The organism is Acidisoma sp. C75, from assembly GCF_054665095.1.
Genome location: NZ_BAAFHD010000001.1, coordinates 1 through 114492, shown reverse-complemented (window position 1 = coordinate 114492; position 114492 = coordinate 1). Strand labels below are relative to the sequence as shown.

The following is a 114492-nucleotide window of genomic DNA, read 5'->3' as shown; positions in this document are numbered from 1 at the left end:
GCGGCGGAGGCCGCCATCCTGGCCTATGCGCGCGGGATCGTGCATTGGCAGAGCCGCACCCGCTTCTGCAGCGTCTGCGGCAGCGCCTGCGAGCCGCGGAGCGCGGGGCATGTCATGCATTGCACCGGCTGCGGCACGGACCATTTCCCTCGGTCCGACCCGGCGGTGATCATGCTGGTGCTGCGCGAAGGGCGCGCCCTCCTCGGCCATGCGCCGCGCTTTCCGGAGGGGATGTATTCGACGCTCGCGGGCTTCGTCGAGCCGGGCGAGAGCCTTGAGGAAGCGGTGCGCCGCGAGGTCGCCGAGGAGACCGGGGTGCGCGTCGGCGCCGTCTCCTATCATTCGAGCCAGCCCTGGCCCTTCCCGCAATCCCTCATGCTCGGTTTTCATGCCGAGGGGCTTTCGGAGGAGATCCGCTTCCTCGATGACGAACTCGCCGATGCCCGCTGGTTCACCCGCGCCGAATGCCGCGCGGCCGAGGCGCACGGCTTTCGCCTGCCGGGGCCGGACAGCATCGCCCGCCGGCTGATCGAGGATTGGCTGGCCGAGGAAGGCTGAGACCGCCGCCGCTCAACGGCCCATCCCTAAGCGCAGGCGCAGCCAGAGGCGGATGGCGGCGAAGCGCCGCCCGCTATGCGCCGCCCCCGGCGGCCGAGGCCCGGCACCCAGTACCGAGCGCAGCGCCGCCCGCATCTCGGCGACCAGCGCGCGGGCGCGGGCGAGCTTGGGGCCGATGCGGAGCATCGCCCAGGCCCGGGCTGCCTCAACCTTGCCATGGACCCATGCGAACCAGCGGATCGTCATGAGGGCGGGGCGGCAGGCTTGATAGATCCAGAGCGCGATGACGAGGCCGACGCCCTTGATCAGCACCGCCACCAGCGTCGCCGCGACATATTGCCGCTGCGCCAGCAGATAGGCGGCGTAGAAGCCGCCGACATGGCTCATCGCCTCGGGGATGAGGAAGAGCGGCAGAATGGCCCAGGGCGGCAGCCGCGCGAGGATCGCCTCCAGCCGGCGGAGCGGGCCGAAATGCCGCACGAGCCGCGCGAGCCCCTGCAGGAAGCTCTCGAAGAGCACGAGCAGGAGGGCGAAGGGCAGCAGAATCGCATCCCGCAGCCGGTGCGCCGGCGCGCGGCCCCGGCGGGTTTGACGATCAGGGGCATTTTTCATCCCCGCTCTATAGCCCGCGCCGGTGGGAAATGGCAGGGATCTGGAGGCCTCGCCGCCGCCGGCATGGCTGGCGCTTTGTCATTCGGCGCGGGCTCCGGTACAAGCGCGCGCCTCACCCTTCCCAGAGGGCTGAGCCCTTGGAGAATTGAACACCGCTAATGGCATCCGCCTCGCTCCGCTTCCGCCTCCCGCTCTCGCGGCTCGACCGGTATATCTTCCGGCAGGTGCTGCTTGCCCTCGTCGCGGTGACGGCGGCCCTCGTCGCCCTCATCTGGCTCACCCAATCGCTCCGCTTCATCGATCTCATCGTCAACCGCGGCCTCTCGCCCTTCGTCTTCCTGCGGCTGACGGTGCTGCTGGTGCCGAGCTTCGTCGCCGTCATCCTGCCGATCACGATGTTCGTCGTCGTGCAGTTCGTCTATCAGCGCCTCGCGGGGGACCGGGAACTCACCGTCATGCGGGCGGCCGGCCAATCTCCCCTCGCCCTCGCCAAACCCTCCCTCATGCTCGCGACCTTCGTCGCCATCTTCTGCTTCTGGCTCAATATCTGGGTGGTGCCGGGAAGCTTCGCGGCTTTCCGCGAATATCAGTTCGAGATCCGCAACCGCATCGCCGCCTTCCTCATCCAGGAAGGCGTCTTCACGACGATTTCGCACAACCTCACCGTCTATGTCCGCAAACGCGACCCGGATGGGCTGCTGCACGGCATCCTCGTCGATGACGAGCGCGACCCCGCCAATGCGGCGACGATCATCGCCCAGAGCGGGCGCATCGTGGTCGGTGCGCAGGGGCCGCGCGTCGTGCTCTTCAACGGCGAGCGGCAGGAGGTGGACAAGAAGACCGGCCGCCTCAACCTGCTGACCTTCAGCGAGAACGTGATCAACCTCACCGAAACCGCGAATGACGACGGCACGCGGTTTCGCGATGATTCCGAGGTCTCGCTGCACGACCTGCTGCATCCGGGCCCGAACGAGGTGATGCCGCGCGACCGGCCGGCCTGGCGGGCGGAGGCGCATCGCCGCCTCTCGGAACCTTTCACCGTGCTCTCCTATACCCTCATCGCCCTCGCCTCGGTGCTGACCGGCGCCTTCCGCCGCCATGGCGGCTTCGCCCGGCCGCTGATCGGCGTCGGCATCACCGTGGGGCTCGTGGCGCTCGGCCTCGGTATCGCCAATCTGGCAGCGCGCAACAGCGCCTTCCTGCCGCTCGTCTGGCTGCATGCGATCCTGCCGGGCGTCATCGCCGCCTGGATCCTCTTCGTGCCGCGCCGCCTGCGGGTGCCGCCGCCGGCCCTGCCCGCCGATGCAGGCCGCGCCGATACCGGCCGCATGGGAGCCTGAGCCGCGTGTTCCTCTCCCGCATCTTTTCCTTCTACATCAGCCGGGTCTTCGTGGTTTCGATCCTCGCCATGCTCGCCTCGCTGACCGGGCTCGTCTCGCTCTTCGACTTCATCGAGCTGCTGCGCCGGGCGGCGAGCCACCCGGAGGTGACCTTCTCCATGGTGATGAAGATGGCGCTGCTGCGGCTGCCCTGGGCGATGCTGGAGGTGCTGCCCTTCGCCGTGCTGCTCGGCGGCATCTGGGCTTTCTGGCGGCTCGCGCGCTCCTCCGAACTCGTGGTGGCGCGCGCCGCCGGGCTCTCCGCCTGGCAATTTCTCCTCGGCCCCATCCTCTGCGCCTTCGGGCTTGGCGTTTTCGGCATCGTCGCGGTAAGCCCGGTCTCGGCCATGCTCTTCGCCCGCGCCAATACGCTGGAACAGACCTATCTCGACGCGGGCGGCGGGCCGATGGCGCTCAATGGCGGGCAGCTATGGCTGCGGCAGGGTGACGAGAGCAAGGAGAAGGGAGGCGTGGCGATCCTCCATGCGACCGGGGTGATGATGCGCGGCAAGGTATTGACGACCGGGCCGCTCACCGTTTTCCGGATTGGCCCCAACGACCAGATGATCGACCGGATCGAGGCGGCGAATGCGCGCCTCTATCCCGGCCAATGGCTGCTGGCGGATGCGCGGGTGCTGCGGCCGGGGCAGATGCCCTCGCCCCCCACGGCCATAACGCTGCCGACCGACCTCACCGTCGGGCGCATCCAGCAAAGCTTCGCCGCGCCCGATGCCCTCTCCTTCTGGCAATTGCCGGGCTTCATCCGCATCCTGGAGAAATCCGGCTTCTCCGCCGTTGCCCATCGCCTGCGCTTCCAGGCGCTGCTGGCGCTGCCGCTGCTCTGCGCGACGATGGCGCTCGTCGCCGCCGGCTTCTCGATGCAGACCAGCCGGCGCGGGGGCATCGCGCGGATGATCGGCGGCGGCGTGATCTCGGGCTTCGCGCTCTTCATGCTCTCGCAGGTGGCGCAGCAGTTTGGCCAATCCGGTGCGCTACCGGTGGCGCTCGCTGCCTGGGCCCCGGCGGCGGCAGGGCTGCTGCTCGCGCTCTCGCTGCTCCTGCATCTCGAAGACGGTTGAGGCCGCCGATGTCGCACCCCCGACCCCGCTTCCCCCGCGGCCCGCGGCGGCGCCCGCGCCGCCGGCAGGAGCAGCCTGCCCGCCTGCGCTCCGCCCTTCTGGCCGCCGCCTCGCTCGGCCTCGTCTGCGGCACGCCGCGCCTGCTGCGCGAAGCCCATGCCCAGGCACCGGGCATGACGCCGGGCATGACGATCGACCGCCACAAGCCGGTCGCCTTCAAGGCGGACCGCATCGATTACGACCAGCAGAGCAATATCGTCACCCTCACCGGCCATGTCGAAGCCTGGCAGGCGGGGCATGTGCTCTTCGCCGATCGCGTGCTCTTCGACCGCAACACCAATATTGCGGATGCGGTGGGGCATGTCGTGCTGGTCTCGCCCGATGGCAGCGTGGTCTATGCCGCCTATGCCGAGCTGAGCCAGAACATGACGAACGGCATCATGAGCGCGATCAACGTGCGGCTGCCGAAGAACGCCAAGCTTGCCGCCAATGGCGCGCGGCGGACGGATGCCAAGCTCAACGAGATGAGCCGCGCGGTCTATACCGCCTGCGATGTCTGCGCCAAGCACCCCGACCGGCCGCCGCTCTGGGAGATCACCGCCAATACCGCGACCCAGGATCTCCAGCACCACATCATCGAATACCACGACGCGACGATGAAGATCGCCGGCGTGCCGGTGCTCTGGGTGCCCTATTTCGCGCATCCCGACCCGACGGCCAAGCGCATGAGCGGCCTCCTGATCCCGAATGCCGGCATCAACAGCCATATCGGCGCCTTCACCGCAATCCCCTACTACTGGGTGATCGACCCGTCGTCGGACGCCATCCTCACGCCGACCTTCTCCTCCAAGGAGGGCATCCAGGGCGACGCGAAATACCGCAAGAGCTTCAATTTCGGGGAACTCAACATCGACGCCTCGGCCGGTTTCGACCATGGCCAGCCGGCCGGCGCGATCTTCGGCAAGGGCAGTTTCGACCTGACGCCCGCCTGGCGCGCCGGCTTCAACCTGCAGCGCGCCTCCTCGGTCAATTACCTCAACGACTACTCGATCCTGCCGAACGCCAACGAGTTGCAAAGCAATCTCTACCTCGAAGGCTTCGGCGCCGGCTCCTATGCGCGGATCGAGTCGAGCTTCTACCAGGGGCTCGTCGGCAGCGTCACGAACAGCGAACTGCCGCTCGTGCTGCCCTACGCGCTCTATTCCTATCAGGGGCTGCCAGATGCCCTCGGCGGCACAGCCTCCTTCGGCGCCAATGTCTTCAACATCATGCGCACCACCGGCACCGATACCCAGCGCGCCGCGCTGACGACGGATTACAAGCTGCCGTACCAGGATCCGCTCGGCGAGCAATGGAGCGTCGATTTCCATCTCGACACCGCGGCCTACAATGCCTCCAACCTCAACGAATTCCCCAATTACGACACGACCGACAGCAGTGCCTCGGAGGTCCGCGCGCTGCCGCAGGTGGCGCTCAACTACGCCTGGCCGATCATCAACGATTCGGGCTCGCTCGGCTCGGAACTCTTCAAGCCGATCGTGCAGCTCATCGCGGCGCCGATCATCAGCAACGACGTCAACGTCACCAATATCCCGAACGAGGACAGCTTCGACTTCCAGTTCACCGACGCCAACCTCTTCGGCTTCAACAAATATCCGGGCATCGACCGGCTCGAAAACGGCATGCGCGCCAATGTCGGCTTCGAGACGACCTGGTTCCTCAACAATGGCCAGACGATCGACGGGCTGATCGGCCAGTCCTACCGCACGCATGCGGATAATACTTTCGCGCCCGAATCGGGGCTGACCGGCACGGTCTCCGATATCGTCGCGCGGCTGACCTACACCCCGGCCGACTGGCTGAGCTTCACCTACCGCACCCGCCTCGACCACACGAGCCTGCAGGATAAATACACGGACGCCTTCGTGACAGCGGGCGTGCCGGCGCTGCGGATGACCGCGGGCTACCTCTATTCCTCGACCGATCCGTACTACTATTACGACGGCAGCCCGCCGCCGGCCGAATACTACGTGCCGCGCAACGAAGTGACCTTCGGGCTCAACGCCAATTACCAGAATTGGAGCTTCAACGGCGGGGTGCAGGAGAATGTGCAGACCGGCCAGCTGGACAGCACCAATCTCGGCTTCGGCTGGCAGAACGACTGCCTTGGCCTCGCGCTCTCCTATTCTCACAGCAACACGCAAATCGGCAGCGAAAACGGCTCGACCACCGTGCTCTTCACCGTCACCTTCAAAACCATCGGGGCGATCGGCTTCAATGCGCTCTGATCCGCCCCGCAATCCGGCCCCCAGCCGCCAGGAGCTCCGAGAAACGCCATGCCTTTCCGCCTGAACCTTCTTGCCCTGGCGGTCCTGCCGGTCTGGCTCGCGCTGGCTGGCCTCGGCATGCCCGCCGCCCGCGCCCAGACGGCGACGATCGCCGCCGTCGTCAACGGCGATGTCATCACCAACCAGGATGTGGACAACCGCGCCCGCTTCTTCGCGCTCGCCACCGGCCAGCCGCCGACCCCCGATGTCGTGGACCGGTTGAAACCGCAGATCCTGGAACAGCTCATCAACGAGAAGCTGGAGCTTCAGGAGGCGGAGAAGCGCGGCATCGTGGTGACGGACACCCAGGTTGCCGCCGCCATCGCCTCGATCGAGGCGAAGAACAACATGGCGCCCGGCATGCTGCGGGAGAAGCTCAAATCCCTCGGCGTCAATGTCGATACGCTGATCACCCAGGTGCGCACCCAGCTCGCCTGGGACGATGTGCTGCGCCAGGTGGTGACGACGATGGGCCGGCCGACGAGCGCTGATGTGAACCGCCAGCTCGCCCTCCTCAAGCAGGAGCGCGGCCAGCCGCAATATAATGTGGGCGAAATCTTCATCCCCGTGAGTTCGCCCTCGGCCGAGGCGGGGGCGGAGAAATTCGCCGAAACCGTCATCACCCAGCTGCGCCAGGGTGCGCCCTTCCCGATCATCGCCGCCCAGTTCAGCCAGGGCGAAAGCGCGCTGCAAGGCGGCGCGCTCGGCTGGGTGAGCCCCGATCAGCTCGACCCGGCGGTGGCGAGCCTGGTGCAGCAGATGCCGGTGGGCGCCATCAGCAACCCGGTCTCGGTTGCGGGGGGGATCGTCATCGTGCAGCTGCGCGGCAAGCAGATCGCCGGCCAGGCCGGCGGAGCGGGCGATGCCGTGCTCGACGTGCGACAGGTCTTCCTGCCCTTCACGACGCCGCTCAATTCGCAGAACCCGACGGCCGAGCAGCGCGCGACGATGGAGAAGATCCACGCGATCGCGGTGAGCGCCCGGAGCTGCGCCGATATCGAGGCGGCGAACAAGGCGGCGGGCAGCATCCAGCCCTCCAACCCCGGGCCGGTGACGCTCTCGCAAGTGACGCCGCCCGCCTTCCAGAAGCTGCTGGCGAGCCTGCCGGTGGGCCGGGCGAGCCCGCCGCTGGTAGCCGATAAGGGGGTTTCCGTCGTCATGATCTGCGGCCGGCAGACCGAGGCGGCGGGCCTGCCGTCCCGCGCGCAGATCGCGGAAAGCCTGTTCCGCACCCGCGTCGGGCTCGCCGCGCAGCAGACGCTGGACGACCTGCACCGCAAGGCCACGATCCAGATTATGCAAAAGCAGTGAGCGGCACGGGCCCCGCGGGGCCGAACCTGCCGCCGCTGCGCGAGGTGATCGCCCGGCACGCTTTCCGGGCGAAGCATTCCCTCGGCCAGCATTTCCTGCTGGATGCGAACCTCACCGCGCGGATCGCGGCGGCAGGCGGCGATCTCGCCGGGCGGCAGGTGGTGGAGGTGGGCCCCGGCCCGGGCGGGCTTACCCGCGCGCTGCTGGCGAGCGAGGCGGCGCATGTCACCGCGATCGAGATCGACCCGCGCGGCGTGGCGGTCGCCGAGGAACTGGCCCTGGCCTATCCTGGCCGGCTGAGCGTGGTGGCGGCGGATGCGACGCGGGTGGATATCCCCGCCCTCGTGCCGGCGCCGCGGCAGATCATCGCCAACCTGCCCTATAACGTCGGCACGCCGCTCCTCATCGGCTGGCTGCGCCAGGCTGCGGCCTATGAGCGGCTGGTGCTGATGTTCCAGGAAGAGGTGGCGCAACGCATCATCGCCGCCCCCGATACCGAGGCCTACGGGCGGCTCGCCGTGCTCGCGCAATGGACGACGCAGACCGCGCTCTGCTTCCGCCTGCCGCCCGAGGCCTTCACGCCGCCGCCCAAGGTGCATTCGGCCGTGGTGCGGCTCATCCCCCGCGCCGAGCAGCCGGCGCCCGCGCTTTTCGCGGCGATGGAGCGGGTGACGCAGCATGCTTTCGGCCAGCGGCGGAAGATGCTGCGCGCCGCACTCAAGCCGCTCGGCGGCGCGGAACTGCTGGCCCGCGCCGGGATCGAGCCGACGCGCCGGGCGGAGACGCTGACGGTGAGCGAGTTCGAGCGGCTGGCCCGGCTGGTGCTGAGCGACGCCGGCTGAGCAAGGCGCCCGAAGCCGCGCCTGCGGGGCATGACGCGCCCGCAAGCACCCGGGCCCCGAGCGATCAGGATTGCTGACCGGTCACGCTCAGCACGCGGGCATTGAGCTGATCGGCCGAATTGTCCGGATTGCCGCTGATCGGCGCGCCCATGGCCGCCTGGGCCTGGGCCCGCGCGCCCTGCACGCCCGCTACCGGCATCCTGCCCATCGCCTGCCCCGTGCCGGGCTGGCTCATATTCGGCTGGCTCATGCCGCCCTGGCCCATGGCGCCCGTCATGCCGGCCTGGGCCGTGCTGCCCGCCGGCATCATGCTCTCAGCCGTTTGCAGATGGGCTTGCAGCACCGGCAGGGATTTCATCGCGAACTGACGGAGCGCCGGGTTCTGGCCGGAATGCGCCTCCATGCGATAGAGGTGGATCGCCTCCTGATGGCCGCGCACCGCGATCCGGTTGAACATGGCATCGAAGGAGCCCGCCGGTGCGCTCGCCAACTCCTTGTAGACGCTGCGCATCATCGGGCCCGGCTGCTTGGCGAGCGGCAGCATGCTCGCATCGGCGATGCCCTTCAGCGCCATCTCGGACTGCGTATGGTCCTGCACCAGCATTTGGCCATAGCTCTGCTCCTGCGCCGTCTGGCCGCGGCGCTCGGCGAGCTTGCCGAGCATGATCTCGGCCTGGTTGATGGCCGAGGCATGGGTGACGAAGCGCGAATCCCGCACCGATGCCGCCGGGTTGGGGCCGGTATCGGCCGGCAGCACGCTCGCCGTGCCTGCCTCCTGGCCGGGCTTCATCTGGATGACCTGGGTGGCGGCGCCATTGGCCGGGCCGGCGGGCGCGGTCGGGTTTTCCCCAGGCACCGCCTGGGCGAGGGCAGCAGCCCCAGAGCTGAGCAGAAGGCCGGCACCGATCATGCTCGACAGCAGCCAGCGGGTACGGAAGGGCGCGGCGTTTCGCATGAGGTTACTCCTTTTTAATCAGTTTTCTGCGCTTTGTTCAGCGCGGTGACGCCCTTCGAGATTGGCGCCGCGGCGCCGGTTCAAAGGCGGAATCGCTAGAACGTGACGCGACGGCGCGGAAGGCGCGGCTGCCGCGCGGGGCTTGCCGGCGCCTGCCATGGGGTTCAAAAGCAGCACTTGGAGACGAGCCCGCACAACATGCCGGAGGATGGGTGACCCGCTTCGCGGAGATCTTTTCGCGCAAGGGCGCCGAAGCCACGCCTCTCGCCCAGGCGCGCCAGCCGGAGCGGCTGCACCGGATGGCGGATGCGCTCCGCGCCCTGCTGCATGCGCGCGCGGCTGCCACGCCGAGCGGCGGCAATGGCCATGCTTTCGCCCTCGCCCTCGCCGCCCCCTTGGCCGAGCCCGGCCTTTCGCCCGAAACGCCGCTGAGCCCGATGGTGGAGGTTGCCGCCACGCTCTGGACCCGCGCGCTCCGCTTCGATTCCGCCGCCCCCAACTGGGCGGACCGTGACCGGTTGATCGTCTCCTGCCGCCAGCAGGCGCAGATCCTGCGGGCGGTGCTGGAGCTTTCCGGCATCGAGGCGGCCGATCTCACCTTCGGCCTGCCCGGGCTCGATACCGTCTTCGCGCCGCCCGGCCAGGCGCTGGCCTGCGCGGTGGGCGCGGCACTCGCCGAGCGCATGCAGGCGGCACGCTTTGGCAAAAGCCTGTGCGACCATCGCACCTGGCTCTTCACGACGCCGGCGGACCTCATCGGCGGACAGAGCTACGAGGCGGCGAAGCTCGCCGGGGATCTCAAGCTCGGCAAGCTCGCGCTTTTCGTGGAGGAACCGCCGGCGGAAGATGCGGCGGCGCGGCTCGTCCATCCGCTGCTCGAGCATTTCGCCGCCTGGGGCTGGGCGACCAAGCGCATCGCCGGCCAGGATACCGCCGCCATCTCCTCGGCCCTCTCGATCGCGCTGCGGGCCAGGAAGCCGCTGCTGATCGCCTGCCGCAGGCCTGCCCATCCGCCCCGGCTGCAGGAGCGGGCGCTCTCCGAGGATGTGCGCGAGGCCTGGCGCGCCGCCGGGGCGCGCAACACGACGACGCGGCGCGGCTGGCTCAAGCGGCTCGCCCGCCATGCCCAGGCGGCGGAGTTCGAGCGCGCGCAGAGCGGCCGGCTGCCCGATGGCTGGCGTGATTCCGCGCGGGCCGAGCGCGCCAGGCTTGCCGCCATCGAAACGCCGCTCTCGCCGCTGGAGGCGAGCCGCCGCTTCCTCGCCGGCATGGCGGCGATCATCCCGGACCTCACGGCCGCGAGCCCGACGCTCGCCGAAAAGACCGCCGAAAGCCCGCTCGCCGGCGCGGCCGTCGTCGATGCCGGGGATTTCGCTGGCCGCCACATCGCCTTCGCCGGCGCCGAGACGGCGCTGCCGGGCACGCTGGCCGGCCTCGCGAGCCATGGCGGCTTCACCCTCGTTGCCGAAAGCCCCGCCTCGGGCGCCGATTCCCTGCCGCTTACCCTCCGCCCGCTGGCGCGCGAAGGGCGGCGGATGATCCATAGCCTGGCCGAGGAGCATGGCGACCCGGCGGCCGCCGCCGCGCTCCCCCTCGCCTCGCTCCGCGCCATCCCGAATCTCTTCGTCTTCCGCCCGGCCTGCGCGATCGAGACCGCCGAATGCTGGGAGCTTGCCTTGCAACGGGATGACGGGCCGAGCGTGCTCATCCATTCCACCCAGGCAATGATGCGCTGGCGGCAGGATACCTCGGAGAATGCCTGCGCCCGCGGCGGCTATGTCGCGGCCGGGCTCTTCGATCCGCGCGCCGCGACGCTGATCGCGAGCGGGGCGGAGCTGGCCCTCGCCCTCGAAGCACGCCGGCTGCTGGGCGAAGCCGGTATTCCGGTGGCGGTCGTCTCCCTCCCCTGTTGGACGCTGTTCGTCAGCCAGACGGAGGCTTATCGTGCCGATGTGCTCGGCGATGCGCCGCGCCTTGCGGTCGAGGCCGGGTCAGATTTCGGCTGGGGGCGCTGGCTTGGCGAGCGCGGACAGTTTATCGGAGCAGCAAGCCTCGGGCTCACGGCCGCCCGCCCCGGCGAGTATTTCGGGGTGACGGCGGAGGCGCTGGTGATCGCGGTTAAGAAGAAGCTTTGAGGGTGCCCGAGATCGGGGAAGCCCATTCGACAGGAGAGAGTGATTATGGCTGTGACGGTAGCGATCAACGGCTTCGGCCGTATCGGGCGGCTCGTGCTGCGCGCGCTGATCGAAAGCGGACGCACGGACGTGACGCCGGTGCTGATCAATGACCTCGGCTCGGTCGAGGCCAATGCCCACCTCTTCCGCTACGACAGCGTGCATGGCCGCTTCCCCGGCACCGTCGCGGTCGAGGGCGACAGCCTCGTCATCACCTATAACGGCCGCACCTACGCCCCGATCAAGGTGACGGCGCATCGCAACCCGGCCGAGATCCCGCTCAAGGGCGTCGATGTCGCCATGGAATGCACCGGCATCTTCACGAGCAAGGAGAAGGCGCAGCCGCTGCTCGAGGCCGGCGCCCGCAAGGTGCTGATCTCGGCCCCGGCCGACGGGGTGGACGCGACGATCGTCTATGGCGTCAACCACCAGACGCTGACGAAGGAGATGACCGTCATCTCCAACGCCTCCTGCACCACGAACTGCCTCGCTCCGGTCGCCAAGGTGCTGCAAGACAATTTCGGCATCCTGCGCGGCTATATGGTGACGATCCATAGCTATACCGGCGACCAGAAGACGGTCGATACCCTGCATAAGGATCTGCACCGCGCGCGTGCCGCGGCCCTTTCGCTGATCCCGACCTCGACGGGGGCGGCGCGCGCCGTCGGCCTCGTGCTGCCGGAGCTGAAGGGCAAGCTCGACGGCACCGCCATCCGCGTGCCGACGCCCAATGTCTCGCTCGTCTCGCTGGACGTGAACCTCGCCAAGAAGGCGACCAAGGAGGAGGTGAACGCGGTGATGAAGGCGGCAGCCGAAGGCCCGCTGAAGGGCATCCTCGGCTACAATACCGAGCCGCTGGTCAGCTCCGACTTCAACCATAACGATGCCTCCTCCACCTTCGACGCGACGCAGACGACGGTGGTGGATGGCGAGATGCTCCGCGTGCTCTCCTGGTACGACAATGAATGGGGCTTCTCCAACCGCATGAGCGACACGGCCGCCGTCTTCGGCGCGCTGTAAAAGGCCGGCGCCGGCCCATGCCGGGCGGCGGCCACGGCGACTTCCGCCGCCGCCGCCGCCGCCCGCGCGATCGACAGAATGCCGGCCGGGCGGGCGCGCGGCTGGCTGGTATAAGCAAGACCAACCGAGGTTCAGGGGACGCGTGATGACGTTCAAGACGCTCGACGAGGCGGAGGTGAAGGGCCGGCGCGTGCTGCTGCGCGCAGACCTTAACGTGCCGATGCGGGATGGCCATATCAGCGACATGACGCGCGTGGAGCGCGTGGGCCCGACCATCCGGGAAATCGCCGACAAGGGTGGCCGCGTCGTCGTGCTCTCGCATTTCGAGCGTCCGAAGGGCAAGCGCGTGCCCGAGATGTCGCTCCGGCCGCTGGCCGAGGCGCTCGCCGAGGCGCTGCGCCGGCCCGTCGCCTTCGCGGATGACTGCATCGGCCCGGCGGCGGAAGAGGCGGTCGCCAAGCTTCAGGATGGGGACGTGCTTCTGCTGGAAAACACCCGCTTCCATCCGGGCGAAGAAAAGAACGATCCGGATTTCGTCGCGAGCCTCGCCAAGCTCGGCGATCTCTATGTCAACGATGCCTTCTCCGCCGCCCATCGCGCGCATGCGAGCACCGAGGGCCTCGCCCATCACATGCCGAGCTATGCCGGGCGGCTGATGCAGGCGGAGCTGGAGGCGCTGGAAGCCGCGCTCTCCCACCCCGAGCGGCCGGTGATGGCGATCGTCGGCGGTTCGAAGGTTTCGACCAAGCTCGACCTGCTCGGCAATCTGCTCGCCCGCGTCGATGTGCTCGTCATCGTCGGCGCCATGGCCAATACCTTCCTCGCCGCGAAAGGCCTGCCGGTCGGCCGCTCCTTGCAGGAGGCCGATCTGCACGAGACCGCGCGCCAGATCATGGCCCAGGCCGAGGGCAGCCGCTGCGAGATCCTGCTGCCGGTGGACGCGACGGTCGCCGCCGAGTTCAAGCCGCATGCCGAGACCCGCGCGCTCCCCGTCGATACCGCGCATGACGGCATGGCCCTCGACGTCGGCCCGAGGACGGCGCAGCTCATCATCGACCGGCTGGCCGGGATGAAGACCCTGGTCTGGAACGGACCGCTCGGCGCTTTCGAGATCCCGCCTTTCGACGCGGCAACCGTGCAGGTCGCCCGCGCGGTCGCCGATCTCACCCAGGAAGGTAAGCTGCGGAGCGTCGCCGGTGGCGGCGATACCGTCTCGGCGCTGCGCCAGGCCGGCGTCATCGACGAGTTGAGCTATGTCTCCTCGGCCGGCGGCGCCTTCCTCGAATGGCTGGAAGGCAAGACTCTGCCGGGCGTCGCGGCGCTCGGGGCATGAGCGCCTTCGTCTTCACGCCGCCGCCGCAGGCCTCGGTGCCGGTGGCGGGCGGCGGCCTCTTCCCGGTGCGGCGGATCTTCTGCGTCGGCCGCAACTATGCCGAGCATAGCCGGGAGATGGGTGGAGACCCGACGCGCGAGGCGCCTTTCTTCTTCGCCAAACCCGCCGATGCGGTGCTGACCGGCGGGGCGACGATGCCCTGGCCGGGAGAAACCCAGGATCTGCATCACGAGATCGAACTCGTCGCCGCGATCGGCCGCGGCGGGGCGGAGATCGCCGCGACCGAAGCCGAAGCCCATCTCTGGGGCTATGCGGTGGGGATCGACATGACGCGGCGGGATCTCCAGGCGCTCGCCAAGAAGGCGGGCCGGCCCTGGGATATGGCCAAGGGGTTCGACCATTCGGCGCCGATCGGCGAGATCGTGCCGCTGGCCGCCCTGCCCGCCGGTTTCGGGCGCGCGGGCGCGATCGATCTCAAGGTCAACGGCACGCTCCGCCAGAGCGGGGACATCGGCGAGATGATCTGGAGCGTGCCGGAGATCATCGCCGCGCTCTCCCGCCTCGTCCGCCTCGCGCCGGGGGATCTCATCTTCACCGGAACTCCGGCAGGGGTCGCCGCCGTGCAGCCGGGGGATGTGCTGGAAGGCTCCGTCTCCGGCCTGCCGCCGGTGCGGGTGACGATCGCGGCCTGACCGAGCCTCGTCTGGCCTCGCTTCGCGGCCGACCGAAGCCTTGGCGCGATTCCCCCCCGCGCCTCGGGGCTTAAGACCGTCTCCGCCGGAGCCTCAGCCCGCGCGCCGCGGCGGCGGCCAGGTTTGGCCGGGTTTGCCCGGTGGACCCAGGGATGACCTGGAGCGGTGAGATTGGAAGAAAGGGCTCGCCTGTGACGTCAGCCTCTCCCCGCTCCGGCGATGACGACGCCGCGGCACCGCTCATCTATATCCTGGCCGGTGAAGCGAGCGGCGATGTGCTCGGCGCCCGGCTGATCGCGGCCATCCGCAGCCGCCGGCCCGGCGCGCGCTTCGCCGGCATCGGCGGCCCGCGCATGCAGGAGCAGGGCATGCCGAGCCTCTTTCCCATGCAGGAACTGGCGCTGATGGGGCTGGCCGAGGTGCTGCCCAAGCTCCTCCGCCTCTCCCGCCGCCTGAGCGAGACGGTGGCGGATATCGCCGCCCGTCGCCCCGATGTGGTGGTGACGATCGACAGCCCCGGCTTCACCCTCCGCCTGCTCCGCCGCATCGCGGATTTCGGCATTCCGCGCGCGCATTACGTCGCCCCCCAGGTCTGGGCCTGGCGGGAGCATCGGGTGCGCAAATACCCCGGGCTGTGGGAGAAGCTGCTCTGCCTGCTGCCGTTCGAGCCGGCCTTCTTCGCCCGCCACGGCTTGGCCGCCGAATTCGTCGGCCACCCGGTGCTGGAATCGGGCGCCGATACCGGGGATGCCGCCCGCTTCCGCGCGGCGCATGGGCTTGCGGAGACGACGCCGCTGATCCTTCTGCTCCCCGGCAGCCGGATGACCGAGATCACCCGGCTGCTGCCGGTGTTCGAGCGGACGCTCGCTTTGCTCGCCGCGCGCTTCCCCGGTCTCGTGCCGGTGATGCCGGTGGCAGCCCCGGTCGCGGCCGCCGTGCTGGCGGCGGCGGGCGGCTGGGCCCTGAAGCCGATTCTGGTGACAGAGATCGCCGCCAAGCACGATGCTTTTGCCGCCGCCACTCTTGCCCTGACCAAATCCGGCACCTCGACCCTGGAACTCGCGCTGGCCGGCGTGCCGATGGTCGTCACCTACAAGGTGAACCCGATCACGGCGGCGATCGTGCGGCGGGTGGTGCGGGTGGGGCATGCGGCGATGGTCAATCTCCTCGCCGGCCGCGCGGTGGTGCCGGAACTGTTGCAGGAGCGCTGCCGGCCGGAACTGCTGGCGGCCGAGGTCGCCCGCCTGCTCGACGAGCCGCAGGCGGCAGCGGCGCAGAAGGCGGCCTTCGCTGAAGTGATGGCGGCACTCCGCCCAGCGGCGGGCCTCCCGTCGGACGCGGCGGCGGAGGCGGTGCTGGCGCTGCTCCCGCGGGCCTGAGGCGCGGGCCGAGCTAAGGCTGCGGCTCGCCCGCGCGCGCGCCGAGTGCCGCGACGATCGCCGCGAGCGGGGACCGCCAATCGAACGGACGGATCTGGCGGAACAGCCGGAGCGCGGGATACCAGGGGCTATCCTCCCGCGCCATCAGCCAGCGCCAATCCGGCACATAGGGCAGCAGCACCCAGGTGGGCGCCGCCATCGCCCCACCGAGATGCGCGACCGAGGTATCGACCGTGATGACGAGATCGAGCGCCGCGATGGCGGCGGCGGTCTCCTCATAATCGCTGAGGAAGGGCGCGGCGTCGAAGAAGGGTGCCGCACCGGCATAGCCCTTGGCATCGGCCTCCCGCTCGCCCTTCTGCAGGCTGACGAGCGCGATCCCCGGCAGATCGGCGAGCGCGCCGGCGAGGACGGCGAAGGCGATGGAGCGGTTACGGTCGTTCTTATGCGTCGGCCGCCCGGCCCAGACGATGCCGATGCGCCGCAGCCCGGGCGGCAGGCTCGCCGCCAGCCGCGCCTGCCAGGCCGCCAGCCGCGCCGGATCGACCGTGACCGGCACCGCCGGCGGAATGGTATCGAGCCGCGTGCCATGCAGCCGCGGCAGGCTGGAGAGCGCGGAAAAGGCCGCGAAATCCCGGCAATCCGCCCAGCGCTGGCGGATGTCGATCCTGGGGAACATGCGGCTGATCAGCGGCGCCATCTCGCGGCTGAGGGCGAGGAAGATCTCCTCCGTCTGCGCCATCGCCCAAGGGATATAGCGGCTGAACTGAATGACATCGCCGAAGCCTTGATCCCCCACCAGCATCAGCTTCCGCCCTGCCGGCAGGCGTGCCCCGCCCCACTGCACCGCGCCCTCCTGCAAGGCCGGCGGCATCAGCGGCGGCACGCCGGGGATGCGGAAGCGCCATTCGTAGCGTTCCCAGCCCTCCGCCATCTCGCCGCGCAGCAATTGCGCCTCGGCCAGCGCGAAATGCGAGCCGGCCTGATCGTGCTTGAGGAGCAGCGCGCGGCGCGAGGCGGCGATCGCCTGCTCGATCTCGCCGCGCTGATGCTGGATGACGGCGAGGTTGTGCAGCGCGATCGGGTCGCCCGGCATGAGGGTGACGGCCTGGGTGGCGGCGGCCAGCGCCTCCTCCAGCCGCCCGGCCTGGCGATACATCTCGCTGATATTGCGCCGGAAGAAGGCGTTCTGCGGGGCAAGCGCGATCGCGCGTTCGAGGAACTGGATGCCGAGCGCCTCGCGCCCGGTGCGGAAGGCGATGATGGCGGAGAGTTGCAGCACCCGCGCATCCCCCGGCACGGCGCGCAGGAGGTTGGAGGCGATCGCCTCCGCCTCCTGCAAGCGGCCGGCATCATGCGCTTCGGTGCCAAGACGGAGCATGAGGCCGAGGGGCATCGGCACCATGGGCTCGGCCGGGGGCGCCACAGCCGGGGGCGGCTCTGTCGGAGGCGCCACAGCGGGCGGCGCCTCGGCGGTCGCGCTAGCAGGTTCTGGCGGCATCGTCCCTCGTCCTCGATCGTCCGTCATCGGCGCGGCCGGCCAGAGCCTTCGCCACCCCGCGCGCCGGGCGCGGGCAGACTAGCGGCTTCTCCGCCCGCCTGTCTCCTGGCTTGCGCGCCCCGGTTTGCGTGCCCTGGCTTGCGCGCCCTGGCTTGCCCGCGGGCAACCGGCCGGCGCCGCGCGCTTAGCGGCGGGACTGGACCGCCTTGGCGCTTTCGGGCTTCGCGGGGCGGGTATCCCGCCGCAGCCGATGCTCGCCCAGGAAGAGCAGGATGGGGGCGGCGATGAAGATCGAGGAAGAGGTGCCGACGACGATGCCGAAAAGCATGGCGATCGCGAAATCCTGGATCGAGGAGCCGCCGAAGAGCGCGAGCGGCAGGGCCGCGAGAAAGACCGTGCTGGAGGTGCCGAGGGTTCGGTTCAGCGTTTCGTTGATCGAAAGGTCGATCAGCTCCCGCAGCGGCATGGTCTTGTACTTGCGCAAATTCTCGCGCATCCGGTCATAGACCACCACCTTGTCGTTGGTGGAATAGCCGAGGATGGTGAGGATCGCGGCGACCATCACGAGATCGAATTGCAGCCGGGTGATGACGAGAAAGCCGATCGTCTTGGTGATGTCGAGAATGAGGGTGACGACGGCACCGACCGCGAACTGCCACTCGAAGCGGAACCAGATATAGACGAGGATCATCAGCAAGCTGAGGCCGAGCGCGAGCAGCCCCTGGCGGAAAAGCTGGGCCGAGACGGAGGCGCCGACCGCGCTCGTGCTCAGCACCTGGGCGCCGGGGGCGACGGCGGCCAGCGTTGCATGCACGCGGGCAACCGCGGCATCCGTCGCTTGCGCATTGGCGCGGCTTTCGAGCCGGATCATGACCTCGTTCTTGCCGCCGAGGCGCTGCAAGCCGGCATCGGGAAGCTGGTGCTCCGCAAGCGCCGCGCGGAGCTTGGGGAAGCTGACCTCGGTGGGTGTCCGCGCCTCCATCACCACGCCGCCCTTGAAATCGATCCCGAGCCGCAGCCCCGGATAGAAGAAAAGCCCGATCGAGGCGAGGGAGAGCACCGCCGAGACGATGAGCCCGGCATAGCGCCCGCGCATGAACTGGATGCGCGAATCGTCGCGCACCAGGCGGAACAGCGGCTTGTAGAAGAAGCGCATGATGGTGCGTCCTTAAACCGGCAGCGCCGCCGGGCGGCGGGCGATATACCAGCGCGCGGTGAGCAGACGGGCGAAAACGGTCGCGGTGAAGAGCGTGGTGAGAATGCCGACGGTGATGGTGACGGCGAAGCCCCGCACCGGCCCCGCGCCGAAGATGAAGAGCATGATATGGGCGAGCAGCGTCGTCATATTGCTATCGACGATGGTGCCATAGGCGCGGCGGAAGCCCGCTTCCAGCGCCTGCAAGGGCGTGCGGCCGTTGCGCACCTCTTCCCGCACCCGCTCGTTGATGAGGATATTGGCATCCACCGCCATGCCGAGGGTGAGCAGGATGCCGGCCATGCCGGGCAGTGTCAGCGTGGCGCCCAAGAGCGAGAGGATGCCCATCATCATCACGAGGTTGGCGATCAGCGCGACATTCGCGAACCAGCCGAAGAGGCCGTAGAAGGCCCCCATGAAGAAGATGACGAGGACGAAGCCGACGGCGAGCGAGATGGCGCCGGCGCGGATCGCATCCGCCCCGAGCTCGGGCCCGACGCTCTGCTCCTCGACCACGGTGAGCGGCGCCGGCAGCGCGCCCGCACGCAGGAGGAGCGCGAGGTCGGTCGCTTCCTGGGCATTGGCGCTGCCGCTGATCTGCGCCCGGCCGCCGGTGATTGCCTCGCGGATGACGGGCGCGCTGATCACCTGATTGTCGAGCACGATCGCGAAGGGGCGGCCGACATTGGCGCTCGTCACATCCGCGAACTGCCGGGCGCCGACGCTGTCGAAGGTGATGTTGACGACCCAGCCGCCGGTCTGCGGATCGCGCCCGGCCTGGGCGTTGGTCAGATCCGCGCCATCGACCATGACCGCCTGCTGCACCGCGATCTTCTGCCCCGGATGGCCCTGCAGCGGCAGGAAGGCATCGCCCGGCGGCGGCGGCTCGCCCGAATTCGGATCGACGTTCTGATCGACGAGATGGAAGGTCATATGCGCCGTCTCGCCCAGCAACTTCTTGATGTGCTGCGGATCGCTGATGCCGGGCAGCTGGACCATGATGCGGTCCGCCCCCTGCTGGGCGATCTGCGGATCGACGATGCCGGTGCTGTCGATGCGGCGGCGGACGATCTCGATCGATTGGGTGAGCGCTGCCTCCGCCCGCGCCTGCATGGCGGGTTTGGAGAGGGTGAGGACGAGGTTGGTGCCCTCGCCGCCGGCGACGAAATCGGCGAGGCTGCCGGGCCCGTTCTGCGGCCGCAAGAGATCGCCGAGCGCGGCGAGCGCGGCCTCGCGCTGGTTCGGATCGAGCAGGTCGATCAGCACCTGGTTGGCGCCCGGGTTATCGGCGAGCCGGGTGTAGCCGATATCGGTGCGGCGGAAATCCTGCCGCACCTGATCGACCGTGCCGGCGAGCTTCTCGCGGGCGATCGCGCCCATATCGACCTGCATGAGGAGATAGCTGCCGCCGCGCAGATCGAGGCCGAGATGGATCTGCTGCCAGGGCAGCCAGCCGACGGGGGCGCGGAAGAAATTGGGCAGGCAGAGCAGGAGGCCGATCAGGCAGGCGCCGATCACGCTGGCGGCCTTGAGCCGGCTGAAATAAAGCATAGGGACGCCGCGCCCTCCGATGGGTCTGATCTTGAGCTTGTCTTGTGCAAGGCTGGCCGAGGCCAGCGGCGAGGTATGGCCGCCTCCTCGCGGCATGGCAAGAGCCGCCGCCCCGCCTGCCGGCAAGGGCCGCCCCCCGCACGGCTTCGGTTGACGGAACGGCGCGAGGTGCTAACCCTGCCCGGTCCGCGCATCACGCGCGGCACTGAGGCCTGAACTGAAAGCGGCACCGATGGACATCGTGAAGCTGGGTGTGGCCGGGGTCGGCCATTTCGGGCGGTTCCACGCCTTGAAGGCGGCGGCGTCGCCGCGCGCCACCCTCGCCGGCGTCTATGACCGGGACGGCGAGCGGGCGAAGAGCGTGGGCTGGGAGACGGGCGCCCCGGCGCTCTCCTTCCCCGAACTGCTGGCGGCCTCGGATGCGATCGTCGTCGCCGCCCCCGCGGATGCGCATTTCGCGATCGCGGCCGAGGCGATCCGCGCCGGGCGGCATGTGCTGATCGAAAAGCCGATCGCCTCGACGCTCGAAGAGGCCGATGCGCTGGCGGCGATGGCGGCCGAACGGGGCGTTGTCCTGCAAGTCGGCCATCTCGAACGCTTCTCGGCCGCGCACGGCGCGGTTTCCGCCCGCATGGGCCAGCCGCTCTATATCGAGGCGGTGCGCGTCGCCCCCTTCAAGCCGCGCGGCACGGATGTCTCCGTCATCCTTGATCTCATGATCCACGATCTCGATCTCATCCTCGCCCTCGTCGATGCGCCGATCGAGAGCGTGGATGCGGTGGGAGCGGCGGTCGCCAGCGCCCATGAGGATATCGCCAATGCCCGGGTGCGCTTCACCAATGGCTGCGTGGCGACGATCACCGCGAGCCGCATTTCGCTGAAAACCGAGCGGCGCATGCGCATCTTCTCCCAAAGCGGCTATCTCGCGGTCGATTTCGCGGGCCGCAAGATGACCGCGATCGGCCGCGGCTTGAGCGGCCTGCCGGTGCCGGGCATGCCGGACTTCGCGCTCACCGAACTCTCCTGGGAGGATCATGACAGCCTGTCGGCCGAGCACGCGGCCTTCTATGCCGCGATCCTCGATGGCGCGCCGATCGCCGTCGATGCCGCCGCCGGCCGCCGCGCCCTCGCCGCCGCCATCGCGGTGAAGGAGGCGATGGACCGCTCGAACGCGCTCGCGGTCGCCGGCGGGCTGCTGACGCTGCCGGACTAGCGGGCGGGCTGCCGGCGGGCGGGATGCCCCGCCCGGCGCCCTCAGCCGCGCCCGATGAAGGGCATGTTGGTCGCCATCACCGTCATGAACTGAACATTGGCATCCGCCGGCATGCCGGCCATGAAGAGCACGCTGCGGCCGACATCCTCCACATCCATGCGCGGCTCCACCGCCATGCGGCCATCGGCCTGCGGCACGCCCGCGGTCATCGCCTTGGTCATGCTCGTCGCGGCATTGCCGATGTCGATCTGGCCGCAGGCGATACCGAAGGCGCGGCCATCGAGCGAGATGGATTTGGTGAGCCCCGTCACCGCATGCTTGCTCGCCGTATAATGCGCCGAGCCCGGCCGCGGCGCATGGGCCGAGATCGAGCCGTTGTTGATGATGCGGCCGCCCTGCGGGCTTTGCTCCCGCATCAGGCGGAAGGCGCCGCGCGCGACGAGGAACATCCCGTCGAGATTGACGCTGAGCATGCCGCGCCACTGTTCCCAGGTGAGATCGCCGAAATTCGTCGCCGGGGCGGCTGCGCCGGCATTGTTGAAGAGCACATCGAGCCGGCCATGCTCGGCGCGGATGCGGGCGAAGAGCGCCTCGACACTCTCGGGATCGGTGACATCGACGGAGACCGCGAGCCCCTGCGCCCCGGCGCCGGCCAATTCGGCGGTTTCCTGCAAAGGCTCGATCCGGCGGCCGGCGAGATAGACCGTATCGCCGTTCTTGAGCAAAGCGAGCGCCGCGGCGCGGCCCACGCCGCTACCCGCGCCGGTGACGAGAGAAATACGAGTCATAGGACGAACTCCACCAGAACGGGCACGTGATCGGAGGCCTGAGCCCAGCCGCGCGCCTCTTTGAAAATCTCATGCCGCCTGAGCGCACCCACGAGATCATGCGTGACCCAGACGTGATCGAGCCTACGGCCACGATCGGCCGCAAGCCAATCCCGCGCGCGGTAGGACCACCATGTGTAGAGCTTCTGCTCGGCCGGCACGAAATGCCGCAGCGCATCGGCAAAGCAGGTCTCCAGCCACTCGGTCAGCAGCGCGGTCTCGACCGGGGTATGCGAGACGATCTTGAGCAGTTGCTTATGGCTCCAGACATCATGCTCCAGCGGCGCGATATTGAGATCGCCCACCAGCACGGTGCGGCGGAGATCGGGCGTGCGGGCGAAATGATCCCGCGCGGCGGCGACGAAATCGAGCTTATGGGCGAATTTCGGATTCTCGGCCGGATCGGGGATATCGCCGCCGGCCGGCACGTAGAAATCATGCAGCACGAGCGGGCCGCCCGGCAGATCGAGTTCCACCGCGAGGTGCCGGCAATCCTGCCGCCCGACCCAATCCTGCGTATCCTCATGCTGGCGCATCGGGATGCGCGAGAAGATGGCGACGCCGTTATAGCCCTTCATCCCCCGGTAGAGGACATGGCCGAAGCCGAGCGCGGCCGCGAGATCGGGCGGAAACAGCTCATCCGGGCACTTGGTCTCCTGCAGGCAGATCACATCCGGCGCGAGACGCGCGACGACATCGCCGAGCAGCCCCTGGCGGAGGCGGATCGAGTTGATGTTCCAGGTCGCGATTCGTAGCGGTGTCGGCATGGCGAAAGGCATAGCCGGACACGGGCTTCCGGCAAAGGCCGGGCGCTACAGAGCCTTCTCCATGAAGATGCTCAAAGGATCATCCCGATAGGCGCCGAAGGGCGGAATGCGGCGGAAGCCTGAGGATTCGTAAAGCGCGATGGCGGCGGGCTGGCGAATCCCGGTCTCCAGCCGCAGCAGGGAAAGGTGCTGGGCACAGCCTTCCGCCGCGATGGCCGCGATCAGCCTGCGGGCAAGGCCACGACCACGGGCGGCGGGATCGACGAACAGGCTTTTGATCTCGCCATAGGTCGCGTCCTTGGTGGCCAAGGCGCCGCAGCCCAAGGCGAGGTCGTGTTCGCGGGCGACGAAAAAGGCGATGTCGGGCCGATCGAGGCCATCTTCATCGAGATGATGGTTGCTCTCGGCGGGATAGAGGCTGTCCGACAAGGCCCAGGCCTGTTCCAGCAGCGCACGCACGCCAGGCGCACGCGGCGATGAGCGGAGGATGACGACCTCCGTCACAGCACCGCCACCGCGCAGCCGGCGGGCGTGGGCGGCCAATCCCGATGGTTGCGCACGCCGCCATCCTGCCGCACGGCTGCGATCCGCGCCGGGTCGAGATCGGCAATAACGAGCTGCGCCGCGTCCAACTCGCCCTGCGCGATCACCCCATCCTCCGGGAAGCCGCGATCGCAGGGGCCGAACACCCCGGCATAGCCGCGGTTGAGGTCGAGCGTCGCGGACCATGGGGCTTCCCCCACCGTCGGGCAGATGGCGACGAAGCACTGGTTCTCGATCGCCCGCGCCCGCGCCGAGAGGTGCACGCGATTGAAGCCCCAGAGCGTATCGGTGCAGGAGGGCGCGAGGACGAGCCAGGCGCCCGCCTCCACCTGCGCGCGGACCAGCATGGGGAATTCGACATCGTAGCAGATGGCGATGCCGATGAGCCCCCAGGGCGTTGCAAAGACCTGCGGCTCCCTGCCTGCCGAGACCTGCCATTCCTCGGTCTCGAAGCGCGTCATCACCCGCTTTTCCTGGAAGCGCACCAGGCCTTCGGCCGAGATGAAGGGCGCGCGGTTATGCACCATGCCCGTCCCGGCATCGCGCATCGGCAAGGAGCCGCCGAGCAGCCAGAGGCCATGGCGCATCGCGGCCTGCCGCATGATCTCGAGGATCGCCTCGGCGCGCTGCACGATCGCCTCGCGCTCGGCCACCGGCTCGGCCGCCTCGGTGAAGATCGCGGCGAGTTCCATGGCGGCATATTCGGGCAGCACCAGCATCTCGGCGCCCTGGCTCGCGGCCTCGGAGAGCAGCCGGTCGAGCTTCGCCGTGAAATCATCGAGGGTCCGGTGGCGCTCCACGGCATATTGCGCGAGCGCGAGGCGCAGGGGCTTCACGGCAAAGCTGCTCCCGTCAGGCTTTTCATCCAGAAGGTGAGGCGATGCGGCGTCTCCTCGGCCGCCCCCACTTCGCGCCAAGGCATCTCGCAAGCGAGACGCGGATAGGGCGTGAAGCCGCGCTTCCGCCAGAAGGCATCGAGCGGCGCGGCTCCGGCCGGGCGGCGCGGATCATCGGCCGCGCGCTGCACGGCGCAGAAGGCGGCGTAATCGCAGGCCGAAACCACGCGGGCATGGGCTTCGCGCTCGGCGAAGAAGCGCAGGCCGGCGCCCGTGCCGCGATAGCGGGCGAGCAGGATCGATTCGCCGAAGTAAAAGACCCGCCCGACCGCGATGCCGGCCGCGATGAAGGGTGCCTGGACATTGGCGGTTTCATCCGCGAGCGGCAGGCAGGTGGAGGCGCCGACGACATCCCCGCCATCGAAGGCCAGCACCACGGCCGCGCGCGGACTTTCGGCATAGATGCGGAGATAGCTCCGCTCATAGGCTTCGTCGCCATCATAGAGATAGGGCCAGTCCCGAAAGACGGCGATGCGCAGCCGGGCGAGATCGGGGATATGCGGCAGGACGGCCGGGCCGGAGACGCTCTCGAAGCGCAGCGTCATCCGCAATCATTCCCGCGCAGCACGACGGCGACCGCGACATCCCCCGGCCCCATCTGGAAGGTCGCCTCGCAGCCGGTCACGATCACGGTCGGCGGTGGGGCATAGAAGCCATTGGCCCAGCCGTCATAGCCGCCCCAGCCGAAGCCGAAGCCGCCGCTCGGGATCACCTGCGTATTCTGGAACTGATAGGCGAGATAGGTGATGCCGCCGGCGGTGATGCTGCGGTTGGGCACGCCGAGCTGCTGGACGATGACCTGCTCCGGCTGGCCGACGAGCGCATGCATCTGCTGCGCAAGGCTTGGGCCGGTGGCGCAGCCGGCAAGGCCGAGGGGCGCGAGCAGGGCGAAGGCGGAGAGGCGAGAAAGACGTGGCATGCGTTTGCTCCTACCGGCAGGCGCCTGCCGGGTGCTAGCATGGCCGCCATGAACATCGCCATGCGCAAAGCCGGGAGCCTGACGGCCTTCTTGGAGTGGGAGGCGCGGCAGGCCGATCGGTATGAGTTCGACGGTATCGAGCCTGTCGGCATGACCGGCAGCACCGTGACGCACGCGGCCGTCCAGCGAAACCGCATCTTCTATCTGGCCGGCGGCCTGCGCGGAAAGCCCTGACAGCCCTTCGGCTCGGATCTCAAGATCCAGACCGCCTATACCTTCCGCTATCCGGACGCCCTCGTAGTCTGCACGCCGCTCGCGCCTGATGCACGCGTCGTCACCAATCCCGTCATCATGTTCGAGATTCTCAGCCCGGGCACCGCCGCGACCGACCTTATCGATAAGAACGCCGAATACCGCACCATCCCGAGCCTGCAGCGCTACGTCATCCTCGGACAGTACAAGGCCACGCCAATGAGCTTCATCCGACGCGGGGGGGGGGAGATTTGTTCCTCCGAGATCGCAAGCGGCGCAGAGGCGGTGCTTGCGCTTCCCGATATCCACCTCAGCATCCCGCTCGCCGAGCTGTATCTCGGTGTGGCGAGTAGCGACGAGCCGAAGCGCGGAGAGGGCTAACCACTAAACATAGTAGAAGTCTGATGGCTAGCGAAACCCTGCATGGCGGCTTGCCTCCAAGAGCGAGGTTCTGTCACCAAGCATAGTATCGAACCCCCGTTAAGCCGTATTCAGGTCTCCATCGCGTTTCGGCATCGGCTGACGGAGCGCTTCTCGCGCTGCTTCTTTAGCCGCGACAACCTCTACCCAAAATTCCTTCTCAACTCCACGAAGAATGCGGCTTTCGTTAACAAAACCCAGTAGTGACTTTATTAGCGGCAGGTACAAAACAGCACAACATGACAGCGTAACCTGCCTGATTGCGTGGTCAAGGCGCATCAATGAAGCTAGATGGTTCAGAGACACATCCAACTCTTGACTGGGCTCCGTTGCGAGAAAGAGAAGAGCGATCGCAACAAGGCCCATGAACACTGCCATGCCAAAATTTACTGAGTCTGACCGTTTCCACTTTTCCGCGGCTTTTTCGATATCTGAACGGCCGCGCCGGATGGTCTCCTCAGCCACTTCAACAACGCTAACGGCCTCTCTCAGCTTCCGTTCATCTATCGGCGACTGGCGAGGGCTGACGAGAAGATCGTTGTGCCACTCAAGACTATCGAGTGCCCGCTCACATGCATCTTTGAACGCAGCCACGCGAGGCGCCCGGAGGGCTGCGCCAACCGTAAGGGCGAGATTGATGCCTGCAGCGAGTTGGATAATCGACTGACAGTTATAAAACCCAAACAGGGTGACATAAGGCAACCAAGATACTCCTGACAGAAAACGCTGTATGACAAGCAAGTCCATAGCAGCGAGCGGTCAAACTTTCTGATCTGGAAGGAAGCTCGCGATGATTCCCCAAAATTGTTACACAATCTAAACGACGATTTTAGTCTGCGTTTCGTTAAGATGACGTTGATGCCGCATTTCGGGCGACGCGTGCCTATTCAGCCTCCGGCAGCCATTGCACCTGATCGATCCGGTCGGCGCCGGAGGCGATCATCGCCAGCCGATCGAAGCCGAGCGCGATGCCAGCCGCAGGCGGCATGCCATGGGCGAGAGCTGCGAGGAAATCCTCGTCCAGCGGCCAGCCTTCATCACCATACAAGGCCAGCCGCCGTGCCCGGTCCTCCTCGAAGCGCGCCCGCTGCTCGGCCGCGTCCGTCAGTTCGACGAAGGCATTCGCCAACTCCATGCCGCAGAGGAAAAGCTCGAAGCGTTCGGCGACCCGCGGATCCGCCGGATCGCGCCGGGCGAGTGCGGCCTGCGCCGCCGGCCAATGCGTCAGGAAGGTCGGGTGGGCTTGGCCGAGATGCGGCTCGATCCCGCCCAGGATGAGGCGGAAGAAGAGATCCTCCCAATCCTCGCCTTCCCGCAGCCGCACCCCGGCGGAGGCCGCCAAAGCGGCCGCATCCCCCGCCGTGCCGAGCAGATCGGCGCCGAGGTGCCGGCGGAAGGCCTCCGCGAGCGTCAGGCATTCGATCTCCCCGAGATCGGTCGTGACACCCTGACTTGTCACGACCGGCGGCAGCACGGCGCGCAGAAGCTCCGTCGTTTCCGCAATCAGATCCGCCATGGTGGCACCCGGCCGATACCATTCGAGCATGGTGAACTCGGCCGCGTGGCGGTGGCTGCCCTCCCCGTTCCGCCAGACGCGGGCAAGCTGGAAGATCGGCCCTGCGCCGGCCACCAGCAGGCGCTTCATCGCGAATTCCGGGCTGGTGTGGAGGAAGAGCGGATGGCGCGCGCCATCCGGCGTGATCCGCTCGGTGCGGAAGGCGGAGAGATGCACCTCCTCCCCCGGCGCCGGCACGGCATAGGGCGTCTCGACCTCGGTATAGCCGCGAGCGGTGAAGAAGGCGCGTACGGCCGCCATCAGCCGCGCGCGGCGCTTCAGAAACGGCAGACGGGCGGCGAGGCTTTCGGGGTGCCAAGGCGGGGTGCGGGCCATGGCTCAGCCCGTTAGCATGCTCCGCCAGCGATCACGATAGGCGCGCAGTGCTTCGCTCTGCGCCAGCGGCGCGGCCCCCCCGGCGGGAGGTGGCGCGGGCGGCACGGCGAGACCCGCGAGCCACAAGACAGCCGCGGCGATGCCGCCGCGCTGGTCGCTCCCCCGCACCGGGGCCGCCGGCCGCAAGGCTTGCAACGCGCGGGCGAAGAGCGGGTTGGCGGCGAAGGGCCCGTCGATCAGGATGGCGCCACGCGCGCCGAGACGATCGAGGATGAGATCGGCCATCAGCACGCAATAGAGGGTGGCGAGCGCCGCGCGGCCCGGGGGCGCGAGCGCCTCGGAGTCGATCAGCCGGCCGGCCCGCCCCTGGAAGGGCCCGGCGAGCGCGAAGCTCGGCAAGGCGAGCGCGCCTGCGGCCAGAACCTCGGCGAGGGCTGCCTCGTCCGGCGCGATGCCGCGCGCCGCTTCCCCGGCGATCGCGGCATATTCCCGCCCGCCCATGAAGCGCGCGGTCGGCGTGGGCTCCCCCAGCGCATCGACATTGGCGAGCATGTCCGCCTCCTCGCTAAGGGCGGCGAGCGCCGCCCCCTTGGCGAGGATGATGCACCAGGTGCCGCTGGAGATGACGGCGAAATCCTCACCCTCCGCCCGCGCCACCCGGTGCGCGAGATAGGAGGCGTTGGAATCGTGAATGCCGCAGAGGATAGCGCAATCCGCCGGCAGCCCGGTCGCTTGCGCGAGGCTCGGCAGCAGCGGGCCGAGGGCCGCGCGCGCCGGGCGCAGCGGCGGGAAGAGCGCGCCCCAGCCTTGCCCGGCAACCAGGGATGAGAAGCCGGCCGCGGCCGGGTTCCAGAGGTCCGTATGGCAGCCGAGCGATGTCACCTCGCTCGCCGCCACGCCCGAAAGCCGCCAGGACCAGTATTGCGGATAGAGCAGGATGTGCCGGGTGCGCAGAAAGATCTCCGGCCGCAGCCGCTGCACGGCATGGATCTGCGCGCCGAGGTTGAGGCCCTTGGGCAAGGCGGGCGAGAGGGTTTCGGCAAAGCCCGGCCGCAAGGCGCGATAGGCGGGAAGCGCCGCATCGAAGGCAGGGTCTTCGTAATCGGGTGCCAGCAGCACCTCGCCCTCATGCCCGACCAGAACCATGGCGGCGCCATGCGCCACCGGCAGGATGGCGCGGATGCGGTGCTTCTCGGGCGCCGCGCGCAATTGCCCGATCATCCAGCCGCCGATGCCCTCCACATCCAGCATGCTGGTGAACGGCGCGTGATCAGCAGCGGCGATGGCGGGCGACGGCCGCTCGGCGGACCAGACGCACTGCCCGCCTTCCTCCATCAGCATCAGCTTGGCATTGGTCTTGCCGATATCGAGCACGGCGACGAGTGCGGCCATCATCGCTCAATCCATATGGAACATGGGTTGCAGCGGGATGACGACCGGTGCGCCATCCGCCTCGGTCTGCATGATATCGCCCATGAAGGCCCACCAGCGGCGCATGATCGCCTCCTCCGGCAATCGCGCCATCCCATGATCGGCCACGCGGCGGAGCACGGCGAAGAGCACATGCCTCTCCGCGTCCAGGAAGATCGAATAGTCGCGGACCCCCGCTTCACGCAGCACCACCACCAGCTCGGGCCAGATCGCATCGTGCCGGCGCCGGTATTCCGCCGCCTGGCCGGGGTTGAGCTGCATCCGAAAGGCGATCTGCTCCATCGGCGCTGCCCCGCTCAATGCCGCCGCCCGCGGCCGGAGTAGCCGGCGAGGCTGGAGAGCGCGACGACGACGATGAGCAGCCCGCCGGTGACGATGGCGAGCACGATGCCCGGCACGTTGAGCAGCGAAAGCCCGAAGGTGACGCAGCCGATCAGCAGCGCCGCGAGCACAACGCCGAGGATGGAGCCCTGCCCGCCATCGATCGAAATACCGCCGAGGATGACCATGGTAATAACCTCGAGTTCCCAGCCCTGCGCGATGGACGGCCGGGTGGAGCCGAGGCGCGAGGTGAGCAGCACCGAGGCGAGCCCCGCGAAGGTGCCGAGCAGCACGAAGATCCAGAACTTGTAACTCTCGACGCGAATGCCCGAAAGCCGCGCGGCGATGGGATTGGCACCGATGGCGAAGATGCGGCGGCCGATCACCGTCTTGTGCAGGAGCACCGCGAAGAGCACGGCGAGCACGGCGAACAGCACCAGTTCGAAAGAGACCGGACCCCAGACATAGCCTTGCCCGAAATAGGCGAAATCAGGCTTGTAGGATTTCAGAACGCTTTCGCCCATGATGGCATAGGCGATGCCGCGGAAGAGGCTCAGCGTGCCGATGGTGGCGACGATCGAGGGCACCCGGAAGCGCGTGACGAGCGTGCCGTTGAAAGCACCCGCGATGCAGCCCACCACGAGCCCGGTGAGGCAGACGAGCGGCGTGCCGAAACCGGCCTTCGCCACCAGCCCCATGAAGACGGAGGCAAGCGCCATGATCGAGCCGACAGAGATGTCGATCTCGCCGGCGATGATGAGCAGCGCCATCGGCAGCGCCATGATCGCGCGTTCGGTGAAGTTAAAGCTCGCATCCGAGAGCGTCCAGGGGCTGAGGAAATACCGCGAAAGCTCGGCGTTGAGCACGAAATCCGCGATCACCACGAGGCCGAGCAGCGTCTCCCATCGCAGCAGCCGTCGCCAATTGGCCGCCGCCCGCGGCATCGCTTCCGGGCGGAGCGGCGGAGAGGACGAGACGGTGCTCACGATGCTGCCTCCACACGCTCGAGAATGCGGCGGCCGTGGCTCTTGCGGTAGCTGCCGGCATTGAGGATGACGGCGACGGTGATGACGAGCCCGCTCACCGCCATCTGGAAGAAGGGCGAGATGCCGACGACGGGCAGCGCATTCTTGATGATGCCGAGGAAGAGCGCTCCGAGCACGACGCCGAGCACACCGCCGACGCCGCCGGTGATGGAGACGCCGCCGATGACGCAGGCGGCGATGACCTGCAGTTCGAAGCCCGACGCGATATCGGTGTAGGCCACCGCGAACCGCGCGACCCAGAGATAGCCGGAAAGCCCGGCAATCGCGCCCGAGAGCACGAAGGCGAGGCATTGCATGCGCCCGACATCGATGCCGGCATAGGCGGCCGCATTCGGGTTATTGCCCGCGGCATAGAGATTGCGGCCCGAGACGGCGTATTTCAGGTAGAGCCACCCGGCAACCGCGACGATGAGGCCGATCCAGCTCAAGACGCTGATGCCGAGGATGGGTGCGCGCACGAAGCCCAGGAATTGCGGAGACATCTGCCCGCTATTCACCCAGGCCCCGCCGGAGACGAGATAGACCGAGCCGCGATAGACCGAGAGCGTGCCGAGCGTCACCACGATCGAGGGGATGCGCAAGCGCCAGACGAGGAGGCCGTTGAAAAGGCCAAGAGCCGCCCCCATGGCGAGCGCGATGAGCAAGACCGGCAGGATGCCGGCCCCTGGGTGATGGGCGTTGAAGAGAGCGACCACCATGCCGGTGAGCGCTGCATTGGCGGCGACCGAGAGATCGACGCTCCGCGTCAGCAGCACGAACATCTCGCCGACCGCCAGCATGATCAGCAATGCCGTGTCATCGAACAGCGACTTGACGTTATCCGGCACCAGGAAGCGCGGAAAGGCGATGGTGACGAGCGCCAGTAGCAGGATGATGAGCAGCCCAAGCCCCGCCTCATGCGGAAGCGTCTTGACGGAGAATCTACGCATCGGTCGCGGCCTTTACGATGCCCTCGGGCGTTGCCTCCGCCCGGGAGAAGATGGCGCCGAGCCGCCCGCGCCGCATCACGAGAATGCGGTCTGCCATGCCGAGCACTTCCGGCAGTTCGGAAGAGACCATGATGATGCCGAGCCCCTGCGCCACCATCTCGCCCATCAGCCGATAGACGGCGGTCTTGGCGCCGACATCGATGCCCTTGGTCGGCTCGTCGAGGATCAGCACGCGCGGGCGCGTGGCCAGCCACTTGCCGATGACGACCTTCTGCTGATTGCCGCCCGAAAGCTCCTCAAGCCGCTGGCCGACGCCGGATGTCTTGATCTGCAACTGCTGGACATAGCTTTCCGCGAGAGACCGCTCATCCGCGCGGCGCATGAAGCCCTTGTGGGAGAGCCGCGCGAGCGAGGGAAGCGCCATATTGCTCATGATCGGAAAGCGCAGGATACCGCCCTGCACCTGGCGATCCTCCGGCACATAGGCAATGCCGGCCGCGATCGCATCTTCGGGCGTGGTGATCGCGAGGCGCTGGCCGCCAAGCGTGATGCTGCCGCGATCGGCCTGGGTGAGGCCGAAGATCGCCTGGCAGACCTCGCTCCGCCCGGCGCCGACGAGCCCATAGACGCCGAGGATCTCCCCCTTGCGCAAGCTGAAACTGATATCGGCGAACTCCTCGCCGCGGGCGAGCCCGCTCACCTCGAACAAAGTCTCCCCGATGGGCACGGCGGCTTTGGGAAAGACCTGCGAGACGGAGCGCCCGACCATCATCGCGATGAGATCATCGCGCGAGACATCGCGGATGAGACCCTGTCCGACGGCCGCGCCATCACGAAACACCGCGTAGCGATCCGCCAGATCGAAGATCTCATCGAATTTATGGCTGATGAAGAGGATGGCGCGGCCCTCCGCCTTCAGCCGGCGGACGATCGCGAACAGCTCCTCGACCTCGCGATGCGAGAGCGCGGCCGTCGGCTCATCCATGATGACGATGCGGGCTTCGTTGGAAAGCGCCCGGGCGATCTGCACCAGATGTTTCTGCGCCACCGAAAGCTGGCGCATCGGCATGCGCGGATCGATCCGCGGATCGAGTTCGGCGAGGATGGCGCGTGCCCGCTCGCGCATCTTGGCCCAATCCACCATGCCATGCTTGCGCGGCCGATCCGTGATGAAAATATTCTCGGCGACGGAAAGATCGTCGAACACCACAGCCTCCTGATGGATGGCGCTGATGCCGAGCCGCCCGGCCTGATCGGCCGAGCCGATCCGCACCGGCGTGGCGCCGAGGCGGATCTCGCCACTATCGGCGTGATGCACGCCGGTCAGGATCTTCACGAGGGTGGATTTGCCCGCGCCGTTTTCGCCGATCAGCGCCGTCACCTCGCCCGGATAAAGCGCGATCTCGCCGCGGGTCAAGGCATGCACGCCGGCAAAGGATTTGGTGATGCCGGAAAGGCTCAGTATCGGTTCGCTCATGAGAGCATGCTCAATCCGAAAGGGAGGCGCGCCGCGGCGCGCCTCCTGCGTGGCTTCGCCGCTCAGAAGATCTTGGCGAACTGTTCGACATTGGACTTGTCATAGGTGAAGGGCACCGCCATCGCACCCACACCGTCGGAGGCGAAGGCGATCTTGCCCATGCGGCCGATCGGCAGCGTGTTGCCCGGTCCCTTCATGCCGCGCACGAGATCGACCGCGACATAGAGCGTGGTATAGCCGAGGTCGATCGGGTTCCAGATCGCGAAGCTCTTCATCGAGCCCGCCATCACATGGCCCGCGCATTCGGACGGCAGGCCGAGGCCGGTGACATAGACCTGCCCGACCTTCTTCGCATCTTCGACCGCCTTGGCGGCCGCGACGATGCCGACCGAGGTGGGTGCGACGATCGCCTTGAGGTTCGGATATTTTTGCAGAAGCGCCGTCGCCTGGCGGTAGCTGTCATCCGCGAGATCGTTGCCATAGACGGTGGCGACGAGATCGAGCCCCGGATACTGCGCGAGATGCTGCTTCATCACCGCAATCCAGGCATTCTGGTTGGTGGAAGTGGGGGTTGCCGAGAGGATCGCGATCTGCCCCTTGCCGCCCGGCACTGCAGCCGCGGCGAGCTTGTCCAGCGCCTCGCCGATCAGCGCATCGGAGGATGGCGCCACATGCACGATGCGCCCGGCCGGGCTCACCGCGGAATCGTAGGAGATCACCTTGATGCCGCGCTGCATCGCGCGCTTGCAGATCGGCACCAGCGCATCCGGGTCATTGGCGGAAATCGCGATGGCATCGACATGCTGATCGATCAAGGATTGGATGACCTCGATCTGGCCATCGGCGGTCGTCGTCGTCGGGCCGGTGAAGATCACCTTCACGCCACCGATCTGCTTGGCGGCCTCTTCGGCGCCCTTATCGACCGCGACAAAAAAGCCGTTGCCGAGGGACTTGGCGACGAGCCCGACGCGGATTTCCGCCGCGGCGCGCGCTGGCAGCGCGAGGCCCGCAGGCACTGCGGCGGCACCGAGGGCGGCTGCCTTGATGAAACTTCTACGATCCATTTTTTCCTCCAGTTTTTTTGATGTGCCTGTTTTAAGATCGCCGCCCGCGGCGCAGCCCTTACGCCACCTGCAACGCCCCGCGCCCAGCCTGATCCGTGGATGAATCCGGCTCCACCACCACCGTCTCGATGCCAGCGGCCCGCAACACCTCGAGTTCCTCAGGAGACGCGCCGCTATCGGTGATCACGCAAGAAATCCGGGCGAGCGGCGCGACCACCATGGATGAGCGCTGCCGCAGCTTGCGGCTGTCGGCGAGGATGACGAGCTTCTCGGCCGATTCAAGCAGCATCATCTGCGCTTGCACGATGAGCGGATCGGTCTCCATCATGCCGAAACTATTGAGCCCATAGCAGCCGGAGAAGAGAATCCGCCCGCAGAAATGGCGCGTCGCATCCTGGCCGAAGGGGCTCAGCACGATGTTCTGCTGCGGATAGATGGTGCCGCCCGGAATGGTGATGCGGTGGCGGTTGCCGGGGCTGAGTTCGGCGGCGAGCGGAAAGGAGTTGGTGAGGATATCGAGCCGCCGATCGCCCAGGAACTCCACCATGCGATAGGTGGTGGTGCCGCCATTGACGACGATGCTATCGCCATCTTCGAGCATGCCGACTGCGGCGCGCGCGATCGCCCGTTTTTCGGCAAAGGCGACACGCTCTTCCGCCGCGAAATGCGCGGCACCGAGATGCGCCTGATGGCGGGGGCGCAGCGCCTCCGCCCCGCCGCGCACACGCCGCACCTCGCCCCGATCGGCCATGGCCGCGATATCCCGCCGGATCGTCGCCTCCGAAGCCGAGAGAAGCTCGACCAGATCGGAGACGGAGACGACCGAACGATCTTCCACCAGCTTGCGGATGAGGCGATGACGCTCGCGTTCGAGCACGGAAGTTTCCCCTGCGTTTGATCCGAAGAAAGCGTCAGAACCACTCAGCCGTCAAGCAAATTCTCGCATGATTTGCGCGAAGTTTGTCGGAAATGGTTGCTTCTGCGCGGAAGCCGGACTAGAAGCAGGGCGAGCCTCGGCCATATCGACCGCCAAGACCGGGGAACGAACGGCGCTTGCGGGAGGATTTAGGATGGACGCGCTCGACCCCATGACATTGCTCGAAAACCGCTGGGATGATGCGGCCGCAGCATCGCTCAGCCCCGAGGATCTGCTCGTCTATCGCTCGAACCTGCTCGGCTCGGACAAGCGGATTACCAATTACGGCGGCGGCAACACCTCCTCCAAGCTCGACGCCCGCGATCCACTCACCGGCGAGACGGTGAAGGTGCTCTGGGTCAAGGGATCGGGCGGGGATATCGGCAGCATCAAGCGCGATGGCTTCGCGACGCTCTATATGGAGAAGCTGCACGCGCTGCGCGGCATCTACAAAAGTCCCGCGCAGGAAGACGAGATGGTTGCGCTCTACAACCATTGCACCTTCAACCTCAACCCGCGCGCGACCTCGATCGACACCGCGCTGCACGGCTTCATCGATCATCCGCATGTCGATCATGTGCACCCCGATGCGATCATCGCCATCGCTGCTTCTACGGACAGCCGGGCGCTGACACGCAAGATCTTCGGCGACGAGATCGGCTGGGTGCCCTGGCGCCGTCCCGGCTTCGAACTCGGTCTCTGGCTCAAGAAGTTCGCCGATGAGAACCCCAAGGCCAAGGGCCTGGTGCTGGAAGCGCATGGGCTCTTCACCTGGGGCGAGACCCAGAAGGAGTGCTATGAGACGACGATCGGCGTCATCAACAAGGCGATCAGCTTTCTTGCCGAGCAGAGCCGCGGCCGGGTGATCTTCGGCGGCGAGCGGATCGCCCCCGCCGCACCGGAGCAGCGGCGTGCCGCCGCCGCCGCGCTGATGCCGGTGATCCGCGGCCTCATCAGCAAGGATGGACCGCTCAAGCTCGGCCATTTCGACGACAGCGCCGAGATTCTGGAATTCGTCGGCAGCCACGCGCTTGGCGAATTGGCGCCGCTCGGCACCTCCTGCCCTGACCATTTCCTCCGCACCAAGATCGCGCCGCTGGTGCTCGATTTCGATCCCGCGCGGCAGACGGTGGCCGATCTGCTGCCTACCCTGCCGGCAGCTTTGGCCGATTACCGCGCGCGCTATACCGCCTATTACGAGCGCTGCCGCCGGCCGGACAGCCCGAAGATGCGCGACCCCAATGCCGTCGTCTATCTCATCCCCGGCATCGGCATGCTGACCTTCGCGCTCGACAAGGCAACCGCGCGCATCGCCGCGGAGTTCTACCGCAACGCCATCAACGTCATGCGTGGCGCCACGACCATCTCGACCTATCGCGGCCTGCCGGAACAAGAGGCGTTCGATATCGAATACTGGCTGCTGGAAGAGGCGAAGCTGCAGCGGATGCCCAAACCCCGCCAGCTTGCCGGCAAGATCGCCTTCATCACCGGTGGCGCCGGCGGCATCGGCATGGCAACCGCGCGGCGGCTGATGCAGGATGGCGCCTGCGTCATGCTCTGCGATATCGACGAGGCGGCGCTGGAAGCCTCGCGCGCCGCACTCGCCGCCCTCCATGGCGCCGACACTGTCGGCACGATCTGGGCCGATGTGACGAAGGAAGAGGCGATTGCGGCCGCCTATGCGGAGACGGCGGCGCGCTTCGGCGGTCTCGATATTTGCGTCTGCAATGCCGGCATCGCCTCGGCCGCGCCGATCGAGGAGACGACGCTCGCGCTCTGGCAGAAGAATATCGATATTCTCGCCACCGGCTATTTCCTCACCGCACGCGGCGCCTTCCGGCTGATGAAGGATCAGGGCATCGGCGGCTCCATCGTCATGGTCGCCAGCAAGAATGCGCTCGTCGCCTCGCCCGGCGCCGCCGCCTATTGCACCGCCAAGGCATCGGAGCTGCATCTCTCCCGCTGCATCGCACTCGAAGGCGCGCCGCTCGGCATCCGCTCGAACGTCGTCAACCCCGATGCCGTCCTGCGCGGCAGCCGCATCTGGCAGGGCGAGTGGGGCGAGCAGCGTGCCGCCTCCTACCAGAAATCCTCGCTCGAAGAACTCGATGAAGTCTATCGTCAGCGCTCGCTCCTCAAGCGCAGCGTCTATCCCGAAGATATCGCCGAGGGCATTGCCTTCTTTGCCTCCGACATTTCCGCCAAATCCACCGGCAACATCATCAATGTCGATGCCGGCAACGCCAACGCCTTCACGCGGTGAGCAGCATGGATCAGATCAGCACCCCGGCGATGGACCAAAATTTCATCGCCGAGCAGAATGCGGCCGGTGAAGCAGCGCTTCGGGATGAGTATGACGCGCTGGGCGCGAGCCTCGCGCGGCGCGGGATCGATATCGCGCAGATCACGCAGGCGGTAGCCGGCTTCGCTGTCGCCGCGCCGTCCTGGGCCGTCGGCTCCGGCGGCACGCGCTTCGCGCGCTTTCCGATGCCGGGCGAACCGCGCCATATCTTCGACAAGCTTGAGGATTGCGCGGTCATCAACCGCCTCGCCGGTGCCACGCCGACTGTCTCGCTTCACTTTCCGTGGGATGAGGTGGAGGACATGACCGCTCTGAAAGAGGCCGGCGAAAGTCTGGGCCTCGGCTTCGATGCCGTCAATTCCAACACCTTTCAGGACCACCCGGGGAATGCGCGGCATCCCCTCTCCTACAAATTCGGCAGCCTCTCGCATACCGATGCGGCGGTGCGGGCCCAGGCGGTTGCGCACAATATCCGCTGCGCCGAACTCGGCGCCCGGCTCGGCGCGCCGGCACTGACGATCTGGATCGGTGATGGCTCGAACTTCCCCGGCCAGCAGCATTTCGTGCGCTCGTTCGAGCGGTATATCGCCGCGGTGCAGGAGATTTATGCGGCCACGCCTGCCGGGTTCCGCCTCTTCCTCGAACACAAGATCCATGAGCCGGCCTTCTACTCGACCGTGATCCAGGACTGGGGATCCTCCCTGCTCGCGGCGCAGGCGGTGGGGGAGCGCTGCCTTTGCCTCGTCGATCTCGGCCATCACGCGCCTAACGTAAATATTGAGATGATCGTGGCGCGCCTCATCCATGCGCGAAAGCTCGCAGGCTTTCACTTCAACGATTCGAAATATGGCGATGACGATCTCGACGCCGGCGCGATCGAGCCCTATCGCCTGTTCCTCGTCTTCAACGAGCTTGTCGATGCCGCCCATCGCGGCGCGCCGGGTTTCGCGCCCTCCTATATGCTCGATCAATCCCACAACGTGACGGACCCGATCGAGAGCCTCATGACGAGCGCGATCGAGGTGCAGCGGGCCTATGCTCAGGCGCTGCTGGTGGATCGCGCGGCGCTGGAGGGCTTCCAGGAGACGAATGATCCGCTGATGGCGAGCCAGACGCTGAAACGCGCCTTCACGACCGATGTGGCGCCCATTCTCGCCATGGCGCGGCTGGGCAAGGGTGCCGCGATCGATCCGCTGGCTGCCTATCGCGCCAGCGGCTATCGCGCCGCCGTCGCGCGCATCCGCCCGGCCAAGAGCGGCGGCTCGGGCGGCATCGTCTAATTCGTCACCGCAGGCAGGCGGGGCAGCGGCCGCCTTTTGCCGCGAGGCCCGCTTGCCGGCGGGCCGTTCCCGGGCTCATACTGGCCATTATCCGGGGCCGCGCGCCTCGCCAAAGGGAGACGGAACCCCATGAAACTGTTGCGTTTTGGCCCGCCGGGCGCGGAAAAGCCCGGCCTTCTCGATGCCGCCGGCGCGATCCGCGACCTCTCAGGCCATATCGCCGATCTCACCCCCGAGCAGCTTTCGCCCGCGAACCTCGCCAAGCTCGCGGCGATCGAGCCGGCAAGCCTGCCGCTCGTGCAGGGCTCCCCCCGCTATGGCGTGCCGGTGGCGGGTGTGGGGAAATTCATCGCGATCGGCCTCAATTACGCCGACCATGCGGCGGAATCGAACATGCCGATCCCGAAGGAGCCGATCGTCTTCACCAAGGCCATCACCTCCCTCTGCGGCCCGAACGATACCGTCGTCATCCCCAAGGGCTCGAAGAAGAGCGATTGGGAGGTAGAACTCGGCATCGTCATCGGCAGCAAGACTCAGTATGTCAACGAGACCCAGGCGATCGAGAATGTCGCTGGCTATTGCGTCATCAATGATGTCTCCGAGCGCGAATGGCAGATCGAGCGCGGCGGCTCCTGGGACAAGGGCAAGGGCTGCGACACTTTCGGCCCCACCGGCCCCTGGCTCGTCACCAAGGATGAGGTGGGAGACGTGCAGGCACTCGGCATGTGGCTCGACGTCAACGGAAAGCGCATGCAGACGGGCAATACCCGCACCATGATCTTCGGCGTCGCCAAGCTCGTGAGCTATGTGAGCCATTTCATGACGTTGATGCCGGGCGATATCATCACCACCGGCACGCCGCCCGGCGTCGGCATGGGGATGAAGCCCGAGCCCGTCTTCCTCAAGCCCGGTGATGTCATGACGCTCGGCATCGAGAAGCTTGGCGAGCAGCGGCAGGATGTCGTTGCCTGGTCCTGAAGGCGGGGTGATCGGATGACCGTGGCACTCGCCATTCCCTGCTTCATCGATGCCTTCTTCCCCGAAGTCGGCATTGCGACGCTGGAACTTCTGGAGCGGCTGGGTGAGACGGTCATCTATCCCGAGGGGCAGACCTGCTGCGGCCAGCCGATGGCGAATAACGGCTGCCAGGCCGCGGCACGCGGGGCGGAGGCGCATTTCGTGAACCTCTTCGCGGGCTTTGATCGCGTCGTCATGCCCTCCGGCAGTTGCGTCCACCACATTCGCCAGCATCTCGATGCGGTGGAGCAGACGCCCAAGGTTCGGCACGTGCGTCAGAATACCTTCGAACTTGTCGAATACCTGCACGACGTGCTGAAGGTGGAGGCTTTCCCCTGGGCCGAGTTTCCCCACAAGGTGGGCTTGCACAATAGCTGCGGCACGCTCCGCGCTCTGCGAAGCGCCAGCATGAGCGAACTCGGCGAGCCCTTTTTCTCCAAGCCGCGCCATCTGCTCTCGAAAGTCCGCGGCATCTCATTCGTCGAGCCGGCGCGGCCGGACGAATGCTGCGGCTTCGGCGGCACCTATTCGGTGGCGGAAGATGCGGTCTCCGCCCGCATGGGGCTCGATAAAGTGCGCGATCATCAGCAGGCGGGGGCGGAGTATATCGTCTCGGCCGATACCTCCTGCCTCATGCATCAGCAGGGGGCTGCCCGCCGCGCCGGCATCGGGCTGCGCTTCATCCATATCGCGCAGATCCTCAACGGAGCGGCGGCATGAGTGCCGCCCCCAAGACGCCGGTTGACCACGCAGGCGCGGGCGCCGCTTTCGTCGCCGATGCCGCGCATCTCGCCTTTCATGACCGCAGGCTCTGGGAACTCCGCCAGAAGCGCGACGGGCAGGTGCAGATCATCCCCGAATGGCAGGAGCTGCGCGCCCTCGCCTCCGCCATCAAGGAGCATACGCTCAGCCGCCTGGCCGATTACCTCGAGCAGTTCGAAGCGCAGGCGGTCTCACGGGGCGTGCATGTGCATTGGGCGCGGGATGCGGCGGAGCATAATGCCATCGTGCTTCGCATCATGCGGGCGCATCAGGCAAAGACGCTCGCCAAGTCTAAATCCATGCTCACCGAAGAATGCGAGATGGTGCCCTTCCTCGAAAAGCACGGCATGCGGATCACCGAGACCGACCTTGGCGAGCGTATCCAGCAGCTCGATGAGGAGCCGCCGAGCCATATCGTCGTCCCCTCCGTGCACAAGCTGCGGGAAGATGTCGCGCGCGTCTTCGCCCGCACCATCGGCGGCGATCCGGACAATGTCGATCCGCATGCGCTGGCCGAACGCGCGCGGGTGACGACCCGCCCGCTGATGCTGGATGCCGATATCGGCATGACGGGCGCGAATTTCCTGGTGGCTGAAACCGGCGCCGTCGTTGTCTGCACCAATGAGGGCAATGCCGATCTCTCGGCCAATCTGCCGAAGGTGCATATCGTCTCGGCGGGTATCGAAAAGCTCATCCCGCGCCAGGCCGATCTCGGCATTTTCATCCGGCTGCTGTCGCGCAGCGCGCTCGGCTCACCCATCACGCAATATACCTCGCATTTCCGCGGGCCGCGCCAGGGTGGGGAGATGCACATCATCCTCGTCGATAACGGCCGCGGCCAACGCTTAGGCGAAGAGGATTTCTGGCCAAGCCTCAAATGCATTCGCTGCGGGGCCTGCATGAATACTTGCCCGGTCTATCGCCGCTCCGGTGGCTTGAGCTACGGCGCCGTCTATTCCGGGCCGATCGGCGCCATCATCAACCCGTCCTACGATCCGGTGCGCTATTCCACCCTGCCCTTCGCCTCGACGCTCAATGGCAGTTGCACCAATGTTTGCCCGGTCAAGATTAACATCCACGACCAGCTCTATAAGTGGCGCCGGCTGATCGCCGAGCGTGGGCTGATCCCACGCAAGAAGGCGCTCTCGCTCAGCATCGCAGGCGTTGTTCTGGCATCGCCGAGGCTCTACCGGCTGGCGACCGCCTCGGCCCGGCTCGCTATCCGTATCCTGCCACGCCCGCTGCTCTACAGCCGCTTCAACGCCTGGGGGCGGGATCGCGAGGTGCCGGCGCTGCCGCGGGAAAGCTTCGCCGCCTGGGCCAAGCGCCATGGCAAGACGACCCGATGAGCGCGCGAGACGACATCCTCGCCGATCTGCGGGCAAGGGCTCCGGCGGGCGACTATCCCTTGCCGGAACTGCCGCACTTCCCCGGCATCGGCGGCGATCTTCTCGACGCCTTCAAGCTGAGCCTCGCCGCCATGGGCGGGCAATGGCTGGAGCCGGCCGCGGGCGATGACTTGGCAAGTCTTATCCGCAGCCGCGCCAGCGCGGGCGCGCTTATCCGATCCTCGACCGACGAACTGCCCGGCTTCGAGCGCACGGATGCGGTCTCAAACCCGGGGGCCTTGGAAGACGTCGATACCGCCGTCGTCCGCGCCCGCTTCGGGGTCGCGGAAACCGGCTCCGTCTTCCTGAGCGACCGCGAACTCGGGATCAACACCATCGCCTATCTGGCGCAGCATCTCATCGTGCTGCTCGACCCGGCAGCGATCCTGCCGGGTATCGCGGAGGCTTATCTCCGGGATGATTTCGCCTCCGCCAATTACGTCTCGCTGATGACGGGCCCCTCGGCCACCGCCGATATCGAGGGCGTGCTCATCCGCGGCGCGCAGGGCGTGCGCAGCCTCACCGTCATCTTCGTGAAGCCGCCGCCTGCTTTCGGCTGAGGAAGCGGCAGCAGCGTCGATGTTCAGACGAGCACGCCGCCGCCGTCCACAACGAAGCTCTGCCCTGTCGCGAAGCCCTGCTTCATGAGGAAGAGGTATGTTTCGGCGACTTCGTCTGTTTCGCCGACGCGCCCGACCGGCAGCCGCCCGCCCGCCGCAGCATACATCGCAGCGCGATCCGCTTCCGGCAGGTTTCGCCACAGCGGCGAGCGCACGAAGCCGGGGGTTACGAGATTGACCCGGATCGGCGCCAGTTCCACCGCGAGCGCCCTGGTCAGACCCTCCATCGCCGTGCAGATGCTCGCGCCTAAGGCCCAACCCGGCTGCGGCCGCGCGCCGGCCGTCCCCGATGAGAAGACGATCGAGCCACCGGCGCGGATCAGCGGCGCGGCGTATTTCGCGGCCGTCAGCGCGCCCCAAAAGCGCGTTTCGAAAAACTGCCGGGCTTCGACGAGGGATAACTCCGCAAGCTTGCCGAGTTGCAGGCTCTCGCCCGCCGTATAGGCCAGATGATCGAAAGGCCCGATGCGCTCGAACAGGTGCTGCACCGTCGCCTCATCCCGCAGATCGGCGGCATGGCCTTCTGCGCCGGCGGGAAGACCGGCCACTGCGGTCGCGACGCGCCCCTCATCACGGGAGACGACCACCGCTGTCGCACCCTCACGCATCGCGCCTTCCGCCACCGAATATCCGATCCCCGAGGCGCCCCCCAGGACCACCACGCGTTTTCCGTTCAATGTCATTGTCTTGCTCCTTCAGCGAAAGCCGCCGCTATCGGGATGATGCCGCTGGACAGCGCATGACACTAGCGCATCATTGTCAGCCATAAGATGACGGATGGTCACGCATGGCGTTTGACGCACGGCTCCTGAGCGGTATCGGAATCCTGGTCGCGGTCGTCGAGACCGGCAGCTTCGCCCGCGCCGCCGAGACGCTCGGCTTGACGGCCTCGGGCGTCAGCCGGGCCGTCGCCCGGCTCGAAGCACGGCTCGGCGTCCGGCTCTTCGACCGCAATGCGCGGGCGACGAGCCTGACTGAGGCTGGTGAGCGACTTTTCGCCGAGGTCTCACCACTGCTGGCCGCCATGGCAGAGGCGGCGGAGGCGGCGCGGGGCGCGGCCGGCAAGGTCGAGGGCCGGCTCCGCCTGAATTGTGACCCGTGGTTCGCCTCCATCATCCTGGTGCCGCGCCTGCAGGCCTTCCTGGATGCCCATCCCCTGCTGACGCTCGACCTCGTGGTGCGGGAGCGTTTGGGCGATCTCGTCTCGGAGGGCTTTGACGCGGCCGTGCGTTTTGGCGAGCCGGAGCCGTCCGGCCTCGTCACCCGCAAGCTGTTGGAGACGCGCATCATCACCTGCGCCTCACCGGCCTATATCGCCCGCCACGGCCGGCCCGCGCACCCGCACGAACTCAGCGGGAACCACCACGAGTGCCTGCTCTTTCGCGATCCCGTAACCGGTCGCCCCTTCGATTGGGAGTTCCATCGCGGCGGCGAAGTCATAGCGGTGAAGGTGCAGGGCCGTATGGTGACCAATGAAGCCGCGACAGCGGTTGCGGCTTGTGTCGCCGGTCTCGGCATCGCGCAGCCGATGGCCCTCGGCATGGACGCATTGCTGCGGGACGGCCGCCTGATCGAGCTGTTTCCCGAATGGAACGGCGAGGTCTTTCCGCTCCAGGTCTATCATCCATCGCGGCATCTGCCGCCGGCGAAAGTGCGCGCCTTCCTGCGTTTCGTGAACGAGATTACGCGCTAAGCATAAAAAACCGGCTGGGAGTTGCCCCCCGCCGGTCTTTCACGCAGCCAGGCCAAAGAAGGCTTACGCGCTCTTCGCCATGATCTCGTCGGCGACGTTACGCGGCACCGGATCGTAGTGGTGGAACTGCATGGTGAAGGAAGCGCGCCCCTTCGTCATGCTGCGCAGATGCGAGATATAGCCGAACATCTCCTTCAGCGGCACATGCGCGCGGACGATGACGGTGGAGCCCGAGCTTTCCTGGTTCTGGATCATGCCGCGGCGGCGGTTGAGATCGCCCACCACATCGCCCACGTGATCGTTCGGCGTGGTGACTTCGACATCCATGATCGGCTCGAGGATGATCGGGCCGGCCTTCTTCATGCCTTCGCGGAAGCAGGCCTTGGCGGCGATTTCGAAGGCGAGCGCCGAGGAGTCGACATCATGGTACTTGCCGTCCACCAGCGTGTATTTGAAATCGACCGTCGGGAAGCCGGCGAGCACGCCGGTTTCGGCCTGCACCTTGATGCCCTTTTCGACCGCCGGGATATATTCCTTCGGCACGGTGCCGCCGACGACCTTGTTCTCGAATTCGATGCCCTCGTTCCGCTCCTGCGGGGTGAAGATGATCTTCACTTCCGCGAACTGGCCGGAGCCGCCCGACTGCTTCTTATGCGTATAGGTCTCGGTATGCTCACGCGAGATCGTCTCGCGATAGGCCACCTGCGGCGCGCCGATATTGGCGTCCACCCCATATTCGCGGCGGAGACGGTCGATGATGATCTCGAGGTGCAGCTCGCCCATGCCGGAGAGGATGGTCTGGCCGGTCTCCTGATCGGTCTTGAGGCGGAGCGACGGATCTTCCGAGGCCAGCTTCTGGAGGCCGATCGTCATCTTCTCGATGCCCTCCTTGGTCTTGGGCTCGACCGAGATGTCGATCACCGGGATCGGGAAGGCCATACGCTCCAGCACCACCTGGTCTTCCTGCGCGGCCAGCGTATCGCCGGTGCCGGTGTCCTTGAGGCCAACGAAGGCCGCGATATCACCCGCCTGCACTTCCTTGATCTCGACGCGCTTATCGGCGTGCATCTGGAACATGCGGCCGATGCGCTCCTTATGGCCCTTCGTCGTGTTCATCACCGTGTCGCCCGATTTCAGGGTGCCGGAATAGACGCGCACAAAGGTCAGCGTGCCGTATTTGTCGTTGATGATCTTGAAGGCGAGGCCGGCGAAGGGCGCCGCCGGGTCGATCTTGATCACGCGGCGGGCGGCGACGTTCTCAGGCGTGTCTTCCTCGCCCTCTTCACCGGCGACGCGGATGCCTTCGACGTCATCAGGCGCCGGCAGATAGTCGAGCACGGCATCGAGCAGCGGCTGCACGCCCTTGTTCTTGAAGGCAGTGCCGCAGAGGACGGGGCGGAAAGCACCCGAGATCGCGCCCTGCTTGATGCAGCGCTTCAGCGTCTCGACCGAGACCTCGCCCTTCTCGAAATATTCTTCCATCGCGGTGGTATCGACGGAGAGCGCGGTATCGAGCAGCAGTTCGCGGTATTCGGCGGCCTTGTCGGCCAGATCGTCCGGGATCGGAGCGTCATGGAACTTCGCGCCCAGCTCGCCACCTTCCCAGATGATCGCCTTCATCTCGACGAGATCGACGACGCCGATGAAGTTTTCCTCGATGCCGATCGGCAGCTGCAGCGGCAGCGCCACGATGTCGAGCTTTTCCTTCAGCGTGTCGAAGGCGCGATAGAAATCGGCGCCGGTGCGGTCGAGCTTATTGATGAAGATGATGCGCGGCACGTTGTAGCGATCGGCCAGGCGCCAGTTGGTCTCGGACTGGGGCTGCACGCCCGCCACGCCCTCGATGATGAAGACCGCGCCATCGAGCACGCGCAAGGAGCGGTTCACCTCGATGTTGAAATCGATATGGCCCGGCGTGTCGATGATATTGATGCGGTGGCCCTTCCACTCGCAGGTGACGGCGGCCGAGGTGATGGTGATGCCGCGCTCGCGTTCCTGCTCCATATAGTCGGTCGTGGTGTTGCCGTCATGCACCTCGCCGATCTTATGGGAGACGCCGGTGTAGTAGAGGATACGCTCGGTGGTCGTGGTCTTGCCGGCATCAATATGGGCCGTGATGCCGATATTACGGATCAGGCCAAGCGGCGAGGTGCTGGTCACGAATTGCCTCCATGCAGAAAAAGCGCGGCAGGGATGGCCCCGCGCGCTCGGTCACGTCCCAGCCCATTGCCGGTGATTTCGTGCGCGTCTTTTGCTCCAAGGCCGGCCGAAGTGCAAGCCAAACCGCGTTGCGGCTGGCGAAAGGCAGCTTGGCCGTTAAGATGCGGGCTGGTCATAGCGAAGGGTGCGGCATGGAACAAGGCTTGAGCGTGGCGGCCGCGGTGAGCGAGGCGCGGCAGTGGGACAGGCTGATGCAGCTCGCGAAGATTGGGGCGATTCCGGGCGAGGGCGTCAATCGCCAGGCGCTGACGGCGCTGGACCGTGAGGCCCGGCGCCTGGTCATCGGCTGGGCCGAGGAGGCGGGTGCCGCGGTCTCGGTCGATCCAGCGGCCAATCTCTGGTTCCGCCTGCCCGGGCAGGCGCCGGAGGCCGCGCCCGTGATCACCGGCAGTCACATGGATAGCCAGCCGGCCGGTGGGCGTTTCGACGGCGCCTATGGCGTTCTCGCCGGGATCGAAGTGCTCGCGGCACTGAAGGCGAGCGGGCAGGCGCTGCGCCGGCCGCTTGAGGTCGTTGCCTGGACGAATGAGGAAGGCAGCCGCTTCGCGCCCGGCTGCACCGGCAGCATGGCCTGGGCGGGGGCCGCCACGCTCGCAGATTTCGCCGCCATCACCGATGCCGAGGGGATCACCTATGGCGCGGCGCTGGCCGAGCATCTCGCGGCCGAGGCCGATCTGCCGCGCCGGCCGCTTGGCGGGCCAGCGCATGCCTATATAGAGGCGCATATCGAACAAGGGCCGCGGCTGGAAGCGGAAGGGCGGGAGATCGGCATCGTCACCGGCATCCAGGGTAGCCGCTGGTTCACGGTCACGATCACCGGCGCCTCCGCCCATGCCGGCACCACGCCGCTTTCGCTGCGGCGCGACGCCTTGCAGGCAGCGCTCCGTGCCATCCAGGCGCTGAACGCGCTGATGGCCGATCCCGCCGATGTGCTGCGCTTCACCGTCGGCCGCTTCGATGTGGCGCCCGGCTCCTCCAACAGCGTCGCCGGCGAGGTGCGCTTCACGATCGATCTGCGGCACCCGGACGGTGCCTTCCTGGCCGCCAAGGCCTCCGCCATCGCCGAAACGGTGCAGCGGGCGGCGCTGCCCTGCGCCGCCACGCTCTCGCAGAGCTTCGCGGCCGAGCCGCTGCGCTTCGATGCGGAGATCACGCAGAGGATCGAGGAGGCCGCCGCCGCCCTCGGCCACAGCGCGCTGCACCTCGCCTCCGGCGCCTTTCACGATGCCCAGCTGGTGGCCCGGCGGGTGCCGAGTGGCATGATCTTCGTGCCCAGCCGGAACGGTGTCAGTCATCACCCGTCCGAGTTCACATCCGCGTCACAACTCGCAACCGGAACGCGAGTGTTGGCCGCGGCGCTGGTCGCCTGCGCAAAATAACCACAATGTAAGTTTTGCACAGTATTGTCGTTAAGGTTGCTTCTGGTTCCAGCTTTCGCCGGGAAAGCACGCTTTTTCGCGGCAGTGCCCTATTTGATCCTACCCCCCTGCCGCAGAAATCGGTATAGGGGGCCGGATCACGGGCCTTTGTAAGCGAAGTCGCGTGAGATTGGGCCATCATGCGGTGGCATATGCTCATCCGCGCGTAGCTTCGGGCAGCAGCCAGCCTTATGCTTCGATTGGCTTGGCCGGACCTGGGAAGGTGTGAAAGACATGGACTCGACGGACCCGAACGCCTCCGAGGGCACCGGCCGGATCGACGAAGCCTCCCTGAGCCAGGAGCAAGGCCTGCATTCCTGGCTCGTGGGCGCCCTGGCGATCGCGCGCTACCATGGTGTCGATCTCGATCCCTCCACCTTCCGGCTGGACCCTTCCACGCCCGTTCCCTCCCCGGCCGTGCTTGTCGAGTGGCTGCGCGAGCAGGGCATGTGGGCGAAAGCGGTGCGCATCCGCTGGCAGCAGCTCATGCGCATGGATTCGACCGGCCCGGTACTGCTGCTGATGAATGACGGCGGCGCCGTGCTGATGGTGGATAACGACCCGGTCCATAACCTCATCCACGTCAAGGAGCCGACCATTTCCGGCGGCGGCATGACGGTGCAGGTGGACGAATTGCGGCTGTCCCAGGTCTGGGGCGGCGAGGTGGTGCTGATCCGCCCGCAGCGTGGCGAGGAGGAGGAGGAGACGCAGCTTTCCTTCGGCTTCCTGGCGCGGCTGGTGCTGAAGGAGCGCAGCCTGCTCCGCTCCGTCGCCTTCGCCTCCCTCATCATCACCGTGCTCAGCATCGTGCCGATCCTCGTCGTCTTCTCGGCCGTCCAGAGGGTGGTGGAATACGGCAGCGTCAGCACCCTCATTCTCATCAGCATCATCCTGGCAATCGCGATCATTCTCGAGGCGATTCTCGAGCATGCCCGCGGCAACCTGCTGCAGGTGGTCTCCACCCGGGTCGATGCGAAGCTCCAGCTCTTCGTCTTCCGCCGGCTGCTCTCCCTGCCGCTCGACTATTTCGAGCGGACGCAGATGGGCATCGTCGGCCAGGCGATCGGCAAGACCTACCAGCTGCGCGAATTCCTCACCGGGCGCATGCTCAGCACCTTCATCGACGCGACGATGCTGCTGATCATGCTGCCGATCATGTTCTATATGTCGGCCATCCTCTCCTGGACCGTCCTCGGGGCGGCGGCGCTGATGGTGCTCATCATCGCCTGCTTCCTGCCCGCGATGCGGGTGCTGCAAAGCAAGGTGGTCGGCGCCGAATCCCGCAAATTCTCGGTCCTCATCGAGAGCCTGCACGGCATCAAGACGGTGAAGGCGCTGACGCTGGAGCCCGAGCGCTACCGGCAATGGGATGAATACGTCGCCCAGGCCGGCGATCTTCGCCTGCAGGCCGGGCGCCTCGCGCTCTGGCCGCAGACGCTGACCCTGCCGCTGCAGCGCTATTGCCAATACGGCGTCATGATCCTCGGCGCGGCGCTTGCTCTGATGAGCCGGAACCAGGCCGAAATCGGCTCGCTGATGGCCTTCTCGCTCATTTCCATGCGCGTCGCCTCGCCGCTCATCGGCTTCGCCAAGCTCATCCAGGATTTCGAGGAAGTACGCGCGACGCTCGGCGAGGCGCAGGCGGTGCTGAACAACCCGCCGGAAATCCGCGGCGTCGATCGCGGGCTGCGGCCGGCCTTCGCCGGGGCGCTCGAATTCGACGGCGTTTCCTTCACCTATCAGGGTTCGCAGCGGCCAGCGCTGAACGACATTTCCTTCGCCGTGCCGCCCGGCACCATGCTCGGCCTCGTCGGGCGCAGCGGCTCGGGGAAATCGACCGTGACCCGCCTGCTGCAGGGCATCAGCCGCGATTATTCCGGCTTCCTCAAGATCGACGGGGTGGAACTGCGCTCCATCAACCTGCGCCATCTGCGCCGCAACTTCGGCGTGGTGCTGCAGGAGAACTTCCTCTTCCGCGGCTCCATCCGCGACAATATCATCGCTGGCCGCGCCGGGCTCACGATGGAGGATGTGGTGCGGGCCGCGCGGCTCGCCGGCGCCGAGGAATTCATCGAGCGCATGCCGCAGGGCTACGACACCTTCATCGAGGAAGGTTCGCCCAACCTTTCGGGCGGCCAGCGCCAGCGCATCGCCATCGCCCGCGCCCTCATCGTCGATCCGCGCCTGATGATCCTGGACGAGGCGACCTCTGCCCTCGATCCCGAGAGCGAGGCGCTGGTCAATGCCAATCTCCGCCGCATCGGCGCCGGGCGCACGATGGTGATCGTCTCGCACCGTCTCGCCTCCCTGGTCGATTGCGATGCGATTCTCGTGCTCGATCGCGGCAAGGTTCTCGATCTCGGAACCCATGCCGAACTCGTCGAACGCTGCTCGGTCTACCGTCTGCTGTGGCTCCAGCAGAACCGCCACATGACGGACAATCAAGGAAATACGCGCCATGGCTCGCCAGCTCCTGCCCTCGCCCAAGGCGATTGATTCCAAGGGAGACGCGCTGGCGGTTCTGGAGTTCCAGTCCCCCACTGGCGCGCTCATCGCGACCCCCGTGCCGCGTTCGGCACGGAGCGTCAGCTTCTGGATCGGGGTGAGCGTTCTCGCCTGCGTCGTCGCCGCCTCGGTCATCAAGACCGACAAGGTGGTGTCGAGCGGCGGCAAGCTGATCTCGACCCAGCCGACGACGCTCATCCAGCCGATCGACACTTCGATCGTGCGGAGCATCTTCGTCCATGCCGGCCAGATCGTGCACAAGGGCGATCTGCTGGCCGAGCTTGACCCGACCTTCGCCGCCGCCAACCTCAAGGCGGATCAGGAGCAGGTGGATAGCTACAGCGCCCAGATCGACCGGCTTCAGGCGCAGCTCGCCAAGCAGCCTTACGTGCCGAAAGAGGACAACCCCTTCACCGCCCTGCAACTCGAGACCTACAATCAGCTGCAGGCGCAATATGCCTCCGGCGTCGCCAATTACGATCAGCAGATCACCAGCCTCAAGGCGCAGCTGGCCCAGGCGGAATCGAATATCGCGCAATATACCCAGCGGCTCGAACTGGCCGACCGGGTGGAGGCGATGCGGAACCAGCTGCTCAAGATGCAGGTGGGCAGCCGGCTCGAATCCCTCGCCGCGGCCGATAACCGCCTGAGCATGGCGGGCAATCTCGCCGATGCCGAATCCGCCGCCAAGAAGGCGGCGGGCGATATCGCGTCGATCAAGGCGCAGCGCGATACCTATATGCGGCAGTGGTTCGCCAATCTCTCGCAGCAACTGCAACAGGCGCAGAACGCCCTGGCGCCGGTGCAGCAGGCCTATACCAAGGATCAGCGCCTGCATCAGCTCGTCATGCTGCGGGCGCCGACTGATGGGATCGTGCTGACGGTCGGGCGTGTCTCCGTCGGGTCCGTGCTCGCAGCCGGGCAGCAATTCATCAGCCTCACGCCGCTCAACACGCCGCTGCAGGCCGAGGTCGATCTCTCGGGCACCGATTCCGGCTATGTCAATGTCGGCGACCGGGTCGATATCAAGCTCGATACCCTGCCCTACTTCCAATACGGCTTCCTCAAGGGCGAGGTGGAATCGGTCAGCTCGGACAGCTTCGATCCGCTCGAACTGCAGAAGGGCACGGTGAGCGACGTCAGCGGGGCCGCCCCGGCGGGCCTCTTCTACCGCGCGCGCATCAAGATCGTGGATAACCAGCTGCACAATACCCCGGCCGACTTCACCCTCACCCCCGGCATGCCGGTGCAGGCGGATATCAAGGTCGGCAAGCGCACGATCATCGGCTACATGCTCCAGCGGATCATTCCGACGCTGACGACGGGCATGCGCGAACCGAACTGACGCCGGGCACGCGCCCGGTCTGGCGTGGGGCCAGGCGGTTCCACTTGCGCCGCGGCCTTGGCCGGCCCGGGGAGGCCGCCGAGGTCTGACAGAAGGACGACGGCTTTGGTTCTAGGCTGGCTGAATTTGCGGGGCGCCTCCGGGCTCTTGAAGAAGGGCGAGGCCGCGCTCGAAGCCGGGGATGCGGCGGCCGGTTTCAAGCTCGTCGCCCGCGCCGCGCAAGCCAAGCTGCCGGCTGCCGAATATCGCGTCGGCCTCTGCTACTTCCAGGGGCGCGGCGTGCCGCCGAGTTGGAGCGAGGGCCGGCGCTGGCTGGAACTCGCCGCCACCCAGGGCTATGCTCCGGCGCAGACCGCGCTCGCGACCCTTCTCATCTCCGGCCATGGCGAAGATGCGCCGCAAATGCGCAAGATGGGGATTCTGAGCGATCAGATCCCATCGCAGCCCGATTTCATCGCCGCCGAAGGCTGGGCGCGGCGTGCGGCGGAGCAGGGTTCCGTCGAAGGCCAGGCGCTGCTTGGCTATATCCTCACCGCCGGGCCCGAGGCGATCCGCAACCTCGAACAGGCGGAACTCTGGTACCGCCGCGCCGCTGAAGGCGGCAGCCCGCAGGGCAAGCTCGGCCTCGGCCTCTCCATTCTCCGCAAGGCCGGCACGGATACCACGCAGCAGCCAGAGGGCGTGCGCCATATCGTCGCCGCCTCCGATCTCGATCTGCCGATGGCCCAGTATCTCCACGGCGTCATGCTGGAGCATGGGGTGGCACTGCCGGGAGATATCGGCCGCGCGATCGCGCTCTATCAGAAGGCCGCCGCCGCCCAGGTGCGCCCGGCGATGGCCCGCCTCGGCCTCGCCCTGTTGCAGGGGCGCGGCGGCAAGGCCGATCCGCAGACCGGCGAATCCTGGCTGCGGCGCGCGGCCCTCGCCGGGGATATCGAGGCCGCCGCCATGATCGGCGATCTCTATGCCAAGGGTGGCGACCTGCCGCCGAATTTCGCCGAAGCCGCGACCTGGTTCCAGCGTGCCGCCGAAGGCGGGCATACCATGGCAGCCCGCGCGCTCGGCATGCTCTACCTCACCGGCGCCGGGGTCGCGCGGAGCGCCGAGGAAGCGGCGGTCTGGTTCGAACGCGCGGCCTCCGCCGGCAATGCCGAATCCCAGGTGGATCTCGCCAATCTCGTGCTGCAAGGCCAGGTCAGGGACAATGATCCGGACCGCATGCGCTCTTGGTTCGAGCGGGCGGCCGAAACCGGCGATCTCATCGCCGCCTTCAATTTCAGCATCTGCCTCGCCCGCGGCTTCGGGGTGGAGCGCGATCCCGAGCGCGCCGCCTTCTGGATGCACCGCGCGGCGGAAGGCATCGTCAGTGCGCAATACCATTATGGCCGCATGCTCCTCGAAGGGGCGGGCGTCGCGGCCGATCCCGCGGCCGCGCGCGGCTGGTTCGCCCGCGCCGGCGAGGCCGGGATGGGCGACGCGCTGGTGGCGCTCGCCGAGATGATGGTCAACGGCCGCGGCGGCAAGCAGGACCATCAGGAAGCGCTGCGCCTGTTTCAGCAGGCGGCCGATCTCGGCCATGGCGGTGCGATGTTCGGCCTCGGCGCCCTCTATGGCGGCGGCCATGATGTGCCGGTGGATCGCCAGAAGGCGCTGCAGTGGTTCCGCCAGGCGGCGGAACGCGGCCACCCGCAGGCGCAGCTCATGCTCGGCCGCTATCTCCGCCTCGGCCTCGCGAGCCCGCCGGATGCCGAACAGGCGCGCCTCTGGCTGCAGCGCGCGGTGGATCAGGGCATCGGCGATGCGGCGCGCGATCTCGCCGCACTTGAGGCCGAGCTTACGGCGAAGGCGGCTGGCCGCGCGCCTGCCGGCGGCACCGATGGCGGCCCCGCGGCCCCCGGGCCCGGCACGGGCTCCGGCATCGCCGCGGCCAGCCCGGTGCTGGCCCAGGCCAAGCCGCGTGACATGGGCCCGCAGCTTCTCCGCAATTGACCGATGCCGCCCCCGGCGCGGCACGCGCCCAACACTTCAACCGCGCGGCACGCGCCCGACACTTCAACCGCGCGGCTCGCGCCCGACACCGTGATCGCGCGGCACGCGCCTGACACGCCGGTAACACCGCAGGCGCCCGATGCGCCGTCCGACTGGCTGCTCGGCCGGCGCCGGCTGCCCGACCGGCCGGAGCCGCTCAGCCTCGCGATCGACGCCTGGCAGCGTGCCGAGGCCGCCTTCCAGGCGAGCGATTTCGCGGCGGCCGAATTCTGGGCCGAGCGCGCGCTGCGCCTCGGGCCGAACGACACGCAGGTGCGCTTTCTGCTCGGCATGGCGCTGCTGCGCCAGGGCAAACCGCGCTGCTTCGCGATCTTCGAGGCGCTCGCCGCGCGCTCGGACAGCCTGCCGGCGCATCGCGGCCTCATCGCCGCGGCCACCTTCTCGCAGACGGCAGAGACGATCGGCCGCCTGATCGGCAGCCTGCTCTCCCGCTTCGCCGCCCCCGAGGATGCCGATTTCGCCCCGCTCGCCAGCGCAGTCGCCGCCCGGCTCGGCATTCCCGGCTGGTGCGCGGCGGATGATCGCGGCGTGGTCACGGTCATGGCCGAAGGCAAGCCGGACTTCCTGCTCGACGGCCGCCCCGTCAGCCCCCGCGCGCTTGGCGGCGGCCGCTTCCGCCTGCCCCCCGCCTGGGCCACCGCCCGTAGCCTCACCCTGCAGCAGGGTGGCCGCGCGCTGCTCGGCAGCCCGATCGACCTCACCCGGCACCGGCTGGTGGAAGGCTTCGTCGAAGCGGCGGCCGGCGGCAGCCTCAGCGGCTGGGCCTGGAAGCCCGCCAATCCGCAAAGCCCGGTCGCCCTCACGATCGAGAGCGCGGGCGCGGCGCCGCCGCTCCGCCTGCAGGCGCGGGAGCCGACGAGCTTTCCCGATCGTGACGGGCTGACCGTGCCGCGTGGCTTTGCCGTGCCGGCCGAGGCGCTGCGCGGCCATGCCGGCCGCCTCCTGCATGTGCGGGATGCGAGCGGCATGGCGCTGACCGGCAGCCCCCTCTTCGCAGACCCATGGCGCATGGCGGCGGCCAGCCTGCTGCGCGGCGCGGCACCGGCCCAGCCTTCCGGCGCCGGCCCGCGCGGGCGCCGCCGCGCCGCGGCCGTGACCGCCCAGCCTGCGGACATGCCCCTCCCCTCGCCGCCGCCGCTCATCCCGCTCTGGGTGGATGAGACGCGGCCCGAACGCGCTCCCCCGGGCGCTGGCGAACAGAGGGGCGCACAGCCGGCCCGGCCCCGGCCAGGGCGGGCAAGGCCGCGGGTGGCCGTCATCATCCCGGTCTATCGCGGCCTCGCCGTCACCCTTCGCTGTATCGAGCGTGTGCTGGCCGCAGCGCCGCGCGGCATGCGCCTCATCCTGGTGGACGATGCCTCGCCCGAGCCGGAGCTGAGCGCCGCCCTCGCCCGCCTCGCCGCCGCGCAGCGCAGCCGCGTCACCCTCTTGCGCAACCCGCGGAACCTCGGCTTTCCCGGCAGCGTCAACCGCGGCCTCCTGGAAGCGGCAGGGCAGGACGTCGTGCTCCTCAACAGCGATGCGCTCGTCCCCCCCGGCTGGATCGAGCGGCTAGCCGCCGCCGCCTGGAGTGCCGCCGATATCGGCACCGTCGCCCCGCTCTCGAACGAGGCGACGATCCTGAGCTATCCGCATGTGGATGCGGTGCAGCCGCCGCCGGCCGAACCGGTGCTCGACGCGGTGGACCGCATGGCCGCGCGCGCCAATGGCACGGCGCTGGTGGAGATCCCCACCAGCGTCGGCTTCTGCATGTATATCCGCGCCGACTGCCTGGCGGAGACCGGCCTCTTCCGCGAGGATCTCTTCGCCCAAGGCTATGGCGAGGAGAATGATTTCTGCATGCGCGCCCGCCATCTCGGCTGGCGGCACATGGGCATGCCTGGCCTCTTCGTCTCCCATATCGGCGGCCAATCCTTCCGCGCCGCGCGCCAGCACCTGCTGCGGCGCAACCAGGCGCTGCTGGAGCGGCTGCATCCTGGCTACGGCGCCCTCGTCGCCCGCCATATCGCGGCGGACCCGCTGGCCGAGGCGCGGCGGCGGATCGATCTGCTGCGCTGGCGCGCCCGCCCGCGCCCGCCCGGCCCGCGGGCGAGCGTGATCCTCATCACGCATGACGAGGGCGGCGGGGTGGAGCGGCAGGTGCGGGCCCGCGCCGCCGCCCTCGCGCGCCAGGGCATCACCCCGATCCTGCTCAAGCCCGCCGGCGCGGCCGGCTGCCGGGTGGAGCTGGGGCTCAGCCCGGCAGCCGAACGCGGGCGGCCGGGCGGGGAGCAGGCGGCGGGTGAGGCGGTGTGGCGCGCCGATTTCCCCAACCTCGTCTTTCGCCTGCCGGCCGAGATGCCGGCGCTGCTCCGCCTGCTGCGCGCCGAAAAGCCCGGCCATGTCGAACTCCACCACCGGCTTGGCCATGCGCCGAGCGTCCTCGGCATCGCGCCCGCGCTTGGCCTGCCGATGGATATCGTGGTGCATGATTACGCCGCCATCTGCCCCCGCGTGACGCTGGTTTCCACCACCTCCCGCTATTGCGGGGAGCCTGACCTTCCCACCTGCACCGCCTGCATCGCCGATCTCGGCAGCCGGCTGCGGGAGGAGATCGGCGTCGGTCCGCTGCGCGAGCGGAGCCGCGCGGAATTCGCTGCTGCCCGCACGGTGATCTTGCCCTCGGCCGAGGTCGAGGCGCGCTTCCGCCGCTATATCCCGGGCCTCGTCGGGCGGGTCGAGCCGTGGGAGGCGGAGAAACGCCTGGCGCCGCGCCGCCAGCCGCTGGCGCCCCCGGCGCCGGGGCGGCCACGCCGCATCGCCGTGATCGGGGCGATCGGCACCGAGAAGGGCTATGACGTGCTGCTCGATGCCGCGCGCGATGCCGCCCGCCGGGCGCTGCCGCTCGAATTCGTGATCGTCGGCTACACGCATGACGATGTGCGGCTGATCGAGACCGGCAAGGCGCGCGTCACCTATCGTTTCGCCCAGGCCGAGGCGGCAGCCGAGATCGCCGCCCAGCAGGCGGATATCGCCTTCATCCCCTCGATATGGCCGGAAACCTGGTGCTTCGCGCTGAGCGACGCCTGGGCTGCCGGCCTGGCGGCCGCGGTTTTCGATATCGGAACGCCGGCGGAACGGGTGCGCCGCGCCGGCCAGGGCTGGGTCTTGCCGCTCGCCCTCTCGGCCTCCGCGCTCAACGAGGCGCTGCTCTCTTTGGCGTAAAGCGCTGATTCACAGCTGGCGGGATATTGCGGCGCGGCCGGGGCCAGGGCAGAAAAGGCGCCAATCCGCGCCCGCCCCGACAGACGGGATCGCTATTCGTTGCAAGCCCGCGACACGAAGGAAGAGGATGCATGTCTCAGTCCGACCGGCCAGTTCCCGCCCCCAGCTCCGAAAGCCGGGTGCAGGAAATGCGCGCCTCCGCCCATCTGATGAGCCTCGATACGGGCGTCTTCTGCATCGTGAACGCCTCCCCCAAGCCGGCTGACGGCGCGCTCTCCGGCGTGCGGATCTCGACCATCGATCCGGCGGACCGCAACGTCTCCGTCGCCACCTTCCGCCCGGATGGCTGGGTGCCGGGCGGCGGCGATGCCGCCCTCGTGCGCGTGCTGCGCGGCCCAGCGCCGATCCTCATCACCATCTACCAGGTGCCCGGCAGCCCGGAAGGGGCGCCGCAGATCCGCGTGATGCGGCTGACGGAGGCAGGCCCCGGTGGTGAGGAAGCCGCTCCATCGGCGGCCGCCACGCCGGCCGAGGCGCTGGCGCGCATGGCCCTCCTCACCGAAGGGCATGACGTGATCGCCCATGTCGAACGCAAGGGCGATCTCGGCCGCAGCTTCGGCGAATGGATGGGCGAGCCCGGCAGCCAGCGTTCCATCGAAGGCTTCAGCCTCACCGCGCCGGCCGATCTCAAGCCCGCCGATCTCACCTACCAGGCGGTGCTCGGCCGCGGCTGGCTCTCCCCTTGGGTGGAAGCCGGCCAGTTCTGCGGCAGCCGCGGCATGGCGCTGCCCATCCTCGGCCTCCGCGTGAAGCTCAGCGAGGCCGCCGCCCGCCGCTACGATCTCAGCATCGACGCGACCTTCCTCGACGGCACGCGCATCGAAGGCCGGGGGAGTGACGAGGCCTGCGAGGCGCCCTCGCTCGCGCCGCTCGAAGCGATGCAGATCAGCCTGCTGCCGAAAGCCCAAGCCGGCGCCAAGCCGCGGGCCAAGCAGGAAGCGGCCGAGGCCAAGCCCGGCAAGAAGCCGGCCGCCGCCGCCAAGCCGAAAGGCCGCTGAGGCCGCCGAGGCCCAGGCCGGCGCCGCCGCACGGGAGACGGGGCCGGCCGAGCCCCGCCTCCCGCCTTTCCCGATCAGGATCAGCCTCGGTGCGCTTTCTCTTCGTCCACCAGAATTTTCCGGGCCAATACGTCCACATCATCCGCTATCTGACGGAGCGCCAGCACGAGGTCGTCTTCCTCAGCGAGCCGAACGGCAATGCGATGAGCGGCGTGCGGACCATCTCCTACGTCTCGCCCCGCACCTCGCATGATGTGATCCACGAACATGCGCGGGAATTCGAGGTTGCCATCCGCCGCGCCGAATCCGCCGCCCGCGCCGGGCGCCAGCTCAAGGCGCTGGGCTTCGTGCCGGATATGATCATCGGCCATCACGGCTGGGGCGAACTGCTCAACCTGCAGGACGTTTTCCCCGGCGTGCCGACGCTCGGCTATTTCGAGTTCTTCTACCGCATCCACGGCCAGGACGTGTATTTCGACCCCGAGTTTCCGATGCCGGAGGAGCGGCTGCCGATGGTGCGCGCCAAGAACGGCGTCAACCTCCTCGCATTGACGATGACCGACAGTTTCGGCCAGACGCCCACCGCCTGGCAGCTCAGCACCTACCCGGCCTGGGCGCATGAGCGCATCGCGCTGCTGCGCGAGGGGGTGGATCTCACCCTCTGCGCCCCGCCGCCGCCGCGGGCGAGCCGGCGCCTCGCTTTGCCGAACGGCACGGTGATCGGCCCACAGAACAAGCTGCTCACCTTCATCTCGCGCAATCTCGAACCCTATCGCGGCTTTCATATCCTCATGCGCGCCCTGCCCGCCCTGCTCGCCGCCCGGCCGGACCTGCATGTCAGCATCGTGGGGGATAGCAACCCCGGCTACGGCGCGCTGCCCGACGACGGATCGACCTGGAAGGAGACCTTCATGCGCGAGGTGGGAGACCGGATCGACCAAGCGCGGGTGCATTTCCTCGGCCAGGTGCCGTACGAGCTGCATATCGCCCTGCTCCGCCGGTCGGACGCGCATGTCTATCTCACCTACCCCTTCGTCGCCTCCTGGTCCCTGCGGGAGGCGATGGCTACCGGCTGCGCCATCATCGGCAGCGCGACCCCGCCGGTGGAGGAATTCATCACCCATGGCGAGACCGGGCTGCTCACCCCCTTCCTCGATCCCGCCCGCCTGACCGAGAACGTGCTGCGGGTGCTGGAGGAGCCGGATCTCGCCGCGACGATCCGCGCCGGGGCGCGCGCCTATGCCGAGGTGCATCTCGATCGGGAGACCTACCTCGCCGATTATGCGGCGCTGATCGAGCGGCTGAGCGGCCTGCCGGTTACTGCGGCCGCGCCGCCGCCGGCCCCGCCGGTGCAAGCGAAGCCAGCCCCCCGCGCCCGGCGCGCCACAGGCAAAGCATGAGGCGGCTGACCAGCAGCAGCGCCGCCAGGATCAGCCCGCCCATCAGGCCGAACCACACCCCCCGCACGCCGAGATGGCCGGCAAAGGCCAGCAGCCCGCCGAGCGGGATGCCGAGACACCAATAGGCAAGCATGGCGAGCAGCATCGGCGTCTTGGTATCCTCAAGCCCGCGCAGCGCCGCCATCGCCACCACCTGGGTGCCGTCTGCGAACTGAAACAGGCCGGCAAGGCCGAGCAGGCTTGCCCCGAGCTGCACCACCGCCGGATCATGGGTGAAGATGCGCGCGATCGGCTCGGCGAAGCCGAGCATGCAGCCGCCGCTGACGAGCTGCGTGCAGAGCATGACGGCGAGGCCCGCGAAGCTCGCGCGGCGCAGCCCCGGCACATCCCGCGCCCCGCGCGCCCGCCCCACCCGCACGGTGACGGCAAGCGAAAGGCCAAGCGGCACCATGAAGAAGATCGCCGAGGTCATCAGCGCCACCTGGTGGCCGGCAACCGCGACCGGGCCGAAGCGCCCGACCATGAGGGTCGCGACCGAGAACATGCAGACTTCCATGATGAGCGCGCCGGCGATCGGCGCGCCGACGCGAAACAGCCGTCCGAGCACGCGCGGATCGAGCCGAAAGGCGGCGCGGCTCCATCGCACCATGGGGTAGCGGCCGGACAGGCTGATCCAGAGGATATAGCAGAGCGCCTCGGTGCAGAGCACGAAGGAGATGGCGAGGCCGCCGCCGAGCGGCCCGTAGCCGCCGATGCCGCCGAGCCCGCGCATGAGGATGAAGGCGACGGGGATGAGGCAGAGGAGGCCGAAACCGCCGACCAGCATGGTCGGCCGCGTCATCGAAAGCCCTTCCGAGAGGCCGCGGCAGGCAGCGAAGAGGCCGAGCGCCGGAATGGAGAAGGCGGCGCCATGCAGGAAGGCGCGCACCCCCGGCACCACGGCCGGCGGCAGGCCGAGGGCGCCCGCGAAGAGCGGCGCGACGAGGCCGAGGATCGCGCCGATGAGGCTGCCCCAGGCCAGGCCGAGCAGCAGCGCCTGGGCATAGACATGCCCGGCGCCATCTTCCTCCCGCGCGCCGTGCAGCGCGGCGATGGCCGGCTGCACGGACATCATCACCCCGAGCACGGTCATGAAGGCGACGATCCAAAGGCTGGCGCCGAGCGAGACCGCGGCCATCACCCTCGGCCCCATATGGCCGCCGAGCACGGTCAGCACGAAATCCGTGCCGATGCCGAAAAGCTGGCCGAGGATGAGCGGCAAAGCGAGGCGCAGCAGCCTGCCGACCTCGCGGGCGAAAAGCCGGGCACCCGCGGCGCGCATGGAAAGGCGAGACATGGAGCAACCTTGCATCGATCGGCCCGGCGCCGCGCGAGGGATCGCGGCTGGCGGGCGGCGGGCGGCCCGCCGAGGGGAAGCCGTGCAGGACGGGCGAGGAACCGCCCTGCCCGCGCCCCTCGCGCCACCGGCCTGCTTCTAGAGCAGATCCGCGGCGGAGGAAAACCACCAGCCCGATCAAGTTGCGCGTGAAAACAAAAAGCTAGAGAGGACCCTGAGCGGTCAGGCTTCATCTCGGCAGGTGAGGATGCTCGCCCACCGTCAGAGCGAGAGCGGAGCGAGGGGCGCCACAGCGCGCCTGGGCGGGAGAATCGCCCGCGCTGCCGCCACGGCCCCGCGGCGCAGGAGCGGGCCGGAATTTGAAGCCGGCAGCGGAGAGGCGTAAGCCTCCCCCGGCGCCCGCCGCCGCTTTCGTCTCACCGCCCCGAGGTTGCCCGATGCCGAAGCGCCTATCCGCCCTCCTGCCGGCCGCGGCCCTGCTGCTCGTCGCCGCCGCCATGCTGCGCCCAGCCGCCGCCCAAGCGGCCGATCCATCGAGCGCGCCGCAGGCGGCCACCACGCCAGCCGCCCCGCCGGCAGCCGCCGTGCCGCCCGGCCTGCTCGGCGCCTGGGGGGATGACAGCAGCTGCACCGCTGATGTCGCGATCTTCCGCGCCGATGGCACCGTCTCGCTCCCCGGCGCGCCGCCGGATGCGCCGGTGACGCGCTTTACCGTCGATGGCCCGAGCATCACCTTCACCCAAGGCTCCCGCCGCGGCACCTTCGCCTTCGGGCTGACAGACTCGGCGGTCGCCTGGTCGAACGGCGCGAGCCTGGTGCTGAAGAGCCGCTGCGCCAACCAGGCCGCCTTCCTGGGCGGCAGCGCACCGGCACCCTCACCGAGCACCGCTGCCGCGGGCGCCGCCGCCGCGGCCGAGAGCCAGGGCTCGCTCTTCGATCGGGTGCGGGCACTCGCCGCGGCGCCCCTCGTCTTCGGCGGGCTGCCCATCAAGGTGCTGAGGGTGACGGCCACACGCGCCGCCGCCCACCCGGCCACCGGCCCGATCTATGACGCAATCACCGCCGAGCCCGACCCGGCGGCGACCGGCCCGGGCGCCACACTCCTCTACCGCATCTTCCCGACCGTGGCGGCAGCGGCGGCCTATGCGACGCCCGCGCCCGAACGCGCCACCAGCTTCCTGCGGGATGAGCGCGCGCCCGGCGCGCATTTCGGCCTCGCAAGCGCGACCGATAACGGCCCACCCGGCCATCCCGCACCACCGGTAGCCATCGCCTGCATCCGCCTGCATCTTCTGGCGACGGAGAAGCTGCGCATCGCCTGTTTCGCGCATATGCCGGGCAGCCGCCTCGTCGCCGGCGGGGCGCAGAGCTTCCCCCTGCCCCCGGGCACCGCGGCGACTGACCTCGGCGCCAAGGCCGATCTCGCCGAAGTGCTCGACCTCACGAGCCTCGCGATCGACCAGCTTCGCACGCTCACAGCCCAGAATTGAGGGCACCGAAGGCGCCCGCAACCGGCGCCTATCGCCCCCGATGGCCGGACATCTCGGCCCCCGCCTCGGCCGGGAGGCGGAGCGCCAGCCAGGTCGCCGGCAGCATGGCGAGCGCGATGGTGATAAAGGCGAAGGAGAAGGCCGGCAGGGTCGGCCGCTCAGGCCCCGCCACCAGCCCGGCGAGGGCGAGCGCCGCAGCGCCGACCGTTACGCCCAAGGTCAGCGAAAGCTGCTGCAAGGTGCTGTAGAAGCTCGTCGCGGCGCTCATCCGCTCGTCCGGGATATCGGCATAGGCGATGCTGTTGTAGGCGGTGAACTGGACCGAGCGGAAGACGCCGCCCACCAGCAGCACGGCATAGATCGGCAGCAGCGGCCAGGCGGGCCGGAAGGCCGCGATCAGCGCCACGAACACCGTCGCGATCAGCCCGTTGAAGGCGAGGACGGAGCGGAAGCCGAAACGCTGCAACAGGGGCTGGGCGATCGGCTTGGTGAGCAGCGCGCCCGCCGCACTCACGAAGGTCACGAGGCCGCTATGCAGCGGGCTGAGGCCGAAGCCGAGTTGCAGCATCAGCGGCAGCAGGAAGGGCAAGGCGCCGATGCCGATGCGAAAGCAAGAGCCGGCATAGACCGAGATCGCGAAGGTCGGGATGCGGAGCAGCGAGACATCGAGGAGCGGATGGCGACTGCGCCGGGCATGGCGGAGATAGAGCAGCGCCGCGATGAGGCCGATGGCGGTCAACCCGCCGGCAATCGGCAGCGGCAGCGCGCCGCGGCCGAAGGAGGAGAGGCCCATGATCAGCCCGGCCATGCCGATGCCGGCGAGAACCTGGCCGATGAGATCGAAGCGCCCCGGCACCACCCCCTCATCCTCGCCGATGAAGCGGGTGACGAGCACGACGCCGAGGATGCCGATCGGGATATTGATGTCGAAGATCCAGTGCCAGGAGAGCGCGGTGACAAGAAACCCGCCGACCGGCGGGCCGATCACCGGGCCGAACAGCGCCGGCATGGTGAGCCAGGACATGGCCGCCAGCAGATCCGCCTTGCCGACCCGGCGCAGCAGCAGCAGGCGGCCGACGGGGATCATCATCGCGCCCCCTATCCCTTGCAGGACGCGGGCGAGCACCAGCATCCCGAGATTGGGCGCCAGCGAGCAGGCGAGCGAGGCGAGGGTGAAGACGGTGATCGCGGCGCGAAAGACGGTGCGGGCGCCGAAGCGGTCCGCCACCCAGCCGCTGGCCGGGATGAAGGCGGCGAGGCTCACCAGATAGGAGGTGATGACGATATTCATCGTCACCGGGGCGACGTCGAAGGCCTGCGCCATGCGCGGCAGCGCGGTCGCCACCACCGTCGAATCGAGGTTCTGCATGAAGAGCGCGGAGGCGATGATGAGCGCCGTCGTCCGCATCTCGCGGGGCAATGCGCCCCGCTTCGGCCGCGCCGCGGCGGCGGCGGCCGAAGGGTTGGTCTCTAGCTTGTCGCGAGGCGCCCCGTCGCCGCCAGGGCGGCGGAGCCGGGGCAAGGCCTCAGGCCTCCACCTCGCTGCCATCCTGGCTCCAGCGGGTATGGAAGGAGCCTTCGCGATCCAGCCGGCGGTAGGTATGGGCGCCGAAATAATCCCGCAGGCCCTGGAGCAGATTGGCAGGGCCACGGGCGCGGCGGAGACCGTCGTAATAGGCGAGCGAGGAGGAGAAAGCCGGCACGGCCACGCCATTCTCGACCGCGAGGAGGATCACCCGCCGCCAGGCCGCTTCGGCCTTCACCACCGCATCGCGGAAGTAATCGTCGAGCAGCAGGTTGGAGAGCTTGGGATCACGGTCATAGGCTTCGCGGATCCGGTCGAGGAAGCGGGCGCGGATGATGCAGCCGCCGCGCCAGATCGTCGCCATATCGCCGAGCGTCAGGTTCCAGCCATATTGGTTGGAGGCGACGGCCATCTGCTCGAAGCCCTGCGCATAGGCCACGATCTTGGAGGCGTAGAGCGCATCGCGGATGGCGTCGATCTCCGCCCGTTCGGGCTTGCGGGTCTCGACCTTCGGGTGCGGCAGCTTCTTCTCAGCTTCCGCCCGCATCGCCCGCCTGCCGGAAAGCGCACGGGCAAAGACGGCCTCGGTAATCGCCGTTACCGGCACGCCGAGTTCGAGCGCGTTCTGCGCCGTCCAGCGGCCGGTGCCCTTCTGCTCCGCCTCATCGACGATGCTATCGACCAGCGGCTTGCCGGTGCCGTCCGTCTTGCGCAGCACGGCGGCGGTGATTTCGATGAGGTAGCTGTCGAGGTCGCCCTGCTTCCAATCGGCGAAGATATCGCCCATCGCCTTGGCATCGAGGCCGTAGAGCGTCTGCATGAGGTCGTAGGCCTCGGTGATGAGCTGCATATCGGCATATTCGATGCCGTTATGCACCATCTTCACGTAATGGCCGGCGCCATCGGGCCCGATATAGGTGCAGCAGGGCGTGCCATCGACCTGGGCTGCCATCTTCAGCACGATCGGCTCGATCCGCTCATAGGCGCCACGCTCGCCGCCCGGCATCATCGAGGGGCCTTCCAGCGCCCCTTCCTCGCCACCCGAAACACCCATGCCGATGAAGCGCAGCCCGGCTTCCTGGCAGCGCTTATGGCGACGCGCGGTATCCGTGTAGAGCGAATTGCCGCCGTCGATGATGATATCGTCCGGATCCAGATGGCCGATGAGGTCCTCGATCATGTCATCCACCGGCTTGCCGGCCTTGACCATGATGATGATGGCGCGCGGCTTGGAGAGGGAGGCGATGAATTCCTCGATCGTCTTGGCGGGATAGAAGCGCCCTTCCGAGCCATGCTCGGCCATCAGCTTCTCCGTCCGCTCGTGGCTGCGGTTGAAGAGGGCGACGCCGAAGCCCTTGCGCGCCGCGTTGCGGGCGAGGTTGGCGCCCATCACCGCCAGCCCCAAGACGCCGATATCCGCTTTCCCGCTGCTCGCCTGCTCGCTCATGCTCATTCCCCCACTCCGGTCTTGGCGGCATCCCGGGCGGGTGCCGCCTTTGCTGACAGGTTTGATCTGCCGCGAGCCTAATGCGCCCGGCGCAATACACCAGGGGGGCCCGCGCATAACCCGCCAGCGAGAAGGGCGGGGCGGGCGGGCGGCTGCGTAAAAATCGCATGTTCGTTTTATGACGCCGCGCCAGGCTCACGATTTTGTTTAACATGCCCGAACCAAAGCGGAGAGCGAGAGAGGGAGACCAGGAGATGAGCGCGCTTTCGCAAAGCCCGGCGCCGAGCCCCGCCCACGGGCTGCTCTGCCCGAGCTGCCGGGTGGATCTGGTGATGAGCGAGCGCCAGGGCATCGAGATCGACTACTGCCCGAAATGCCGCGGCGTCTGGCTCGACCGCGGCGAGCTCGACAAGATCATCGCCCGCAGCATGGCCGAGGAAGCGCGGATGGCGCCGCCGCCTCCCCCACCACCGCTGGCCGAGCCGCGGGCAAGCTTCTTCGCCGGCACCGGACATGACGGCGGCGGACATGATGCAGGATCGCGAGAGGGCCATGGCCGGGATCATGGCGGGGGCCATGGCCGCGATCATGGCGGCGGGTGGGAGGATCGGCGCGGGGGCCATGGCGCCCAGGGGCGCGGCGGCAAGCGCGGCATCGGCTCCTTCCTCGGCGATCTGTTCGACTGAGCGGCCGGGCGCGGGCCGCCGCGCCGCAGCCTTCCGACCGACCCCGCGACCGAGGAGCGCTCATGGGCCACGGCCATTCCCACGCCATCGCCATGCCGGCCGGAACGGCGGCGGGCCGCCATAGCCGGCGGCTTGCCGCCGCCCTTGCGCTGACCACGCTCTTTATGCTCGTCGAGGTCGCCGGCGGGCTGTGGACGGGCAGCCTCGCCCTGATCTCGGATGCCGCGCATATGCTGACGGATGCAGGCGGCATGGCGCTGGCGCTGCTCGCCATCCGCTTCGCCCAGCGCCCGGCGACGCCCGCCAAGACCTATGGCTATGCCCGCACTGAGATCCTCGCGGCGCTCGCCAATGCCGTCGTACTGCTGGTGGTGACGATCTTTATCCTCTCCGAAGCGGCGCAGCGCCTCATCGCGCCGCCGGCGGTGGAGAGCGGCCCGATGCTCGCGGTCGCGCTCGTCGGCCTCGGCGTCAACCTCGTCAGCCTCAAGCTGCTGGCCGCCGGCTCCTCGGACAGCCTCAACCTCAAGGGTGCCTATTTCGAGGTGCTGAGCGACATGCTGGGCTCGGCCGGCGTCATCCTCGCCGCCCTCATCATCATGGCGACCGGCTGGCGGCTGGCGGATCCGATCGTCGGCGCCGGCATCGGCCTCTTCATCCTCCCCCGCACCTGGGGCCTGCTGAAGGAGGCGCTGCATATCCTGATGGAGGGAACGCCGGCTTCCGTCGATCTCGGGCTCCTGGAAGCGAAGCTGCGGGCGCTGCCCGGGGTGCTCGCGGTGCATGATCTGCATGTCTGGACAGTGACCTCCGGGCTGGACGCGATGAGCGGCCATCTCGTGGTGGCGGATATGGCCGCAGCGCGGGAGACGCTGGCGCGCGCCCAGGCGGTGATGCGGGCGGAATTCGGCCTCGCCCACACTACCCTGCAGATCGAGGATGCGGCCTTGCGGGCGGCGGAGGGCGATGGGCTGCATTGAGCGGCGGCAGCGCTCCGCCGCGCCACCTTCCGCTTGCAGATCCGCCCCGATCGGCCCAGCTTCCTCTTTGCAAACCGTCTGAAGGGAGCTTGCATGTCCGCCCTTGCCCGCGAAGCCTGCGAACCCTGCCGCGGCGGCGTGCCGCCGCTGCCCCGGGCCGAGGCCGAAGCCCTGCTCGCCGAGATCCCGCAATGGCGGATGAGCGCCGACGGCATCCGCATCAGCCGCGACTTCAGCTTCGCCGATTTCGCCGCGACCCTCGCCTTCATCGTGCATGTCGGCGCGGTGGCGGAAGCGGCGGGGCACCACCCGGATATCGCCTTCGGCTGGGGCTATGCGACGATCTCGCTCCATACCCATGCGATCGGCGGCCTGCAGCGCGCCGATTTCGTCCTCGCCGCCAAGATCGACGCGATCGCGCCCCCGCCCGCCACCTGAGGAGACCGCCCATGAAGGCCATCTGGAACAAGACCGTGCTTGCCGAGAGCGAGGATATCGAGACCGTGGAGGGCAATGCCTATTTCCCGGCCGAGGCCCTGCGGCAGGATCTCATCCGCCCATCCAGCCACACCAGCATCTGCCCCTGGAAGGGCACGGCGCATTATTACGATCTGGTGGTGGATGGCGCGGTCAATGCCAATGCCGTCTGGTACTACCCGGAGCCGAAGCCGGCCGCGGCCTCCATCCGCGGGCGCGTCGCCTTCTGGAAAGGCGTGGAAGTCTCCGCCTGAGCCTGAGCGGGCGATTATGAGCGACAGTGGCGGCCTGCGCGATCTGCCGATCGACCTGGCGGAGCTGAAGGCGATCTCCGCCCGGTCGGACGCGCGCGGCCTCGCGCGGCTGGCCCTTCATCTCGGCTGCATCGCCGCACTCGCGGCGCTCGTGCTCGCGCTCCGCGGCCACGGGGCGATCTGGCCCGCCATGGCGGTGCTCGGCCTCTTCGAGGTGGCGCTCTTCACGCCCCTGCACGAGACGACGCATCGCACGCCCTTCCGCGCGCTCTGGCTGAACCGCGCGGTCGGCTGGCTCGCGGGCTTCGTGCTCATCCTGCCGCCCGAGGGCTTCCGCCTCTTCCACATGGCCCATCACCGCCATACGCAAAACCCGGCGCGCGATCCGGAACTGCGCGGCGCCAAGCCCCTCACCCGCCTTCGCTACCTCTGGCTGCTCACCGGCCTGCCCTATTGGGCAAGCCAGATCGCCGGGTTGATCGCGGCCGCGCGCGGGCGGGCCGATGCGCCCTGGATCGCGGCCGCCGCCCGCCCCGCGGTGGTGGCCGAGGCGCGGGCCTATCTCGCGCTCTATCTCCTGCTCGCGGCCGGGGCGCTTGCCGCGCGCTCCCCCCTGCCGCTGCTGCTCTGGGTGATCCCCGTGCTGCTCGGCCAGCCGGTGCTGCGCGCCGTGCTGATGGCCGAGCACAAGGGCTGCCCGGAGAATGCCGACCGCCTGGCCAATACCCGCACCACCCTCGCCGGCCGCGGCTTCGGCCTGCTGTTCTGGAACGCGCAATTCCATATCGAGCATCATGTCGCGCCGGGCGTGCCCTTCCACGCCCTGCCACGGCTGCATGCCATGCTCCGCCCGTATCTGAAGAGCGTCGCGGCCAGCTACCCGGCCGCGCACCGGGCGATCCGCGCGGCGCTGACCCCTCCCGGTGAAGGCTAAGACTAAGGCTAATGCTCAGGCTTGGGGGTCAGGCCGCGCGGGGGCCGGCGCGGCGATCGGTCAGCATCGCGGCGATCATCCGCCGGGCCGGCGGCAGCGCCGCGCCGAGGCCGAGCACGGCATGGCGGGCGATAAGCGCGGGCGGGCTCTCCTGGGCGTAGAGGGTCGCGATGGCATTGGTCCCGGCGAAGAGCGGGAAGCTCGCCCGGCGATGCGCCGCCGCATAGCGCGCGAGGGTGGCGGGCGCCGCGAAGGCATCCCCCGCCGCGCGGATCTCGCCAGCCAGCAGGTGGGCGCCGGCGAGGCCGAGGTTGAAGCCATGCGCCGTCATCGGATGCATGCCGACGGCGGCATCCCCGATCAGCGCGAAGCGGTGGGCGGTGAAGCGGTGCGCATAGGTCGCGACCAGCGGATAGGCGTGGCGGGTGGAGATGAGGCGCAGCCGGCCGAGATGCCGGCGGGCGAGGCTGCGGCCCATCTCCGCCTCGAAGGCCGCCGTCTCCATCGCCATCAGGGCCTGGATCTCCGCCGGGCTGCGGGTGATCACCACCGAGGAGATGCCGCCATTGACGGGCAGCAGCGCGACCGTCTGGCCATAGGCGAACCACTCGGTTGCTGTTTCCTGATGCGGCGCCTCATGCGCCATGCGACAGACCAGCATGCTACGGCGGAAATCATGCCGGATGGCGCCGATGCCCTGCGCCGCGCGGGCCTGGGAGAAGCGCGTATCGGCGGCGACGACGAGCCGCGCGCCCAAGCTCCGCCCATCCGCGAGGTGAAGCGACGCCCCCTCCGCGCCGATCGTGAACCGGTCGAGCGCGACACCGGCGAAGAGATCGGCGGCCTGCGCCTCGGCGAATCGGGCATGCAGGCTGCGGCGGATGAGATGGTTGGGAACGAGGAAGCCGAGCGGCTGGCCGGCGACGGCGGGCGGCGGGGTGAAGACGAGGCCCTGCGGCCCGCGCCCGTTCAGCACCCGGGCGCGGGCGAGCGGCGAGACCGCGCCTTCCGGCAGCAGGGGCCAGGCGCCGAGTTCTTCCAGGATGGCGCGCGAATGATGCGTAAGCGCGATCTCCCGCCCGTCGAAAGCCGGATCGGCGAGCGCCGCCGCGCCCTGCCGCTCGATCAGCGCCAGCCGAAGGCCGGAACCCGCGAGGCTGAGGGCGAAGGCAAGGCCGACCGGACCGCCGCCGATGATCGCGATGTCATACATGAAGCACTCCCCCTCGAAGCCGCATCCTCTCTACCGCGCCTTGGCCGCCAAGGATGCAGGCGGCGGCGCATGACACCGATTTATGACCAGCGGGGATCATCCGCGGGGCGCGCATTCCTGATGGTTTTCTGAGGGATCCGTGAGGGTTTTCTGAGGTGTCTGCCCGCGCCGCCGCGCCCCGCCCCTCATCCCCGCCGCGCGGCGGCGACGATCTCGATCATCGCGGCGAAGCCTTCCGGCGTCCAGGCGGCGCGGCCGATGAAGAGCCCGTCCACCTCGGGCAGCGCCGCGAGTGCCGCGCCATTGGTGGGCGAGACCGAGCCGCCATAGATGATGCGCGTCGCCTCTGCCGCAGCCACCCCCCATTCGCCGCCCAGCAGATCGCGCAAGGCGCCGTGCCGCTCGGCGACATAGGCCGGCGGCGCGGCCTCCGCCTGGCCGATCGCCCAGCGCGGCTCATAGGCGAGGATGACGGAGGGAACGCTCTCCGCCGTCTGCCCGGCGAGTGCCGTGCGAAGCTGCGCCCGCAGCGTCTCGTCCGCCCGGCCGGCCGCCTTCTCGGCCGCGCTTTCGCCGAGGCAGAGGATGGGGGTGAGGCCGGCCGCGATGCAGGCATCGAGCTTGCGGCGCACCAGCGGATAGGTCTCGCCGAAATGCTCCAGACGCTCGGAATGGGCGAGTTCGGCGTAGCGGCAGCCGACCTCGCACAGCATCGGCGCCGAGATCTCCCCGGTCCAGGCGCCGCTCTCCGCCCAATGGACGTTCTGCGCGCCGATGCCGATGGCCGAGCCCGCGAAGGCTTCCGCCGCCGCCGGCAGCGAGACGAAGGGCGGCAGGACGAAGAGATCGAGCCCCGAGAGATCACGCCCGGCGAGCCATGCGCGCAGCCGCTCGGCATAGCGGCGGGTGGCCTCCGGGCCATGGTTCATCTTCCAGCCGGTGCCCACCAGGGGTTTACGCATGCTGCCCTCTCTGTCGTCTATGCAGGAAGACCTGCCCCTGAGCCGAGCCGGAGCCGCCGCGCCCCATGCCTGCCCCCGACATAACCGCCCCGCCGCCCGAGGACCAGACAGAGATCGCCATCATCGGCGGCGGCCCGGCCGGGCTGATGGCGGCCGAGGTGATCGCCGCGGCGGGCCGGCGCGTCACCCTCTACGACCAGATGCCGAGCCTCGCGCGGAAATTCCTCATGGCCGGGCGCGGCGGCCTCAACCTCACCCATGGCGAGCCGCTGGAGCGCTTCCTCACCCGCTACGGGCCCGATGCCGATCCGCGCCTGCTCGCCGCCATTCGCGCCTTCCCGCCTGCCGCCTTGCGGGCATGGGCGGAGGGGCTCGGCCAGCCGCTCTTCGAAGGGACGAGTGGCCGCATCTTCCCGCGCGCGATGAAGGCGAGCCCGCTGCTCCGCGCCTGGCTCGCGCGCCTCACCCGCCTCGGCGTGGGCTTCGTGCCGCGCGCCCGCTTCATCGGCATCGCGCCGGACGGCACCCTCCACCTCGAAGCGCGGCCGCCGCTGCGGCCCCGCGCCACGCTCCTCGCCCTCGGCGGCGCCTCCTGGCCACGGCTCGGCAGCGATGGCGGCTGGGTCTCCCCGCTCAGGGCGCGCGGCATCACCATCCGCCCGCTCACCCCGGCCAATGCCGGCCTCGCCATCGGCTGGAGCGCGCATCTGCGCCAGCATTTCGCGGGTGCGCCGCTGAAATCCGTGCGCCTTGGCTGGCGGGGAGAGGCCACGCGCGGCGACGCGATCCTCAGCGAATACGGGCTGGAGGGCGGCGCCGCCTATCCGCTCGCCGCCGCCATCCACCGCGCCGCGGCAGAGGAAGGGCCGCAGCCGATCACCCTCGATCTGCGGCCGGAGATGACGGAGGCCGAGATCGCGGCGCGGCTCGGCGCGCTGCGCCCGCGCGATAGCCTGGCGAACGGGCTCCGCCGCAGCCTCGCCCTCGCCCCCGCCGCGATCGCCCTGCTGCGCGAGGTGCGGCGCGATCTGCCGCGCGAGCCGGCAAGCCTCGCCCGGTTGATCAAGGCGCTACCGCTGACGGCTGACGGCACGGCAGGGATCGCCCGCGCCATCTCCTCGGCCGGCGGGATCGACTGGGCAGAGCTTGACGATCGCTTCATGATCCGGCGCCTGCCGGGCGTCTTCGCCGCCGGCGAAATGCTCGACTGGGACGCGCCGACCGGCGGCTATCTGCTGCAAGCCTGCTGCGCCACCGGCCTCGCCGCAGGGCAGGGTCTGCTCGACTGGCTGCGCCGGGATTGATATCCCGCTCCGCTCGCCAAAGGGATGCGACTCGAAGAGACATGACGATCGCGATCGAGATGGGGCAGACAACGGCCGGCGCCCCGGCCATGCTCGACCTGGAGGAACTGCTCGCCACCCGCCTGCTGGTGCAGGGCAATTCCGGCTCCGGCAAATCTCACCTGCTGCGCCGCCTGCTGGAGCAGAGCGCGCCCTGGGTGCAGCAGTCGGTCATCGACCCGGAGGGCGATTTCGTGACGCTCGCCGAGCGCTTCGGCCATCTCGTGATCGATGCCGAGGCGCATAGCGAGCAGGCCTTGCAGCTTGCCGGGGAGCGGGCGCGCAGCCACCGCGTCTCGACCGTGCTGAACCTCGAAGGGCTCGATGCCGAGGGCCAGATGCGCCGGGCGGCGGCCTTCCTCGGCGGCCTCTTCGACGTGCCGCGCGACCATTGGTACCCCATGCTGGTGGTGGTGGACGAGGCGCAGCTCTTCGCCCCCGCGATCGCGGGCGAAGTGTCGGACGAGGCGCGCAAACTCTCGCTCGGCGCGATGACCAACCTGATGTGCCGCGGGCGCAAGCGCGGCCTCGCCGGGGTGATCGCGACGCAGCGGCTCGCCAAGCTCGCCAAGAACGTGGCGGCGGAAGCCTCCAACTTCCTCATGGGGCGCACCTTCCTCGATATCGACATGGCGCGCGCCGCCGATCTTCTGGGCATGGAGCGGCGGCAGGCGGAGAGCTTCCGCGATCTCGAACGCGGCCGGTTCATGGCGCTCGGCCCGGCCCTCTCGCGCCGCCCGCTCGCCTTACGCATCGGCGAGACGGAGACGGCGCCGCGCACCGCGCTGCCGCGGCTGATGCCGCTGCCCGAGGCGAGGCCTGAGGATGCGGCGGCGATCATCCTCGCAGCCCCGCCGCCCGAGGCGCGGCTCTCGCCCCGCCGTGCGCCGGTGGCGCCGCCGCCCGATCTGCTGGCGCAGCTAATGGCGGCGCGGCCGGCCGCCGAAGCGCCGAGCGGCGCGGCCGCGGAGGAGGCGGCGGCGGAGACGCCCGAGGAGCGGGCAGTGCGGCAGGCGCGGCTCGACCAGATCCTCCGCGCGATCCTCGCGGACCCGGAGGCCGGGTTCCGCCCGGTCGGCGTGCTCTATCAGGATTTCCTCGTCCGCTGCCGGATCGAGGCTTTGGGCGCCGGCACGCCGGACCTGCCGCTCTTCCGCCGCATGCTGACCCGCGCCCGCGCCGGCATTACCGCCGAGATGGCTGAGGATGCGGTGTGGCGCGATGTCGCCGCGCGCGCCGCCGTGCTGCCCGAGGACTGCCAGGGCATCTTCATGATGATCGCGCGCGCCGCGCGTGATGGTGCCCCCTGCCCGGGGGACGCGGCGCTGGCCCGCGCCTATGGCACCCGCTCCCTCGGCCGGGCGCGGCGGCTGCTGACCTATATGGAGGAGCAGGGCCTCATCGTCTGCCAGCAGGATGGCGCCGGCCGGCGCATCGTCACGCTCGTGGAACTTGCCTGGGCGACCGCGCCGGGCGACCCGCATGCCGAGGAGCGGCTGACCGCCTGAAGGCCGGGGCGGCCCCGCGCCCTGTGCACTCTCAAACCGGCAGGCGGATGGTGGCGCGCAGGCCGCCGAGCGGGCTCGGCGACAGCGTGATCTCCCCGCCATGCGCGCGCACGATATCCCGCGCGATGGTGAGGCCGAGGCCGTGGCCACCCTGCGCGCCCCCGGTCTCGAAGGGGCGGAAGACCAGCTCGATCCGCTCCGCCGGGATGCCCGGCCCGTCATCATCCACCGTCACCTCGACCGCCTGGGCGGAGCGCGCGACGAGTGCCACCGCGACATGCGGGGCGTGCTTGGCGGCATTATCGACGAGGTTGGTGATGGCGCGGCGGATGGCATCGGGCCGCAGCGGCACCACAATATCGGCCGGCCCCGCGAGGCTGACCCGCGCGCCGGAGCGGCGGGCCGCGCTCACCACCTCGTCGAGGATCGCCGAGAGATCGGCCAGCTGCGTCTTCTCATCCCCCTCGCCGCGCGCGAAGGCGAGATAGCCGCCGATCATCCGGTCCATCTCTTCGAGATCGGCCGTCATATCCGCGATATCGGCCTCCGTCTCCGGCGTGCGCGGCAGCATGGCGAGGCTGAGCCGCAGCCGGGTGAGCGGCGTGCGCAGATCATGGCTGACGCCGGCCAGCATATCGGTGCGCTGGGAGAGGAAGCGGAGGATACGGTCCTGCATGCGGTTGAAGGCGAGTGCGGCGCGCCGCACCTCCCGCGCGCCCTCGGGGCGGATCGGCCCGCGATCGCGCCCCATGCCGAAGGCTTCCGCCGCGCGGGCGAGCCTGCGGATGCCGCGCACCTGGATGCGCAGGAACAGGCTGGCGATCACCACCAGCAGGATGGAGGTGCCGAACACCCAGGCGCCGAACAGGAAGAGCGACCCCGCCCAGAGGCGCTTGCGCGGGATGAAGACATGCACCACCCCATCCTTCTGCTGCACGCTGACGAGCACGTAGTTCGGATTGCTCACCCAATCGGTGGTGAAGGGCTTGGCGAGGTGCTGGCTCAGCGCCTCAGTCAGATCATCGTCCATCGGGCCGATGAGGTTGATCTCCTTGCGATGGACGAGCTTGGCGCCGAGATTGATCGTCATCGCCATCTGGAACTGCCGCTGGGCCGCTTGGAGCACGCGGTATTCGGCGGAGGGGGTGCGGTTCTCGTCCAGCTGGTCGAGGGTGAAGGCGATCTCGCCGGCGATGCTGAAGGCGAAGCGGCGCGAGATGATGCCGAGATGGCTGCCGTAGAAGACCTGCAGGATGACGAGTTCCAGCAGCAGCATGGGCACGAGGATGATGAGCAGGCTGCGCGCGAAGAGGCCGCGCGGCAGGAATTTCTTGAGAAACCGCTCCAGCCGCAGCCTCATGCCGCGACGCCGGCCCCTGCCGGGCGGGGCATCGCCCTCACAGCCCCGGCTTCAGCACATAGCCGCGGCCGCGCACGGTATGGAGGAAGCGCGGCTCGCGGCTGTCCTGCTCGATCTTGCGGCGCAGCCGCGTCACCTGCACGTCGATCGCGCGTTCCCCCGGCTCTGCCATGCCGAGGGCGGCAGCGATCTCTTCCCGCGAGAGGATTTCGTGCGGCTTGCGGGCAAGGGCGGTGAGGAGGGCGACTTCCCCGCCCGTCAGCCGGATCGGGCCCTGGGCGTTGCGCAATTCCCCGCGCGCCGGATCGAACTCCGCCTCGCCCAGGCGGATCGGCCCGATCTCAGCCGCCGTGGTGCCGGCGCTGGCGGCGGCACCAGCCCGGCGCAGCAGGGCGCGGACGCGCAACACGAGTTCATAAGGGTCGAAGGGCTTGCCGAGGTAATCATCGGCGCCCGCCTCGAAGCCCGCGATACGATCCTCCGGCGCGCCGCGCGCGGTCAGCAGCAGCACCGGCAGTTCCGCCGCCCCGTTGCGGCGGAGATCATCGACGAATTGCAGCCCGGTCTCGCCCGGCATCGTCACGTCAAGCACCATGAGATCGGGGCGGAGCGAGCGGAGGCTCGCCCGCGCCTCCGCCGCATCCGCCGCCGCCGTGACCCGGAAGCCATGTTCGGAGAGATAGCGCACGAGCAGGCGGCGGAGCCGCTCGTCATCATCGACGACGAGGATGTGAGCGTTGAGGCAGCCATCGGCCGGGCTGCCGGCGGCGGCATTGGCGGTGCCGCCCGACGCGCCACCGGGGGCCGACCCGCCGCCGCTCATGCCGAGCGGGCGCGGACGTCCCGCGCCGCCGCCTCCGCCGCGGCGAGATGCGCCTGGCCCGTCTCATCGATCAACGCGCGAAGGACGCGGCGGAAACCTTCCACCGCCGGGCCGCCCGCCTCCCGATAGGCGCGGAGCAGAACATCCCGCTGGCGTTCGAAGACGCGCCGTTCCAAGGCCGCTCCCTCCGCGGTCAGGCTCAAGAGGCGCTGGCGCCGATCGGCCCGGCCCGTCGCCTGGATGACGTAGCCATCCTCCACCAGCGTCGTCAGCACGCGGGCGAGGCTCTGCTTGGTGATGCCGAGAATCTCCACCAGATCGCTCACGCTGATGCCGGGCTGTCGGCCGATGAAATGCAGCGCCCGGTGATGCGCCCGGCCGAGGCCGAGCGTCTCCAGCACCTCATCCGCCGCATGGGTGAAGTGCCGATAGGCGAAAAACAGCGTATCCTGCGCCAGCCTGATCTCTTCCTCGCGCAGGAACAGCAGCCCCGCCCCGGCATTGGAGGGGGCGGGCGCGCTGGCAGGATGCGCGGCGGGAAGCGCAACCGGCGCCGCGTTCGGGAGCGGAGTGGGCGGCATAGCTGACATACTCGCAGTTTAAGACAGGTTTATTGACTAAACAAGAAAGCAGATCATAACCTGAGGGCGTTCTAAGCAACAATATTTCGGAAAACATACCAATGACGCTCGTTCCTTTCGATGACCGGGATGGCATGATCTGGTGGAACGGCGCGCTGCGCCCGTGGCGGGAGGCGAAACTGCACGTCCTCAGCCATGGGCTGCATTACGGCAGCGCCGTCTTCGAGGGCGAGCGCGCCTATTCCGGCAATATCTTCAAGCTTCGCGCGCATTCGGAGCGGCTGAAGCGCTCGGCACAGATCCTCGGCTACGAGATCCCTTACACGGTGGAGGAGATCGACGAGGCCTGCCGCGCCACCCTCGCCGCCAATAACCTGACGGATGCCTATGTGCGGCCGATCGCCTGGCGCGGCTCCGAGCAGCTGGCGGTTTCCGCCAAGCTTACCCGCATCAACCTCGCCATCGCCGTCTGGGCCTGGCCGAACCTCTTCGGCAACGACCGCATGAAGGGCGTGCGCCTCGGCCATGCCGAATGGCGCCGCCCGCATCCGCAGACCGCGCCCACCGCTTCCAAGGCCGCCGGGCTCTACATGATCGGCACCATGTCCAAGCATAAGGCGGAGGACGAGGGCTTCGACGATGCGCTGATGCTTGACTGGCGCGGCCAGGTCTCCGAGGCGACGGGTGCGAATATCTTCTTCGTGATGGATGGCGAGCTGCATACGCCGACGCCCGACTGCTTCCTCGACGGGATCACCCGCCGCACGGTGATGAGCATCGCCCGGCGCCACCAGATCAAGGTGGTGGAACGCGCGATCCTGCCCGAGGAGCTGAAACAGGCGAGCGAGGTCTTCCTCGCCGGCACCGCGGCCGAGGTGACGCCGGTGCGCCAGATCGGCGAGCTGGGCTTCACCCCGGGGCCGATCACCGAGAGGCTGCTCAAGGATTACGAGGCGCTGGTGCAGATGCCGCCCGAGCAGGTGGCGGCGCTGGCCGCCTGAAACCGCGGCCCCGACCGGGCCGTAACGGAATGGGCGGAGGGGCGACCGGGCAAGGCCGCCCTTCCTTCGCCCGCGATCTGCCGCGACGGGGGAGGAAGACCGGATGAGCGATGCCACCGAGAATGCCGGCAAATCCCCCGGTATCGAGCCCTATACCGCGCCCGCCGGCGGCTGGGGCGCGCTGCGCGCCGTCGCCCGCGCGCTCCGCGAGCAGATGGATACCGTCTCCGGCGGCAAGCTGCTGCTGAGCAACAACCAGCCCGGCGGCTTCGATTGCCCGGGCTGCGCCTGGCCGGACCCGAAGCACACCTCGACCTTCGAATTCTGCGAAAACGGCGCCAAGGCAGTTTCCTGGGAAGCGACCAAGAAGCGCGCGACGCCCGAGGTCTTCGCCCGCCACACGGTGAGCGAGCTGCTCGGCTGGAGCGATCATGAGATCGAGAATCTCGGCCGCCTCACCCATCCGCTGACCTATGACCGGGCGAGCGACAGGCTCGTGCCAATCGGCTGGGAGGCGGCCTTCGCGCGGATCGCCGCCCATCTCAACGCCCTGCCCGATCCCAATATGGCGGAGTTCTACACCTCGGGCCGCGCCTCCAACGAGGCTGCCTTCCTCTACCAACTCTTCGTCCGCGCCTATGGCACCAACAATTTCCCCGACTGCTCCAACATGTGCCACGAGGCCACGAGCGTCGGCCTGCCGGAATCGATCGGCATCGGCAAGGGCACGGTCAGCCTCGAAGATTTCGACCATGCCGATCTCATCCTCTCGATCGGCCACAACCCCGGCACCAACCATCCGCGTATGATGCGCACGCTCCGCGAGGCGGCGCGGCGGGGGGCGCCGATCGTCGTGCTCAACCCGCTGCGCGAGCGCGCGCTGGAACGCTTCGCCGATCCGCAGGCGCCGGTCGAGATGGCGACCTTCAGCGCGACGCCGATCGCCAGCGTCTATCACCAGGTGAAGGTCGGCGGCGATGCGGCCGCCCTCAAGGGCATCATGAAGGCCCTGCTGGCCCAGGATGCGGCAGACCGCGCGGCCGGCGGAGCGGGCCTGCTGGACCGTGCCTTCATCGCCGAGCACACGATCGGCTTCGAGGCCCTGCGCGCCGATCTGGAGGCGACCGGCTGGGAGGCGATCGAGCGGATCTCCGGCCTCAGCCGCGCAGCACTCGAAGAGGTGGCGGCGCTCTACGCCAAGGCGCGGGCCGTCATCGCCTGCTACGGCATGGGCCTCACCCAGCATGCCCATGGCACCGAGAATGTGCAGCAGTTGGCCAATCTGCTGTTGCTGCGCGGCAATATCGGCAAGCCCGGCGCCGGCATCTGCCCCTTGCGCGGGCATTCCAACGTGCAGGGGGATCGCACCGTCGGCATCGACGAGAAGGCGCCGCAGGCGCTGCGCGAAGGGATCCGCCGGGTCTTCGGCTTCGAGCCGCCGGAAGCCCATGGCCATGATGCGGTGCAGGCGATCAAGGCGATGGCGGAGGGGCGCGCCAAGGTGATGGTGGCGCTGGGCGGCAACCTCGCGGTCGCCATGTCCGACACCGAGACGAGCTTCGCCGCCATGCGCCGCCTCGATCTCGCGGTGCATATCGCGACCAAGCCCAACCGCTCCCACCTGCTGCTCGCCCGCGAGGTCATCATCCTCCCCTGCCTCGGCCGCACCGAGATCGACATGCAAGCGGGCGGCCCGCAGAGCGTCACGGTCGAGGATAGCATGTCCATGGTCCATGCCTCCGCCGGCCGGCTGCCGCCGCCTTCGCCCGAGGTGCGCTCGGAACCCGCGATCATCGCCGGCATCGCGCGCGCCACCTTGGGCGACCGCTACGGCATCGACTGGGAAGGCTTTATCGCCGATTACGACCGGATCCGCGATGCGATCGCGGCGGTGTTTCCGGCCTTCGCCGATTTCAACCGCCGGGTGCGCGAGCCGGGCGGCTTCCGCCTGCCCCTGGCCGCGGCCGAGCGGCGCTGGCAGACGCCGTCCGGCCGGGCGGAGTTCCGCCTCTTCCCCGGCTTGCAGGAAGATCCGCGCGCGGCGGATGCGGAGGCGCTGACGCTGACGACGCTGCGCAGCCACGACCAGTACAACACCACGATCTACGGGCTCGACGATCGCTATCGCGGCGTCTTCGGCCGGCGGGACGTGATCTTTCTGCATGCCGAGGATATCGCCGCCCGCGGCTTCGCACCCGGCGACGTGGTGGATGTGGCGGCGGTGCCGCCGAGCGGGGAAGCGCCCCGCCCCGGCGCGGTGCTGCGCGGGGTCACGCTCGTCGCCTATGATCTGCCGCGCGGCTCGGCCGCCGCCTATTACCCGGAGGCGAATGTGCTGGTGCCGCTCTCCCATATCGACCGGCGGAGCGGCACGCCCTCCTACAAATCGATCCCGGTGCGGATCCGCCCTGCGGCCGGGGGCGCTTCAGCCGCCACCTGACACGCGCGGCCTCACCCGCCGGGGAGCGCCCGCGGGCGGAGGCGGTTGAACCCCGTGACCGCCAGGGCGCAGATCAGCATGCAGACCGCCATGGCGCGGGGCGAGGCATCGCTCAGCTCCCCCACCATCATGCCGCTCACCGCGCCGATCGAGAATTGCAGCGTGCCGGTGAGCGCCGAGGCGACGCCGGCATTGGCATGCTGGCGGGACATGACGGCGACGGTGCCGTTCGGAAAGACGCAGCCGAGGGAGCCGACGGCGATGAAGAGGCCGATCAGCGTCGGCACCAACCCGGCGAGGCCGAGGAGCGCCAGCAGCGAGAGATAGACGGTGGCGGAGAGCAGCGTCAGCACCGCGGCGTTCAGCGTGCGGTCGATCCCGAAACGGCTGGCGAAGACGCGGCCGTTGAGCTGGCTCGCGACGATGAGCGCGAAGCCGTTCAGGCCGAAGATGCCGCCATAGACGATGGGGCTGACGCCGAAGCCCTTTTCGAAGACCAGGGGCGAACCGCCGAGATAGGCGAAGAGCGTGGCGCTTGCGAAGGCAACGGTGAGCGCCGCGGGCAGGAAGCTCCGATCCCGCGCGACCTGGCCGTAGCGGCGGATTACGCTGAAGAGCCCGTGGCGGACGCGCAATTCCAGCGGCAGCGTATCGGGCAGCAGCCAGACGACGAGGGAGAGGTTGAGGACGCCATAGACCGCCTGCACCCAGAAGATGCCGCGCCAGCCCACCCAGCCGAGCACGACGCCGCCGAGCGCCGGGGCGAGGATGGGCGAGACGCCCATGACCAGCATGAGTTGCGCCATCATGCGCGCGGCCCCCGGCCCGGTCGCCAGATCCCGCACCACCGCCCGCGGCACCACCATGGAGGAAGCGCCGCCGAGGGCCGCGAGGAAGCGGAAGACCGAGAAGGAAAAGAGCCCTGGGGCGAGCGCGCAGCCGACGGTCGCGACGGTGTAGAGCGACATGCCGACGACGAGCGGCGCCTTGCGGCCGAGACGATCCGCCAGCGGGCCGAGGATGAGCTGGCCGAGGGCGAGGCCGAGGAAGAAGGCGGCGAGCGTGATCTGCGCGCCACCGCGCACCGCCCCCAGCTCCCGCGCGATCTGCGGGAAGGCCGGCAGATACATATCGATGGAGACGGAGCCGACGGCGGTGAGGAAGCCGAGCAGCGCAGGCAGCCAGACAGGGACGATCATTATCCCTCTCTCGCACAGCTCTTCTGCGCGCGGAGGCTCGAATTTACGACATCAGCCTTGCCGGCCGCCCGATTGCCCGCGGCGAGCTTCTTGCCGCAGGCGATCGGACAGGCCGCTTGGGCCAAGGCTCAGGGCGCGGTGAGCGCGCCACCCGCGGCACCGATGCCGCCACCGATCAGCGCGCCGGTGCCGGCATTCCCGCCCGTCACGGCACCGACGGCGGCGCCCGCGCCCGCGCCCAGCGCACCGCCGGTCAGCGCGCGCGTCAGCGGCGAATGGCCGCAAGCGGAGAGCGACAGGGTGGCAGCGCCGAGGCCGAGGCCGATGAGGGCCGCACGCAGCGATGGGATTGTCATGACATACTCCTTTCTTTGAAGACTTTCGCTTGGCTCATCAGCGTGAAACACGCCCCTGCATCTTGGGCGCCTCACGCTTTTGACAAGCGGCGGGGGCGGCCATACCCCGCGAGATAGGCCGGCACGACCATGCCGATCGGCGTGGGCGTGATTCCGAGCGCAGCGAGGCCGGGCAGCAGGGCGCTGGCCACGTTGTCGCTTTTGAGCATGGTGAGCTGATCCGTCGTCAGCAGCTTGCCGGGCAGCCGTTCCAGGATCCGCGCCTGCAAGGCGGCGAGCGCGGGGGGAATGGCGACCAGCGGCCGCGGCCGACCGGTCTGCTTCAGGATATAGGCCAGGAGGTCGCGGAAGCTCAGCACCTCGGGGCCGCCGAGTTCGTAGAGCCGGGGCGCCGTATCGGGCAGCGCCAGCGCCGCCATGATGGCGGCCGCCACATCCCCGGCATAGACCGGCTGAAACAGCGTGCCGCCGGAGATCACCGGCATCACGGGCGAGATCTGGGCCAGGGCCGCGAAACGGTTGAAGAAGGAATCCTCGGGCCCGAAGACGATCGAGGGACGCAGGATGACGGCGCGCGGAAAGCTTGCGGCGATCGCCGCCTCACCCGCCGCCTTGCTGCGCGCATAGCCGCTCTGGCTGGTGCCGGAAGCGCCGATCGCCGAGAGATGCACGAGGCGGCTGACCCCGGCGCTCGCCGCGGCATCGCCGACCAGCCGCGGGCCGGTGCCCTGGATGCGGGCGAAATCCCCCCGCTTGCCCTCGGCCAGGATGCCGACGAGGTTGACCACCACCTCCGCCCCGGCGACCGCGCGCGCGATCGCCCCGGCATCGGTGATGGGCGCGTAGAGCGGCACCACCTGCCCCGGCCGGCCCATGACGCGGAGCAGCATCGCCTGCTCCGTATTGCGGGTGGCGACGCGCACCGTGTAGCCGGCCTGGACGAGCAACGGCACCAGATGGCGGCCGATGAACCCGGCGCCGCCGAAAACCGTTGCAATCTTAGGCGCGTTGGCAAGCATTTCGCTCTCCTTGGAGTGGGATCGGACAAAACTTTTGCGTCAGGATAATGGCGCGTCAGAGCAGCCCTCAAGCTGGCGCGCGGCTCGCCCCTCGCCCCTTGGCGACAAGGGCGGTTGACGCGGGGGCCGGCGCGGTCTACATGGCCGCCCACCGCAGCATTGCCCAGATGGCGGAATTGGTAGACGCGCAGGTTTCAGGTACCTGTGACCGCAAGGTCGTGGAAGTTCGAGTCTTCTTCTGGGCACCATCCTCTCTTTCGAGAGCTTAGCGGTTCCGAGCATCGGTGCGTGCAGTTTTCGCCGCATCCGCCTCGTGGACGCGGCGCGTAAACCATGAAACATAGCGCGCGTGCCGAGGCCCCGGGAGGCCGCGCGGCGCGGCGGATGAGACAGGGTCTGAGCATGAGCGCCTTTGCCGATGATTTCTTCACCGAATCGCATGTGCCGGGCTTCGTGCCGCCGGTCCTGCCGAGCGAGCGGCCGCAGGAGGCGATGGACATCGCCGACCGGGTGGCCCGCCACTGGCAGAGCCGCGAGACCGGCCCGCTGCGCCCGGGCTCGGCCGAACATAAGCGGGAGGTCCACCGCATGTTCGAGGAGACCTTCAACCCCTACCGCCCGTCCGTCATTCCCTGGCCGAAGCTCGACCCCGAGACCCTGCACCGGGTAACCTCGCTGCCGATCTGGGACATCGCGGTGCAGACCGAGGGCAAGGCGCGGCTGCGCATGGCGGCCTATGCCGGCGCCCTCTCCGATCCCGACATGCGCCAGGCCCTCGCGCTCAACGCCTGGGAGGAGAACCGGCACAAGGAAGTGCTCTCCAAGCTCGTGGAAGCCTATGGCATCCCGCTCGCCTCCGAGCCGCCCTACAAGACGCCGAAAGATACCGAATGGGCCTATCTCGTCACCGGTTTCAGCGAATGCGTGGATAGCTTCTTCGCCTTCGGCCTCTTCGAGGTGGCCAAGCGCTCGGGCTTCTTTCCGCCGGAACTGATCGAGACCTTCGAGCCGGTGATGCAGGAGGAATGCCGCCATATCCTGCTCTTCGCCAATTGGCTCGCCTGGCACCGCGCGAGCCTGCCCTGGTACAAGCGCCCCTGGTTCGAAATGCGGGTCTGGGCGGTCTGGGCCTTCCTCGGCTACGAGCGGATCGGCCTCGCCCGCGGCATGGATGCGGACGGGCGCGAAACGAAACAGGACAATAATTTCACCGTGACGGGCGCTCAATCCGTCAGCAACGTCGATATCGGCGTGGTCGATCTCATGGAGGTCTGCCTCGCCGAGAACGACCGCCGCTTCGCGGGCTACGATCCGCGCCTGCTGCGGCCTACGACAATGCCAATGCTGACCCGCCTTTTTGTCAAGGTAATGAAAGCCGTCAAGCGTCGCAAAGGCTGAGGGCCACGGCCTCGCGATTCACCCCCCACGCGCCGGCCGGACTGCTCTAGGCGGTTGATTTTGCAAGCGCGTCGGGCATGGCTGCGGCTTGCCCCTGGGGCGCGTGGCGCTGCGCGGACTGCCGCGGACGAAGCCCCAAGGAGCGGCGATCACGCTCGGCGCTGCACCGCAACATCGGCACCGGAGACCCGGCTCCGGCATGACCAGATGTTGACAAGCGACTTCCCGAATGAAACCTTTCGATGGCGTGATCGAAATCCGAAGCGTCGCGCGCTTCGGATTTCCGACACCGGCGCCAGCCGGTCATGCAGAAACAGCCGCCTGACCGCAACAGGCGGCTGTTTCTTTGTCCGGGCGATCCGCCGCCGATCGATCAGGCCCGCGCCAGGGCCTGGCTGAGATCGGCGAGGATATCGTCCGGATGTTCGAGGCCGATCGAGAGGCGGATATAGCCGGGGGTCACCCCCGTCTTTGCCTGCTCCTCCGGGGTCAGTTGGGAATGCGTGGTGGTCGCCGGATGGATGGCAAGGCTGCGCGCATCGCCGATGTTGGCGACATGGTAGAAGAGGCCGAGCGCATCGATGAAGCGCGCACCGGCCGCGGCGCCGCCCTGCAATTCGAAGCCCACCAGCGCGCCATAGCCGCCCCGCAGATAGGCATCCGCCCGCGCGCGGAGCGCCCCTTCCTGCAAGCTCGGATGGATGACGCGAATGACCTTGGGGTGGTCTTTCAGGAAGCCGGCAACCGCGAGCGCATTGGCATTGTGCTGGCGGATGCGCAGCGGCAGCGTCTCCAGCCCCTGGATGAGCTGGAAGGCGTTGAAGGGGGAGAGCACCGCCCCCAGATCGCGTTGCAGCACGACGCGGGCGCGCAGGATATAGGCGATCGGGCCGAGGGGCTTCGCCGCCTCGATCCAGACCGCACCGTGATAGCCGGCATCGGGCTCGGCGAGCAGGGGGAAGCGCGCGCGATGCGCCTCCCACGGGAAATTGCCACCATCGATGATGACGCCACCGATCGAGGTGCCGTGGCCGCCGATATATTTCGTTGTCGAATACATCACGATCGCGGCGCCATGGTCGAAAGGCCGCACCGTCAGCGGCGCCGCGGTATTATCGACGATCAGCGGCACGCCGAGCCGCCGGCCGATGGCCGCGACCTCGCCGATCGGGAAAACCTCGAGCTTCGGATTGGGCAGCGTCTCGGCGTAATAGGCGCGGGTGCGGGCGTCGGTCGCGCGGGCGAAGGCTTCCGGCTCGGCCGGGTCCACGAAGCGCACCTCGATCCCCATCCGCTTCAAGGTATTGGCGAAAAGCGCCCAGGTGCCGCCGTAAAGATCGGTGGAGCTGACAATATTGTCCCCCGCTTCGGCGATATTGAGGATGGCGAAGGCGGAGGCCGACTGGCCGGAGGAAAGTGCCAATGCGGCGACACCGCCTTCGAGCGCGGCGAGCCGCTGCTCCAGCGCGTCCTGGGTCGGGTTCATGATGCGGGTGTAGATATTGCCGAGTTCCTGCAGCGCGAAGAGACGCGCGGCATGGGCGGTATCCTGGAACTGGTAGGAGGTCGTCTGATAGATCGGCACCGCGACGGCGCCGGTCGCCGGGTCCGCCCGGTAGCTGCCGCCGTGCAGCGCGAGCGTCTCGGGCCGCCAATGGGCGCGCGCCTCGGCCCGCGCGGGGGGCTGGCCGGCCGGCTCTGTTTCATCAACCATGACTGCGCGCCTTTTCTTTTCTGTTGGGTGGGGCTGGCGGAGGGACGATTTCACCCCGCCGCCGGAAAGTCAAAGGCGCGGGCGGCGGGGGATAGAGGGCGCTGCTTGACCCTCCGCCGCCGCCATGCGCCAATGCCGCGATGCGCGCCCTGCCCCGGCTGATCGCCCGCTCTCTCCTCGCCCCGCTCGCCCTCGCCCTGCTCGCAGCCGCCGGCTGCACGAGCCCACCGGCGCTCTATCCGCATCCCTTCATCGGCCGGCAAAGCGAGGCCGCGGCCGCAGCTGCGGCGACCCCCGAGACCGCCGCCGCCTTCAGGGCGCGGCACATCACCGATCCGGCGCCGCGCAAGGCAGCCGGCCTCGCCGAAGCCTATATCGCCGCGCAGCTGGAACACCCGAGCAGCGCGCAGTTCACCGGGCTGTTCGAATCGACCGGCAAGAGCCCCGCGGTCTGCGGCTTCGTGCGCGACGAGGGGCGGGATGGCGCCGCCACCGGCTGGCGCCCCTTCGTGGTGGAATGGACGAGAGCTTTCGCCAAGGGCGAGAGCGTGAGCGGCAGCGCGGAGGCCGAAACCGCGCTCGCCAGGCTCTGCGGGCCGATGCCCCCGCCGGCCGCGGGCGCCGGCGGATAAAGCTCGCGGCTGGAGCAGCGCCGTCCGGTCAGGAAACCGGTTTCCAATAATCCCGGAAAAAGCCGCGATCGTCGAGCGGTGCCGGCCGGCCCGCCACCGCCTTGCCGCCCTGGCAGGCCCAGGCATAGGCCGTATCATGCCCGGTGACGAAGGCGGGCACCACGGCACCATCCTTCTGGGCGGCGCACCAGCTATCGGCGGCGGCCGAGGTGGTGAGCCGATCGGCCTTGCCGCAGGGCAGATTGGCCCCTGCCGTGCAGATCAGGGTTCGGCCGGCATCGCAGCGATAGACCGTGGTTTCCGCGATCACCGAAGCCGGCATGCTGGCCGAGAGCCCGAAGGCCCGCCGCGCCGCGGGCACGAGGCCGGGCGGCAGCGGGCGCATGGTATCATCCGTCTGCCCGGCAGCGCAGGCGGGCGGCGCCTGCCCGGCCGCTTGCGCCGCCGCGGGCCCCGATGCCGCGAGCAACGCCAGCACTGGCAGCAGGAGCGCGGCGAGGACGAGGAGCGGCAGGCGGAAGCGGGCGCGCGGGAGGGGCATCAGGAACTCCGCAAGGATTGGTCCGCGATGACGGTCAAGCCCGGATGGCCGCAAAGCGCCGTCACCGGCCAGGCAGGATCGGGCGTGCCGGCCAGGAAGGCGGCCAGCGCCTCCGCCTTGGCGGCGCCCGAGACGAGCAGGAGGATGTGGCGCGCGGCGCGGATCATGCCGATCCCCATGGTCAGCCCATGCGTCGGCACGGTGAAGGCATCGGCGAAATAGGCCGCGTTGGCGGCGCGCGTCTCTTCCGTCAGCGGCACCACATGCGTCATCGCCGACCAGTCGGCGCCCGGCTCGTTGAAGGCGATATGGCCGTTGCCGCCGAGGCCTAGGATCGCGAGATCGAGCCCGCCGCGCGCCGCGACGGCGGCATCATGGGCGCGGGCTTCGGCTGCGATATCGGGCGCATCCCCCGCGAGCAGCCGGACATGATCGGCCGGCACATCCGCCGCATCCAGGAAATGCCGCCGCAGGAAGGCGGCGAAGCTGTGGCTGTCGGCCGGCGGCACGCCGACATATTCATCGAGGTTGAAGTAATAGGCGCCGGCGAGCGACGCCGCCCCGGCATCGCGCGCCGCGAGAAGCTGCTGGTAGAGGCCGACCGGCGTCATGCCCGTGGGCAGCGCGACCGCCGCATCCGGGGTGCGGGCGAGGTGCCGTGCCACGGCAGCGGCGGCTTCGCGCGCGAAGGCGGCGGGGCTATCGGTCCAGACCAGGTGCATCGTCATCCCATTCCACGAAGGCTCGGGGTTCTTCTAAAGCAGATCCGGGGCGGAGGAAATCATCTGGCCCAGGGGCAAGATGCTCGCACAAACAACAGGCTAGAGCCGAGGGACAGCCCGCCTGAGCGCGCCGGCCGCAAGCGCGCAGGCCGATCAGACCACGCTCGCGCGCGCCGCCGGGCGCGGCCCGCGGGCGTAGGAGCGCCATTCCCAGAGTGCGACGATCACGAGGAGGAGGCTGGTCATGCCATTGAGCGCGAGCAGGCCGAAGCCGCCGCCAGCCAGAGCCGCGAGCGCCAGCAGCGCCAAGCCGACGAGATGGGAGAGCGGCAGACGCCCGGCGACGAGACCCTTGAAGCCGATGGAGCCGAGCAGGTAGAGCGCCGGCGCGGCGAGCACCACCGCCCTTGCCATCGGCGCGCCCAGGGCATGCGGCGCCGCCATCGCCAACTCATCGGCGACCGCGCCGAGGATGACCGCCGCGACGATCACCGCATGCAGATAAGTATAGACGATGCGGGCGATGCGCCCGGGATCGGCCGCCGTGGCAATATGGCGGCTGCCATGCTCCGCCCCGCGATCGAAATAGAGCCACCACATGGCCGCGGTGCCGATGAAGGCGGCGGCGAAGGCCGCCCAGAGGCTGGGCGACCAGGTGGCGCCGGAGAACGCGGCCCCGGTGACGGTGATCGATTCGCCCAGCGCGATGAGCACGAAGCCGCCGCAACGCTCAGCCAGATGCGCGCCATCGACATCCCAATCGGCGGTGGTGGAGCGGCCGAGCCCCGGCACCCAGAAGCCGGCCCAGGCGGAGCCGAGATCAAGCGCGAGCGCGAGGAGCCAGAGGAGGAAGCGCGCCTCCCCCGCGAGCAGGCCGCCGAGGAGCCAGAAGACGGCGCTCGCCATCGCCCAGAGGCTGATGCGCTGGAAGTTGCGTAGATTGGCCCCGCCATGCGGCCCGAGCGCCCAGACCATGAAGAGCGGACGGCCGACCTGCATGGCGGCGTAGGCGAGCGCGAAGCCGAGGCCACGGCCGCCGAAGGCCAGCGGCAGGCAGCCGGCCAGCACGAGCCCTCCCGCCATCAGGGCGAGCAGCATGATGCGGACGGCCGGGCGATCCGGATCGAGCCAGTTGGTGACCCAGGAGGTATCGATCCAGTTCCACCACACCGCGCCGAAGAGCAGCAGCGCCTCCGCCGCATTGCCGGCATCGGGGTGCGGCAGCAGGATGTGGGAGAGCTGGGTGACGGCGAAGACGAAAACGAGATCGAAAAACAGCTCGGTATTCGTGACGCGCGCCTGCCCCGCGCCATCCTCCCCGGAGCCCGCGCGCAGCCGGCGAAGATCGGCACGCGGGCCGCGGCGAAGCAGGGGGGCGAAAAGGCGCGTGGCATCCGGCACGGCAGGGCCTCCGATCGGGCGGTGAACGCAGCGGGGCTCAGCGTGCCGCCGCGCGACCCTCCGAGCTTGCCGCCGGAGAGCGGTGCGGCACAAGCCGAGGCGTGGATCAGGCCGGCAGGCGGGCGCGGCGGGGCGCCGAGGCCGGCGCCGCTGTGCCCCGCCCGTCCGCCAGCAGGCCGGTGAGCAAGGTGCGATGCTGCGCGGCCTGCGCGCCGAGCAGCCCATGCGCGCCGAGCGCCGCCCGCCCCGCCTCGGCCAGAGCCTGCCGCTCGGCCGGATAGCGGATGAGGCGGGAGAGCGCCTGCGCCCAGGCCCCCTCGCCCTCCGCAAGCCAGGCGCCGGCGCCGAGGACCGGCGCCTCGTAGGGCGCGCGACGGGAAGCGACGGTTGCCAGGCCCAAAGCCGCGTAATCGAGCAGCTTGATCGGCGATTTGCAGCGATTGAACGGGGTATCGACCAGCGGCGCGAGGCCGATGGACCAAGGCGCGGCGCGCTGGCGATCGGTCAGCCAGGCGACGAAGGCCGGGTAGGAGCGGCCCGCGGTGCGCGGCACCTCCACGCGGTTGAGGAAAGGCGGCAGCGCACCCGGCGGCTGCACGCCGACGAGATCGATCGCGATGCGATCCCCGAAGCTTTCGTGCAGCCGGCGCAGCGCGGGCAGGATGAGGGCGAGATCGGCGGCATGCGTCGCCGTTCCCATGTAGAGCAGGCGAAGCGGCCGGGCGGCCACGCCCGCCACCGCGAGGGCCGAGGCTAGGCCCGAGGGCCCGTCCGCCCCGGCGAGCCAGAGCCGTTCGTCGAGCCCGTTCGGCACGATGCGGATGCGCCCGCGCCCGCCCCGCACGAAGGGCGCGAGCCGATCGGCGAGGACGGGGGTTGAGGCATGGACCGCCGAGGCCCCGGCCAGCAGGCGGAGCACGGCGGCGCGGCGGCCGCGCAGGCGCTCGGCCTCGGCATGGTCGGCCGGTATTTCGACCAGATCATCGTCGAGATCGTAGATCACCGGGGCGCCGATTGCTGCGGCATGGGCGAGGAGCGCGCCGGCGGCGCCCTCCTCCGCCACCGCATGGCGGTGCAGCACGAAGAGATCGGGGCGGAGGCGCAGCGCTTCCTCCCCGGTCGCCAGGGTCAGCTCGACATCCCCGGCGATCTCGGGATGGGTGAGCGGCAGCAGGCCGCGGATATAGGCGCAGGCGCTCATCAGCCCGAATTCGAGCCGCTCCGGGATCAGCACCACGGCGATGCGGCCGGGGGCGCGCAGATCGGTGATCCGCGCCGCCGCCTGCCGCCCGCCCGCCGCCCGCCGCAAGGGCGCGTAGTAGCGATCGGGGTAGAAGGCAGCGGGCTGCTCTCGCGCGGGGACGGGCGCGGCCGAGGGCGGCAGCGCCGCCTTCGCCGGGCCACGGCGGGCGGCGGCGCGGCGCGGCGCCTCGCCGCCCGGCGGCCGGGCGAGGGCGAGAAGTGCCGCCATCACCGCCTCCGCCCCTGCTTCCGCCGGGATCAGCCGCGCCGCCGGATAGGCCGCGAGGCGATGCGGAAAGGCGCCAAGATCGGGGGCGAGGATCGGCCGGCCGGCGCGGATCGCCTGGGTCAGCGTATAGCTCCAGGTTTCCGGCCAGGTGGCGGGGAACCAGATGACCTCGGGATCGGCGGCCTCGATCAGCGCCGGCAGGTCATCCGGCTCATAGGCGCCGGTCTCGCTGAAGGCGGCGCGCGCCGCTTGCGGCAGCGGCCGCTCCGCCCGGCCGATGAGGGTGATGGCGATGCGCCGCGGCCCCATCCGCTCGGCGAGTTCGGCGACGCGCGACGCCCCCTTATGCGCCGCCAGCACGCCGAGCACGGCGACGCGCAGCGGCGCCGCGCGCGGGCCTTGGCCGCCGCTATCGGCGCCGATCCCCGTCGTCATCCCAGGGCCGATCTCCGGCCCGGTCCTCCTGCCGCTCCCAGAGAGCGGCGGCCGCGCGGGCACACCCGGCAGCAAGCTCTCTGGCATCACTTCGAGCGGGGCGAGCACCGCCCGCGCGGCGAGGCCATAGCGGGCGAGCCGCGCGATACTGTCCTCCGTCGCGCAGAGCACCCGGTCTGCCAGGCGGAAGAGCCAGGCATGTTCGGCCCGCCAGCCAAGGATATCGAGGGCGGCAGTCTCCTCCCCCGCCTGGATGCAGCGATCGCAGATGGCGGGCGCCGGCTCCCCGCAATAGGGCCCATCTGGCACCGGCAGCAGGTTGATGCGCGGGCAGAGCGCGAACCAATCATGCAGCGTGACATCGAAGGGCAGGTCGAGCGCGTGGATGAGAGCGCGCAGATCGAGCTTGAGCCCGACCCAGTGCTGCACATGCACGCGGACGATGCGGAGCGGCGCGAGCAGGCGCAGCAGATCGGCGAGCAGCAGCGCGCGGCCCTCCGTCTCCATCTCATCCCGATCGCGCAGGCGGCCTGTCTCCTTCTCCCGCTCGGCGACTTCCGGGAAGGGGATGAAGAAATCCGGATGGTCCGGTGCAGAGGGCACGGTGAGGCGCACGCCCCGCCCATCCATGGTGGAGCGAAGGGCGAGGATATTGGCGATCCCCGCCGCATCCCCGGCGAGACCCTGCACATATTGGCCGACGCCCCCCTCATGGGCATGCTGGATCATGAGCAGCGTCGGCAGCCCATTGGTCGCGAACAGCTGCAGCGTCGTCGCGATGCGGTAGGGCCGTGCCTCATCCAGCCGCACATGCAGGCCGACGCGCTGGCGGTATTCCGGCCAGCGGCGATCGAGCAGCGCCTCATGCGCCGCGCGCTCTGGCGCATCCTGCCCGAAGCTCACCTCGCCCTTGTGATAGACGAAGAGATCGCAGGCGAGGCGGTGATGCCAGCCGGCGCGGCTCGCCCGCATGCAGAAATCACTCTCCTCGCCGTAGCCGCGGCCGAAGGCCACCGCGTCGAAGAGCCCGACCTCGGTGAGCGCCGCGCGACGCAGATAAAGGCAGAAGCCGACGGTGACGGGCACCGGCACCGAGCGCCCGTTATTGGCCGCGCGCGCCGCAGCATCCAGCCGCTCCAGGCTTTCGCCGAAGGGCAGCGGCCCGCCCTTGAGCGAGGGGTAGGAGCAGAGCGTCGCGTCATTGGAGAAGGGCGAGACGCTGGCGATGCGTGGCCCCGCATAGGCGTGGCCGGCGAGCCGGGAGAGCCAGCCCGCGGGCACTTCCGTATCAGCGTTCAAGAGCACGACATCCCGCGCCCCCGCCTCCTCGATGCCGCGATTGATGGAGGCGACGAAGCCGAGGTTGCGCGGATGGCGGATGAGGTGGATGAAGCGCCGCGCCGCGAGACGATCAAGATAGCGGGAGAGAGCGGGCTCGGGCGAGAAATCGTCGATCACCGTGATGCGGTGCAGCGGGCCGCCGAGGCCGGGGCGCCGATCCCGCAACAGGCTGGCGAGGCAGCGGCGGGTTTCGGCGAAGCCGCGATAGACCGGCAGGATGACATCGACGGCCAACCCCTCCGGCAGGCCGAGCGGGCCGCCGAGCGCCGGCATCGCATCCTCGATCCGGAACTGCCGCTCGGTCGGCAAGCCTTGCTGGCGGCCGTGGCGGAGATGGTAGAGGAGCGGATCATCCGCCGCTTCCGGCACTTGGTTGACGTAGAAGTTCACGTCGAAATGCGGATGCGGGTTGCGCCCTTCCTGCGCGCCGAAGAGCACGAAATGCAGCAGCGGATTGAGCCCCGCCTCCAGCACATCCGGGTTCTGCAGGAGATACCAGGAGGTGGAGAAGAAGGCGTTGGGGTCCCGCCCCTCATAGGCGCCCCAATGGCGGTAATGGTGGAAGGGATCGACGCCGGCCGCCCGGATATCCGCATAGGTATCGAGGTAGAAGGCGGCGTCGAAATAACGCGCCTCGATCTCCTCGCTCACGGTCGGTCTTTCACTCAGCGCGGCCTCCTCGGCGGATGGCGGATCATCCGCCGGGCAGCATCTTACTACCATCCCCTTGGTAAAATACTGAGAGCCGCCCACCGCCATCGGCCCCGGGCCCAGGATTACCGCTCCAGGATGGCTGCCCTGCCGCCAGCCGCGCGAAACTTTGCGCTCGATCAAAGAATGACAGCGCCCGCCCTGCCTTGATCCGGCCATCGAGACGAGGGAGACAACGATGACATCGATGATCATGACGGCAGCGGCGATGGGGCTTCTGGCGCTCGGCGGCGCGGCCTTGCGGCCCGGCGCGGCCCAGGCACAGAGCGCCCCGGCGCCCGGCCCTAGCGCGACGACGGCACCGGCCGAGCCGGGCGGGCTCTTCGGCGCCGCGCCCCGGCCCAAGCGGGCGGGCACCTTCGAGGTCAGCCTCGGCGCGATCGGCGTCATTCCCGAAACCTCATCGAGCCATATCACCCCGATCGGCGGCGGGGTGAACGCCTCGGGCGGCGTCTCGCCCGAGCTGACGCTGAGTTATTTCGTGACCGATCACTGGTCCCTGCAACTCATCGCCGCCAGCACGCATCACCGCATCTCGGCCGGCGATAGCGCGCTCGGCCATGTCGATGTCGGCTCCGCCTGGGTGCTGCCGCCGACGCTCACGCTTGACTACAACTTCATGCCCGACCGCCGCTTCAGCCCCTATGTCGGCCTCGGCCTCACCGTCGCCTTCTTCTACGCGACGAGCCCTTCCGAGCCCGTGATCCAGAAGTTCAACCTGACGACTGCCGTGGGGCCCGCGATCGACCTCGGCTTCGACTACGCGCTGAGCGGCCCGTGGTACGCCAATTTCGACGTGAAGCAGATGTTCCTTGAGACAAGCGCGAATATCACGAGCGCGGTCGGCCCGGTAAAGGCGACGACCTGGCTGAACCCCACGGTGGTCGGCGCCAGCATCGGCTACCGCTTCTGAGCACCCTGCGCACGACCGCCCGCCATCAAGCCCGCCTGCCGCACCAGGGCGACGAGGGGGGTGATATCGAAGATCTCCTCCCCTTCCCGCCCGATCGGCAGCAGCGGGCGGATGGCGGCGGCGAGGGCGCGCAGCCCCGACCCGATCGCCTCCAGCGGGATGCCCCGCCGGTCGATCGCCCAGACCGCGCAGATCACTTCGAGCGTCACCACCGTCCAGGCCGGGCCGAAGCTCCGCACCGTCTCATGCACGGATTGCGGCGCATTGCCGGCGACATCCTCCACCCCATCATCCACCTGGCCGGAATAGTTCAGCAGCGCAGGCGCGGCGGCCTGCCGCACGGCCGAGACATTGGCCGCCGCGATATGGCCGAGATTGAGGAACTGCACCCCGCCGATGGCGCCGCCCTCCGCCGCGAGACCCGTGGGCAGGCCGGAAAACCCCGGCCATTGCTGCTTGTGGATGCGCTGGCCGGCCGCCTCGATGACCTTCGCCATGGCCTGGCGCAGCATATCGAGCGCGAGGCAGGCGGCGGTTGTCTCCATATTGCCATGCGAGAGGAAGCTGTCGCTCGCGGTCTCGATCAGCGGATTGTCACAGGCGGCCGATAGCTCGGCCTCGATCACCGCATGCGCGAAATCATAGGCCGCTTCGGCCGCTCCGTGGATTTGCGGGATGCAGCGAAAACTCAACGGGTCTTGCAGCAGCCGCGCCTCCCCCGGCTGCCAGAGCCGGCTTTCGGTGAGCGCCTGACGCAGCGCGTGGCCGGTGCGGATCTGCCCCGGCTGGCCGCGGGCGCGATCCACCTCCTCCCGCCAGGCGGTGAGATTGCCGCGAAACCCCTCGATGGCCAGCGCCCCCGCGAGCGTCGCCGCATGCAGCAGCGCCCGGCTCTCGGCCAGGGCGAGCGCCGCCTCGGCCAGCATCAGGCTGTTCGAATTGAGCAGCGAGAGCGCTTCCTTGGCCGCGAGCGGGCCGATCGGCCGCGGCCCCGCGCCGCCCGCGCCGAGGCCGCGCTTGCCCGTCAGCGGTACTGCGAGCTGGCTCATGCCGACGATATCGGAGGCACCGAGCGAGGCGCCGAGCCGGGCTTGCGGCAGATCGTCGCTCGCCAGCCGCGCGAGCAGGCTTTCCACCAGCGCCGGGCGTATGCCCGACCGACCGCGCGCGAAAAGCGCAAGCTGGATCGCGAGCGCGCCGCGCACCACCTCGGGCGGGGCATCGGGGCCGGGGGCGATCGTCGCATGCCCGGTGATCATGAGCGTATTGTAGCGGCCGATCGCCGCCCGGCTGACGCCGAAATCCTTCTGGCTGCCGACGCCGGTGGTGATGCCATAGGCGGGCAGCCCCGCCTCCACCACCCGCTCGACCACCGCGCGGGCGCGGCCGACCGCCTCCCAGGCCTCGGGCGAGAGCGTGACCCGCGCCTCCCCCCGCGCGGCGGCGACAACCTCGGCCAAGGTCAGCGGCGCCGTGCCGAGCACGATGTCGGATCGTCCGGAGGAGACCGTTCCGGCCTCTGAAGCTATCGGCATGGGACCTCTTGGTGCGAGAGAATGTGTGTGGGAATCCGCTGGAATAGCCATACCCGCGTCATGCCCGGCTTCACGCCGGGCATGACGAATGGGACGAAGGCTTCTGCATCATTGTGACGGGCGCGCGGTTGATGAGACGATGCACGAGGCGGCGTGGCGCCTACTGCTCCTCGGCCTCGAGGGCGGGATACTCCGCCTCGATCTCGAGCAGCGTGGAGGCTTCCGCCTCCTCCACCTGTTCGAGCGTCCTGAGCTTGCGCCCCACCGCCCGCGCCCGGGTGCGCGCGCTCTCGATCGTGTTCGACATGGCGCTTGCATTCTTGGCGAGCTTGCCGAGCACGGCATCCATCTTCACCATCTCGGTCTTGGTGGCGCCGAGCAGGATGCGGATCTGGTCCGCCTTCTCTTCGAGGGCGAGCGTCACGTGGCCGAGCTGGACGGTGCGCAACAGCGCGGGGAAGAGGCTGGGCCCGAGGATCATCACCCGGCATTCGCGGCTCATCTCCTCCAGCAGCCCGGGCACGCGGGCGACTTCGGCATAGAGCCCGTCTGTCGCGAGGTAGAGCACGCCGAATTCGACCGTCACCGGCGGGTTGATGTATTTCTCGGCGATCTTGCGGCATTCGTCGCGCAAGCGCCGTTCGAGCCCCCGGCGGGCGGCGCGCTCGGCCTCGCCATCGCCGGCCTCGACCGCGGCGACCAGACGCTCGTAATCCTCGACCGGGAATTTCGCATCCACCGGCAGCCAGACGCGGGCGCCGCCGCGCATCGGCATGGCGACCGCGAAATCGACCATATCGTCGGTCTCCTCGCGCAGTTTGCGGTTGGCCTCGAAACTGCCGGCGGGCAGCACGTCTTCGAGCATGGCGCGCAACTGCGCCTCGCCCCAGCCGCCGCGCGTCTTGACATTGGTGAAGAGGCGCTTGATGTCGCCGATCTGGGTGGTGACGGCCTGCACATCGCCGAGCGCCTTCTGCACGGCGGCGAACTGGTCGATCACGCGGGCGAAGCTCTGCTCCATCTGCTTCTCGACCGCCGCATGCAGTTGCTCGTTCACCGTCGCCTGCATCTCGGCGAGGCGCTTCTCGTTGCTTTCGCGCAAGAGGGTGAGCTGCTGATCGAGGGCGGCGGCCGCGCGGCGCTGCTCTTCGAGCGCCTTGTCCCGCATCGCATCCATCGCGAGGGCAACCTTGCTCGTCGCCTCGGTGATCTGCTCGAAGGCTTTGGCGAGCGCGCCGGTGGTGCCGGTCTGGATCGCGGCGGCGATGCCGCGCTCGGCATTGGCGATGTGCAGGCGCGTGGTGTCCTGCTCGGCGCGCAGCCCCTGGAGGATCTGTTCCGAATGCAGGCGGAGGCGCTCGGCCGTGCCTTCCCCGCCCGCGGCGGCGGCGCGCGCAGCGAGGAAGCCGAGGAGGCCGAGGACGAGGCCGATGAAGCCGAGGAGGAGGGCGATGAGATCAGCGATCATGCGGAGCCTTCTACCGCGCCGCCGCCGCGCCCGCCATCACCCATGCCGCGCGCCCCCGCCCTCAGACCATCACCTTCACATAGGAACCGGGCGCGTCTTCGATGATAGTGACGTTCTGGCCCGGCATGCGCGCGGGCACGGTTTCCGGCGCCAGCCGCGCGACCCAGCGCTGCCAGTCCGGCCACCAGGAGCCGGCGATCTCGACCGCGCCTTCTTCCCAGGCCTCCGGCGTTTCCGGCGTGTCGTTCGAGACCCAATGGCTGTATTTGCCCGAATTAGGCGCATTGACGACGCCCGCGATATGGCCCGAGGCCGCCAGCACGAAGCGCTTCTGCCCCTTCATGTATCGGAGCCCGGCATAGGTGGAGCGCCAGGGCGTGATATGGTCCTCCCGCGCCGCCAGCATATAGATCGGCAGGTTGACGCGGCCGAGATCGATCGGCACGCCGCAGAGGCTGATGCCGCCCGGCTCGCGCAGCTTGTTCGCCTGATACATGTTGCGCAGATAGAAGCTGTGCATGGCCGCCGGCATGCGCGTGCTGTCCCCGTTCCAGTAGAGCAGATCGAAGGGGAACGGCTCGTTGCCGAGAAGGTAGTTGTTGACGACGAAAGACCAGATGAGATCGTTGGCGCGGAGCATGTTGAAGGTCTGCGCCATTTCGGCGCCTTCCAGATAGCCGCGCTTGTTCATCTTCTCTTCGAGCGCCTGGATCTGCTGCTCGTCGATGAAGACGCCAAGCTCCCCCGCCTCGGTAAAGTCGATGAGCGTGACGAGGAAGGTGGCGGAGCGGATGCGCTTATCCTTCTTCACCGCCATATAGGCGAGCGTCGAGGAGAGCAGCGTGCCGCCGAGGCAATAGCCGATGGCGTTGATCTCCCGCTCCCCGGTGATGCGCTCGATCGCATCGAGGGCGGCGAGGATGCCCTCCTGCATGTAATCCTCGAAATCCTTGGCGGCGAGTTCCTCGTCCGGATTGACCCAGCTCACCATGAAGACGGTGTGGCCCTGGGAGACCGCCCAGCGCACGAAGCTGTTCTTCTCCCGCAGGTCGAGGATGTAGAACTTGTTGATCCAGGGCGGGATGACGAGCAGCGGGCGCTTCAGCACCGTCTCGGTCGTCGGCGCGTATTGGATGAGCTGCATGAGCGGCGTCTGCCAGACGACCTTGCCGGGGCTCGTCGCGATATTCTCGCCCAGGCGAAACGCTTCCGTATCGGTCATGCGGATGCGCAGCCGGCCGCGCCCGCGTTCGAGATCGGAGAGCAGGTTGGTGAGGCCGCGCAGCAGGTTCTCGCCACCGGTTTCGACCGTGCGGCGCAGCACCTCGGGGTTGGTCATCACGAAGTTGGACGGGCTCAGCGCATCGACGAATTGGCGCGAGTAGAAATCGACCTTCTGGGCGACCTTCGGATCCAGCCCATCGACATCCTTCACCACCTCCTGCACGAAGCGGGCCGAGAGCAGGTAGCTCTGCTTGATGAAGTCGAAAATCTCGTTGTCCTGCCAGGCGCCATCCTTGAACCGCCGATCGCGCGGATCAGCGGTGATCACGGGGTCGGTTTCGATCCCCATGATGCGGCGCGTGGTATTCTGCCAGAGCGCCATATAGTCCTGCCAGAGCCCCATCTGCGCCTGCATCAGCCGGGCGGGATTGGCCATGAGGCGGGCGGTCATCTCCAGGAAGGCCGCGCCGATATTGAGCGGATCGGCCCCGGCCGGCGCGGCCGCGCCCTCATTGCCCTGGCGCTTCAGCCAGCCGGCGATGATGCGCTGGGAACGCTCGGCGATATCGGCCATGGTGCTGCGCACGCGTTCAGGATCGGGCAGGCGGATATCCTCGATCCCGGGCTTCTCGCTATCCGCCATGAGACGATCCTTTCCGGCTGTCTTTGCTTGGGTTAGATCAGGCTCCGCCAGATCAGGACGGGATGCCTCATGTTTCCAGCCAATTCAGAGGGTAAGCCCCGGCAGGCGCGGGTTCAACCCACCGCCGTCACAGGGTCGCCCCGCGCGGGGCGGCGGTCAGCCGCTTCGAGCGGGCTTCTGCTCGCCCTGCTGCTCGGCGGCTGCGCCGGGCACGCGCCCTCGGCCAATCCGGTGAGCTGGTGGCACAATCTCGAGGGCGGGGAGATCGCCCAGGACAGGCCGCCGCCGCCCTTGGCGACCGCGCCCTATCCGCATATCGCCGCCAATCCGGTGCGGCCGGCGGGCATGCCCGATTGGGAATGGCAGGATCTGCAGGCGACCCTCGCCGCGCAAGGTGCCGCCGCCCACCAATATGCGGCAGAAAATCCGATCCCGGCGCTGAGCCATACCGCGCCGATCGCCGCGACCCCAGGCGCCGCCCCGCCGAGCTCATCCTCGCCGGTCGCCTCCACGCAGGACGCCTCCACGCAGGGCGCCGGGGGCACACCGACCCGCACGACGCCCGTGAAATCCGCGGCCGGAACCCCATCCCCCGCCGCTGCCGCAGAGACCGCGCAGATGGGGGGCGCGACAGGTACGAGCATGGCCGTCACCCCCGGATCGGATGCCGATGCCGCGGCGATCCGCCGCCTTGCCGCGGCCCAAGGCCCGGCCGGCGCGGCGGCCGCACTGCCGCCGGCGGCGACCGTCGCCGCGGCGACCGCCGCCGCCGAGCAGCCGCCGGGCGCCGCCGGCAGCGGCACGCCAAACGGCGCCGGCAGCGGCATCACCTTCGATACCCCAACGCCCCGCCCGAGCGGCGCCGGGCCCGCGCAAGTGCCGGTGACGGCCAGCGGCAAGCTCGCCAGCACGACGCAGCCCTTCGACGCGAATAACGGCCTCAGCGTGCCCGGCGCGCTCGCCCCTGAAACGCCGCTCTCCGCGCTCCAGGCAGGCGCCCCCGCCCTGCCCCATAGCGTGCCGGCGCCGCCCGCGGTGCCGGGCTTCGCCATTCCCGTGGTGCCCAGCACCTACGCGCCGCCCAAGGCCGCGCCCGAGCCCGCAGCCTATCAGCCGCCGCCACCCCTGCCGGACGTGCCGCCGGTGCTCGTCTCCTTCCCGGCCGGCACCGCCCGGCTCTCCCCCCCCATGCAGCGGGCCTTGCGCAAACTGCTCGACAACCGGGGCAGCGCCCATATCGCCGTGGTCGGCTTCGGCGATGCGCCGAGCAGCGCGCTCGCCGCCCAGTCGGCCGCCCTGCCGCTCGCGCTCGAACGCGCCCGCGCCATCCTAGTGCAACTGCGCGCGGATGGCGTCAGCGCCGGCGAGATCAGCACCTCGGCCGAGGCCGAAGGCAGCGGCGGGCTCGTTCGATTGGTGGATTGAGAAATCGGCGGATTGAGCAGGCGCGCATTTGCGCGTAACGCCTTCCTCCCCAGCCGCCTTCTTTTCGGGTTCCGCATCATGACCGAAGAATTCCATCGTATCCGCCGCCTGCCGCCCTATGTTTTCGCCGTGGTCAACAAGGCCAAGGCGGAAGCGCGCGCCGCCGGCGCCGATATCATCGATCTCGGCATGGGCAACCCCGATAGCCCGACGCCGCCGCATATCGTCGCCAAGCTCGTGGAAGCGGTGCAGGATCCGCGCACCCACCGCTACTCGGTCAGCCGCGGCATCACCGGGCTCCGCCGCGCGCTGGCCGGATACTACCAGCGGCGCTTCGGCGTGACGCTCGACCCCGAGACCGAGGTGATCGCGACGCTCGGCTCCAAGGAAGGGCTCGCCAATCTGGCGGCGGCCATCACCTCCCCGGGCGACACCATCATGGTGCCGAACCCCTCCTACCCCATCCACCAGTTCGGCTTCATCATCGCGGGGGCTGGCGTCCGCTCGATCCCGGCGACGCCGGATGACACGATGCTCGCCGCGATCGACCGCGCGGTGCGCCATTCCGTGCCGAAGCCGACGGCGCTGATCGTCAACTTCCCCTCGAACCCGACGGCGCATCTCGCCTCCCTCGATTTCTACAAGGAGCTGGTGGCGCTCGCCCGCCGGCACGAGTTCTTCATCCTCTCCGACCTCGCCTATGCCGAGCTTTATTTCGATGGCGAGCCGCCGCCCTCGGTGCTGCAGGTGGATGGCGCGAAGGAGGTGACGGTCGAATTCACCAGCATGTCCAAGACCTATTCCATGCCGGGCTGGCGCATGGGCTTCGCCGCCGGCAACCAGCGGCTGGTGACGGCGCTGACGCGGATGAAATCCTACCTTGATTACGGCGCCTTCACCCCCATCCAGGTCGCCGCCGTGACCGCGCTGAACGGCCCGCAGGATTGCGTGGAGCAGGCCCGCCAGCTCTATCGCGAGCGGCGGGACGTGCTCATCCCCGGCCTCGCCGCCGCCGGCTGGCAGGTGCCGAGCCCCGCCGGCTCGATGTTCGCCTGGGCGCCCATCCCGCCGCGCTACGCCCATCTCGGCAGCCTCGATTTCTCCAAGCTGCTGCTCGAGCGCGCGCAGGTCGCCGTCGCCCCCGGCATCGGCTTCGGCGAGCATGGCGATGGCCATGTGCGGATCGCGCTGGTCGAGAATACCCAGCGGCTGCGCCAGGCGGTGCGCAATATCCGCGCCTTCCTCGGCCAGGACGGCAACCATCCGCCGGCCCCGGCAGGGGCACCCGCCGCCGCCGCGCCCGTGGCGCAGGCCCCGGCATGAGCGCGCCTGACAAGACGGCGCTTCGCGTCGGCCTCGCCGGGCTCGGCACGGTCGGCGCCGGCACGCTTGCCCTGCTGCGGCAGAATGCCGGGGTGATCGCGGCCCGCGCCGGGCGGCCCATCACGGTGACCGCTGTTTCCGCGCGCGACCGTGGGCGCGACCGCGGCATCGCGCTCGACGGGCTTGCCTGGCACGAGGACCCATCCCGCCTCGCGGCCGATCCGGCGGTCGATGTTTTGGTCGAGGTGATCGGCGGGTCGGAAGGGGCGGCGGCGGATGCGGTGCGCGCCGCCATTGCCGCCGGCAAGCCGGTGGTGACGGCGAACAAGGCGCTGCTCGCGCTGCATGGCGCCGAGCTTGCCCGCGCGGCCGAGGCAAAGGGCGTGACGCTCGGTTTCGAAGCGGCGGTCGCCGGCGGCATCCCGGCCATCAAGGCGCTGCGCGAGGGCCTGGCGGCCAATGAAATCCGCGGCATCTCCGGCATCCTCAACGGCACCTGCAACTACATCCTGACGGTGATGCGCGAAGAGGGCCGGGATTTCACCGAGGTTCTGGCCGATGCGCAGAAGCTCGGCTATGCCGAGGCCGATCCTTCCTTCGATATCGACGGCATCGACGCCGCCCATAAGCTCGCCATCCTCGGCGCGCTGGCCTTCGGCCGGCCGGTGGATTTCGCCGGGCTGCATGTGGAGGGCATCCGCCGCGTCTCGGCGCTCGATATCGCCTTCGCCCGCGAGCTTGGCATGCGCATCAAGCTGCTCGGCATCGCGCGCCGCGAGCCGGGCGGCGTCTCCATGCGCGTGCATCCGGCCATGGTGCCGGAGCGGGAGGAGATCGCGCAGGTCGATGGCGTGTTCAACGCCGTGGTGGCCGAGGGGGATGCGGTCGGCCGCGTCATGCTCATGGGGCGCGGCGCCGGCGCCGGGCCCACGGCTTCCGCCGTCGTCGCTGATCTCATCGATCTCGCGCGTGGGCGTCTCACCCCGATCTGGGGCACCGAAGGGCATGCGCTGGAAGCCCTGCCCGCCCAGCCGATGGCCGCCCATCAGGGCGCCTATTACCTGCGCCTCATGGTGCTCGACCGGCCGGGCGTGATGGCCGATGTGACGGCCGTGCTGCGGGACGAGGGCGTCTCGCTGCAATCCATGCTCCAGCATGGCCGGGCGCCCGGCGAAGCGGTGCCGATCGTGCTCGTAACACATGAGACCCAGGAAGCCGCGATGATGCGGGCGTTGGCGCAGATCGCGGCCCTCTCCAGCGTGCTTGAACCCCCGGCGCTGATCCGCATCGGCGCGGTGTGATGGGGCGGGCTTCGCCCTGATTTTCCGAATCGCCCGCGGCTGCGCTAGGCTCGCCCTCGCGCCGCAGAGCCGAGGCAGGCCCGGCTTCATGCCAGGCAGCGAGCCCGTCGCGCGGCGCGGAGACGGGTAGATCCACGCCGCTGCGCCGTGGATGACGGCGATAAAGACGAACCAGAAGGAGCACGCCATGGCCCTGCCAACACGGCAACACACCGATCGCAACCTGGCGCTGGAACTGGTCCGCGTGACGGAGGCCGCCGCCATCGCCGCCGCCAAATGGATCGGCCGCGGCGACAAGAACGCGGCCGACGGCGCCGCCGTGGAAGCCATGCGGCATGCTTTCGATTCGGTCGCCATCTCCGGCACCGTCGTCATCGGCGAGGGTGAGATGGACGAGGCGCCGATGCTCTATATCGGCGAGAAGGTCGGCCAGGGCGGCCCCGAGATGGATATCGCGGTCGATCCCCTGGAAGGTACCGAGATCGTCGCCAAGGGTGCCGCCAACGGCATGGCGGTCATCGCGCTCGCCGATAAGGGCCGCTTCCTGCATGCGCCCGATATCTACATGCAGAAGATCGCCGTCGGCCCCGGCCTGCCGCAAGGCGTCGTCGATCTCGACGCGCCGGAGAGCGCCAATCTGCGCAACCTCGCGCGGGCCAAGAAGGTCGATATCTCGGATCTCTTCGTCTGCATCCTCGATCGGCCGCGCCATGCCGAAACCATCGCGCGGTGCCGCGAGGCCGGCGCCCGCATCATGCTGATCGAAGCGGGGGATGTTGCCGGCTGTATCGCGACCGCCCTGCCGGGCAGCGGCGTCGATCTCTATCTCGGCTCGGGCGGCGCGCCCGAGGGGGTGATCGCAGCGGCCGCCCTTCGCTGCATGAACGGGCAGATGCAAGGCCGCCTGCTCTTCGAGGATGAGGCGCAGGTGGAGCGGGCAAGCGGCATGGGCATCACCGACCCCGACCGGAAATACAGCCTGCACGAAATGGCCGGCGGCGACGTGATGTTCGCGGCGACCGGGGTGACGGCCGGGCCGATGCTGCGCGGCGTACTGCGCAGCGAGGTCGGCGCCGTGACCCATTCCGTCGTCATGCGCTCCAAATCCGGCACCGTCCGCTTCGTCGAAGCGCATCACGACTTCAGCATCAAGCACTGGTCGAGCGCGCGATGAGCGGCGGCCGGAGGATCAGGCGCTGAGCGCCTTCGCGGCCGACCGCGCGGCCGACCCGCTGGACGAGCGGGTTTTGGGGATCGAGACGAGCCTGACCGGCCGGCGCTGGCTGTGGCGGCCAGGCGCCCTCGGGGTGCCGGCGCATCTCGGCCTCGGCCTCGCCCAGAGGCTGGACCTGCCGGAGATCGTCGGCCGGCTGCTCGCCGCCCGCGGCATCGGGATCGAGAAGGCAGCGCATTTCCTGCAGCCGACGCTCCGCGCCCTGCTGCCCGACCCTTCGACGCTGATCGACATGGACAAGGCGGCCGCCCGCCTCGCCGCCGCCGTCACGCGGGGCGAAAGCATCGGCATCTTCGGCGATTACGACGTGGACGGCGCTTGCGCGACGGCGCTGATGGGGGAGCTTCTACGCGCCTTCGGCTGCGCGGTGCGCACCCATATTCCGGACCGCACGAGCGAGGGCTACGGCCCCAATGCCGCAGCTCTCTCCGCGCTCGCGGATCATGGCTGCACCCTCGTCCTCTGCGTCGATTGCGGCACGGCGGCGCATGAGCCGCTCGGGGCCCTCGCCGGCCGCGCCGATGTGCTGGTGCTGGACCACCACAAGGCCGAGGGGCCGCCACCCGCCATCCTCGCCACCGTCAACCCCAACCGGCTCGATTGCCGCTCCGGCCAGGGCAGCCTGTGCGCCACCGGCATCGCCTTCCTCACCGCCGTCGCCCTGCTGCGGCATTTGCGGCGGGACGGCTTCTTCGCGGCCGGCCGCGCCGAGCCCGACCTCATGCGCCATCTCGACCTCGTGGCGCTGGCGACGGTCTGCGACGTGATGCCGCTGACGGGGCTCAACCGCGCCTTCGTGGCGCAAGGGCTGCGGGTGATGGCGCGCGGCGGCCGGCCGGGCATCGCCGCCCTGCTCGCGGTGGCCCAGGTGCGCGGCGCGCCGACCGCCATGAGCTGCGGCTTCGCCCTCGGCCCGCGCATCAATGCCGGCGGCCGGGTGGCCGATTCGAGCCTCGGCCTCCGCCTGCTGTTGACCGAGGATGCCGAGGAAGCGCGGGAAATCGCCGAGCTGCTGGACAGCGTCAATCGCCAGCGGCAGCAGATCGAACTCGGCGTGATGGAGGAGGCGATGCGCCTGGCCGAGGCGCAGAGCGCCGCCGGGGCGCCCGTGCTGCTGGTGGGCGGGAGCGGCTGGCATGCCGGGGTCGTCGGCATCGTCGCCGGGCGGCTCAAGGAAAAGTTCAACCGCCCGGCTTGCGTCATGGCGATTGCCGAGGGCCGGGCGACCGGCTCGGGCCGCTCGGTGCCAGGGGTCGATCTGGGTGCCGCGGTGCTCGCCGCGCGGCAGCTCGGGCTGTTGGAGCGCGGCGGCGGGCATGCGATGGCGGCGGGGTTTTCCCTGCCCGAGGCCGGCATCGCCGCTTTCGAGACCTTCCTGCATGAGCGGCTGGCGATGGCGGCCGATCTGCCGCCGGCCGCCGCCCTGCTGGTGGAAGGCGTGCTGACGGCGCGTGGCGCGACGGTGCCGGTTGCCGAGCATCTCACCCGCCTCGCCCCTTTCGGCCAGGGCAATGACGAGCCGCTGCTGGTCGTGAGCCACGCGCGCGTGGCCAAGGCCGACCGCATCGGCAAGGACGGCGCCACCATCCGCGCGATCCTGGAGGGCGAAGGCGGCGGCCGGCTCAAGGCGCTGCTGTTCCGCGGCAAGAGCGGCCCGCTCGCCGAGGCGCTGCTCGATCCCGGGCGCCGGCCGCTGCACCTCGCGGGGCATTTGCGGGCGGAGGAGTGGAACGGCCAGGTGAGCGCCAGCTTCTTCGTGCAGGATGCCGCCTGGGCCTGACCGGCGCGACCCTGCTTTGCGCCGCCGCCGCGCGCCATTCCCGCCGGCGGGGCTTGATTCCGCCCCGCGCCTCGGCTACCCACCGCCCACCGCTGAATGACGCGCCCAACCGGCGCCGATCCTCGTGCGGCACGGCCTGTCCCGTTCGTCTAGAGGCCTAGGACACCGCCCTTTCACGGCGGTAACAGGGGTTCGAATCCCCTACGGGACGCCAATTTTTTCAATAAGTTAGATGTGGTTGTGGCGCCGCTGAGGGCGCCATACGACTTATAGATCCGTCCGACCTTGCGTCCTTCGGCGAGCGGAAACAGACCTTCGAGTGCCCCGACCGAGGCTGCTCAGGGCGCGCAGTCTGGTGCAAATGGCTTACTCGAAGTGGGTGATGTTTGTGCCCCTCGTGCTGTAGACGAGGGCGCGCCCTTCAGGCTGCGGCCATGCCGGATGCGTGGCACGGGCTGCGTTCCAGGCACCGGCTACCTCGCGGGCCGCGCGCTTGGGTTCGGCGGATAGGCTGTGCTCCGTGAGGTCGCGCTCATAGTGAAGAATGATGCCATCATCGACAGCCTCAGGCTCGACCCCGGCTTGGCTGCAGTAGCGGGCAAACCGCGCCAGGTGGAACCGCTTGCCGACACCAGTGCCGAGTAAGGGCAGGATTGCCATCCAGGCTGCGGAAGGCTTGTCCCGGAGCCGGCTCTGCACCTTGACGATGCCAACCTGCCGCCCCTTGCGGGGCGAAGGCGCCAGCAAGACGACGCGGTCTTGTCAGGCGAGTCGGAAGCGGTCTGGATGCGCCAAGGAGGCCGTCACGACCTGCGAAAGGCGATCAGCGGGGCGGAAAGATAGGCCCGCTCGGCGCAGGCTGCCGCCAGGAATGGTGCGAATTGAAGCGATGCGATAGCTGAAACAACTACGCGGCCGTGATCACCTCATCTCCGGGATGGGTCAAATGTTCTTCGCTCATTCGACAGCCCGCGCCGACAAGGCCGATTGGGAGCCTTACGCGGAGCATTGGCGAAAGGTCGCCCGTCTCGCCAGCGCACGCGCCGCCAAGTTCGGCGCCGAGACCGCGGCGGGGATCGCCGGCGAGTTCCACGATCTCGGTAAATTGACGCGCGCCTATCAGGATTACATCGCAGGCGGCGCGCGGCAGGGGCCTGATCATTCCACAGCCGGCGCGCGGGAGCTGCTGGCTTTGGCGCAGGGCCGCGAGGATGGGCTGATGGCCGAGCTGCTGGCCTATGCCATCGCAGGGCACCATGCCGGCCTGCCGGATAAGACCGGCGCGAGTGACGGAACCCTCACCGAACGCCTGGCGCGCCAGGATCTTCCCGCGCTCGATCCCGCCTGGCGCGCCGAGCATTCGCAGAACCCATCCCGCCTGAGGCCGCCGAGCTTCAAAGCCGAGGGAAGCGAGGCCGCCTTCCAGCTCGCCTTTCTCGGCCGGATGCTGTTCTCCTGCCTCGTGGATGCTGATTTCCTCGCGACCGAAGCCTTCTATGCGGAGCGCGATGGGCGGCCGGTGGATCGCGCCTGGCCGGCCTTGCCTGACATTATTGATGGTTGCATCGCAGCACTCGATCGGTATCGGGCGGGACTTGCAAAGAGCGGGACCGACCCTCAGCTTCTCGCCATCCGGGCGGAGAGTTTCGCGGCCGCCGTCGCCCAAGCGGCTGCGGATCCCGGCGTATTTACGCTTGATTTGCCAACCGGAGCCGGCAAGACGCTCACCTCCCTCGGCTTCGCGCTTCACCACGCCAAGGCGAAGGGGATGCAGCGCATCATCTACGCCATTCCCTTCACCTCGGTGATCGATCAGACAGCCGCGATCTTCCGCAGCATCCTGGGCGAGGATGTGGTTCTCGAGCATCATTCCGCGCTCGACGCATCGGCTCGGCCGGAGGAGGGAGAGCCGTACGACCGGCAATCGGCCGAGGCCAAACGCAGGCGGGCGGCAGAGAACTGGGAAGCGCCGGTCGTCGTCACCACCAATGTGCAGCTTTTCGAGAGCCTCTTCGCGCATCGCCCGTCCCGCTGCCGCAAGCTGCACAACATCGTGCGCAGTGTCATCATCCTCGACGAATGCCAGACCGTCCCCCTGCATGTTCTTCGGCCGGCGATCGCGGCCCTGCGGGAACTCTGCCGCGCCTATGGCTGTTCCCTCGTGCTGTGCACGGCGACGCAACCCGCCTTGCTGGAGCCTGATTTTTCCGGCGGGTTTCAGCAGGCGCGCGCCTTGGCGCCCGATGCGGCCGCCCTGCATCGGCAGCTGCGGCGGGCAACGCCACGGCTCCGAGGCTCTTTGAGCGATGCCGCGCTCGTGGGTGAGCTTGGTGAGGCAAGCCAAGGTCTCGTCATCGTCAATAGCCGCGCCCATGCGCTCCGGCTCTACAATCTGGCGCGCGCGGAGGGGCTTGCGGGCCTGACCCATCTCAGCACGCGGCAAACCGCGACGGACCGCGCGGCCATCCTCGCGCGGGTGAAGGCCGGGCTGAAAGCAGGCACGCCCTGCCGGGTAATTGCCACCAGCTTGATCGAAGCCGGGATCGATATTTCGTTTCCCCGCGCCTGGCGGGCGGAAGCGGGGCTTGACCAGATCATTCAGGCGGCGGGGCGCGTCAACCGAGAAGGACAAGCGCCGGCCACGGAGAGTTTTATCGATATCTTCGCGGCGGAAGCCCCACCGCCACCGGAGATTGCGCGCTTCGCGGAGGTGATGCGTCAGGTCGCCGAACGCCACCGCGATGATCTGTTCAGCGCGGCGGCGATCAACCGCTACTTCCGGGAAGTCTATTGGCAGGCGGGGCCGGCCCTTGACCGCACGATGATGCCGGGCCCTGCGGGCACGCAGCCGCAAGCGGTGATGGAACAGTTCAGCGTCTCAAGCGGCAGAACTGACTTTGCCTATCGCCGGGTGGGTGAAAACTTCCGCCTCATCAAGGACGGCATGGCTCCGGTCATCATCAAGAATGAGCGGGCGGCGCAGGATATCTTCGCCAATCTCGCATCCGGCCGGCTTTCGCCGGGTGCCGCCGCGCGCGGCCTGCAACCTTTCCTCGTGCAGGTGCCGCCACACTATCGGCGTCTGCTGCTGGACAATAAGCACGCGACTTTTGTCGCGGGACTCGACGATCGGTTCTGCGTGCTGCAAAGCGAAAATCTATACACGCCCGAAACGGGTCTTGCCTGGGAACAGGCCGATGAGGTTGAATTGACGTACTCGATCATCTAGCCGCGCGCAGGGCTTTACGAGCGGCTGGCACACAGACGGGAGGATCGCATGGCGTTCGGCATTCGGCTTTGGGTCGGCGGGCGCTATGCCTGCTTCACCCGGCCGGAAATGAAGGTCGAGCGGGTCTCCTACGAGGTGATGACCCCATCGGCCGCGCGCGGCATTCTCGAAGCCATACACTGGAAGCCCGCGATCCGTTGGGTGATCGACGAGATCCATGTGCTCAAGCCGATCCGCTTTCAGTCCATCCGGCGGAATGAGGTGGCGGAGAAGATTCCGGTGCGCTCCGTCGCCTCCGCCATGAAGAGCGGCGCCGTCGGCGACTTGTTCCTGAAAGTCGAGGATGCGCGGCAGCAGCGCGCGGCGACCCTGCTGAGCGATGTCGCCTATGTCATCGCGGCCCATTTCGAGATGACGGGGCGCGCAGGCCCCGAGGATAATCCGGCCAAGCATCTCGACACCTTCAATCGCCGCGCGCGACGTGGGCAATGCTTCCAGCAGCCCTCCCTCGGCACGCGCGAATTTCCCGCGGAGTTCCGCTTGATCGAGCCGGAGACCGCCATGCCGGTGGCCGAGACGCAGGATTCCACGCTCGGCTTCGGCACCCCGCGCGATCTCGGCTTCATGCTCTACGATATCGACCATGCCGGGGACCGGCATTCGCTCTTCTTCCGCGCCGAACTGCGCGATGGCGTGCTGCGCGTTCCGCAGCCTGGCTCATCGGAGATCAGGGGATGAACGAAAACCCTGAGGGTTCCGAAGTGTGGACCTCCGGTCCTCAAGGTCAGCGATTCTGGTCGGTTTGGACCCCGGCAGAAAGGCCCACTGATCGTCTTAGGCAGCCTAGGCGGCCAGATGTGTGCCACTAGCGGCCAGGAGGTGTCAAGCATTTCGTCTAGGTGTATCGCTTACAGCGATACACCTCTCATAGAAGGATGTATTTTGTACCTGGAACTTGATATGCTCGGGCGCCTCGCCGCCGCAGTCGCCTCCTAACCTTCTGGAGGCGTGGGTAGAAACTATGACCGGTGTATCGCGTGTAACGCAATGAACGGGCGGCGAGGCGCTCCGAGGGGCAGATAATGATTCTTTCCTCACTAGCCGCGACCTATGAGCGCATGGCCCGCCGGGGCGAGGTTCCGGTCTTCGGCTATTCGCAGGAGAAAATCGCCTTCGTCATCAGCCTCGGCGACGACGGCAGGCCCGTTGGCGCGCCGCATGATCTGAGGCAGAGCGAGGGGAAGAAACGCGTGCCGGCGATCCTTTCAGTGCCACAGCCGACAAAGCGCACATCAGGCATCGCACCAAATTTCCTGTGGGACAAGTCGGCTTATGTCCTGGGTGTCACCGCCGGCGAGGGCAAGCGCACGGCGCTAGAACACGCCGCCTTTATCGACCGGCATCGTCTTTGGCTCGCCGCCACCGAGGATCAGGGGCTGCGCGCCTTCCTCGCCTTCCTCGACTGGTGGAAGCCGGAGCGTTTCGCCGAACTCGCCTGGCCCGAAGAATTACGCGACCAGAACATCGTCTTTGCCCTCGAAAGCGAGCGGCTGGACCGTATCTTCTTGCACGATCGCCCGGCCGCCCGGGCGCTTTGGGCACAGATCGGCGTCGATGAGGAAGCGAACCGCACCGTCTGCCTCGTTTCCGGCGAGGAGGCGCCGGTTGCCCGTCTGCATCCGGCAATTAAAGGCGTCTGGGGCGCGCAGTCCTCCGGCGCCTCCATCGTTTCCTTCAATCTCGATGCTTTCACATCCTACGGCCACGAGCAGGGCGACAATGCCCCCGTCTCGGTCGCCGCCGCCTTCGCCTATACCACCGCGCTCAATACGCTGCTCGACCGCAGCCGCAACCAGTGCCTGCAGATCGGCGATGCCTCGGTCGTCTTCTGGGCCGAAGCGGCGGAGGAGGCCGCGGCAGATGCGGCGGAAGATGCCTTCGCCGCCTTCTGGCAGGCCGATGAGCGTGCCGAAGCCAAACCACTCGGCGCCTGGCTGGACCGCATCCGCCAGGGCAAGCCCCTCTCGGAATGGCGGAAGGATGCGCCGGAAGACGTGCGCTTCCATGTTCTGGCACTCGCCCCCAATGCCGCCCGGCTTTCCATCCGCTTCTACATTGCGGATGATTTCCGCGAGATCGCCGCGCGCTATGCGGCGCATCAGCAGCGCCTTGCGGTCGATCCGCCGCCGCCCCAAGGCACCATCGCCTTCTGGCGCATGGCGCAGGAAACCGCCGTGCTCGGCAAGCGCGAGAACATCGATCCGCATCTGGCGGGGGATTGGCTGCGCGCCATCCTCACCGGCGCGCCCTATCCGCTGACGCTGCTCACCAGCCTCATCATCCGCATCCGGGCGGACCATCAGATCAACGGACTCCGCGTCGCGATCCTCAAATCCGTCCTCATCCGCAATTTCAACAGGGAGGTGCCGGTGTCGCTTGATCCGGCTTTCAAAGACCCAGGCTATCTCCTGGGGCGTCTCTTCGCCGTCTATGAGCAGATCCAGGTGGCGGCCCTCGGCACCGGTGTGAACGCGACGATCCGCGACAAGTTCTATGGCGCCGCCTCCAGCCAGCCGCGCAAGGTGTTCCACCTGCTCGATGCGGGCTCCGCCAATCACCTCTCCAAGGTCGGCAAGCAGAGCCCGGGAAGGCGCGTCAACCTCGAGAAGACCCTCGGCGGCATCATGGAAATGATGGAGCCTGCGGCCGAGCCCTATCCGGCAAGCCTGCCCGACAAGTCCCAGGCGCTCTTCGCCCTCGGCTACTACCACCAAAAGAACGATTTCTTTCGCAAGGCCGAAGAGGCCGCCGCCAAGAAGGACGCCGCTCCATGACCGCGCTCGCCAACCGCTACGATATTGTCTTCCTGTTCGACGTGACGCGCGGCAACCCGAACGGAGACCCCGATGCGGGCAACCTGCCGCGCATCGACCCCGAGACCAATCACGGCCTCGTCTCGGATGTGTCGCTCAAGCGCAAGATCCGCAACTACACGGAATTCGCGAAAGGCGCAGAGGTCGGCTGGCGAATCTATGTGCAGGAAGGTTCGGTACTCAACGAGCGGCACCGCGAAGCCTATCGCGCCATCCGCCCCGGCAACGACAAGGTGGATAAGGACGCCAAGCTCAATCCCCAGAGCGATGACGAGGCACGTCGCCTCACTGCTTTCATGTGCGAGAATTTCTACGACGTCCGCACCTTCGGAGCGGTGATGAGCACAGGCATCAACGCCGGTCAGGTGCGCGGCCCGGTACAGGTCGCTTTCGCGCAATCGATCGAGAAGATCCTGCCGCTCGAAATTTCCATCACCCGCATGGCGGCGACCAGCGAGAAGGAGAAGGCCGACCGTTCCAAAAGCGAAGGCGACGAGCGGACCGAAAATCGCACCATGGGCCGCAAATACATCGTGCCCTACGGCCTCTACCGCGCGCATCTCTTCGTCAATGCCAAGCTCGCCGAACGCACGGGCTTCGATCAGGCCGATCTCGATCACCTCTTCGAGGCGCTGAAAGCCATGTTCGAGCTTGATCGCTCGGCCGCGCGGGGGGAGATGTCCGCCCGCCGCGTCATCGCCTTCAAGCATGACTGCGCGCTGGGCCGCGCACCGGCGGCCGAGCTTTTCCGGCGCGTCTCGGTCGCGCGGGTCTTCGGCGGCGAAATCTATGAGCTGGCGAGCGAGCGGTTGGACAATCTGCCGCCCGCCCGGCGCTACGAGGATTACACCGTGACCGTCGATCGGGCCGGCATGCCCGAAGGGGTCGAGATCCTCGACATTCTCTGAGCCAGGATGAGCGGGATGGACGGCGAGGCTCCGATCCCGATCTCGGCCCTGCAGCACGCCGTCTTCTGCCTCCGCCAGGCCGCGCTGATCCATATCGAGCGGCTGTGGGAGGAAAACCGCCAGACGGCGGAAGGGCGTGTGCTGCATGAGTCCGCGCATGAGCCGGGGGCGCGCAGGCGGGGCGTGGTGCGGCGCGTAACCGCTCTGCCGGTGGCGAACCTCCGGCTCGGGCTCGCCGGCGTCACCGATCTGGTAGAGTTTCGCGCGGGTGCCGAGGGCGAGATCGCCTTCCCGGTCGAATTCAAGCGCGGCAAGCCGAAAGCGCACCGGGCCGATGAGGTGCAGCTCTGCGCGCAAGCGCTCTGCCTGGAGGAGATGACGGGCCGGGCGGTGCCCGAAGGCGCGCTCTTCTACGGCGAGACCAAGCGGCGGCAGATCGTGGCGTTCGATGCCGCGCTTCGCCGCCTGACGGAGGAGACCGCGCTCGCCTTCGCCGGTCTCGTCCAACGCGGGGAGACACCGCCAGCCCGCTACCGCGCCGATCGCTGCCGCTCCTGCTCGCTCCTCGCCCTCTGCCGGCCGAAGATCATCGGCCGTTCTGCCGAGGCCTATCGCCGCCGCGCCATCGACGCAGCCTTGCGGGAGCCGCACGAATGAAGAAGCTCCTCAACACGCTGTATGTCACCAGCGAAGGGGCGGCGCTGCGCAAGGAGGGCGAAAACCTGGTCGCTGAGGTGGACGGGGTGGAGCGGGCGCGCGTGCCCTTCCACATGCTGTCCTCCGTCGTCGTTTTCGGGGGAATCCTGGTGTCACCGCCGCTGATCCAGGCGCTCGCGCCCTTGGGGGTGACGATCGTTCTGCTCGATCGTGCGGGCCGCTTTCAGGCCCGGATCGAGGGGCCGGTCTCCGGCAATGTGCTGCTGCGCCGCGCGCAATACCGTGCCTCCGATCAGCCCGAGGCGATCGTGCGCGCTATCCTCTCCGGCAAGATCGCTAATCAGCGTGCGGTCCTGCAGAGGGCGCTGCGGGATTACGGGGCGGAGATGGCGCCTCCGCCGCGGGCAGCCTTGCAGGAGGCGGTGGATCGCCTGGCGCTGATCCTGCGCCGCATCGCCTATGGGCAGGAGGCGGTGGACGCTTTGCGCGGTGCCGAGGGCGAGGCGGCGCAGGCTTATTTCGCGGTCTTCGGCCTGCTTATCCGCAGCCCGGAGGCGGGGATCCGCTTCGAGGGGCGCAGCCGCCGGCCGCCGCGCGATGCGGTGAATGCGGTGCTGTCCTTTCTCTACACCTTGCTGACGCATGATTGCCGGAGTGCCGCCGAAAGCGTGGGGCTCGATCCGGCGGTCGGGTTCCTGCATCGCGAACGGCCGGGCCGGCCGAGCCTCGCGCTCGATCTGATGGAGGAGCTACGGCCGATCCTGGCTGACCGGCTGGCCTTGTCGCTCATCAACCGGCGCCAGCTGCGCGCCGCCGATTTCGAGTGGATGGACGGCGGTGGCGTGCTGCTTACCGAGGCCGGCCGCCGCACGGTGCTGACCGCCTGGCAGGAGCGTAAGAAGGAGGAGCGGCGGCATCCGTTTCTGGAGGAAAGCGCGCCGCTCGGCCTCGTCGGCTATCTTCAGGCGCAGCTCCTCGCGCGGCATCTGCGTGGCGATCTGGATGGCTACCCGCCCTGGATCTGGACGTGAGGAGGGAGGTGCGACGTGCTGGTTCTCGTCACCTATGACGTGCGGACGAGCGAGGCGGGTGGCGCGCGGCGCCTGCGGCGGGTGGCGCGAGCCTGCCAGGATCATGGGCAGCGGGTGCAGTTTTCGGTTTTCGAGATCGAGGTGGATCCGGCGCAATGGGCGCTCCTCCGCGCGCGCCTCGAAAACGAGATCGACATGGCGCAGGACAGTCTGCGCTATTACTTTCTCGGCGCGAACTGGCAGCGCCGGGTGGAGCATGTGGGCGCCAAGCCCGCCACCGACCTCAACGGCCCGCTGATCATCTAGGCGCCGCGGGCGGGAGGTGGTCTTGTCCCGTCCTATAGGCCGACGGCGCGCCTCTGCGAACCTCAAGCGAGCCATACGGCCCCGGCAGGTTCGCGGCTCCCTAAACCGCTGGCGGATCGAATCTTTCTGATCAGTGCCGGGCGCGCGCCCGCTTTTCGGCGTGCTTGTAGCGCTGGTTCGCGAAACGCTCGATATTTTGCCTGTTCACCAAAGGGACTATGGTGGCGCCGTCGCCCCCCGTGCGGGGGCGTGGATCGAAAC

The 114492-nt window shown here is 68.7% G+C and carries 94 protein-coding genes, 2 tRNA genes and 1 pseudogene (1 of these 97 only partly in view); 55 read left to right on the top strand and 42 right to left on the bottom strand.

From position 1 onward, the window contains the following. Positions 1–558, top strand: the 3' portion of a protein-coding gene (gene nudC, locus ACYQ7X_RS00485) for an NAD(+) diphosphatase (protein ID WP_459694854.1). 381 nt of this gene lie to the left of the window's left edge; 558 of the gene's 939 nt are visible here — the last part of the coding sequence; its start codon lies beyond the left edge, outside the window; the stop codon is at positions 556–558. 12 nt (positions 559–570) lie between these two features. Here the strand turns inward: nudC and ACYQ7X_RS00480 are convergent, their stop codons facing one another. Beyond that, positions 571–1170: a hypothetical protein gene (locus ACYQ7X_RS00480; RefSeq protein WP_459694853.1), complete on the bottom strand. Its 600-nt coding sequence runs from the start codon at positions 1168–1170 to the stop codon at positions 571–573. A 158-nt stretch (positions 1171–1328) separates the two neighbouring features. Here ACYQ7X_RS00480 and lptF point away from each other — a divergent pair, with 158 nt between their 5' ends. From lptF to rsmA, 5 genes are read left to right on the top strand one after another with little or no spacing between them, the layout of a single operon-like run. Then, on the top strand, positions 1329–2510 hold the full coding sequence (gene lptF, locus ACYQ7X_RS00475; protein ID WP_459694852.1) for an LPS export ABC transporter permease LptF: 1182 nt from the start codon (positions 1329–1331) through the stop codon (positions 2508–2510). A 5-nt stretch (positions 2511–2515) separates the two neighbouring features. Next, a complete protein-coding gene (gene lptG, locus ACYQ7X_RS00470; protein ID WP_459694851.1) occupies positions 2516–3628 on the top strand; it encodes an LPS export ABC transporter permease LptG in 1113 nt (370 codons plus the stop codon). An 8-nt stretch (positions 3629–3636) separates the two neighbouring features. Beyond that, positions 3637–5916 carry an LPS-assembly protein LptD gene (locus tag ACYQ7X_RS00465; protein WP_459694850.1) on the top strand — a complete coding sequence of 760 codons (2280 nt, stop codon included), beginning with the start codon at positions 3637–3639 and terminating at the stop codon, positions 5914–5916. A gap of 48 nt (positions 5917–5964) precedes the next feature. Then, entirely contained in the window at positions 5965–7266 is a 1302-nt protein-coding gene (locus ACYQ7X_RS00460; RefSeq protein WP_459694849.1) for a peptidylprolyl isomerase, read from the top strand. Then, the gene (gene rsmA / locus ACYQ7X_RS00455; RefSeq protein WP_459694848.1) at positions 7263–8108 is read left to right on the top strand and encodes a 16S rRNA (adenine(1518)-N(6)/adenine(1519)-N(6))-dimethyltransferase RsmA; all 846 of its coding nucleotides are present in this window, start codon (positions 7263–7265) and stop codon (positions 8106–8108) included. Before ACYQ7X_RS00460 ends, rsmA begins: the two co-directional genes overlap by 4 nt. A gap of 64 nt (positions 8109–8172) precedes the next feature. Here rsmA and ACYQ7X_RS00450 read toward each other — a convergent pair whose 3' ends face one another. Then, positions 8173–9063, bottom strand: a complete 891-nt coding sequence (locus tag ACYQ7X_RS00450) for a DUF4142 domain-containing protein (RefSeq protein WP_459694847.1) — start codon at positions 9061–9063, stop codon at positions 8173–8175. Between the two features lie 212 nt (positions 9064–9275). On the opposite strand from ACYQ7X_RS00450, the gene ACYQ7X_RS00445 reads away from it, so the two are divergent. The 5 genes from ACYQ7X_RS00445 (at position 9276) to lpxB (ending at position 15661) form a co-directional block, all read left to right on the top strand. After that, complete coding sequence (locus ACYQ7X_RS00445) at positions 9276–11198, top strand: transketolase-like TK C-terminal-containing protein (protein ID WP_459694846.1); 1923 nt, start codon at positions 9276–9278, stop codon at positions 11196–11198. 45 nt (positions 11199–11243) lie between these two features. Continuing rightward, the gene (gene gap / locus ACYQ7X_RS00440) at positions 11244–12257 is read left to right on the top strand and encodes a type I glyceraldehyde-3-phosphate dehydrogenase (RefSeq protein ID WP_459694845.1); all 1014 of its coding nucleotides are present in this window, start codon (positions 11244–11246) and stop codon (positions 12255–12257) included. Between the two features lie 145 nt (positions 12258–12402). Then, positions 12403–13590, top strand: coding sequence for a phosphoglycerate kinase (locus ACYQ7X_RS00435; RefSeq protein ID WP_459694844.1), 1188 nt, complete (start codon positions 12403–12405; stop codon positions 13588–13590). Then, a complete protein-coding gene (locus ACYQ7X_RS00430; RefSeq protein WP_459694843.1) occupies positions 13587–14282 on the top strand; it encodes a fumarylacetoacetate hydrolase family protein in 696 nt (231 codons plus the stop codon). The genes ACYQ7X_RS00435 and ACYQ7X_RS00430 overlap by 4 nt, the downstream gene beginning before the upstream one ends. Before the next feature lie 191 nt (positions 14283–14473). Next, the gene (gene lpxB, locus ACYQ7X_RS00425; protein ID WP_459694842.1) at positions 14474–15661 is read left to right on the top strand and encodes a lipid-A-disaccharide synthase; all 1188 of its coding nucleotides are present in this window, start codon (positions 14474–14476) and stop codon (positions 15659–15661) included. A gap of 13 nt (positions 15662–15674) precedes the next feature. Here lpxB and ACYQ7X_RS00420 read toward each other — a convergent pair whose 3' ends face one another. From ACYQ7X_RS00420 to secD, 3 genes are all read right to left on the bottom strand, one after another. Continuing rightward, positions 15675–17066, bottom strand: coding sequence for a tetratricopeptide repeat protein (locus ACYQ7X_RS00420; protein ID WP_459694841.1), 1392 nt, complete (start codon positions 17064–17066; stop codon positions 15675–15677). A gap of 280 nt (positions 17067–17346) precedes the next feature. After that, the gene (gene secF / locus ACYQ7X_RS00415; RefSeq protein ID WP_459694840.1) at positions 17347–18318 is read right to left on the bottom strand and encodes a protein translocase subunit SecF; all 972 of its coding nucleotides are present in this window, start codon (positions 18316–18318) and stop codon (positions 17347–17349) included. Positions 18319–18330: 12 nt separating this feature from the next. Next, a complete protein-coding gene (gene secD, locus ACYQ7X_RS00410; protein WP_459694839.1) occupies positions 18331–19908 on the bottom strand; it encodes a protein translocase subunit SecD in 1578 nt (525 codons plus the stop codon). 232 nt (positions 19909–20140) lie between these two features. Between secD and ACYQ7X_RS00405 the strand changes: the two genes are divergently transcribed. After that, on the top strand, positions 20141–21121 hold the full coding sequence (locus ACYQ7X_RS00405; RefSeq protein WP_459694838.1) for a Gfo/Idh/MocA family protein: 981 nt from the start codon (positions 20141–20143) through the stop codon (positions 21119–21121). A gap of 41 nt (positions 21122–21162) precedes the next feature. Here the strand turns inward: ACYQ7X_RS00405 and ACYQ7X_RS00400 are convergent, their stop codons facing one another. The 6 genes from ACYQ7X_RS00400 to ACYQ7X_RS00375 are packed head-to-tail and all read right to left on the bottom strand — an operon-like array spanning position 21163 to position 25073. Then, on the bottom strand, positions 21163–21909 hold the full coding sequence (locus ACYQ7X_RS00400) for an SDR family oxidoreductase (RefSeq protein ID WP_459694837.1): 747 nt from the start codon (positions 21907–21909) through the stop codon (positions 21163–21165). Next, complete coding sequence (locus ACYQ7X_RS00395) at positions 21906–22715, bottom strand: exodeoxyribonuclease III (protein ID WP_459695198.1); 810 nt, start codon at positions 22713–22715, stop codon at positions 21906–21908. The genes ACYQ7X_RS00400 and ACYQ7X_RS00395 overlap by 4 nt, the downstream gene beginning before the upstream one ends. A gap of 45 nt (positions 22716–22760) precedes the next feature. Then, positions 22761–23219, bottom strand: a complete 459-nt coding sequence (locus ACYQ7X_RS00390) for a GNAT family N-acetyltransferase (RefSeq protein WP_459694836.1) — start codon at positions 23217–23219, stop codon at positions 22761–22763. Beyond that, the gene (locus ACYQ7X_RS00385) at positions 23216–24094 is read right to left on the bottom strand and encodes a carbon-nitrogen hydrolase family protein (RefSeq protein ID WP_459694835.1); all 879 of its coding nucleotides are present in this window, start codon (positions 24092–24094) and stop codon (positions 23216–23218) included. The genes ACYQ7X_RS00390 and ACYQ7X_RS00385 overlap by 4 nt, the downstream gene beginning before the upstream one ends. Further along, a complete protein-coding gene (locus ACYQ7X_RS00380) occupies positions 24091–24699 on the bottom strand; it encodes a GNAT family N-acetyltransferase (RefSeq protein ID WP_459694834.1) in 609 nt (202 codons plus the stop codon). Before ACYQ7X_RS00380 ends, ACYQ7X_RS00385 begins: the two co-directional genes overlap by 4 nt. Continuing rightward, the gene (locus ACYQ7X_RS00375) at positions 24696–25073 is read right to left on the bottom strand and encodes a hypothetical protein (protein WP_459694833.1); all 378 of its coding nucleotides are present in this window, start codon (positions 25071–25073) and stop codon (positions 24696–24698) included. The genes ACYQ7X_RS00380 and ACYQ7X_RS00375 overlap by 4 nt, the downstream gene beginning before the upstream one ends. A gap of 48 nt (positions 25074–25121) precedes the next feature. Between ACYQ7X_RS00375 and ACYQ7X_RS00370 the strand changes: the two genes are divergently transcribed. Both ACYQ7X_RS00370 and ACYQ7X_RS00365 read left to right on the top strand, forming a co-directional pair. Continuing rightward, positions 25122–25307, top strand: coding sequence for a hypothetical protein (locus ACYQ7X_RS00370; RefSeq protein WP_459694832.1), 186 nt, complete (start codon positions 25122–25124; stop codon positions 25305–25307). A gap of 18 nt (positions 25308–25325) precedes the next feature. Next, a pseudogene (locus tag ACYQ7X_RS00365) lies at positions 25326–25706 on the top strand (Uma2 family endonuclease); the annotation flags it as partial. Between the two features lie 99 nt (positions 25707–25805). On the opposite strand, the gene ACYQ7X_RS00360 reads toward ACYQ7X_RS00365, so the two are convergent. The 9 genes from ACYQ7X_RS00360 to ACYQ7X_RS00320 form a co-directional block, all read right to left on the bottom strand. Beyond that, positions 25806–26447, bottom strand: a complete 642-nt coding sequence (locus ACYQ7X_RS00360) for a hypothetical protein (RefSeq protein ID WP_459694831.1) — start codon at positions 26445–26447, stop codon at positions 25806–25808. A 181-nt stretch (positions 26448–26628) separates the two neighbouring features. After that, complete coding sequence (gene epmA, locus ACYQ7X_RS00355) at positions 26629–27636, bottom strand: EF-P lysine aminoacylase EpmA (RefSeq protein ID WP_459694830.1); 1008 nt, start codon at positions 27634–27636, stop codon at positions 26629–26631. Positions 27637–27639: 3 nt separating this feature from the next. Beyond that, positions 27640–29031, bottom strand: coding sequence for an FGGY-family carbohydrate kinase (locus tag ACYQ7X_RS00350; RefSeq protein ID WP_459694829.1), 1392 nt, complete (start codon positions 29029–29031; stop codon positions 27640–27642). Positions 29032–29034: 3 nt separating this feature from the next. Beyond that, the gene (locus ACYQ7X_RS00345) at positions 29035–29349 is read right to left on the bottom strand and encodes an L-rhamnose mutarotase (protein ID WP_459694828.1); all 315 of its coding nucleotides are present in this window, start codon (positions 29347–29349) and stop codon (positions 29035–29037) included. Positions 29350–29363: 14 nt separating this feature from the next. Then, the gene (locus ACYQ7X_RS00340; protein ID WP_459694827.1) at positions 29364–30374 is read right to left on the bottom strand and encodes an ABC transporter permease; all 1011 of its coding nucleotides are present in this window, start codon (positions 30372–30374) and stop codon (positions 29364–29366) included. Continuing rightward, positions 30371–31363 carry an ABC transporter permease gene (locus tag ACYQ7X_RS00335; protein WP_459694826.1) on the bottom strand — a complete coding sequence of 331 codons (993 nt, stop codon included), beginning with the start codon at positions 31361–31363 and terminating at the stop codon, positions 30371–30373. The genes ACYQ7X_RS00340 and ACYQ7X_RS00335 overlap by 4 nt, the downstream gene beginning before the upstream one ends. Next, complete coding sequence (locus ACYQ7X_RS00330) at positions 31356–32840, bottom strand: sugar ABC transporter ATP-binding protein (RefSeq protein WP_459694825.1); 1485 nt, start codon at positions 32838–32840, stop codon at positions 31356–31358. The genes ACYQ7X_RS00335 and ACYQ7X_RS00330 overlap by 8 nt, the downstream gene beginning before the upstream one ends. A gap of 62 nt (positions 32841–32902) precedes the next feature. After that, entirely contained in the window at positions 32903–33904 is a 1002-nt protein-coding gene (gene rhaS, locus ACYQ7X_RS00325) for a rhamnose ABC transporter substrate-binding protein (RefSeq protein WP_459694824.1), read from the bottom strand. Positions 33905–33962: 58 nt separating this feature from the next. Continuing rightward, entirely contained in the window at positions 33963–34781 is an 819-nt protein-coding gene (locus tag ACYQ7X_RS00320) for a DeoR/GlpR family DNA-binding transcription regulator (RefSeq protein WP_459694823.1), read from the bottom strand. Between the two features lie 193 nt (positions 34782–34974). Between ACYQ7X_RS00320 and ACYQ7X_RS00315 the strand changes: the two genes are divergently transcribed. The 6 genes from ACYQ7X_RS00315 to ACYQ7X_RS00290 all read left to right on the top strand — a co-directional run bounded on the left by ACYQ7X_RS00315 (position 34975) and on the right by ACYQ7X_RS00290 (position 42129). Continuing rightward, the gene (locus ACYQ7X_RS00315; RefSeq protein ID WP_459694822.1) at positions 34975–37083 is read left to right on the top strand and encodes a bifunctional rhamnulose-1-phosphate aldolase/short-chain dehydrogenase; all 2109 of its coding nucleotides are present in this window, start codon (positions 34975–34977) and stop codon (positions 37081–37083) included. 5 nt (positions 37084–37088) lie between these two features. Then, positions 37089–38402 (top strand): L-rhamnose catabolism isomerase, encoded by a 1314-nt coding sequence (gene rhaI / locus ACYQ7X_RS00310; RefSeq protein ID WP_459694821.1) that lies wholly within the window; start codon positions 37089–37091, stop codon positions 38400–38402. A gap of 129 nt (positions 38403–38531) precedes the next feature. Beyond that, positions 38532–39380 carry a fumarylacetoacetate hydrolase family protein gene (locus ACYQ7X_RS00305; protein WP_459694820.1) on the top strand — a complete coding sequence of 283 codons (849 nt, stop codon included), beginning with the start codon at positions 38532–38534 and terminating at the stop codon, positions 39378–39380. A 15-nt stretch (positions 39381–39395) separates the two neighbouring features. Further along, positions 39396–40139, top strand: coding sequence for a (Fe-S)-binding protein (locus ACYQ7X_RS00300; protein ID WP_459694819.1), 744 nt, complete (start codon positions 39396–39398; stop codon positions 40137–40139). Then, complete coding sequence (locus ACYQ7X_RS00295) at positions 40136–41530, top strand: lactate utilization protein B (protein WP_459694818.1); 1395 nt, start codon at positions 40136–40138, stop codon at positions 41528–41530. Before ACYQ7X_RS00300 ends, ACYQ7X_RS00295 begins: the two co-directional genes overlap by 4 nt. Beyond that, positions 41527–42129 carry a LutC/YkgG family protein gene (locus tag ACYQ7X_RS00290; protein ID WP_459694817.1) on the top strand — a complete coding sequence of 201 codons (603 nt, stop codon included), beginning with the start codon at positions 41527–41529 and terminating at the stop codon, positions 42127–42129. The genes ACYQ7X_RS00295 and ACYQ7X_RS00290 overlap by 4 nt, the downstream gene beginning before the upstream one ends. Positions 42130–42152: 23 nt before the next feature. Here the strand turns inward: ACYQ7X_RS00290 and ACYQ7X_RS00285 are convergent, their stop codons facing one another. Beyond that, entirely contained in the window at positions 42153–42872 is a 720-nt protein-coding gene (locus ACYQ7X_RS00285) for an SDR family oxidoreductase (protein WP_459694816.1), read from the bottom strand. Positions 42873–42976: 104 nt separating this feature from the next. Between ACYQ7X_RS00285 and ACYQ7X_RS00280 the strand changes: the two genes are divergently transcribed. After that, positions 42977–43882 carry a LysR family transcriptional regulator gene (locus ACYQ7X_RS00280; RefSeq protein WP_459694815.1) on the top strand — a complete coding sequence of 302 codons (906 nt, stop codon included), beginning with the start codon at positions 42977–42979 and terminating at the stop codon, positions 43880–43882. Positions 43883–43945: 63 nt separating this feature from the next. Here the strand turns inward: ACYQ7X_RS00280 and fusA are convergent, their stop codons facing one another. Further along, positions 43946–46042, bottom strand: coding sequence for an elongation factor G (gene fusA / locus ACYQ7X_RS00275; protein WP_459694814.1), 2097 nt, complete (start codon positions 46040–46042; stop codon positions 43946–43948). A 209-nt stretch (positions 46043–46251) separates the two neighbouring features. Here fusA and ACYQ7X_RS00270 point away from each other — a divergent pair, with 209 nt between their 5' ends. The 7 genes from ACYQ7X_RS00270 to ACYQ7X_RS00240 all read left to right on the top strand — a co-directional run bounded on the left by ACYQ7X_RS00270 (position 46252) and on the right by ACYQ7X_RS00240 (position 59081). Continuing rightward, entirely contained in the window at positions 46252–47481 is a 1230-nt protein-coding gene (locus ACYQ7X_RS00270; protein ID WP_459695196.1) for a M20 family metallo-hydrolase, read from the top strand. A 273-nt stretch (positions 47482–47754) separates the two neighbouring features. Further along, the gene (locus ACYQ7X_RS00265) at positions 47755–50016 is read left to right on the top strand and encodes a peptidase domain-containing ABC transporter (RefSeq protein WP_459694813.1); all 2262 of its coding nucleotides are present in this window, start codon (positions 47755–47757) and stop codon (positions 50014–50016) included. After that, entirely contained in the window at positions 49979–51370 is a 1392-nt protein-coding gene (locus ACYQ7X_RS00260; RefSeq protein WP_459694812.1) for an HlyD family type I secretion periplasmic adaptor subunit, read from the top strand. The genes ACYQ7X_RS00265 and ACYQ7X_RS00260 overlap by 38 nt, the downstream gene beginning before the upstream one ends. 147 nt (positions 51371–51517) lie before the next feature. Next, the gene (locus tag ACYQ7X_RS00255; protein WP_459694811.1) at positions 51518–53359 is read left to right on the top strand and encodes a tetratricopeptide repeat protein; all 1842 of its coding nucleotides are present in this window, start codon (positions 51518–51520) and stop codon (positions 53357–53359) included. Positions 53360–53362: 3 nt separating this feature from the next. Then, positions 53363–56623 carry a glycosyltransferase gene (locus ACYQ7X_RS00250; protein ID WP_459694810.1) on the top strand — a complete coding sequence of 1087 codons (3261 nt, stop codon included), beginning with the start codon at positions 53363–53365 and terminating at the stop codon, positions 56621–56623. 131 nt (positions 56624–56754) lie between these two features. Then, a complete protein-coding gene (locus ACYQ7X_RS00245; protein WP_459694809.1) occupies positions 56755–57681 on the top strand; it encodes a hypothetical protein in 927 nt (308 codons plus the stop codon). Positions 57682–57770: 89 nt separating this feature from the next. Beyond that, positions 57771–59081, top strand: a complete 1311-nt coding sequence (locus ACYQ7X_RS00240; RefSeq protein WP_459694808.1) for a glycosyltransferase — start codon at positions 57771–57773, stop codon at positions 59079–59081. Here the strand turns inward: ACYQ7X_RS00240 and ACYQ7X_RS00235 are convergent. Then, positions 58999–60417: an MATE family efflux transporter gene (locus ACYQ7X_RS00235; RefSeq protein ID WP_459694807.1), complete on the bottom strand. Its 1419-nt coding sequence runs from the start codon at positions 60415–60417 to the stop codon at positions 58999–59001. The genes ACYQ7X_RS00240 and ACYQ7X_RS00235 overlap by 83 nt on opposite strands. 437 nt (positions 60418–60854) lie before the next feature. Between ACYQ7X_RS00235 and ACYQ7X_RS00230 the strand changes: the two genes are divergently transcribed. Further along, positions 60855–61907: a hypothetical protein gene (locus ACYQ7X_RS00230; RefSeq protein ID WP_459694806.1), complete on the top strand. Its 1053-nt coding sequence runs from the start codon at positions 60855–60857 to the stop codon at positions 61905–61907. A 28-nt stretch (positions 61908–61935) separates the two neighbouring features. On the opposite strand, the gene ACYQ7X_RS00225 is transcribed toward ACYQ7X_RS00230, so the two are convergent. Beyond that, entirely contained in the window at positions 61936–63327 is a 1392-nt protein-coding gene (locus ACYQ7X_RS00225) for a DHA2 family efflux MFS transporter permease subunit (protein ID WP_459694805.1), read from the bottom strand. A gap of 106 nt (positions 63328–63433) precedes the next feature. Further along, the gene (gene gndA, locus ACYQ7X_RS00220) at positions 63434–64885 is read right to left on the bottom strand and encodes an NADP-dependent phosphogluconate dehydrogenase (protein ID WP_459694804.1); all 1452 of its coding nucleotides are present in this window, start codon (positions 64883–64885) and stop codon (positions 63434–63436) included. A gap of 248 nt (positions 64886–65133) precedes the next feature. Here gndA and ACYQ7X_RS00215 point away from each other — a divergent pair, with 248 nt between their 5' ends. The 5 genes from ACYQ7X_RS00215 (at position 65134) to ACYQ7X_RS00195 (ending at position 68210) form a co-directional block, all read left to right on the top strand. Beyond that, a complete protein-coding gene (locus tag ACYQ7X_RS00215; RefSeq protein WP_459694803.1) occupies positions 65134–65565 on the top strand; it encodes a TFIIB-type zinc ribbon-containing protein in 432 nt (143 codons plus the stop codon). Positions 65566–65627: 62 nt separating this feature from the next. Next, positions 65628–66545 (top strand): cation diffusion facilitator family transporter, encoded by a 918-nt coding sequence (locus ACYQ7X_RS00210; protein ID WP_459694802.1) that lies wholly within the window; start codon positions 65628–65630, stop codon positions 66543–66545. A 93-nt stretch (positions 66546–66638) separates the two neighbouring features. Next, positions 66639–66983, top strand: coding sequence for a 4a-hydroxytetrahydrobiopterin dehydratase (locus ACYQ7X_RS00205; RefSeq protein WP_459694801.1), 345 nt, complete (start codon positions 66639–66641; stop codon positions 66981–66983). A gap of 11 nt (positions 66984–66994) precedes the next feature. Next, on the top strand, positions 66995–67276 hold the full coding sequence (locus ACYQ7X_RS00200) for a DUF427 domain-containing protein (RefSeq protein WP_459694800.1): 282 nt from the start codon (positions 66995–66997) through the stop codon (positions 67274–67276). Positions 67277–67292: 16 nt separating this feature from the next. Further along, positions 67293–68210, top strand: a complete 918-nt coding sequence (locus ACYQ7X_RS00195) for a fatty acid desaturase (RefSeq protein ID WP_459694799.1) — start codon at positions 67293–67295, stop codon at positions 68208–68210. A 28-nt stretch (positions 68211–68238) separates the two neighbouring features. Here ACYQ7X_RS00195 and ubiM read toward each other — a convergent pair whose 3' ends face one another. Both ubiM and tpiA read right to left on the bottom strand, forming a co-directional pair. Then, on the bottom strand, positions 68239–69423 hold the full coding sequence (gene ubiM, locus ACYQ7X_RS00190) for a 5-demethoxyubiquinol-8 5-hydroxylase UbiM (RefSeq protein WP_459694798.1): 1185 nt from the start codon (positions 69421–69423) through the stop codon (positions 68239–68241). A gap of 185 nt (positions 69424–69608) precedes the next feature. Next, positions 69609–70385, bottom strand: coding sequence for a triose-phosphate isomerase (gene tpiA, locus ACYQ7X_RS00185; protein WP_459694797.1), 777 nt, complete (start codon positions 70383–70385; stop codon positions 69609–69611). 65 nt (positions 70386–70450) lie between these two features. On the opposite strand from tpiA, the gene ACYQ7X_RS00180 reads away from it, so the two are divergent. Further along, positions 70451–71689, top strand: coding sequence for a BaiN/RdsA family NAD(P)/FAD-dependent oxidoreductase (locus tag ACYQ7X_RS00180; protein ID WP_459694796.1), 1239 nt, complete (start codon positions 70451–70453; stop codon positions 71687–71689). A gap of 41 nt (positions 71690–71730) precedes the next feature. Next, on the top strand, positions 71731–73236 hold the full coding sequence (locus ACYQ7X_RS00175) for a helicase HerA domain-containing protein (protein ID WP_459694795.1): 1506 nt from the start codon (positions 71731–71733) through the stop codon (positions 73234–73236). Positions 73237–73267: 31 nt separating this feature from the next. Here the strand turns inward: ACYQ7X_RS00175 and ACYQ7X_RS00170 are convergent, their stop codons facing one another. Genes ACYQ7X_RS00170 through ACYQ7X_RS00160 form a run of 3 tightly spaced genes read right to left on the bottom strand, consistent with a single transcriptional unit; the run spans position 73268 to position 76000 of the window. Next, positions 73268–74596, bottom strand: a complete 1329-nt coding sequence (locus ACYQ7X_RS00170) for an ATP-binding protein (RefSeq protein ID WP_459694794.1) — start codon at positions 74594–74596, stop codon at positions 73268–73270. Between the two features lie 37 nt (positions 74597–74633). Continuing rightward, on the bottom strand, positions 74634–75419 hold the full coding sequence (locus ACYQ7X_RS00165; RefSeq protein ID WP_459694793.1) for a response regulator transcription factor: 786 nt from the start codon (positions 75417–75419) through the stop codon (positions 74634–74636). Further along, a complete protein-coding gene (locus tag ACYQ7X_RS00160) occupies positions 75416–76000 on the bottom strand; it encodes a MarR family winged helix-turn-helix transcriptional regulator (protein WP_459694792.1) in 585 nt (194 codons plus the stop codon). The genes ACYQ7X_RS00165 and ACYQ7X_RS00160 overlap by 4 nt, the downstream gene beginning before the upstream one ends. A gap of 101 nt (positions 76001–76101) precedes the next feature. On the opposite strand from ACYQ7X_RS00160, the gene ACYQ7X_RS00155 reads away from it, so the two are divergent. Then, a complete protein-coding gene (locus ACYQ7X_RS00155; protein WP_459694791.1) occupies positions 76102–77001 on the top strand; it encodes a branched-chain amino acid aminotransferase in 900 nt (299 codons plus the stop codon). A gap of 103 nt (positions 77002–77104) precedes the next feature. After that, positions 77105–79441, top strand: a complete 2337-nt coding sequence (locus ACYQ7X_RS00150; RefSeq protein ID WP_459694790.1) for an FdhF/YdeP family oxidoreductase — start codon at positions 77105–77107, stop codon at positions 79439–79441. Between the two features lie 11 nt (positions 79442–79452). Here ACYQ7X_RS00150 and ACYQ7X_RS00145 read toward each other — a convergent pair whose 3' ends face one another. The 3 genes from ACYQ7X_RS00145 to ACYQ7X_RS00135 form a co-directional block, all read right to left on the bottom strand. Beyond that, the gene (locus ACYQ7X_RS00145; protein ID WP_459694789.1) at positions 79453–80640 is read right to left on the bottom strand and encodes a multidrug effflux MFS transporter; all 1188 of its coding nucleotides are present in this window, start codon (positions 80638–80640) and stop codon (positions 79453–79455) included. Positions 80641–80768: 128 nt separating this feature from the next. Beyond that, complete coding sequence (locus tag ACYQ7X_RS00140; protein ID WP_459694788.1) at positions 80769–80996, bottom strand: hypothetical protein; 228 nt, start codon at positions 80994–80996, stop codon at positions 80769–80771. Between the two features lie 71 nt (positions 80997–81067). Further along, positions 81068–82015 carry a complex I NDUFA9 subunit family protein gene (locus tag ACYQ7X_RS00135; protein ID WP_459694787.1) on the bottom strand — a complete coding sequence of 316 codons (948 nt, stop codon included), beginning with the start codon at positions 82013–82015 and terminating at the stop codon, positions 81068–81070. Between the two features lie 161 nt (positions 82016–82176). Between ACYQ7X_RS00135 and ACYQ7X_RS00130 the strand changes: the two genes are divergently transcribed. Both ACYQ7X_RS00130 and ACYQ7X_RS00125 read left to right on the top strand, forming a co-directional pair. Beyond that, positions 82177–82263 (top strand) — tRNA-Leu (locus ACYQ7X_RS00130). A 154-nt stretch (positions 82264–82417) separates the two neighbouring features. Further along, entirely contained in the window at positions 82418–83413 is a 996-nt protein-coding gene (locus ACYQ7X_RS00125; protein ID WP_459694786.1) for a ferritin-like domain-containing protein, read from the top strand. A gap of 373 nt (positions 83414–83786) precedes the next feature. Here ACYQ7X_RS00125 and ACYQ7X_RS00120 read toward each other — a convergent pair whose 3' ends face one another. Next, the gene (locus ACYQ7X_RS00120) at positions 83787–85127 is read right to left on the bottom strand and encodes an O-acetylhomoserine aminocarboxypropyltransferase/cysteine synthase family protein (protein ID WP_459694785.1); all 1341 of its coding nucleotides are present in this window, start codon (positions 85125–85127) and stop codon (positions 83787–83789) included. A 140-nt stretch (positions 85128–85267) separates the two neighbouring features. Between ACYQ7X_RS00120 and ACYQ7X_RS00115 the strand changes: the two genes are divergently transcribed. Then, the gene (locus tag ACYQ7X_RS00115) at positions 85268–85759 is read left to right on the top strand and encodes a hypothetical protein (protein ID WP_459694784.1); all 492 of its coding nucleotides are present in this window, start codon (positions 85268–85270) and stop codon (positions 85757–85759) included. A 28-nt stretch (positions 85760–85787) separates the two neighbouring features. On the opposite strand, the gene ACYQ7X_RS00110 is transcribed toward ACYQ7X_RS00115, so the two are convergent. From ACYQ7X_RS00110 to ACYQ7X_RS00095, 4 genes are all read right to left on the bottom strand, one after another. Then, complete coding sequence (locus ACYQ7X_RS00110; protein ID WP_459694783.1) at positions 85788–86300, bottom strand: hypothetical protein; 513 nt, start codon at positions 86298–86300, stop codon at positions 85788–85790. Beyond that, positions 86300–87028: a 6-phosphogluconolactonase gene (locus tag ACYQ7X_RS00105; protein ID WP_459694782.1), complete on the bottom strand. Its 729-nt coding sequence runs from the start codon at positions 87026–87028 to the stop codon at positions 86300–86302. Before ACYQ7X_RS00105 ends, ACYQ7X_RS00110 begins: the two co-directional genes overlap by 1 nt. Before the next feature lie 147 nt (positions 87029–87175). Beyond that, positions 87176–88423: a low temperature requirement protein A gene (locus ACYQ7X_RS00100; RefSeq protein ID WP_459694781.1), complete on the bottom strand. Its 1248-nt coding sequence runs from the start codon at positions 88421–88423 to the stop codon at positions 87176–87178. Between the two features lie 106 nt (positions 88424–88529). Next, positions 88530–92321 carry a glycosyltransferase gene (locus ACYQ7X_RS00095; RefSeq protein WP_459694780.1) on the bottom strand — a complete coding sequence of 1264 codons (3792 nt, stop codon included), beginning with the start codon at positions 92319–92321 and terminating at the stop codon, positions 88530–88532. A 238-nt stretch (positions 92322–92559) separates the two neighbouring features. Here ACYQ7X_RS00095 and ACYQ7X_RS00090 point away from each other — a divergent pair, with 238 nt between their 5' ends. Beyond that, positions 92560–93294 (top strand): OmpW/AlkL family protein, encoded by a 735-nt coding sequence (locus ACYQ7X_RS00090; protein ID WP_459694779.1) that lies wholly within the window; start codon positions 92560–92562, stop codon positions 93292–93294. Here ACYQ7X_RS00090 and ACYQ7X_RS00085 read toward each other — a convergent pair. The 3 genes from ACYQ7X_RS00085 to ACYQ7X_RS00075 form a co-directional block, all read right to left on the bottom strand. Beyond that, positions 93282–94829: an aromatic amino acid lyase gene (locus ACYQ7X_RS00085; RefSeq protein WP_459694778.1), complete on the bottom strand. Its 1548-nt coding sequence runs from the start codon at positions 94827–94829 to the stop codon at positions 93282–93284. The genes ACYQ7X_RS00090 and ACYQ7X_RS00085 overlap by 13 nt on opposite strands. 160 nt (positions 94830–94989) lie before the next feature. Further along, positions 94990–96297, bottom strand: a complete 1308-nt coding sequence (locus ACYQ7X_RS00080) for a DNA recombination protein RmuC (protein ID WP_459694777.1) — start codon at positions 96295–96297, stop codon at positions 94990–94992. A 61-nt stretch (positions 96298–96358) separates the two neighbouring features. Beyond that, on the bottom strand, positions 96359–98164 hold the full coding sequence (locus tag ACYQ7X_RS00075) for a PHA/PHB synthase family protein (protein ID WP_459694776.1): 1806 nt from the start codon (positions 98162–98164) through the stop codon (positions 96359–96361). 69 nt (positions 98165–98233) lie between these two features. Between ACYQ7X_RS00075 and ACYQ7X_RS00070 the strand changes: the two genes are divergently transcribed. The 6 genes from ACYQ7X_RS00070 to ACYQ7X_RS00045 all read left to right on the top strand — a co-directional run bounded on the left by ACYQ7X_RS00070 (position 98234) and on the right by ACYQ7X_RS00045 (position 105441). Next, positions 98234–99589, top strand: coding sequence for a hypothetical protein (locus tag ACYQ7X_RS00070; protein WP_459694775.1), 1356 nt, complete (start codon positions 98234–98236; stop codon positions 99587–99589). A gap of 78 nt (positions 99590–99667) precedes the next feature. Next, positions 99668–100912, top strand: a complete 1245-nt coding sequence (locus tag ACYQ7X_RS00065; RefSeq protein WP_459694774.1) for an LL-diaminopimelate aminotransferase — start codon at positions 99668–99670, stop codon at positions 100910–100912. Further along, the gene (locus ACYQ7X_RS00060) at positions 100909–102213 is read left to right on the top strand and encodes a homoserine dehydrogenase (RefSeq protein ID WP_459694773.1); all 1305 of its coding nucleotides are present in this window, start codon (positions 100909–100911) and stop codon (positions 102211–102213) included. Before ACYQ7X_RS00065 ends, ACYQ7X_RS00060 begins: the two co-directional genes overlap by 4 nt. Positions 102214–102400: 187 nt before the next feature. Further along, positions 102401–103387, top strand: a complete 987-nt coding sequence (glpX, locus tag ACYQ7X_RS00055; RefSeq protein ID WP_459694772.1) for a class II fructose-bisphosphatase — start codon at positions 102401–102403, stop codon at positions 103385–103387. Between the two features lie 73 nt (positions 103388–103460). Next, positions 103461–105227: a single-stranded-DNA-specific exonuclease RecJ gene (recJ, locus tag ACYQ7X_RS00050; protein ID WP_459694771.1), complete on the top strand. Its 1767-nt coding sequence runs from the start codon at positions 103461–103463 to the stop codon at positions 105225–105227. Between the two features lie 138 nt (positions 105228–105365). Further along, positions 105366–105441: transfer RNA gene (locus ACYQ7X_RS00045), tRNA-Glu, on the top strand. Positions 105442–105593: 152 nt separating this feature from the next. Here ACYQ7X_RS00045 and ACYQ7X_RS00040 read toward each other — a convergent pair. After that, a complete protein-coding gene (locus ACYQ7X_RS00040) occupies positions 105594–105974 on the bottom strand; it encodes a hypothetical protein (RefSeq protein WP_459694770.1) in 381 nt (126 codons plus the stop codon). A 199-nt stretch (positions 105975–106173) separates the two neighbouring features. Here ACYQ7X_RS00040 and cas3 point away from each other — a divergent pair, with 199 nt between their 5' ends. From cas3 to cas2, 7 genes are all read left to right on the top strand, one after another. Next, positions 106174–108456, top strand: coding sequence for a CRISPR-associated helicase Cas3' (gene cas3 / locus ACYQ7X_RS00035; RefSeq protein WP_459694769.1), 2283 nt, complete (start codon positions 106174–106176; stop codon positions 108454–108456). A 48-nt stretch (positions 108457–108504) separates the two neighbouring features. Continuing rightward, positions 108505–109194, top strand: a complete 690-nt coding sequence (gene cas5c, locus ACYQ7X_RS00030; protein ID WP_459694768.1) for a type I-C CRISPR-associated protein Cas5c — start codon at positions 108505–108507, stop codon at positions 109192–109194. Positions 109195–109538: 344 nt separating this feature from the next. Continuing rightward, positions 109539–111290 carry a type I-C CRISPR-associated protein Cas8c/Csd1 gene (gene cas8c / locus ACYQ7X_RS00025; protein WP_459694767.1) on the top strand — a complete coding sequence of 584 codons (1752 nt, stop codon included), beginning with the start codon at positions 109539–109541 and terminating at the stop codon, positions 111288–111290. Further along, positions 111287–112237 carry a type I-C CRISPR-associated protein Cas7/Csd2 gene (gene cas7c, locus ACYQ7X_RS00020; protein ID WP_459694766.1) on the top strand — a complete coding sequence of 317 codons (951 nt, stop codon included), beginning with the start codon at positions 111287–111289 and terminating at the stop codon, positions 112235–112237. Before cas8c ends, cas7c begins: the two co-directional genes overlap by 4 nt. Before the next feature lie 15 nt (positions 112238–112252). Beyond that, entirely contained in the window at positions 112253–112894 is a 642-nt protein-coding gene (cas4, locus tag ACYQ7X_RS00015; protein WP_459694765.1) for a CRISPR-associated protein Cas4, read from the top strand. After that, on the top strand, positions 112891–113925 hold the full coding sequence (gene cas1c / locus ACYQ7X_RS00010; protein WP_459694764.1) for a type I-C CRISPR-associated endonuclease Cas1c: 1035 nt from the start codon (positions 112891–112893) through the stop codon (positions 113923–113925). The genes cas4 and cas1c overlap by 4 nt, the downstream gene beginning before the upstream one ends. A gap of 15 nt (positions 113926–113940) precedes the next feature. Then, on the top strand, positions 113941–114231 hold the full coding sequence (cas2, locus tag ACYQ7X_RS00005) for a CRISPR-associated endonuclease Cas2 (RefSeq protein WP_459694763.1): 291 nt from the start codon (positions 113941–113943) through the stop codon (positions 114229–114231). Positions 114232–114492 lie beyond the last annotated feature (261 nt).

Excerpts from the sequence above, each read along its gene's own strand:
- ACYQ7X_RS00480 (WP_459694853.1), bottom strand. The coding sequence starts at position 1,170 with ATGAAAAATGCCCCTGATCGTCAAACCCGCCGGGGCCGCGCGCCGGCG.
- lptF (WP_459694852.1), top strand. The coding sequence starts at position 1,329 with ATGGCATCCGCCTCGCTCCGCTTCCGCCTCCCGCTCTCGCGGCTCGAC.
- ACYQ7X_RS00465 (WP_459694850.1), top strand. The coding sequence starts at position 3,637 with ATGTCGCACCCCCGACCCCGCTTCCCCCGCGGCCCGCGGCGGCGCCCG.
- ACYQ7X_RS00460 (WP_459694849.1), top strand. The coding sequence starts at position 5,965 with ATGCCTTTCCGCCTGAACCTTCTTGCCCTGGCGGTCCTGCCGGTCTGG.
- ACYQ7X_RS00450 (WP_459694847.1), bottom strand. The coding sequence starts at position 9,063 with ATGCGAAACGCCGCGCCCTTCCGTACCCGCTGGCTGCTGTCGAGCATG.
- gap (WP_459694845.1), top strand. The coding sequence starts at position 11,244 with ATGGCTGTGACGGTAGCGATCAACGGCTTCGGCCGTATCGGGCGGCTC.
- ACYQ7X_RS00435 (WP_459694844.1), top strand. The coding sequence starts at position 12,403 with ATGACGTTCAAGACGCTCGACGAGGCGGAGGTGAAGGGCCGGCGCGTG.
- ACYQ7X_RS00430 (WP_459694843.1), top strand. The coding sequence starts at position 13,587 with ATGAGCGCCTTCGTCTTCACGCCGCCGCCGCAGGCCTCGGTGCCGGTG.
- ACYQ7X_RS00420 (WP_459694841.1), bottom strand. The coding sequence starts at position 17,066 with ATGGTGCCGATGCCCCTCGGCCTCATGCTCCGTCTTGGCACCGAAGCG.
- secF (WP_459694840.1), bottom strand. The coding sequence starts at position 18,318 with ATGCGCTTCTTCTACAAGCCGCTGTTCCGCCTGGTGCGCGACGATTCG.
- secD (WP_459694839.1), bottom strand. The coding sequence starts at position 19,908 with ATGCTTTATTTCAGCCGGCTCAAGGCCGCCAGCGTGATCGGCGCCTGC.
- ACYQ7X_RS00405 (WP_459694838.1), top strand. The coding sequence starts at position 20,141 with ATGGACATCGTGAAGCTGGGTGTGGCCGGGGTCGGCCATTTCGGGCGG.
- ACYQ7X_RS00400 (WP_459694837.1), bottom strand. The coding sequence starts at position 21,909 with ATGACTCGTATTTCTCTCGTCACCGGCGCGGGTAGCGGCGTGGGCCGC.
- ACYQ7X_RS00395 (WP_459695198.1), bottom strand. The coding sequence starts at position 22,715 with ATGCCGACACCGCTACGAATCGCGACCTGGAACATCAACTCGATCCGC.
- ACYQ7X_RS00380 (WP_459694834.1), bottom strand. The coding sequence starts at position 24,699 with ATGACGCTGCGCTTCGAGAGCGTCTCCGGCCCGGCCGTCCTGCCGCAT.
- ACYQ7X_RS00375 (WP_459694833.1), bottom strand. The coding sequence starts at position 25,073 with ATGCCACGTCTTTCTCGCCTCTCCGCCTTCGCCCTGCTCGCGCCCCTC.
- ACYQ7X_RS00370 (WP_459694832.1), top strand. The coding sequence starts at position 25,122 with ATGAACATCGCCATGCGCAAAGCCGGGAGCCTGACGGCCTTCTTGGAG.
- epmA (WP_459694830.1), bottom strand. The coding sequence starts at position 27,636 with ATGGCCCGCACCCCGCCTTGGCACCCCGAAAGCCTCGCCGCCCGTCTG.
- ACYQ7X_RS00350 (WP_459694829.1), bottom strand. The coding sequence starts at position 29,031 with ATGATGGCCGCACTCGTCGCCGTGCTCGATATCGGCAAGACCAATGCC.
- ACYQ7X_RS00345 (WP_459694828.1), bottom strand. The coding sequence starts at position 29,349 with ATGGAGCAGATCGCCTTTCGGATGCAGCTCAACCCCGGCCAGGCGGCG.
- ACYQ7X_RS00335 (WP_459694826.1), bottom strand. The coding sequence starts at position 31,363 with ATGCGTAGATTCTCCGTCAAGACGCTTCCGCATGAGGCGGGGCTTGGG.
- ACYQ7X_RS00330 (WP_459694825.1), bottom strand. The coding sequence starts at position 32,840 with ATGAGCGAACCGATACTGAGCCTTTCCGGCATCACCAAATCCTTTGCC.
- rhaS (WP_459694824.1), bottom strand. The coding sequence starts at position 33,904 with ATGGATCGTAGAAGTTTCATCAAGGCAGCCGCCCTCGGTGCCGCCGCA.
- ACYQ7X_RS00315 (WP_459694822.1), top strand. The coding sequence starts at position 34,975 with ATGGACGCGCTCGACCCCATGACATTGCTCGAAAACCGCTGGGATGAT.
- rhaI (WP_459694821.1), top strand. The coding sequence starts at position 37,089 with ATGGATCAGATCAGCACCCCGGCGATGGACCAAAATTTCATCGCCGAG.
- ACYQ7X_RS00305 (WP_459694820.1), top strand. The coding sequence starts at position 38,532 with ATGAAACTGTTGCGTTTTGGCCCGCCGGGCGCGGAAAAGCCCGGCCTT.
- ACYQ7X_RS00300 (WP_459694819.1), top strand. The coding sequence starts at position 39,396 with ATGACCGTGGCACTCGCCATTCCCTGCTTCATCGATGCCTTCTTCCCC.
- ACYQ7X_RS00295 (WP_459694818.1), top strand. The coding sequence starts at position 40,136 with ATGAGTGCCGCCCCCAAGACGCCGGTTGACCACGCAGGCGCGGGCGCC.
- ACYQ7X_RS00290 (WP_459694817.1), top strand. The coding sequence starts at position 41,527 with ATGAGCGCGCGAGACGACATCCTCGCCGATCTGCGGGCAAGGGCTCCG.
- ACYQ7X_RS00285 (WP_459694816.1), bottom strand. The coding sequence starts at position 42,872 with ATGACATTGAACGGAAAACGCGTGGTGGTCCTGGGGGGCGCCTCGGGG.
- ACYQ7X_RS00280 (WP_459694815.1), top strand. The coding sequence starts at position 42,977 with ATGGCGTTTGACGCACGGCTCCTGAGCGGTATCGGAATCCTGGTCGCG.
- ACYQ7X_RS00265 (WP_459694813.1), top strand. The coding sequence starts at position 47,755 with ATGGACTCGACGGACCCGAACGCCTCCGAGGGCACCGGCCGGATCGAC.
- ACYQ7X_RS00260 (WP_459694812.1), top strand. The coding sequence starts at position 49,979 with ATGGCTCGCCAGCTCCTGCCCTCGCCCAAGGCGATTGATTCCAAGGGA.
- ACYQ7X_RS00250 (WP_459694810.1), top strand. The coding sequence starts at position 53,363 with ATGCCGCCCCCGGCGCGGCACGCGCCCAACACTTCAACCGCGCGGCAC.
- ACYQ7X_RS00245 (WP_459694809.1), top strand. The coding sequence starts at position 56,755 with ATGTCTCAGTCCGACCGGCCAGTTCCCGCCCCCAGCTCCGAAAGCCGG.
- ACYQ7X_RS00235 (WP_459694807.1), bottom strand. The coding sequence starts at position 60,417 with ATGTCTCGCCTTTCCATGCGCGCCGCGGGTGCCCGGCTTTTCGCCCGC.
- ACYQ7X_RS00230 (WP_459694806.1), top strand. The coding sequence starts at position 60,855 with ATGCCGAAGCGCCTATCCGCCCTCCTGCCGGCCGCGGCCCTGCTGCTC.
- gndA (WP_459694804.1), bottom strand. The coding sequence starts at position 64,885 with ATGAGCATGAGCGAGCAGGCGAGCAGCGGGAAAGCGGATATCGGCGTC.
- ACYQ7X_RS00215 (WP_459694803.1), top strand. The coding sequence starts at position 65,134 with ATGAGCGCGCTTTCGCAAAGCCCGGCGCCGAGCCCCGCCCACGGGCTG.
- ACYQ7X_RS00210 (WP_459694802.1), top strand. The coding sequence starts at position 65,628 with ATGGGCCACGGCCATTCCCACGCCATCGCCATGCCGGCCGGAACGGCG.
- ACYQ7X_RS00205 (WP_459694801.1), top strand. The coding sequence starts at position 66,639 with ATGTCCGCCCTTGCCCGCGAAGCCTGCGAACCCTGCCGCGGCGGCGTG.
- ACYQ7X_RS00200 (WP_459694800.1), top strand. The coding sequence starts at position 66,995 with ATGAAGGCCATCTGGAACAAGACCGTGCTTGCCGAGAGCGAGGATATC.
- ACYQ7X_RS00195 (WP_459694799.1), top strand. The coding sequence starts at position 67,293 with ATGAGCGACAGTGGCGGCCTGCGCGATCTGCCGATCGACCTGGCGGAG.
- ubiM (WP_459694798.1), bottom strand. The coding sequence starts at position 69,423 with ATGTATGACATCGCGATCATCGGCGGCGGTCCGGTCGGCCTTGCCTTC.
- tpiA (WP_459694797.1), bottom strand. The coding sequence starts at position 70,385 with ATGCGTAAACCCCTGGTGGGCACCGGCTGGAAGATGAACCATGGCCCG.
- ACYQ7X_RS00180 (WP_459694796.1), top strand. The coding sequence starts at position 70,451 with ATGCCTGCCCCCGACATAACCGCCCCGCCGCCCGAGGACCAGACAGAG.
- ACYQ7X_RS00175 (WP_459694795.1), top strand. The coding sequence starts at position 71,731 with ATGACGATCGCGATCGAGATGGGGCAGACAACGGCCGGCGCCCCGGCC.
- ACYQ7X_RS00170 (WP_459694794.1), bottom strand. The coding sequence starts at position 74,596 with ATGAGGCTGCGGCTGGAGCGGTTTCTCAAGAAATTCCTGCCGCGCGGC.
- ACYQ7X_RS00165 (WP_459694793.1), bottom strand. The coding sequence starts at position 75,419 with ATGAGCGGCGGCGGGTCGGCCCCCGGTGGCGCGTCGGGCGGCACCGCC.
- ACYQ7X_RS00160 (WP_459694792.1), bottom strand. The coding sequence starts at position 76,000 with ATGCCGCCCACTCCGCTCCCGAACGCGGCGCCGGTTGCGCTTCCCGCC.
- ACYQ7X_RS00155 (WP_459694791.1), top strand. The coding sequence starts at position 76,102 with ATGACGCTCGTTCCTTTCGATGACCGGGATGGCATGATCTGGTGGAAC.
- ACYQ7X_RS00150 (WP_459694790.1), top strand. The coding sequence starts at position 77,105 with ATGAGCGATGCCACCGAGAATGCCGGCAAATCCCCCGGTATCGAGCCC.
- ACYQ7X_RS00145 (WP_459694789.1), bottom strand. The coding sequence starts at position 80,640 with ATGATCGTCCCTGTCTGGCTGCCTGCGCTGCTCGGCTTCCTCACCGCC.
- ACYQ7X_RS00140 (WP_459694788.1), bottom strand. The coding sequence starts at position 80,996 with ATGACAATCCCATCGCTGCGTGCGGCCCTCATCGGCCTCGGCCTCGGC.
- ACYQ7X_RS00135 (WP_459694787.1), bottom strand. The coding sequence starts at position 82,015 with ATGCTTGCCAACGCGCCTAAGATTGCAACGGTTTTCGGCGGCGCCGGG.
- ACYQ7X_RS00125 (WP_459694786.1), top strand. The coding sequence starts at position 82,418 with ATGAGCGCCTTTGCCGATGATTTCTTCACCGAATCGCATGTGCCGGGC.
- ACYQ7X_RS00120 (WP_459694785.1), bottom strand. The coding sequence starts at position 85,127 with ATGGTTGATGAAACAGAGCCGGCCGGCCAGCCCCCCGCGCGGGCCGAG.
- ACYQ7X_RS00115 (WP_459694784.1), top strand. The coding sequence starts at position 85,268 with ATGCGCGCCCTGCCCCGGCTGATCGCCCGCTCTCTCCTCGCCCCGCTC.
- ACYQ7X_RS00110 (WP_459694783.1), bottom strand. The coding sequence starts at position 86,300 with ATGCCCCTCCCGCGCGCCCGCTTCCGCCTGCCGCTCCTCGTCCTCGCC.
- ACYQ7X_RS00105 (WP_459694782.1), bottom strand. The coding sequence starts at position 87,028 with ATGACGATGCACCTGGTCTGGACCGATAGCCCCGCCGCCTTCGCGCGC.
- ACYQ7X_RS00090 (WP_459694779.1), top strand. The coding sequence starts at position 92,560 with ATGACATCGATGATCATGACGGCAGCGGCGATGGGGCTTCTGGCGCTC.
- ACYQ7X_RS00085 (WP_459694778.1), bottom strand. The coding sequence starts at position 94,829 with ATGCCGATAGCTTCAGAGGCCGGAACGGTCTCCTCCGGACGATCCGAC.
- ACYQ7X_RS00080 (WP_459694777.1), bottom strand. The coding sequence starts at position 96,297 with ATGATCGCTGATCTCATCGCCCTCCTCCTCGGCTTCATCGGCCTCGTC.
- ACYQ7X_RS00075 (WP_459694776.1), bottom strand. The coding sequence starts at position 98,164 with ATGGCGGATAGCGAGAAGCCCGGGATCGAGGATATCCGCCTGCCCGAT.
- ACYQ7X_RS00070 (WP_459694775.1), top strand. The coding sequence starts at position 98,234 with ATGTTTCCAGCCAATTCAGAGGGTAAGCCCCGGCAGGCGCGGGTTCAA.
- ACYQ7X_RS00065 (WP_459694774.1), top strand. The coding sequence starts at position 99,668 with ATGACCGAAGAATTCCATCGTATCCGCCGCCTGCCGCCCTATGTTTTC.
- ACYQ7X_RS00060 (WP_459694773.1), top strand. The coding sequence starts at position 100,909 with ATGAGCGCGCCTGACAAGACGGCGCTTCGCGTCGGCCTCGCCGGGCTC.
- glpX (WP_459694772.1), top strand. The coding sequence starts at position 102,401 with ATGGCCCTGCCAACACGGCAACACACCGATCGCAACCTGGCGCTGGAA.
- cas3 (WP_459694769.1), top strand. The coding sequence starts at position 106,174 with ATGTTCTTCGCTCATTCGACAGCCCGCGCCGACAAGGCCGATTGGGAG.
- cas5c (WP_459694768.1), top strand. The coding sequence starts at position 108,505 with ATGGCGTTCGGCATTCGGCTTTGGGTCGGCGGGCGCTATGCCTGCTTC.
- cas8c (WP_459694767.1), top strand. The coding sequence starts at position 109,539 with ATGATTCTTTCCTCACTAGCCGCGACCTATGAGCGCATGGCCCGCCGG.
- cas7c (WP_459694766.1), top strand. The coding sequence starts at position 111,287 with ATGACCGCGCTCGCCAACCGCTACGATATTGTCTTCCTGTTCGACGTG.
- cas4 (WP_459694765.1), top strand. The coding sequence starts at position 112,253 with ATGGACGGCGAGGCTCCGATCCCGATCTCGGCCCTGCAGCACGCCGTC.
- cas1c (WP_459694764.1), top strand. The coding sequence starts at position 112,891 with ATGAAGAAGCTCCTCAACACGCTGTATGTCACCAGCGAAGGGGCGGCG.